Annotated in this window: 92 protein-coding genes and 1 tRNA gene (1 of these 93 cut by a window edge); 46 read left to right on the forward strand and 47 right to left on the reverse strand. The window is 59.6% G+C overall.

The window, feature by feature from the left end; all coding sequences use genetic code 11:
- Nucleotides 1–470: the 3' portion of a methionine synthase gene (gene metH / locus CHU70_RS10185; RefSeq protein ID WP_070429709.1), read on the forward strand. 3,190 nt of this gene lie to the left of the window's left edge; only the last 470 of its 3,660 coding nucleotides appear in the window; the start codon falls outside the window, past its left edge; its stop codon occupies nucleotides 468–470.
- Between the two features lie 7 nt (nucleotides 471–477).
- Here metH and CHU70_RS10190 read toward each other — a convergent pair whose 3' ends face one another.
- Nucleotides 478–1,383: a thioesterase family protein gene (locus tag CHU70_RS10190; protein ID WP_016422790.1), complete on the reverse strand. Its 906-nt coding sequence runs from the start codon at nucleotides 1,381–1,383 to the stop codon at nucleotides 478–480.
- A 155-nt stretch (nucleotides 1,384–1,538) separates the two neighbouring features.
- On the opposite strand from CHU70_RS10190, the gene CHU70_RS10195 reads away from it, so the two are divergent.
- From CHU70_RS10195 to CHU70_RS10215, 5 genes are all read left to right on the forward strand, one after another.
- Nucleotides 1,539–2,222: an HAD family phosphatase gene (locus tag CHU70_RS10195; RefSeq protein ID WP_080971467.1), complete on the forward strand. Its 684-nt coding sequence runs from the start codon at nucleotides 1,539–1,541 to the stop codon at nucleotides 2,220–2,222.
- Nucleotides 2,223–2,244: 22 nt separating this feature from the next.
- Nucleotides 2,245–2,508, forward strand: a complete 264-nt coding sequence (locus tag CHU70_RS10200; RefSeq protein WP_005510825.1) for a phosphoribosyl-ATP diphosphatase — start codon at nucleotides 2,245–2,247, stop codon at nucleotides 2,506–2,508.
- Nucleotides 2,509–2,522: 14 nt separating this feature from the next.
- The gene (gene hisG / locus CHU70_RS10205) at nucleotides 2,523–3,368 is read left to right on the forward strand and encodes an ATP phosphoribosyltransferase (protein ID WP_016422792.1); all 846 of its coding nucleotides are present in this window, start codon (nucleotides 2,523–2,525) and stop codon (nucleotides 3,366–3,368) included.
- 258 nt (nucleotides 3,369–3,626) lie between these two features.
- Nucleotides 3,627–5,075 carry an aspartate ammonia-lyase gene (gene aspA, locus CHU70_RS10210; RefSeq protein WP_147739803.1) on the forward strand — a complete coding sequence of 483 codons (1,449 nt, stop codon included), beginning with the start codon at nucleotides 3,627–3,629 and terminating at the stop codon, nucleotides 5,073–5,075.
- 39 nt (nucleotides 5,076–5,114) lie between these two features.
- A complete protein-coding gene (locus CHU70_RS10215) occupies nucleotides 5,115–6,428 on the forward strand; it encodes an anaerobic C4-dicarboxylate transporter (RefSeq protein ID WP_070706045.1) in 1,314 nt (437 codons plus the stop codon).
- A gap of 181 nt (nucleotides 6,429–6,609) precedes the next feature.
- Here the strand turns inward: CHU70_RS10215 and CHU70_RS10220 are convergent, their stop codons facing one another.
- Nucleotides 6,610–7,497, reverse strand: a complete 888-nt coding sequence (locus tag CHU70_RS10220; RefSeq protein WP_049170646.1) for a RecB family exonuclease — start codon at nucleotides 7,495–7,497, stop codon at nucleotides 6,610–6,612.
- 85 nt (nucleotides 7,498–7,582) lie between these two features.
- Between CHU70_RS10220 and CHU70_RS10225 the strand changes: the two genes are divergently transcribed.
- The 15 genes from CHU70_RS10225 to CHU70_RS10295 all read left to right on the forward strand — a co-directional run bounded on the left by CHU70_RS10225 (nucleotide 7,583) and on the right by CHU70_RS10295 (nucleotide 24,843).
- Nucleotides 7,583–8,425: a tRNA (adenine-N1)-methyltransferase gene (locus CHU70_RS10225; RefSeq protein ID WP_049170556.1), complete on the forward strand. Its 843-nt coding sequence runs from the start codon at nucleotides 7,583–7,585 to the stop codon at nucleotides 8,423–8,425.
- 109 nt (nucleotides 8,426–8,534) lie between these two features.
- The gene (arc, locus tag CHU70_RS10230) at nucleotides 8,535–10,112 is read left to right on the forward strand and encodes a proteasome ATPase (protein WP_126108030.1); all 1,578 of its coding nucleotides are present in this window, start codon (nucleotides 8,535–8,537) and stop codon (nucleotides 10,110–10,112) included.
- The gene (gene dop / locus CHU70_RS10235; protein WP_049170549.1) at nucleotides 10,105–11,682 is read left to right on the forward strand and encodes a depupylase/deamidase Dop; all 1,578 of its coding nucleotides are present in this window, start codon (nucleotides 10,105–10,107) and stop codon (nucleotides 11,680–11,682) included. Before arc ends, dop begins: the two co-directional genes overlap by 8 nt.
- Before the next feature lie 61 nt (nucleotides 11,683–11,743).
- Complete coding sequence (locus CHU70_RS10240) at nucleotides 11,744–11,938, forward strand: ubiquitin-like protein Pup (protein ID WP_005510795.1); 195 nt, start codon at nucleotides 11,744–11,746, stop codon at nucleotides 11,936–11,938.
- A 69-nt stretch (nucleotides 11,939–12,007) separates the two neighbouring features.
- Complete coding sequence (gene pafA / locus CHU70_RS10245; protein WP_048734207.1) at nucleotides 12,008–13,468, forward strand: Pup--protein ligase; 1,461 nt, start codon at nucleotides 12,008–12,010, stop codon at nucleotides 13,466–13,468.
- 43 nt (nucleotides 13,469–13,511) lie between these two features.
- A complete protein-coding gene (locus CHU70_RS10250; protein WP_070862692.1) occupies nucleotides 13,512–14,540 on the forward strand; it encodes a YafY family protein in 1,029 nt (342 codons plus the stop codon).
- Nucleotides 14,540–15,571, forward strand: coding sequence for a YafY family protein (locus CHU70_RS10255; RefSeq protein ID WP_070862691.1), 1,032 nt, complete (start codon nucleotides 14,540–14,542; stop codon nucleotides 15,569–15,571). The genes CHU70_RS10250 and CHU70_RS10255 overlap by 1 nt, the downstream gene beginning before the upstream one ends.
- Before the next feature lie 74 nt (nucleotides 15,572–15,645).
- Nucleotides 15,646–16,014, forward strand: coding sequence for a Sec-independent protein translocase subunit TatA (tatA, locus tag CHU70_RS10260; RefSeq protein WP_070862690.1), 369 nt, complete (start codon nucleotides 15,646–15,648; stop codon nucleotides 16,012–16,014).
- A gap of 18 nt (nucleotides 16,015–16,032) precedes the next feature.
- Nucleotides 16,033–17,259 (forward strand): twin-arginine translocase subunit TatC, encoded by a 1,227-nt coding sequence (tatC, locus tag CHU70_RS10265; RefSeq protein WP_070862689.1) that lies wholly within the window; start codon nucleotides 16,033–16,035, stop codon nucleotides 17,257–17,259.
- 24 nt (nucleotides 17,260–17,283) lie between these two features.
- Nucleotides 17,284–20,070 (forward strand): RNA helicase, encoded by a 2,787-nt coding sequence (locus CHU70_RS10270; RefSeq protein ID WP_070862688.1) that lies wholly within the window; start codon nucleotides 17,284–17,286, stop codon nucleotides 20,068–20,070.
- Between the two features lie 89 nt (nucleotides 20,071–20,159).
- A complete protein-coding gene (locus CHU70_RS10275) occupies nucleotides 20,160–21,275 on the forward strand; it encodes a Xaa-Pro peptidase family protein (RefSeq protein ID WP_069359532.1) in 1,116 nt (371 codons plus the stop codon).
- A gap of 32 nt (nucleotides 21,276–21,307) precedes the next feature.
- A complete protein-coding gene (locus tag CHU70_RS10280; protein WP_070602640.1) occupies nucleotides 21,308–22,072 on the forward strand; it encodes an SDR family NAD(P)-dependent oxidoreductase in 765 nt (254 codons plus the stop codon).
- Nucleotides 22,069–23,295 carry a bifunctional cobalt-precorrin-7 (C(5))-methyltransferase/cobalt-precorrin-6B (C(15))-methyltransferase gene (locus tag CHU70_RS10285; RefSeq protein ID WP_070429699.1) on the forward strand — a complete coding sequence of 409 codons (1,227 nt, stop codon included), beginning with the start codon at nucleotides 22,069–22,071 and terminating at the stop codon, nucleotides 23,293–23,295. The genes CHU70_RS10280 and CHU70_RS10285 overlap by 4 nt, the downstream gene beginning before the upstream one ends.
- Before the next feature lie 46 nt (nucleotides 23,296–23,341).
- On the forward strand, nucleotides 23,342–24,115 hold the full coding sequence (gene cobM, locus CHU70_RS10290) for a precorrin-4 C(11)-methyltransferase (RefSeq protein WP_048734069.1): 774 nt from the start codon (nucleotides 23,342–23,344) through the stop codon (nucleotides 24,113–24,115).
- A complete protein-coding gene (locus tag CHU70_RS10295; protein WP_070862687.1) occupies nucleotides 24,103–24,843 on the forward strand; it encodes a cobalt-precorrin-6A reductase in 741 nt (246 codons plus the stop codon). Before cobM ends, CHU70_RS10295 begins: the two co-directional genes overlap by 13 nt.
- 3 nt (nucleotides 24,844–24,846) lie before the next feature.
- Here the strand turns inward: CHU70_RS10295 and cobJ are convergent, their stop codons facing one another.
- Genes cobJ through cobG form a run of 3 tightly spaced genes read right to left on the reverse strand, consistent with a single transcriptional unit; the run spans nucleotide 24,847 to nucleotide 28,298 of the window.
- Nucleotides 24,847–26,457 (reverse strand): precorrin-3B C(17)-methyltransferase, encoded by a 1,611-nt coding sequence (cobJ, locus tag CHU70_RS10300; protein ID WP_070862686.1) that lies wholly within the window; start codon nucleotides 26,455–26,457, stop codon nucleotides 24,847–24,849.
- A 3-nt stretch (nucleotides 26,458–26,460) separates the two neighbouring features.
- A complete protein-coding gene (locus CHU70_RS10305) occupies nucleotides 26,461–27,111 on the reverse strand; it encodes a precorrin-8X methylmutase (RefSeq protein WP_070862685.1) in 651 nt (216 codons plus the stop codon).
- Nucleotides 27,112–27,122: 11 nt separating this feature from the next.
- Entirely contained in the window at nucleotides 27,123–28,298 is a 1,176-nt protein-coding gene (gene cobG, locus CHU70_RS10310) for a precorrin-3B synthase (RefSeq protein ID WP_070862684.1), read from the reverse strand.
- Nucleotides 28,299–28,549: 251 nt separating this feature from the next.
- Here cobG and CHU70_RS10315 point away from each other — a divergent pair, with 251 nt between their 5' ends.
- The 5 genes from CHU70_RS10315 to CHU70_RS10335 all read left to right on the forward strand — a co-directional run bounded on the left by CHU70_RS10315 (nucleotide 28,550) and on the right by CHU70_RS10335 (nucleotide 37,204).
- The gene (locus CHU70_RS10315; RefSeq protein WP_049170527.1) at nucleotides 28,550–30,112 is read left to right on the forward strand and encodes a lipase family protein; all 1,563 of its coding nucleotides are present in this window, start codon (nucleotides 28,550–28,552) and stop codon (nucleotides 30,110–30,112) included.
- A 173-nt stretch (nucleotides 30,113–30,285) separates the two neighbouring features.
- Nucleotides 30,286–33,936, forward strand: a complete 3,651-nt coding sequence (gene cobN, locus CHU70_RS10320) for a cobaltochelatase subunit CobN (RefSeq protein ID WP_070862683.1) — start codon at nucleotides 30,286–30,288, stop codon at nucleotides 33,934–33,936.
- A gap of 98 nt (nucleotides 33,937–34,034) precedes the next feature.
- Entirely contained in the window at nucleotides 34,035–34,652 is a 618-nt protein-coding gene (locus CHU70_RS10325; protein ID WP_147739804.1) for an FxsA family protein, read from the forward strand.
- A 38-nt stretch (nucleotides 34,653–34,690) separates the two neighbouring features.
- Nucleotides 34,691–36,379, forward strand: a complete 1,689-nt coding sequence (gene lnt, locus CHU70_RS10330; RefSeq protein WP_049193527.1) for an apolipoprotein N-acyltransferase — start codon at nucleotides 34,691–34,693, stop codon at nucleotides 36,377–36,379.
- Between the two features lie 12 nt (nucleotides 36,380–36,391).
- Nucleotides 36,392–37,204 carry a polyprenol monophosphomannose synthase gene (locus CHU70_RS10335; protein ID WP_049170520.1) on the forward strand — a complete coding sequence of 271 codons (813 nt, stop codon included), beginning with the start codon at nucleotides 36,392–36,394 and terminating at the stop codon, nucleotides 37,202–37,204.
- Between the two features lie 322 nt (nucleotides 37,205–37,526).
- Here CHU70_RS10335 and CHU70_RS10340 read toward each other — a convergent pair whose 3' ends face one another.
- Entirely contained in the window at nucleotides 37,527–37,916 is a 390-nt protein-coding gene (locus CHU70_RS10340) for an RNA polymerase-binding protein RbpA (protein ID WP_005511311.1), read from the reverse strand.
- A gap of 81 nt (nucleotides 37,917–37,997) precedes the next feature.
- Between CHU70_RS10340 and CHU70_RS10345 the strand changes: the two genes are divergently transcribed.
- The 5 genes from CHU70_RS10345 (at nucleotide 37,998) to CHU70_RS10365 (ending at nucleotide 42,437) form a co-directional block, all read left to right on the forward strand.
- Nucleotides 37,998–38,390, forward strand: coding sequence for a hypothetical protein (locus CHU70_RS10345; RefSeq protein WP_224783748.1), 393 nt, complete (start codon nucleotides 37,998–38,000; stop codon nucleotides 38,388–38,390).
- A 17-nt stretch (nucleotides 38,391–38,407) separates the two neighbouring features.
- A complete protein-coding gene (locus CHU70_RS10350) occupies nucleotides 38,408–39,118 on the forward strand; it encodes a YceI family protein (protein ID WP_147739805.1) in 711 nt (236 codons plus the stop codon).
- Between the two features lie 213 nt (nucleotides 39,119–39,331).
- Nucleotides 39,332–39,550, forward strand: a complete 219-nt coding sequence (locus CHU70_RS10355; RefSeq protein WP_016422819.1) for a hypothetical protein — start codon at nucleotides 39,332–39,334, stop codon at nucleotides 39,548–39,550.
- Nucleotides 39,551–39,959: 409 nt separating this feature from the next.
- The gene (locus CHU70_RS10360; RefSeq protein ID WP_147719031.1) at nucleotides 39,960–41,396 is read left to right on the forward strand and encodes a hemolysin family protein; all 1,437 of its coding nucleotides are present in this window, start codon (nucleotides 39,960–39,962) and stop codon (nucleotides 41,394–41,396) included.
- A gap of 3 nt (nucleotides 41,397–41,399) precedes the next feature.
- Nucleotides 41,400–42,437 (forward strand): hemolysin family protein, encoded by a 1,038-nt coding sequence (locus tag CHU70_RS10365; RefSeq protein WP_101739063.1) that lies wholly within the window; start codon nucleotides 41,400–41,402, stop codon nucleotides 42,435–42,437.
- 64 nt (nucleotides 42,438–42,501) lie between these two features.
- Here CHU70_RS10365 and tpx read toward each other — a convergent pair whose 3' ends face one another.
- Nucleotides 42,502–42,999 carry a thiol peroxidase gene (gene tpx, locus CHU70_RS10370; protein ID WP_147719030.1) on the reverse strand — a complete coding sequence of 166 codons (498 nt, stop codon included), beginning with the start codon at nucleotides 42,997–42,999 and terminating at the stop codon, nucleotides 42,502–42,504.
- Between the two features lie 175 nt (nucleotides 43,000–43,174).
- On the opposite strand from tpx, the gene CHU70_RS10375 reads away from it, so the two are divergent.
- The gene (locus CHU70_RS10375; protein ID WP_005511316.1) at nucleotides 43,175–43,459 is read left to right on the forward strand and encodes an Lrp/AsnC family transcriptional regulator; all 285 of its coding nucleotides are present in this window, start codon (nucleotides 43,175–43,177) and stop codon (nucleotides 43,457–43,459) included.
- A gap of 38 nt (nucleotides 43,460–43,497) precedes the next feature.
- On the opposite strand, the gene CHU70_RS10380 is transcribed toward CHU70_RS10375, so the two are convergent.
- Both CHU70_RS10380 and CHU70_RS10385 read right to left on the reverse strand, forming a co-directional pair.
- Nucleotides 43,498–45,207, reverse strand: a complete 1,710-nt coding sequence (locus CHU70_RS10380; protein ID WP_147719029.1) for an FAD-binding dehydrogenase — start codon at nucleotides 45,205–45,207, stop codon at nucleotides 43,498–43,500.
- Between the two features lie 117 nt (nucleotides 45,208–45,324).
- Nucleotides 45,325–46,779 carry a class I SAM-dependent methyltransferase gene (locus tag CHU70_RS10385; protein WP_147719028.1) on the reverse strand — a complete coding sequence of 485 codons (1,455 nt, stop codon included), beginning with the start codon at nucleotides 46,777–46,779 and terminating at the stop codon, nucleotides 45,325–45,327.
- Nucleotides 46,780–46,966: 187 nt separating this feature from the next.
- On the opposite strand from CHU70_RS10385, the gene CHU70_RS10390 reads away from it, so the two are divergent.
- Nucleotides 46,967–48,388 (forward strand): NAD(P)/FAD-dependent oxidoreductase, encoded by a 1,422-nt coding sequence (locus CHU70_RS10390; protein ID WP_016422826.1) that lies wholly within the window; start codon nucleotides 46,967–46,969, stop codon nucleotides 48,386–48,388.
- Between the two features lie 92 nt (nucleotides 48,389–48,480).
- Here CHU70_RS10390 and CHU70_RS10395 read toward each other — a convergent pair whose 3' ends face one another.
- Nucleotides 48,481–49,044 (reverse strand): PaaI family thioesterase, encoded by a 564-nt coding sequence (locus CHU70_RS10395; protein WP_231367197.1) that lies wholly within the window; start codon nucleotides 49,042–49,044, stop codon nucleotides 48,481–48,483.
- A gap of 105 nt (nucleotides 49,045–49,149) precedes the next feature.
- On the opposite strand from CHU70_RS10395, the gene gndA reads away from it, so the two are divergent.
- The 7 genes from gndA to CHU70_RS10430 all read left to right on the forward strand — a co-directional run bounded on the left by gndA (nucleotide 49,150) and on the right by CHU70_RS10430 (nucleotide 58,902).
- Nucleotides 49,150–50,601 carry an NADP-dependent phosphogluconate dehydrogenase gene (gene gndA / locus CHU70_RS10400; RefSeq protein WP_016422828.1) on the forward strand — a complete coding sequence of 484 codons (1,452 nt, stop codon included), beginning with the start codon at nucleotides 49,150–49,152 and terminating at the stop codon, nucleotides 50,599–50,601.
- Nucleotides 50,602–50,648: 47 nt separating this feature from the next.
- A complete protein-coding gene (locus CHU70_RS10405; RefSeq protein ID WP_070437427.1) occupies nucleotides 50,649–52,262 on the forward strand; it encodes a bifunctional hydroxymethylpyrimidine kinase/phosphomethylpyrimidine kinase in 1,614 nt (537 codons plus the stop codon).
- A gap of 80 nt (nucleotides 52,263–52,342) precedes the next feature.
- The gene (locus tag CHU70_RS10410) at nucleotides 52,343–53,677 is read left to right on the forward strand and encodes a DEAD/DEAH box helicase (RefSeq protein ID WP_222865444.1); all 1,335 of its coding nucleotides are present in this window, start codon (nucleotides 52,343–52,345) and stop codon (nucleotides 53,675–53,677) included.
- Nucleotides 53,678–53,680: 3 nt separating this feature from the next.
- A complete protein-coding gene (locus CHU70_RS10415; protein ID WP_147719027.1) occupies nucleotides 53,681–55,066 on the forward strand; it encodes a hemolysin family protein in 1,386 nt (461 codons plus the stop codon).
- The gene (locus tag CHU70_RS10420) at nucleotides 55,063–56,277 is read left to right on the forward strand and encodes a hemolysin family protein (RefSeq protein ID WP_070653041.1); all 1,215 of its coding nucleotides are present in this window, start codon (nucleotides 55,063–55,065) and stop codon (nucleotides 56,275–56,277) included. The genes CHU70_RS10415 and CHU70_RS10420 overlap by 4 nt, the downstream gene beginning before the upstream one ends.
- A complete protein-coding gene (locus tag CHU70_RS10425; RefSeq protein WP_147719025.1) occupies nucleotides 56,274–57,191 on the forward strand; it encodes a 3-methyladenine DNA glycosylase in 918 nt (305 codons plus the stop codon). The genes CHU70_RS10420 and CHU70_RS10425 overlap by 4 nt, the downstream gene beginning before the upstream one ends.
- A 97-nt stretch (nucleotides 57,192–57,288) precedes the next feature.
- Nucleotides 57,289–58,902: a hypothetical protein gene (locus CHU70_RS10430; protein WP_147719024.1), complete on the forward strand. Its 1,614-nt coding sequence runs from the start codon at nucleotides 57,289–57,291 to the stop codon at nucleotides 58,900–58,902.
- Nucleotides 58,903–59,046: 144 nt separating this feature from the next.
- Here CHU70_RS10430 and CHU70_RS10435 read toward each other — a convergent pair whose 3' ends face one another.
- From CHU70_RS10435 to secA2, 5 genes are all read right to left on the reverse strand, one after another.
- Nucleotides 59,047–59,550, reverse strand: coding sequence for a MerR family transcriptional regulator (locus CHU70_RS10435; RefSeq protein WP_172620271.1), 504 nt, complete (start codon nucleotides 59,548–59,550; stop codon nucleotides 59,047–59,049).
- 388 nt (nucleotides 59,551–59,938) lie between these two features.
- On the reverse strand, nucleotides 59,939–60,538 hold the full coding sequence (locus tag CHU70_RS10440; protein WP_048734014.1) for a bifunctional nuclease family protein: 600 nt from the start codon (nucleotides 60,536–60,538) through the stop codon (nucleotides 59,939–59,941).
- Nucleotides 60,539–60,583: 45 nt separating this feature from the next.
- Nucleotides 60,584–61,342: a MerR family transcriptional regulator gene (locus CHU70_RS10445; RefSeq protein ID WP_049170471.1), complete on the reverse strand. Its 759-nt coding sequence runs from the start codon at nucleotides 61,340–61,342 to the stop codon at nucleotides 60,584–60,586.
- Nucleotides 61,343–61,412: 70 nt separating this feature from the next.
- Nucleotides 61,413–61,838 carry an oxoglutarate dehydrogenase inhibitor Odhl gene (gene odhI / locus CHU70_RS10450; RefSeq protein WP_016422837.1) on the reverse strand — a complete coding sequence of 142 codons (426 nt, stop codon included), beginning with the start codon at nucleotides 61,836–61,838 and terminating at the stop codon, nucleotides 61,413–61,415.
- A 238-nt stretch (nucleotides 61,839–62,076) separates the two neighbouring features.
- Complete coding sequence (gene secA2, locus CHU70_RS10455; protein ID WP_048734010.1) at nucleotides 62,077–64,356, reverse strand: accessory Sec system translocase SecA2; 2,280 nt, start codon at nucleotides 64,354–64,356, stop codon at nucleotides 62,077–62,079.
- A gap of 190 nt (nucleotides 64,357–64,546) precedes the next feature.
- On the opposite strand from secA2, the gene rraA reads away from it, so the two are divergent.
- Entirely contained in the window at nucleotides 64,547–65,020 is a 474-nt protein-coding gene (gene rraA, locus CHU70_RS10460) for a ribonuclease E activity regulator RraA (RefSeq protein ID WP_016422839.1), read from the forward strand.
- A gap of 98 nt (nucleotides 65,021–65,118) precedes the next feature.
- Here the strand turns inward: rraA and CHU70_RS10465 are convergent.
- From CHU70_RS10465 to CHU70_RS10540, 16 genes are all read right to left on the reverse strand, one after another.
- Nucleotides 65,119–65,192, reverse strand: a tRNA-Pro gene (locus CHU70_RS10465).
- An 86-nt stretch (nucleotides 65,193–65,278) separates the two neighbouring features.
- On the reverse strand, nucleotides 65,279–66,286 hold the full coding sequence (locus CHU70_RS10470; RefSeq protein ID WP_070546174.1) for a PASTA domain-containing protein: 1,008 nt from the start codon (nucleotides 66,284–66,286) through the stop codon (nucleotides 65,279–65,281).
- 156 nt (nucleotides 66,287–66,442) lie between these two features.
- Nucleotides 66,443–68,755 (reverse strand): bifunctional cytidylate kinase/GTPase Der, encoded by a 2,313-nt coding sequence (gene der, locus CHU70_RS10475; protein ID WP_070827740.1) that lies wholly within the window; start codon nucleotides 68,753–68,755, stop codon nucleotides 66,443–66,445.
- Nucleotides 68,756–68,806: 51 nt separating this feature from the next.
- Nucleotides 68,807–69,658 carry a pseudouridine synthase gene (locus CHU70_RS10480; protein WP_042389329.1) on the reverse strand — a complete coding sequence of 284 codons (852 nt, stop codon included), beginning with the start codon at nucleotides 69,656–69,658 and terminating at the stop codon, nucleotides 68,807–68,809.
- Between the two features lie 341 nt (nucleotides 69,659–69,999).
- A complete protein-coding gene (bioD, locus tag CHU70_RS10485) occupies nucleotides 70,000–70,689 on the reverse strand; it encodes a dethiobiotin synthase (protein ID WP_147719023.1) in 690 nt (229 codons plus the stop codon).
- Between the two features lie 26 nt (nucleotides 70,690–70,715).
- A complete protein-coding gene (locus CHU70_RS10490) occupies nucleotides 70,716–72,098 on the reverse strand; it encodes an adenosylmethionine--8-amino-7-oxononanoate transaminase (RefSeq protein WP_222865443.1) in 1,383 nt (460 codons plus the stop codon).
- A 209-nt stretch (nucleotides 72,099–72,307) separates the two neighbouring features.
- Nucleotides 72,308–73,441, reverse strand: coding sequence for a hypothetical protein (locus CHU70_RS10495; RefSeq protein ID WP_147719022.1), 1,134 nt, complete (start codon nucleotides 73,439–73,441; stop codon nucleotides 72,308–72,310).
- 444 nt (nucleotides 73,442–73,885) lie between these two features.
- Nucleotides 73,886–74,500, reverse strand: coding sequence for an SMC-Scp complex subunit ScpB (gene scpB, locus CHU70_RS10500; RefSeq protein WP_049189939.1), 615 nt, complete (start codon nucleotides 74,498–74,500; stop codon nucleotides 73,886–73,888).
- Between the two features lie 177 nt (nucleotides 74,501–74,677).
- Nucleotides 74,678–75,520 carry a ScpA family protein gene (locus tag CHU70_RS10505; RefSeq protein ID WP_172954612.1) on the reverse strand — a complete coding sequence of 281 codons (843 nt, stop codon included), beginning with the start codon at nucleotides 75,518–75,520 and terminating at the stop codon, nucleotides 74,678–74,680.
- A gap of 3 nt (nucleotides 75,521–75,523) precedes the next feature.
- A complete protein-coding gene (locus tag CHU70_RS10510) occupies nucleotides 75,524–76,399 on the reverse strand; it encodes a ParA family protein (protein WP_049189940.1) in 876 nt (291 codons plus the stop codon).
- 64 nt (nucleotides 76,400–76,463) lie between these two features.
- Nucleotides 76,464–77,402: a site-specific tyrosine recombinase XerD gene (locus CHU70_RS10515; protein ID WP_070429685.1), complete on the reverse strand. Its 939-nt coding sequence runs from the start codon at nucleotides 77,400–77,402 to the stop codon at nucleotides 76,464–76,466.
- The gene (locus tag CHU70_RS10520) at nucleotides 77,399–78,052 is read right to left on the reverse strand and encodes an NUDIX hydrolase (RefSeq protein WP_147719021.1); all 654 of its coding nucleotides are present in this window, start codon (nucleotides 78,050–78,052) and stop codon (nucleotides 77,399–77,401) included. Before CHU70_RS10520 ends, CHU70_RS10515 begins: the two co-directional genes overlap by 4 nt.
- A gap of 48 nt (nucleotides 78,053–78,100) precedes the next feature.
- Nucleotides 78,101–79,732, reverse strand: coding sequence for a CTP synthase (locus tag CHU70_RS10525; protein WP_070858547.1), 1,632 nt, complete (start codon nucleotides 79,730–79,732; stop codon nucleotides 78,101–78,103).
- 73 nt (nucleotides 79,733–79,805) lie between these two features.
- Nucleotides 79,806–80,357, reverse strand: coding sequence for an RloB family protein (locus CHU70_RS10530; protein ID WP_187269730.1), 552 nt, complete (start codon nucleotides 80,355–80,357; stop codon nucleotides 79,806–79,808).
- Between the two features lie 79 nt (nucleotides 80,358–80,436).
- On the reverse strand, nucleotides 80,437–81,759 hold the full coding sequence (locus CHU70_RS10535) for an ATP/GTP-binding protein (RefSeq protein WP_147719019.1): 1,323 nt from the start codon (nucleotides 81,757–81,759) through the stop codon (nucleotides 80,437–80,439).
- Nucleotides 81,760–81,799: 40 nt separating this feature from the next.
- Entirely contained in the window at nucleotides 81,800–82,342 is a 543-nt protein-coding gene (locus tag CHU70_RS10540) for a GntR family transcriptional regulator (RefSeq protein ID WP_242451393.1), read from the reverse strand.
- A 260-nt stretch (nucleotides 82,343–82,602) separates the two neighbouring features.
- Between CHU70_RS10540 and CHU70_RS10545 the strand changes: the two genes are divergently transcribed.
- Together CHU70_RS10545 and CHU70_RS10550 are read left to right on the forward strand one after the other, a co-directional pair.
- Nucleotides 82,603–83,121, forward strand: coding sequence for a type 1 glutamine amidotransferase domain-containing protein (locus CHU70_RS10545; RefSeq protein WP_147719018.1), 519 nt, complete (start codon nucleotides 82,603–82,605; stop codon nucleotides 83,119–83,121).
- 42 nt (nucleotides 83,122–83,163) lie between these two features.
- On the forward strand, nucleotides 83,164–83,943 hold the full coding sequence (locus tag CHU70_RS10550; protein WP_049193573.1) for an LURP-one-related/scramblase family protein: 780 nt from the start codon (nucleotides 83,164–83,166) through the stop codon (nucleotides 83,941–83,943).
- Nucleotides 83,944–84,016: 73 nt separating this feature from the next.
- Here the strand turns inward: CHU70_RS10550 and CHU70_RS10555 are convergent, their stop codons facing one another.
- Nucleotides 84,017–85,132 carry a triacylglycerol lipase gene (locus CHU70_RS10555; protein ID WP_147719017.1) on the reverse strand — a complete coding sequence of 372 codons (1,116 nt, stop codon included), beginning with the start codon at nucleotides 85,130–85,132 and terminating at the stop codon, nucleotides 84,017–84,019.
- Nucleotides 85,133–85,883: 751 nt separating this feature from the next.
- On the opposite strand from CHU70_RS10555, the gene phnE reads away from it, so the two are divergent.
- Genes phnE through CHU70_RS10570 form a run of 3 tightly spaced genes read left to right on the forward strand, consistent with a single transcriptional unit; the run spans nucleotide 85,884 to nucleotide 88,609 of the window.
- A complete protein-coding gene (phnE, locus tag CHU70_RS10560) occupies nucleotides 85,884–86,780 on the forward strand; it encodes a phosphonate ABC transporter, permease protein PhnE (protein ID WP_242451394.1) in 897 nt (298 codons plus the stop codon).
- Nucleotides 86,781–86,828: 48 nt separating this feature from the next.
- Nucleotides 86,829–87,497: an HAD hydrolase-like protein gene (locus tag CHU70_RS10565; RefSeq protein ID WP_070437385.1), complete on the forward strand. Its 669-nt coding sequence runs from the start codon at nucleotides 86,829–86,831 to the stop codon at nucleotides 87,495–87,497.
- A 41-nt stretch (nucleotides 87,498–87,538) separates the two neighbouring features.
- Nucleotides 87,539–88,609 carry a zinc-binding dehydrogenase gene (locus CHU70_RS10570; RefSeq protein ID WP_242451395.1) on the forward strand — a complete coding sequence of 357 codons (1,071 nt, stop codon included), beginning with the start codon at nucleotides 87,539–87,541 and terminating at the stop codon, nucleotides 88,607–88,609.
- 328 nt (nucleotides 88,610–88,937) lie between these two features.
- Here the strand turns inward: CHU70_RS10570 and CHU70_RS10575 are convergent, their stop codons facing one another.
- The 15 genes from CHU70_RS10575 to CHU70_RS10645 all read right to left on the reverse strand — a co-directional run bounded on the left by CHU70_RS10575 (nucleotide 88,938) and on the right by CHU70_RS10645 (nucleotide 104,230).
- Nucleotides 88,938–90,731, reverse strand: coding sequence for a DUF2075 domain-containing protein (locus CHU70_RS10575; protein ID WP_197737679.1), 1,794 nt, complete (start codon nucleotides 90,729–90,731; stop codon nucleotides 88,938–88,940).
- A gap of 1 nt (nucleotide 90,732) precedes the next feature.
- Nucleotides 90,733–91,056 carry a nucleotide pyrophosphohydrolase gene (locus CHU70_RS10580; protein ID WP_070437381.1) on the reverse strand — a complete coding sequence of 108 codons (324 nt, stop codon included), beginning with the start codon at nucleotides 91,054–91,056 and terminating at the stop codon, nucleotides 90,733–90,735.
- 6 nt (nucleotides 91,057–91,062) lie between these two features.
- Nucleotides 91,063–91,971, reverse strand: coding sequence for a copper transporter (locus tag CHU70_RS10585; RefSeq protein WP_070437379.1), 909 nt, complete (start codon nucleotides 91,969–91,971; stop codon nucleotides 91,063–91,065).
- Nucleotides 91,972–92,000: 29 nt separating this feature from the next.
- The gene (gene steA / locus CHU70_RS10590) at nucleotides 92,001–93,185 is read right to left on the reverse strand and encodes a putative cytokinetic ring protein SteA (protein WP_147719016.1); all 1,185 of its coding nucleotides are present in this window, start codon (nucleotides 93,183–93,185) and stop codon (nucleotides 92,001–92,003) included.
- A 25-nt stretch (nucleotides 93,186–93,210) separates the two neighbouring features.
- Nucleotides 93,211–94,950: a DNA repair protein RecN gene (gene recN, locus CHU70_RS10595; RefSeq protein WP_147719015.1), complete on the reverse strand. Its 1,740-nt coding sequence runs from the start codon at nucleotides 94,948–94,950 to the stop codon at nucleotides 93,211–93,213.
- Nucleotides 94,951–95,008: 58 nt separating this feature from the next.
- Entirely contained in the window at nucleotides 95,009–95,971 is a 963-nt protein-coding gene (locus tag CHU70_RS10600; protein WP_070858533.1) for an NAD kinase, read from the reverse strand.
- Entirely contained in the window at nucleotides 95,964–96,803 is an 840-nt protein-coding gene (locus CHU70_RS10605) for a TlyA family RNA methyltransferase (RefSeq protein WP_048733452.1), read from the reverse strand. The genes CHU70_RS10600 and CHU70_RS10605 overlap by 8 nt, the downstream gene beginning before the upstream one ends.
- A 5-nt stretch (nucleotides 96,804–96,808) precedes the next feature.
- Nucleotides 96,809–97,078: a hypothetical protein gene (locus CHU70_RS10610; RefSeq protein ID WP_048733379.1), complete on the reverse strand. Its 270-nt coding sequence runs from the start codon at nucleotides 97,076–97,078 to the stop codon at nucleotides 96,809–96,811.
- A 6-nt stretch (nucleotides 97,079–97,084) separates the two neighbouring features.
- On the reverse strand, nucleotides 97,085–98,125 hold the full coding sequence (locus tag CHU70_RS10615; RefSeq protein ID WP_147739806.1) for an HAD-IIA family hydrolase: 1,041 nt from the start codon (nucleotides 98,123–98,125) through the stop codon (nucleotides 97,085–97,087).
- A gap of 120 nt (nucleotides 98,126–98,245) precedes the next feature.
- Nucleotides 98,246–99,412, reverse strand: a complete 1,167-nt coding sequence (locus CHU70_RS10620; protein ID WP_370547841.1) for a hypothetical protein — start codon at nucleotides 99,410–99,412, stop codon at nucleotides 98,246–98,248.
- Nucleotides 99,413–99,506: 94 nt separating this feature from the next.
- Complete coding sequence (locus CHU70_RS10625; protein ID WP_147719012.1) at nucleotides 99,507–100,400, reverse strand: RNase H family protein; 894 nt, start codon at nucleotides 100,398–100,400, stop codon at nucleotides 99,507–99,509.
- 44 nt (nucleotides 100,401–100,444) lie between these two features.
- Complete coding sequence (locus tag CHU70_RS10630) at nucleotides 100,445–101,203, reverse strand: ABC transporter ATP-binding protein (protein WP_147719011.1); 759 nt, start codon at nucleotides 101,201–101,203, stop codon at nucleotides 100,445–100,447.
- Nucleotides 101,200–102,243 (reverse strand): iron chelate uptake ABC transporter family permease subunit, encoded by a 1,044-nt coding sequence (locus CHU70_RS10635; RefSeq protein WP_053087318.1) that lies wholly within the window; start codon nucleotides 102,241–102,243, stop codon nucleotides 101,200–101,202. The genes CHU70_RS10630 and CHU70_RS10635 overlap by 4 nt, the downstream gene beginning before the upstream one ends.
- Complete coding sequence (locus tag CHU70_RS10640) at nucleotides 102,236–103,183, reverse strand: ABC transporter permease (protein ID WP_049171656.1); 948 nt, start codon at nucleotides 103,181–103,183, stop codon at nucleotides 102,236–102,238. The genes CHU70_RS10635 and CHU70_RS10640 overlap by 8 nt, the downstream gene beginning before the upstream one ends.
- Before the next feature lie 39 nt (nucleotides 103,184–103,222).
- Nucleotides 103,223–104,230: a siderophore ABC transporter substrate-binding protein gene (locus CHU70_RS10645; protein ID WP_070549823.1), complete on the reverse strand. Its 1,008-nt coding sequence runs from the start codon at nucleotides 104,228–104,230 to the stop codon at nucleotides 103,223–103,225.
- Nucleotides 104,231–105,068: the final 838 nt, after the last annotated feature.

Raw genomic sequence — 105,068 nt, forward strand, 5'->3', positions numbered from 1 at the left:
ACTTCATTCGCTCGCGCGAAGATGCCATCGCCGCAGGACAGTCCGACGTCATGCCGTTCCAGCTGGTGACCATGGGACAGCCCATCGCTGACTTCGCCAACGATATTTACGCCAAGAACGAATACCGCGACTACCTGGAGGTTCACGGTATCGGCGTGCAGCTCACCGAGGCGCTGGCCGAGTACTGGCACCAGCGCATTCGCTCCGAGCTCGCGTTCTCCGACGGCACAAGTGTTGGCGCGGAAGACTCCGACGATACCCAGGACTTCTTTGACCTGAAGTACCGTGGCGCTCGTTACTCCTTCGGCTATGGTTCCTGCCCGGATCTGACCTTCCGTCAGGGCATGATTGACCTGCTGCAGCCGGAGCGCATCGGCGTGGAGCTCTCTGAGGAGCTCCAGCTGCACCCAGAGCAGTCCACCGATGCGTTCGTGCTCTACCACCCGGAAGCGAAGTACTTTAACGTGTAGCTTCGCGTTATCCCTGCGGTCGCACCAGCAAGGTCTGCATGCTGCGGCCGATGGGGCCGTGCACATCGTAGAGCTCGCCCGCGGTCATGCCGATTCCGTCCGGCCCAATGGAACCGCGGGCGGCGATGCCCACCCAGCCGCCGTCTTCCGACTGCAACTCCGATTCCGCCGACTTCTCCGAGGCGCCGAGCTGGGGGAGTCGGTGCAGGTGAACCACTAAGTCGGTATTCATAAACGCCCACTGGTGCGGGCTCAGCGTGGCCCCGATACCGTTGGCGGTATCAGCTACCTGCATGACTCGCTCCACCGCAGTCGGCTCCTCCCCGAGCACGATTGGGTACTGCGCGCGAACCCAGTGAATTTGCGTCTCGGCCAGCTCTTCCGTCGCGCCGGCGCGGGCTTCAATTGATTCGATGTAGCCGCCACTCCAATCGTCGGTAAGCGGAATGTACTCGGCGCTGCATTCCTCGGGCCCGGGCACCTGCTTGTCGAATGCACGCTCAATATCCCGCGTATCCGCAGTGGCCATCATCCATGCGGACGCCGTGGCAACTGGCCGCCAGGCACCCTTGACGTCGGCAAGCAATTCGGCTTCGACCTTGGCGATTTGCCGCCCCGGGCGCGAGACCCATGAGCGCGCGCGGAGCTCCGTGTACGGTACAGCCGACAACAGATCCACGGCGATGCGAGTAATACGCATCCCCTCGCTTTCCAGACGGCGGCGCTCCAACATGCGCGTCAGCAGCGCCGACGGCGGCGCACCGTGCTGAAACGGCCCCCACGCCCCATAAGTGAAGCTAGTGGGCATGAAGCGCTCGTAGCTGAGCTCGCCTTCGGTGACCGTCCCTAGCGGAATGAAGTATGCCTCGGGTTGGTCGATAGCCTGGGCGAGCGAATCTTCAGTGGTTGTCATAGCGAGTCGATGCCTTTCATTCACGCGGAACACGTTCATGCGGTGGTTTCATGCAGCACCGCAACATACTTTCCTTCCTGAAACTCTAAACCTTCATCCGACGGTTTTGCTGACATAATCGCTAAATGCTTGATTGCCTGGCATAGTCGCATGGTGTGAAAGCAATTTTGTGGGACATGGACGGCAGCCTCATCAACACGGAACCTCTGTGGGAGATTGCCACGTACGACCTCTCGGAATTCGTAGGCCGTCGCCTGACTCCGGAGTTGCGCATGCAGTGCGTCGGCAACACGCTCTGGGACACGCTGTCGATTTGTGCTGATCATGCGGGACGCACGCTTGACGACGAGCTGTTTGCCTCGGGCTCCCAATTCGTCGAAGGTCGCTTCACAGAATTGGTTCTAGAACATGGGGTGGAGTGGCGCCCGGGTGTGCCGGAGATTTTGGACCAGGCCCGAGCTGGTGACATTCCGGTGGTGTTGGTGACCAATACCCGTCGGCACGTGGCGCAACCCTGCATTGATGTCATGGGGGAGCAGCACTTCGCCGCAACAGTGTGTAGCGATGAGGTGGCCAACGGCAAACCGGCACCGGATCCGTACTTGCGTGGCGCAGAGCTAGCCGGATTTGCGCCAGAGGACTGCCTGGCTATCGAAGATTCCTCAACGGGGGTGCGCTCTGCACTCGCTGCGGGATGCACGGTGGTGTGGAATCCAATGCCGGATGTGAGCGTTTCGCAGGCTGATGTGGGGACGTTAGTACCCCCGGCGCGCTTCATTTCGGGCAATTTGGATACCTCGAATTTGGGCTTATTGCGGGCTGCTTTCGCGGGCGAGTAGACGACATGGAACAATAGACCGGGTGAAGAACTTTGATGACCTGTTTGCAGAGCTGAAGGAAAAAGCACAGTCGCGCCCCGAGGGATCGGGCACAGTCAAGGCGCTGGACGCTGGTGTGCATTTCCAGGGCAAGAAAATTGTCGAAGAGGCCGGTGAGGTCTGGCTTGCAGCTGAGCACGAATCTGACGAAGCCCTCGCAGAGGAGATTTCGCAGCTGTTGTACTGGCTGCAGGTGGTCATGGTCGGTCGCGGGCTGAGCCCCGAGGATGTTTACAAGTACCTGTAGGAGAAATCAACACCATGCTGCGTATTGCCGTGCCCAACAAGGGATCGCTGTCCGAGGCGGCAGTCGAAATCCTGAAGGAAGCTGGCTACCCGGGTCGAGGCGACTCCAAGAGCCTGACCATCCACGACGAAGCCAACGACATTGAGTTTTTCTTCCTCCGCCCGAAGGATATTCCTATCTACGTTGGCAACGGCCATCTGGATTTGGGCATCACCGGCCGCGACCTGGCCGCTGACTCGCTGGCTCCGGTCGATGAGGTTCTGAATCTGGGCTTCGGCGCCTCGACCTTCCGCTACGCCGCTCCGGCCGATGAGGAGTGGACCGTAGAAGCTCTGGAGGGCAAGCGCATTGCCACCTCGTACCCGAATCTGGTGCGCGAGGATCTGAAGGCTCGTGGCATTAACGCCACCGTCATTCGCCTTGATGGTGCAGTGGAGATTTCCATCCGCTTGGGAGTTGCCGACGTTATCGCCGATGTTGTCTCCACCGGTCGCACCCTGCGCAAGCAGGGATTGAAGCCATTCGGCGATGTTTTGGTCAGCTCTGAGGCAGTTGTTGTCGGACGCAAGGGTGTAGAGGTCACCGAGGAGCAGCAGGTGTTCCTGCGTCGCATGACCGGCATTCTGCATGCCAAGACGTACTTGATGATTGACTACAACATCCGTGCGTCCGCGCTGGAAGAGGCATCCAAGCTCACCCCGGGGCTGTCCGGCCCGACCGTGTCGCCGCTGGCTAACGAGGATTGGGTAGCAGTTCGCGCGCTAGTTCCGAAGGCAGAGGCCAACCCGCTCATGGACGCACTGGCAAAGATTGGTGCCGAGGCGATCTTGGCTTCGAATATCCGTATCGCGCGTATTTAAGTCACGCGAACCTTACACGCTATCCAGTGGGAGCTTCCTAGCTGAATCCACCCTTTACCTACGCTAGCGTAGGTAGTAATATTGACACTAAGAGTGCGCACGGCGTTAGCCGGACCGAAGCAGTAACTTTATGCCTGTACATGCGGCACATACGCCAGCACTGTAGTTTTGGCGGTGTAACCAATCATCGCCACTAAATGTGGCCCACAAGGCTGCGTCTACTAGGTCTGCTAAAAGGCTAGAAGGGATTGCTTCCACATGTCCGCAACACGTACCGAGGTCGACCTGCTTGGCTCTATGGAGGTCCCGGCAGAGGCTTACTACGGCATCCACACCCTGCGCGCAATCGACAACTACCAAATCTCAGCCAAGACCATCAACGACGTGCCCGAATTCATTCGTGGCATGGTGATGGTGAAGAAGGCCACGGCCATTGCCAACCAGCGCGTCCACACGCTGCCCAGCGATGTTGCAGACATCATCGTCGCCGCATGTGATGAAATCCTGGAAAAGGGACGCTGCATGGATCAGTTTCCAATCGATGTCTTCCAGGGTGGAGCTGGCACCAGTCTCAACATGAACACCAACGAGGTCATCGCTAACCTCGCTCTAGAACTGCTCGGCCTGGAAAAGGGCCGATACGACGTCATTCACCCCAACGATGATGTCAACCAGTGCCAGTCAACCAACGACGCCTACCCAACAGGTTTCCGTCTTGCTATCCACATGTCGCTACTGAGCTTGCAGAAGCACTTCGACTCCCTGGTTGAGGCCCTACACGCCAAGGGTGATGAATTCAACGACATCATCACAATGGGCCGCACGCAGCTGCAGGATGCCGTTCCCATGACCCTGGGACAGGCTTTCCACGCATTTGCCCACAACCTTGAGGAAGAGCAGGAGTCCATCGCAACTGCGTCGGCACGCCTGCTGCAAATCAACCTGGGAGCAACCGCTATCGGTACCGGCGTGAATGCGCCGGCAGGCTACCGCGAGGCCGTGACCCAGGCGCTACGTGAGGTCAGTGGCTTTAAGGTGACCTCTGCTAAGGACCTGATCGAAGCCACCAGCGATACCGGCGCCTACGTCAGCGTGCATGCATCCCTGAAGCGTGCGGCCATGAAGATTTCCAAGATGTGCAACGACCTGCGCCTGCTGGCATCGGGTCCACGAGCAGGACTGAATGAAATCAACCTGCCGGAGCGCGCCGCTGGGTCTTCGATTATGCCGGCAAAAGTTAACCCGGTAATCCCGGAGGTCGCGAACCAGGCCTGCTTCAAGGTCTTTGGCAACGACGTGACCCTGACCTGGGCAGCCGAGGCCGGTCAGTTGCAGCTAAACGTGATGGAGCCTGTCATCGGCGCATGCCTCTTCGAATCGATTGAACTGCTGCGCAACGCTACCGATACTCTGCGCGACAAGTGCATTACCGGCATCACCGCTAACCCGGAAGTCTGCCGCGGCTATGTGGAAAACTCCATCGGTATCGTGACCTACCTGAATCCGGTCATTGGCCACCACGAGGGCGATATGGTTGGCAAGGATGCCGCTCGCACTGGCCGCTCCGTCCGGGACATTGTCCTCGAACGCGGGCTGATGGACGAGAAGGAGCTCAACCAGGTCCTGAACACCGAGAACCTCATGCACCCGGAATACCGGGGGAAGCGCTACGTGGCAGGGGAGTCTCGCCTCGACGATTTGTCCTAAGCGGCAACAAGTCTAACGAGTGACTTTTCGGAGATACACATGTTAGTTGCCGTCCAAATCTTTATCGTTCTAGCAGCGATTGTCCTTGGCGCGCGTCTTGGTTCAATTGCTATCGGGTTCGCCGGTGGGCTGGGCGTTTTGGCGCTGGGCATCACCGGGGTTCCGGTCACCAAAGACGACATTCCGTTCGATGTCATCGGCATCATTATGTCGGTAATCGCGGCAATTGCCGCTATGCAGAAGGCCGGAGGCATGGACTATCTCGTCCACATTGCCGAACGGTTGCTGCGCAAGAATCCGCGACACATCACCTACTGGGCCCCGGTTGTCACCTACCTGATGACACTGCTCGCCGGCACCGGCCACACCGCATTTTCCACCCTCCCAGTTATCGCCGAAGTATCCAAGGAGGGAGGCGTTCGCCCGTCCCGCCCGCTGTCCGTGGCGGTCATCGCATCTCAGTTGGCGATTACGGCATCACCCATTTCAGCGGCTGTGGTGCTGATGGCTTCGCTCATGGAACCCCGCGGCGTTGGTTATCTCACACTCCTGGCGATTGTCATTCCTTCGACGTTCCTCGCCATCCTTCCGACCGCCTTTGTCACGAATCACCTAGGCAAAGAGCTTGACGACGATCCGGAGTATCAAAGCCGCTTGGAAAAGGGGTTAGTCTCCAAGCCACGTGGCCAGATGAGCGAATACGTGCCAACCAAGTCGGCCAAGTGGTCCGTGGCGATTTTCCTACTCTCGATTCTCGCGGTGATGGTCTACGCGACCATCAGCACTGAACAGGTCGGCCTCATCGCTGACCCCACGCTCCCACGAAACGAGGCGATCATGTCAATCATGTTGACCGCCGCCACTGTTATCGTGCTGGCCTGCAAGTTGGACGCGGCAACCATTTTGAACACACCGGTGTTCAAATCGGGCATGTCCGCCAGCGTCTGCGTTCTCGGTGTGGCGTGGCTGGGAACCACAATTATCAACCACTACATCGACGACATTAAGGCCGCGTCCGGCAGCCTACTGACCACAATGCCGTGGATGCTGGCAATCGTGCTATTCTTTGCGGCCGCATTGCTGTACTCGCAGGCGGCCACGGCAAAGGCCATCATGCCCGCTGCACTCGCGGTGGGAGTTTCTCCCATCACTGCGATTGCTTCCTTCGCAGCGACTTCCGCGCTATTCGTACTGCCTACTTACCCGACGCTCCTTGCCGCGGTGGAGATGGACGACACTGGCACAACCCGAATTGGCAAATACGTGTTTAACCACTCGTTCATCATCCCAGGCACCTTATGTATTGCCCTGTCTGTCGCGTTCGGTTTCGCCTTCGGCAGCGCACTGCTGTAGTGGGGGGGGGCTACCTAGAACACCGCATAGAGAAACTGACTAGGTTTATGACAAAATCGAAGCGGTTAAGTCCATTCACCTGTCATAAACCTAGTCAGTAACTTGTACTGACACCGTTACCGCCGACGGTGGCACCCCGCGAAAGCTAAGTTCGCCGCGAGAGCCACCCCATCCGCAGCTTTTACTCAGTGCCGCCATCGCCGACAGCACCCGGCCAACCGGGGTACTCCGGTGTGACCCCGCCATAGGCAGGGCACATCTCCTGGAAAGAACACCACCCGCAGAGCTTGGACTTCTTCGGTACAAAGTCACCGTTTTCACCGTCGCGCACGATCGCCGACCACAAGTCGGCAATCTCCGCTTGGAAGGCCTCTAATTCTGTCGCGTTGGGACTCAGCACCAGGTCATCGGCAACCTTCAGGTACATCAACCGCAGCTGTTCCGGGATACGACCGGTGAGCCGCCACCACACCAGCGCGTAAAACCGCATCTGGAAGAGCGCCTCATCCTGGAAGCGAGGAGAGGGCTTCTTGCCCGTCTTGTAGTCGACAATCCGGACCTCACCGGTCGGGGCAATATCGACGCGGTCGATAAAACCACGAAGTGGCACTGACAATGGCACAGTCTGATCCGCATCCGGATCGATAACCAGCTGAACGAACTTTTCCATCTCGGCCGCATCGAAGCCCATGGGGTTTTCCATCATGAAATACCCCTTGAGCAGGCCGCGGCATTCGACCAGGAAGTCGTAGTAATCATCCTCCGGAACTAGCTCAATCAGTTCCTCGTCCTTTGCACGCATGTCCTCCCAGGTCGGCTTCAGCCGTTTCACCGCTGCGGGGTAAGTGCGTTCTTCACGGGGCCAGGCATGCATCTGTTCGAGCACAGCATGCACCAACGTGCCCTTGACCTGCGCGACAGTCGACGGCTCCGGAATCTTGTCAATCGCACGGAACCGGTACTTCAGCGGGCACTGGCGGTAGTCATTAGCTCTCGACGGCGACAGCGCCAACTTAGAGCGGCGGGAAGGTTGAACTGCTGACTTAGAACTTTGGGCATTGTCGGGCATACTAGCCAGGTTAGAGTACCGCCCGGATTTGGCTGCACCCGACATGACCCGACCCAACCAAACCCCAAAAGGAGCCCACACACCTATGGCATTGAGCGGACCATTCCAAGTCGGCGACCGAGTCCAGCTGACTGACTCGAAGAATCGCCACTTCACCGTCATCCTCGAGGAGGGTGGCAAGTTCTTCACTCACCGCGGCACCATCCTCCACGACGACCTCATCGGCGCCAAGGAAGGCACCACCGTCACCTCCAGCGAAGGCACCGTCTACCTGGCCATGCGTCACTTGCTGGTCGATTACGTCCTGTCCATGCCGCGCGGTGCTGCGGTGATTTACCCGAAGGATGCTGCACAGATCATCGTCGAGGGCGACATCTTCCCAGGTGCGCGCGTGTTGGAGGCCGGCGCTGGCTCCGGCGCGCTCAGCCTCAACCTGCTCCGCGCCATCGGCGCTGACGGGCAGCTTATTTCCTACGAGGTCCGCGAGGATCACATCGAGCACGCGGAACGCAACGTTGTCGACTTCATGGGTCACAAGCCCGACAACTGGGACTTGCGCCTGGGCGATCTCAACGAGGCCTCCGTCGAGTCGCTCGGCGGCCCGGTCGACCGAGTCATTCTGGACATGCTCGCTCCATGGGAATGCCTGGACACCGTTTCGAAGGTGCTTCAGCCTGGCGGCGTGCTCATGGTCTATGTCGCCACTGTTCCGCAGCTAATGAAAGTCATGGAGGGCATCCGCGCGCAGAAGTGCTTCACCGAACCACGCGCCTGGGAATCCCTGGTCCGCGACTGGAATGTTCAGGATCTCTCCGTCCGCCCGGCGCACCGTATGCAGGCGCATACCGCATTCCTGGTGTGGGCACGCAGGCTTGCCGACGGCACGGTGCCTCCGCGCCCACAGCGACGAAATCAAAAGAAGCTCTAGACCCGCCGCTTCGCGCTGGGAGGTGTAGCCGTCGTAAAGCGTGATGCGACACACGGTCTAAATCGACCAAGCAACAACGGCATCTGGCCCTATGGGTAATCTGGGATACATGACAACGCCGTCTGACAAAATCCGTGATCTTGAGCAGAAGAACTACAACCTCGGCATTCGTAATAATCGCCTGGTTGAGCTGTTGCGGGACTCCCGTAACAAGCTAGAGCTACTGCGCCAAGACATGGAGGACATGCTGGAGCCGCCTAGCACGTACGGTATTTTCCTTAAGCCGGGGCCGGAGAAAGGCACCGCAGAGGTTTTTACCGGAAATCGACGGATGCGCCTGCGGGTGCAGCCGGAGATTAATGAGCGGGCGCTTCGGCCGGGTGCGCAGGTGCGTCTGAATGAGGGCTCGATAATCGTGGAGGACTGCGGTTATCCGGAAAGCGGCGACATCGCCAATGTTCGTGAGGTGCTGCCGGATCGGGAGCGCATTTTGGCCTCGGATACTCACGGTGAGGAATTCGTGGTGTCTCTGGCGGGGGATTTGTCGCCGAAGCCGGGGGACTCGGTGATGATTGACCGCAAGTCGGGCTATGCGTTTGAGGTCATTCCGAAGTCCGAGGTGGAAAACCTGGTGCTGGAAGAGGTACCGGATGTCACCTACACGGATATCGGTGGTTTGGACAGTCAGATTGAGCAGATTCACGATGCCGTGGAGATGCCGTTCCTGCAGCCAGAACTGTTTGAACAGTACAACCTGCGTCCGCCGAAGGGTGTGCTGCTCTACGGCCCTCCCGGCAATGGTAAGACGCTGATTGCCAAGGCTGTGGCTAATTCGTTGGCACGCAAGATTGCGCTATCCCGAGGCAAGAGCGAGGCGGAGGCGCAGCGGGCGCAATCGTACTTCTTGAATGTCAAGGGCCCGGAGCTGCTGAACAAGTTCGTGGGTGAGACCGAGCGTCAGATTCGCCTGATTTTTGACCGCGCTCGCGACATTGCCGAGGATGGCAAGCCGGTAATTGTCTTCTTCGATGAGATGGACTCGATTTTCCGCACTCGTGGTTCGGGCATCTCCTCGGATATGGAAAACACAGTGGTCCCGCAGCTGCTCAGTGAACTTGACGGTGTGGAGGGGCTGGAAAACGTCATCGTGATTGGTGCCACCAACCGCGAGGAGATGATTGACCCGGCAATTCTGCGCCCAGGACGCTTGGATGTGAAAATCCGCATTGAGCGCCCGAATGAGGCTGCGGCGAAGGATATCTTCCGCAAGTACTTGACTCCAGAGCTGCCGTATAAAGCAGCCGAGGTGGAAGCGCGCGGTGGGGTGGAGCAGAATGTCGCACACCTCATTGACCAGGTTGTTGAGCGGATGTACGCCAAGACGGAAGAAAACGAGTACGTGCGGATTCGCTATGCCGATGGCACCAGCGAAGTTATGTACTACCGCGATTTCAACTCCGGCGCGATGATTTCCAACATCGTCGACCGTGCGAAGAAGTCCGCCATCAAGTCGGTTATCGCTGGCGGCGAGGCTGGTATTAGCTTGGATCACCTGCTGTCTGCAGTGGCGGAGGAGTTCGCGCAGAACGAGGACCTGCCAAACACCTCGAACCCGGATGAGTGGGCTCGCATCTCCGGTCGTCCAGCGGCGCGCGTTGCCTCGGTCGAGGTGATTCGCCATGGCTAAATCCGCCGCCAGTTCTGCACAGTCGAACCGCTTCTTCGGCACGGAGATTGAGTACGGCATTTCCAGCCCGGACAACCCGGATGTCAGCCCAATTCTCACCTCCACGCAGGCCGTGCTCGCTTTCGCGCATGAGCAGGAGGAGGGCCTGTCGGGGCGCATCCGCTGGGATTACGCACCAGAGTCGCCACTGCGCGACAGCCGTGGTTTCGACCTGCGCCGTTACCACCAGCCACCGATTGTTGACCCGAATGCCGTCGGCGCTGCAAACCTGCTGGTGCAAAATGGTGCCCGTTTCTACGTCGATCACGCGCACCCGGAGTACTCCTCACCGGAGACGGCAACCGCCCGCGAGGCGGTTATCGCTGACCGCGCAGGTGACAAGATTATGCTGCGCGCAGCTCAGCTTGCCGCCGAAGCCACCGATGCTGAGGGCAATCCAGGTCCGATGCTGAAGCTCTACCGCAACAATGTCGATGGCAAGGGCGCCTCGTATGGTGCCCACGAGAACTACCTTTTCTCCCGAGAAACCGAGTTCGATGACATCGTCGCCGGTCTGACGCCGTTTTTCGTCACCCGCCAGGTGTTCACGGGCGCTGGTCGCGTGGGTCTGGGGCAGACGGGGCAGGAGTCGGGTTTCCAGATTTCGCAGCGCGCGGACTACATCGAGACTGAGGTCTCGCTGGAGACCACTTTGAACCGCGGCATCATCAACACCCGCGATGAACCACACGCAGACTCCGATCGCTTCCGCCGCCTGCACGTCATCATCGGTGATGCCAACATGAGCGAGGTCGCCACCTTCCTCAAGCTGGGCACCACAGGTTTGGTCATCGACGCCATCGAGGACGGCGTGCGTTTCGACGACCTGCAGCTCCGCAACCCCGTCGAGGCCGTCCATAAGGTCTCCCGAGACTTGACTTGCACCGAGAAGCTGCAGCTGGCAGACCATGTCACGTGGATGTCCGCAGTGGAAATGCAGTACGAGTACCTGCGTCGCGTGGAGAGCTACGACCAGCAGGGCGACGTCGTCAAGCTCTGGCGTGAAGTGCTCGACGTGCTTTCCGACGACCCCCGCAAGGCAGCCCATCTGCTGGATTGGGTGGCGAAATACAACCTCATGGAGGGCCTGCGTACCCGCCTGGGCGCGGGCTGGGACCACCCGAAGTTGGCGTTGATTGATATTCAGTACTCGGATATTGACCCTGCTCGTGGGCTGTACCATGCGCTGGTGCGCCGCGGTTCGATGCGCACACTCGTGACCGAGGAAGAAGTCGACCGAGCGGTTGAATACGCACCGGAGTCTACGCGTGCGTATGTACGCGGTGGCATTCTGCGCCGCTTTGGCAAGGATGTCGTCGCGGGCAGTTGGACCAGCTTGGTGGTGGACACCGCGGGGGTGTATCGGAGCACTCGTGACGTGGAGTCGCCTGGAATTACGCTGGCCTACATTACGCTGGATGAAGTTGACCGTTTCACTGCCGCAGAATGCGGTGACGTGTTGGAGTCTGCGGAGACAGTGGCCAAGGTGGTTGAGCATCTGCGTACTCTCGGGGCTATCCGCGAACAATAGGCACACATAGTGCAGTAATAGAGCAGTAATACTCAAAAGTTCATTTTTAAGGAGCAATATCATGGCTGGTAACACTCAGGTTTTCGGCGGCGGTTCCGGCGGAGGCGACGAGGAAGAGTTCGGCGAGGTCGCTGGCGGCGGTCAGGCTCAGGAGCACGTTGCAGCTGCTGACGACCTGCTGGATGAAATTGATGGTCTGCTGGAGAACAACGCCGAGGAGTTCGTGCGTTCGTATGTCCAGAAGGGTGGCCAGTAAAAAGTGACTGACCAGCAGGTAGGGCAGCAGGAGCCGGAAGCAACGCCGACACCGGTACCGGCACAGGCGTTGACCCGACGCATCACCGGTATTGAGACCGAGTTCGGCATCACTCTGACGCTGGATGGCTCGCGCCGTCTGGGACCGGATGAGATTGCCCGCTACATGTTCCGCCCGGTGATCGCTAAGTACGGGGCAACCAACATTTTCACCCCCAATGCTGGTCGTATGTACCTCGATGTCGGAAGCCACCCGGAGTACGCTACCGCTGAGTGCGATTCGGTCTCGCAGCTGGTAGCGTACGACCGCTCGGGCGAGGTCATCTTGAATGAACTCGCTGAAAAGGCTGAAGCAGAGCTTGCCGACGAGGGCATCGGTGGCAAGGTCTACCTGCTGAAGAACAACGTTGATACCGTCGGTAACTCCTACGGTTGTCACGAAAACTACCTGGTTGGACGTGAACTGGGACTGAAGTCCCTGTCCAAGCTGCTGCTACCTTTCTTGGTTACGCGACAGCTCATCTGTGGCGCGGGGAAGATTTTCCTGCCGTACCCAACCTCGCCGTATCACAACGATCCGATTCAGTACTGCTTCTCGCAGCGCGCGGATCATGTGTGGGAGGGCGTCTCCAGTGCAACGACGCGCTCCCGGCCGATTATTAACACTCGCGATGAGCCACACGCGGACTCCAACCGATTCCGCCGCTTGCACGTCATCGTGGGCGACTCCAACATGAGTGAGACGACGACTGCGCTCAAAATTGGCTCCACTCAGCTGGTACTGGAGATGATTGAAGCCGGCGTGAAGTTGCCGGACTTCGAAGTCGCCAACGAAATCAAGTCCATCCGTGCGGTGAGCCGCGATATGACCGGCAAGGCCGAGATTCCACTGCGCAGTGGCGAAACTGCCACCGCACTGCAGATTCAACGCGAGTTCCTGGACGCTGCGACGGAGTGGCTGAAGGTCCGCGAAGAAAACATGGTCAATGAAGACAAGGGCATTGCCGGGGCCGGCACGTCCAACGAGGAAATGGGCCGCATCGTCGAGCTGTGGGGTCGCGCGCTGGATGCCGTGGAAACCGGTGACTGGTCTCTCATTGAGCACGACATTGACTGGGCCATTAAGTACTCGCTCATGAAACGCTACCTGGATCGCGGTCTAACGCTGGAGGACCCCAAGCTTCATCAAATCGACTTGGCCTACCACGACATCCGTCCCGGCCGAGGCATCTTCCGTGCGCTGGAAGCCCGTGGCATTGCCTCGCGGTGGATCACCGATGAGCAGGTCGCTGAGGCAGTCCGCATCGCACCGCCAACTACTCGTGCGAAGCTGCGCGGTGATTTCCTCGTTGCAGCTGAAGACTCCAGTTTGAAGACCGTAGTGGACTGGACACACCTGAAGATTTCCGGTGACGATCCCATCTCCACCATGCTCGGCGACCCGTTTGCCACGGAAAACAATGAGGTCAATGAGATGATCGAGATTCTGACGGCCGCGAAGAAGACCTCGGATACGGATCCGGAAAACTAGTTCCGCCCCCGGAAACTGCCCCAGGAAAAGGAGCCCCACAGTCGTGTCTGTCCCACCGGTATCGGAAAGCCCCGGATCCGCTGCGATCAGTGAGACCCAACGCCAGGTTCAGCTGCTGTTGGCGCTTGCCGACGACACCGGGTGGGTCAGCGAGTCGTGGATCTCCAAACATGTCGAGGGTTACTCCCGTGTTTCCGAGGATTCCCGGGCTCGTTATTTACGTGCGGACACCGCGGCGCTCCTGGCAGCCGGGGTCCCGGTGGAGGTTTCGTCGTCAAGCGCGGGCGATAAGGTCAAGCGTCTGCGACTGAATAGACTACGGTGGCCCCAGCACGACCCCGAGTTCACTGAAGCGGAGGCTTCGGTGGTTTTCCAGGCGGCGAATGCGGCGTTTGGTTCGGAGGAGCTGAGCTCGACGGCTGTGGCGGCGTGGCGGAAGCTCGCATCGTTTGCGCAGCGCAGCGCCATTGCGAAGCCGGATGAGTCGGTGGTGGTGGCCGATGCGGTGGATATGAGTCGAGTGGATTTCAGCACACTGCTGACTGCAATGACCTCGCCGCGCCGGACAGTGGAGATGTGGTACTCCCGCCAGTACGGCGTGGATGATGAACTGCGCGTGCTGGAGCCGTGGGGTCTGATTAACCTGCGCGGGCGCTTTTATGTGTTGGGCTTTGATCCGCAGCGTGAGGCGGCGCGTATGTTCCGGCTCAGCCGTATCCGCGATGTGTCGGATACAGGGAAGTCGGCGACCCAGCCAATGCCCGATGGTGACTTGCAACAGATTGCGGAAAACATGTTGCACCGCGGTGGCAAGACCTATCAGGCGGTTGTTCGTATCGCTCCGAATACCTGCGCTGATGTGGTGATGAAAGCGACCGCGTTGGGGGATGGGCGCTACGAGCTGCCAGCGGCACCTGTGAGTGAGATTGTGTCCACAGGTTTGAGTTACGCACCGGATTTGATTGTGGAATCACCTGAAGAGGCACGGTCGGAGATTATTGCTCGGTTGGAGCAGGTACTCGCTCGCCATGGCGGATCGAATGGTGCGAAGAACGCTTTGGAGGGCAACTAATGACAGTGCATGCAGCCCGGGAACTTGACGCGAATGTCAGTGTCGACGAGTTGTTGGCGGTCGTACCGTACTTTTCGCAGCACCGTTCAATGACAGAGGCCGCTACCGAGCTGGCCATACCTTTTGCCCGAATTCGGGCAATCGTGGAGCAGATTGCCGACATCGACCAGCCGGGACTCCTCGGAGTGCGGGCTTTTGAAGTTGATTACCGCAACAGCTTTGATGTCCGTATTCGCCCTCAGGCAACGGTGCTCAGCCAGCCACGTGCGCTCACAGCCGAAGAAACCGCGACCTTGCTGCTCATCCTGGAAACCATCGAGGACTCCGCAGCCACCACTTCCTCCGAGGCCGCGCAGACGGCCGCGACAAAACTACGCAGTGCTCTGGGAATAAACGTCCCCATCATTGACTCGACCGCTGCGGAAAATGGCAAGGCCTTTTCCTTTTCTGAGCAGATTTATTCCGCGCTGCATCAGCGCAAGGTGTTGAAGGTGCGCTACCGGAATGCCTCAGGGCAGATTACAGCCCGTGAGCTTGACTGTGTCAACGTTTATACAGTTGAATCCACGACGTACCTCCGCGCTGTGGACCGTGCGCAGGAAGACCGTCGCCAGAAGAGCTTCCGCGTCGACCGTCTGGAGGCCGCCGAGGTCCTCGACACTCCCGCCGGTTTCCACCGCCCAGAGCCTGTCGATATCCGTGATCCCCACGCCTTTGGTGCGGAAACGGGAACGTCCGAATGGGCAAGTGTGCTTATCGACGCCGACGCCACCTGGATCGCAGACTATGAACCGGTCTTCTTTACTGAAGATGAGGGAGAAGAAGAGGATACCGAACTGGTCTCTGACCAAGGCTTAGGGCAGTCGGAGTTTGTCGCTGACGTGCCGATGTCCGACTTGGCCGCAACAGCCTCCTTTGTGCTCCGCCGTTCACCGAGCGTAACGGTCGCTGAGCCCTTAAAATTGAAAAACGCCGTTGTTGCGCGAGCCCGCGAAGCTTTGGCAGAGTATGGTCGAAACGACAAGGCTTAAATCAAAGCTTTAATCGCACACGATGTGGCAACTTGCCACTTGTATTTATTTTCATTTGAAAGGTCTCTAAGCGGATGCCGAACCTTGGTCCCTGGGAAATCATCATTATCCTGGTCGTTCTTGTCTTGCTCTTTGGTGCAAAGAAGCTGCCGGATGCCGCACGTTCGCTCGGCCGCTCCATGCGCATCTTCAAGTCCGAGGTCAAGGAAATGCGCAACGATGACGAGCAGCAGGAGCAGACTGCAATTCAGCAGGCTCCGCAGGCCCAGCCACAGCAGCCGTACCAGCCGCAGCAGCAGTACCAGCAGCCGGCACCGCAGGCTCAGCCGCAGCAGCCGTACCAGCCGCAGCAGCAGTACCAACAGCCGGCACCGCAGGCTCAGCCGCAGCAGCCGTACCAGCCGCAGCCTGGCCAGAACAACCCTGGCCAGCCGCAGCAGTAGTAGAAGGCCGGTTGAAGCGTGACTTCAGCTACATCCACATCACGTCCTCGGAAGCGCCAGCGTAAGCGCAATCCCGAGGGCGTGATGACTATTGTCGAGCACATTCAAGAGCTCCGGCGTCGCCTCGTTCTCGCCCTCGCTGGTATTGCCGTCGGCACTGTTGTGGGCTTTATCTGGTATCAGACCGCCTTTACCATTGGTCAGTTCCGCATACCGTTTACCTCGGTCAATGTTGGCCCTGTGCACTTTAAGTCCCTGGGTGAGTTGCTCAAGGATCCGTACTGTCAGCTTCCACCCGAGATGCGTCTCGGCGGCGGTGAGGGCGCGGAGTGTCGTCTGCTGGCGACCAGTCCGTTTGAAATGTTCATGCTGCGGCTGAAGGTCGGTGCGCTGGCCGGTCTGGTGATGTCGTCGCCATGGTGGCTCTACCAGATTTGGGCCTACATCACTCCCGGCTTGGTTCGGAAGGAACGCCGCACCACGCGCAGAGTTGTGACTGCCGCCGCGCTGCTGTTTGTCATGGGTTCCGTCCTGGCCTACTACGTTGTCGCCATCGGTCTGGAGTTCTTGCTCCAGATTGGTGAAGAGACGCAAATTTCTGCACTCACCGGTTCGCAATACTTCGGTTTCCTCTTGGCGCTCATCGTCTGCTTTGGCGTGAGCTTTGAGGTTCCGCTTTTCCTGGTCATGTTGAACATGGCCGGTGTCGTTACCTACGAGAGCATCAAGGACAAGCGCAGCATCATCATTATGTCGCTGTTCATCTTTGCGGCCTTCATGACTCCGGGGCAGGAACCAATATCCATGGTCGCAATGGCGACGTCACTGACATTGTTGGTAGAAATCGCAATCCAGATTTGTCGTCTCCATGACCGTCGTAAAGCAAATGAGCGACCGGAGTGGTTGGACGTCGATGACGAGCAAGGCTCCGGACCGATTACGGCTTCCGGTCCGATTGGCTCCGCCGGCGGTATCGGTGACGTGGGCGGCATCGACGCCCCGACTTCAGTAAGTGCGCCGACGTCGATTCAGCCGGGCGGCATGCCGACGGCATCAGCGGCCCCGACGACCTCTCCGGTCTCTGGCCCCACGCCAGTGAACGCGCCGACGCCGACGCGGGCATCCCAGATGCGTCCTACTCGCAATTCGCGTCCACCACGGCCACAGGGCATGATTCCGGAGACTCCGATGCCGACGCAGGACTTGCGAAATCGTCCGACGAGCGACTTTGATGATGTTCTCTAGCGCGGTTTATGACACTCTAGAGGCATGACTCTTCTCGGCGATTTCGTCAGCCAACAGGATTTCGATCTTGACGACTTTCAGCTCCGCGCCTGCCAATCAATTGAGGCAGGGCGGGGCGTTGTCGTCTGTGCACCCACCGGTGCGGGCAAGACCATTGTTGGCGAATTCGCTATTTATGCAGCTCTTGAGCGCGGTGGCAAGTGCTTTTACACCACACCTATCAAGGCGTTGAGCAACCAGAAGTACCACGACCTAGTCGAGGACTACGGCGAGGACCGCGTAGGCCTGCTCACTGGCGACACTTCTATTAATGGCGACGCGGACATCGTGGTGATGACCACCGAGGTGCTGCGCAATATGATTTACGCGAACTCACCGACGCTGAAGAAACTCACGCATGTGGTGATGGACGAGATTCACTACCTCGCAGACCGCGAGCGCGGCGCTGTCTGGGAAGAGGTTATTTTGAACCTCGACCAGTCCGTGGCCGTCATCGGTTTGTCCGCGACGGTGTCCAACTCCGAGGAGTTCGGCCGCTGGCTGTCCACGGTGCGCGGGCACACGGACGTCATTGTCACGGATCTGCGCCCGGTTCCGCTGCATCAGCACATGCTGGTGGGAAACCGTCTCTATCCACTCTTCGAGGCAAAGTCGGACAAGGTCAATCAGGACCTGTTGGAGGCGTGCCGTCGTGCCGAGTTCGGCTACGGCGACGCTGGGGCCAGGGAGCGCTACCAGTACAAGAAGCACAAGGGCGGTGGGCGCTCGTATAGCTGGGGCGATAAGGGGCAGCGCAAGTTCCGTCCGCCGAAGCGCGGCGATGTTATCCGCATGCTCGGCTCCATGAACATGCTGCCCGCGATTGTTTTCATCTTCTCCCGCGCGGGCTGCGAAGGCGCGCTGGCGCAGGTCGGTGCTACGCGCGCAGAGCTCACTGACCGGGATGAGCAGGAGCGCATCGCCAAGATTATCGATGACGGTGTTGCACACATTCCGAAGGAAGATCTGCAGGTTCTCGGTTTCCTGCGCTGGCGCCGCATTCTCATCCGTGGTTTTGCGGCGCACCATGCGGGCATGCTGCCGGCGTTCCGGCACATTGTGGAAGAGCTCTTTAACGAAGGCCTGGTCAAGGTTGTCTTCGCCACCGAGACGCTTGCGCTGGGCATCAACATGCCTGCCCGCACGGTCGTGCTGGAGAAGCTGGTCAAGTTCAACGGCGAAGCACATGTGGATCTCACGCCGGGTCAGTACACGCAGATGACCGGTCGCGCTGGCCGCCGCGGTATCGACACTGTCGGCAATGCAGTGGTGCAGTGGGCCCCGGCAATGGATCCGAAGGCTATCGCAGGGCTGGCATCTACGCGCACATATCCGCTGATTTCCACCTTCGCGCCGAGCTACAACATGAGCGTCAACCTCCTGCAGACGCTCGGCTACGAAGGCTCGAAGCGCGTCATGGAGCGCTCATTCGCCCAGTTCCAGGCGGATGGCGACATTGTCGGAGTCGCCGCCGAACTGTCCAAGGCAAAGCAGGAAGCCGCGGCCCTGCGTGCGGAATTGCTCGGCAGGGGAGCCGATGCGCACGCTGAAGGGGCGGAGGCTGAGGGGTCGTCGTCAAGCGAGGAAGGCAGTTCGCGTGACGACGAGCGCCTAACCCAGATGCTTGAATACCTGGATCTGCGCGCGAAGCTGACCCAGGAGGAGAAGAACGCCAAGCGCCGCAATATTGAAGACCGCCACACGGAAACAGTGACCGCGCTGCGCAGACTCCGTCGAGGCGAGGTTATTCCGCTGCCGAAGGGTAAGAAGGTGCAGCTGGCGGTGGTGTACCGAGAGGACCATTCGAAGTCGAATCCACGTCCCGGTGTCATCAGTGTCGGCGGGTTCGTGGGGCGTGTAGAGCCGCATATCTTCCCAGCGGCGCCGCAGACGGTCGGCGCGATTAAGCTGCCTCGGGATGCGGACCGGCATCCGCGACGTGCGCTCGGAATTGTGCGCGCAGAGATTGGCCGCAAGGGGCTAAAGGGACCAAAGAGGCTGAAGCGTCGCACTGGTGGCAACTCGCCGGCGGTGAGGAAGTTGCGCCAGGAGCTGCGCGAGCATCCGCTACATGGCGATCCTGCGGTGGAGACGATGGCTCGTCACGCCGATACGCTGCGGCAGGCCGAGGCGCATGTGGCCAAGCTGCAGAAGCGCGTCGATTCCGCCTCGGATACATTGGCGCGCACATTCGACCGCATGCTGCAGTTGCTAACACAGATGGACTACGTCGAATGGCCGGAGGGCGCGGAGCCGACAATTACCGAGGAAGGCCTTCGGCTGGCGCAGATTCACAACGGCTCGGATTTGCTGGTGGCCACGTGTCTGCGCCGCGGTATTTGGGATGACCTGGACCCCGCGGAACTGGCCGGTGCGGTGTCGAGCTTGGTCTTTGAAAACCGCAAGGCCAGTCAAGGCAGTGATGAGGTGCCTACCGAGCCGCTGGCCAAGGCGCTGGGGAACACCTACCGCATCTGGGAGGAACTGTCGGAGGATGAGCGCCGTTACCGGCTGCCGGTAACGGACTTGCCGGATATGGCTTTTGCTACGGCAATTCATCAGTGGACTGCGGGTGCACCGCTGGGGTACTGCCTGCAAGCCGCCGCCGAGAGTGGCGCGGAGCTGACCCCGGGCGACTTTGTCCGCTGGTGCCGTCAGGTCATTGACCTGCTGCAGCAGATCAAGAAGACGGGCTACTCCACGGACATTCGCGACAAGTCCGCCGAGGCTATTCAGGCAATTCGCAGGGGCGTAGTGGCGCTGAACAATTAGTTGCCGGTTACGTTGGTCAGCCGAAGCCTCGTCGCCCCGAGGCCACTCAACCGGCGACGGGCACAGGCCGACGGGTACAGTTGGCAACTATGAGCAACGGTATCTTTAGCTTTGGCATCTATCAGCAGCGTCTGGATCGCACTGCGGAGCTACTCCGCAGCCGCGATGCGGACGCTGCAGTCTTTGGAACCGGCGCTGACCTGCAGTATCTCATTGGTTCTGCGGTCACTTCGCATGAACGCCTGACGGCGCTGGTGGTCACTGCATCCGGCACTACCACACTGGTACTGCCCGCCGTGGAGCGCGGGGATCTGCCGCTGTGCGCTATCGGTGATCTCAACGCCGATGTGGTGTTGTGGGAAGACGGAGAGAATCCGCACCGCATTGTCGCCGACTTGGTGGGCCACGTGGGCACCCTCGCAGTGGGCGCTTCGTTGACCGCTGACCACTTGATTCCCATTCAGGATCTCACTGGAGCCAAGACTGTATTGGCCGGAGACCTTCTGAAGGAACTGTTCATGCGCAAGGACGCCGCTGAGATTGATCAGCTGCGCGAGGCCGGCGCCGCTATTGACCGCGTTCACGCTCGTGTGCCGGGTATGCTGCGCGCAGGTCGCACTGAGCGCGAGGTCGCCGATGAGATTTCGGCTGCCATCCTGGAGGAGGGGCACGTCGCCATTGACTTCGTCATTGTCGGCTCCGCTGAAAATGGTGCGAATCCGCACCACGATTTCTCCGACCGCGTCATCGAGGAAGGCGACGTGGTGGTCGTCGATATCGGAGGCACCTTGCCGCTTGGCTACCACTCCGATTGCACGCGCACCTATGTCGTCGGCAAGCCGGGGGAGAAGGAAGCTGCAGCGTGGGCGGCTCTGCGCAAGGCGCAGGAAGCTGCCGTGGCGGCGGTGCGCCCCGGTGTGACGGCTGCAGAGATCGATGCGATTGCGCGTAATAGCCTCACCGCTGCGGGCTACGGCGAGTACTTCATTCACCGCACTGGTCATGGCATTGGCCTGTCCACGCATGAAGAGCCGTTCATTATGGCTGGCAATGAGCTCAAGCTCGAGCCTGGCATGGCGTTTTCGGTGGAGCCGGGTGTGTACCTGCCGGGTGAGTTCGGTATGCGGCTGGAAGACATCATCGTTGTCACCGAAGACGGCGGAGAATCGGTCAATAATGGTCCGCACGATTTAATTACCGTCTAATCGAGGTCTAGAGGAAAGGTATTTTCTAGCGCATGGGACACGTACTCGTTCTTGGTGCCACCAGCGAGATCGGCGGGGAAGTTGCCGCGCGACTGGCCAACCACAACACCTTCACGCTCGCTGCGCGCCGCACTGAGGCGCTCGACGGCATTGCCGGTCGGCTCATCGACTCCGGTGCCGTCGCGGTGCACCGCATCCACTTTGATGCCGATGACATCGCGGCACACCGCCAGTTCGTCGAGCACGCCTGGCAGCACGGTCCCATCGACACGGTGATTGTCGCGTTCGGTATCCTCGGTGATCAACGGAAGTGTGAGGAGTCCGGCGAGGCTGCTGCGGCAGTCATTCATACCGACTTCACGGCACAGGCGTCGATTCTCACTGAGATTGTCGCGCGCATGGAGTCCGACATCGCCGCCGGCACGCTGCCTGTGCGAGATAAGGTCGCGGGCCGCATCATGGCCTTTTCCTCTATCGCAGGTGCCCGCGTGCGCCGCGCCAACTACGTCTACGGTTCGGCGAAGGCCGGCCTCGACGGTTTCCTCCAGGGCATGCAGGACCGCCTGCACGGCAGCCATATTCAGCTGACGATTGTCCGGCCTGGCTTCGTCATCGGCCGCATGACCGAAGGCATGAAGCCGGCACCGATGTCCTCGCGCCCCGCCGAGGTCGCTGAGGCCGCCGTCACCGCTTTCGACGGTCGGAAGCCCCACGTCTGGGTTCCGCGCAAATTGGCATTGCTCGCCCGCGCCACACATCTGACTCCGCGCTGGATTTGGCGGAAGATGCCCCGATGAGCCCAAAGCTTCGCGTCGTCGGCATCGGCTGCGACGGGTACCCTGGCCTATCCGCCCGCGCTGTCGAGGCGTTGTCGTCGGCTCGCCGCATCATTGGCTCTCCCCGTCAGCTCCATTTGCTTGCCGACGTCAACCTGGACGCCGACCTCTCACCTTGGCCAGGTGGCTTCTGGAAGGACTGGCAGGCCACCCTGGCAGATATTGACCCCGCAGTCGATGTCATCCTCGCCAGTGGCGACCCCATGTTCCACGGTGTCGGCGCGTCCCTGGTTCGGGAGCTCGGCCGTGGCGCCGTGGAGGTTATTCCAGCGCCATCGTCAGCCTCATTGGCCTGCGCCTACCTCGGCTGGCCCTTGCATGACACTCCGGTGATTTCGCTGGTGACAGGGGAGCCGGGGCTACCTGGAGCCGCGCGTGTGGTACCGGTAGCGGATTCACTACGGCCCTTCCTGGTGCTGTGCCGAAACGCGGACTCAGTGAAAGAGGTCGCTACGGTTTTAGCCGACCGCCCAGACACCAAGCTCACCGCGCTGACCAATCTCGGCGGCACGGAAGCTACAGGGCTGCCGGAGTCCGTTGCCGCAGGCACGGTGGCGAACCCACCAGTTCCAGCTGGCAACCTCACGGTGCTGGCGGTGGAGCCGTCGGGAAGCGCGCGCGGCTGGCTGCGCGACGGTGACTTTGATTCGGATGGTCAGCTGACGAAGGCGCCGATTCGCCAAATGACGGTCGCTGCATTGGATCCGCGGCCGGGAGCTCTGCTGTGGGATGTCGGCGGTGGCACGGGGTCGATTGGCATTGAGTGGGCTCGGCACGGCGGACGTGCGGAAATTTTCGAGCGCGATGCTGTTCGTGCAGAGCGAATTGCTAAGAATGTGGCGGCTCTGTCTGGCAATGTGACCGTCCACCACGGCGCAGCGCCGGGGGTTTTGGCTGACTCGAATCTTCGCCCAGATGCCATTTTCATCGGCGGAGGTCTCACTGCTGACGGAATGATTGAAACCTGTTGGCAACGCCTTGCCCCGGGTGGCATCATCGTCGCAAACACCGTGACGCTGGAGTCGGAGGCTTTGCTGTGGCAGGCGCGTCGCGACTATGGCGGGGATGTCACCCGGCTTTCCGTGGAGCGCGCAGGTGCAGTCGGCAGTTTCACTGCGTGGCGCCCTGCGTTGCCGGTGGTGCAGTGGGTGGCGGAGAAGCCAGTAGCGCCTGCGCTACCATAGACGTAATATCTCTGTCTAGAAAATATTGAGGACTCTGTAACTCACAATGACTGTGTATTTCATCGGTGCAGGCCCGGGGGCAGCGGATTTGCTGACGCTGCGCGCGGACCGGCTTATTCGTTCCTGCCCAGTGTGTCTTTACGCGGGATCGATTGTCCCGCCTGAGGTGCTGGAAAACTGCCCCGAGGGCGCAGAGATTATCAATACCGCGCGTATGCCGCTGGATACCATCATCGAGACCATTCAGGCGGCACATGCGGCGGGCAAGGATGTCGCACGCCTGCAGTCCGGTGACCCGTCGGTGTGGTCGGCGCTGGCAGAGCAGGTTCGTCGTCTCAGCGAGCTCGGCATTGACTACGAAATCGTTCCGGGTGTGCCGGCATTTTCCGCGGCGGCGGCCGCTCTGGGCCACGAGCTCACGGTGCCAACCGTTGGTCAGTCAGTGGTGCTGACTCGTATCTCCGGGCGCGCTTCCAAGATGCCGGAGGGCGAAACCTTGGAGAACTTCGGTCGCACGGGCGCGACCCTGTGCATTCACTTGGCCGCCCACGATATTGACCGTGTGGTTGAGGAGCTCACCCCGCATTATGGTGAGCACGGCCCGGTGGCAGTGGTAGCTTTCGCATCCCGTCCGGAACAGGTTATTCTCCGCGGTACGCTGGCTGATATTGCGCAGCAGGTCAAGGATGCAGGTGTGACTCGTACGGCTGTCATCATTGTCGGCAAGGTGCTCACCGCCGAGGCGTTCCCGGATAGCTACCTCTACAGCGATGATCGCCCACGCGATGAATACGGACGGACCATCCCATGCGTGCACTAATACTGGGTGGAACTGCTGAAGCCCGCGCCCTGGCCAAGCGCCTAGTGGGCGAGGGCTGGTTTGTCACCTCGTCACTGGCCGGTCGCGTTTCCAACCCCAAGCTGCCCGTCGGCAATGTCCGTATCGGCGGTTTTGGCGGTCCCGCAGGACTGACTCGATGGCTAATCTCCGATGCCACTGAAGTCATCATCGATGCCACGCATCCGTATGCAGAACAGATCAGCGAATCTGCTGCTGAAGCTGCCCGCGCCACCGGTATTCCGCTCGTTGCGCTGCATCGCCCTGCGTGGGAGAAGCAGCCAGGAGACAACTGGATTGAGGTGTCCTCCATGCAGGAGGCCGCGGACGTTGTTGCCGACCGTTTCTACAGCCCGTTTCTCACTATTGGCCGTCAGCAGCTTGCTCCATTTACCGGTGACTCCAACGGCCGTTACCTCATTCGCTGTGTGGAACAGCCCGCGCCGCCGCTGCCGAAGAATCGGAAGATTATTCTCAGCCGTGGGCCCTACGAAGTCGCAGCGGAGCGCAAGCTCATGCGGGATTACGCCGTGGACTGCGTGGTGACCAAAAACTCCGGTGGTGCTGCTACCTACGCAAAGATTGAGGCAGCCCGCGACCTAAAGAAGCCGGTCGTTATCGTGCAGCGTCCGCAGCTGCCCGGCGCGGATATCGCCACCGTCGCCACAACGGTGGATGAGGCGTACAACGCCGTCATCCGCCGGGCGTAGCGGCTAACGCAGCAACTCGCCAGTTCCGCTGGTGCCGCCCTCCCCGTAGTGACGTGCGGTGTAGACCCGAGTGGTCTTGCCGGCACGATACGCCTTCGTCGACGACGAACCGATAATCACCATGGTTCGCATATCGACGACATCCGGATCGAACTCCGCCAACGTGGTCACGGTAACGTTTTCCTGCTCCGAGCCAACTGCCCGTGCCACAATCACAGGCGTTGTCGGCTCGCGGTATTCCAAAGCCAAGGCTCGTAGCTCTCGGATCTGCCATCTCCGCGACTTGGATGCCGGGTTGTAAACAGCAAATGCCATGTCTGCTCCGGCTACGGCACGCACTCGCTTAACGACGACCTCCCAGGGCTTCAACCTGTCGGAGAGACTGAGCATCGCAAAGTCATGGCCAAGGGGAGCGCCCACTCGACTTGCGACAGCCTGAGCCGCAGTCATGCCTGGCACGACTCGAACTGGAATGTCTCGCCACATATCGTCATCAGCGACTTCCAGCACTGCGGCCGCCATAGCGAAGACCCCCGGGTCACCGGAACTGACCACCGCAACTCGACCTCCACGCTTGGCGATATCCAGCGCCATAGTGGCTCGCTCTGCCTCTACGCGGTTGTCTGAGAGGTGGCGGCGTTGCCCGGCGCGCTCAGGAACCCGGTTGATGTAGGTGGAGTAGCCCACCAGATCCGTGGCTCGGGCCAGTTCCTCGGTGACTTCTGGGGTGGTCCAGCGCTCCGCACCCGGGCCTAGGCCGACAACGACGACTTCACCAACTGCTGGGGCAGCCGACTCAGTCGCCGTATCGGTGACTGTATCGCTCGCCGCATCATTAGCTGGCTCAGGCGCCCCAGAAACACTCCGTTCAGTTCCGTAGACAGCGGAAGGCACGACGGCTACTGCGAAGTACGGAACTTTCTCCGGGCCTGCATCGGCCAGCGGGTAGCTGGTGTGCTCATTCATGGTTGCTCGCTCGACAACGTAGGCGCGCTCGAGCATGCCTGCGGACTGCAACGCTGTACGAACCTTCTCAACGTTTTTCCCCAGCTTCATAATGACTACACAGTCTGAGGCGTCAAGAACCGCAGCGATGCGCTCGGAATCAGCGGTGGCGGGAACAACGCTGACGATTTCGGTAGCCTCGCCGAGCGGCTGACCAATCTCTGCTGCCGCCGCAGTAATGCTGGCCACTCCAGGGACAATCTCAGTGGGAAAGTCCTCGCTGAGGGCGTGATGCAGATGCTGGTACGAGCTATAGAGCATCGGGTCACCGAGCGAAAGAACTGCAACACTTCGTCCCTCGGCCAAGTGCTTGTGCAGGCGAGCAGTGGCCTCTGCATAGAAACCGGCGAGCTGCTCGCGATAGTCGGCTGGGCGCCCGGTGGTCACCGGGTATTGCAATTGTTCTTCCACGGCAGCGTCGTCACGCGCGTCAATCAGTTCGGCGGCGATTGAGCGCGCCGTGGAACGTCCGTGAGTGCCGGCATGGTAGGCGATGACATCGGCTGTGCGGATGATGTCGGCACCGCGGAGTGTAATGAGACCTGCGTCGCCGGGACCGAGTCCGACGCCGTAGAGATGACCAGGCTGAGCACTGTAGGAGCCGGACATGGTTTAGATGATCTCCTTTGCGGTGGCAATGGCATTGAGGGCAGCACAGGTGATAGCCGAGCCACCGCGACGGCCGGTGACGGTGATGTACTTCAGCTCTGGGTTTTCGGCACCGGAGTCGATAGTGGCCTGCTTTGATTCCGCGGCACCGACGAAGCCCACTGGCATGGACAAAATGGCAGCGGGCATGGGGAAGGAGCCTTCATTGATACGGTTAAGCAAGTGGAAGAGAGCGGTAGGAGCGTTGCCGATGGCGACGACCGCGCCCTCTAGGCGTGGCTTCCACAGCTCCACGGCGGCAGCAGTGCGCGTGGTGCCGAGTTCTTGAGCCAGTTCGGGGACGCGCTCATCACGCAGCAGGCAGATGACCTCGTTGTCAGCAGGTAAGCGCTTGCGGGTAATACCCGAGGCGATCATGTTGACATCGGTGAAGATAGGAGCGCCTTCCTCGAGAGCCTGGCGAGCTGCGCGCACAGCTCCCGTGGAAAAGACGATGTCCTTGGCCAGGTCGGTCTGACCTGCTGCGTGAATCATTCTGACAGCGACGGTTTCCTCATCGGCATCGAAGCGGGAAAGATCGCTTTCTTCGCGAATGATGGCAAACGAGTTGCGGTAAATATCCGCACCGTCGGTGTTGTACTCAAAGCGCTTCATAGGCTTAAAGCCTAGTCCACAGCAGTGACTTCGTATTCTCCGTCCCCGGTGGCGAGATAGTCGAAGTAACCGCCCTTGGGCTTGCCGCAGCGACGCTCACAACCGGAGAAGTGCACGCGCCCCTCGGGCAGTCGGCCATCGGCAATTGCGTGAGAAGCATCGCCGCGGGTGTCAGCCAGAGACTTTTTGCAGCCGGGGCGTCCGGTGCAGGCGCTGACGCGCAGCCAGGTGGACTTCCGGTCGAAGATCAGGCCATTGGGCGCCAATACCTTGACGACCTGTTCGGCAACTTCCTCTTCCAAATCGTGCAGAATCAGCGAGTACCACGGAGTGATGTGCACCGGCACCTGAGTGTGCGAAATCGCACGGGCCAGACGCGCTGGGAGGACGCCAAAGCGCAGGCCAGCGGCCAGGCTAACCAGGCCATCCGGCTGGTCTATCCAACCGATCTGGCGGGACAGCCCGGCGGTGGCATCGAAGCTCTCAGCCGGGGTCGGCTCCTGGCGACGGACTCGGGCGCCCAATTCCTCGATTACGGCATCGACAATGCGCTCGGCCGCATTGGCTTCCGCGATGCGCCAGGCTGAACCACGGCTGTCATTCCACACCTTCGCTGTGGTGATGAGAGCCTCCACGACGTCGTCACGCGAGACGACAAGCCCCGAGGTCGCGCCACCAATGATGAGTTCGAACGTGCTCTCATCGTGGGCGACAACGCCGAAGTCGGGGCGCTCACCGAGCACGTCACCGCGGCCGTCGTCGAAAGCCATGAGTGTGCGACCTGGCAGTGTTGCCAGCGACGGCTCCGCGATGAGAGCCTTGTCGAACTCTTGAACCAGGTCACGAACATCAGCTTTACCGCCGACGCGACCGGACAGCGGCGACTGAAGAACGTTGCGTACGCGGTCGTGGCTCGTGGAGGGAACCAGCTTCTCTTCTTCTGCGGCATCGGCGAATGCGCCGGTGTTGGTGATGCCACGAATCTGAACATTGCCGCGGGAAGTGAAGTGAATATCGCCATCACCGAAGTTTTCGGCCAGATCGGCGAGTACGGCAAAGCCCGGCGCGGGGAGAAAACCTCCGGGGAAGCGAAGGCGACCAATTGCGCCATCAGCTGCGATATGAACCTTTCGGGTGCCGGGGCAGCCGTCCTGACGAGTGCGGGTTCCTTGATCAGATGCAGTCATACTCTCAAGAATACGCAAACACACACAGAGCTGAGCCCCCGAAAACAGGGGCACATTATCCAGCCCCTTTCCAGCCCAACGAAACCATCCTGAAGTGGAGTTTTCATACCCCTCCGCAAAAACATACAAATTCTTCACTGAAAATCCACCGATCTACCTTTTTAAAACCTTATTGTTTTTATAACCTAACTTCCTCTGAATTAAGGGAAGTTTTCATTGGGTTTTCAATCTGGGGTTATTCAGGAGATTTCATGCCACATCACGACGCTGAAGCACTCACGCACGAGGCACACGACACCGTCGGCACCGGCCGTGCCTCGACACAGACACGCTCTGCTTCACGACGAAACCGTCGCACAATCCGAACGGGAATCGGGGTAGCGCTAGCAGGTCTTATGACCATCGGCCTGGCTACACCTGCAAACGCACAGCCACTAAACATCCCGGGCCTATCGGATAGTGGGCTGGCGGATAAGGTGTCGTCGTCAAGCGCAAACCGCGAACTGCCTGGTTTCGGCCATGTACCGAACCCGAATATGGAGAGGCTACTCGGCATCGAGAAAGACGATGAGGAGTCTGGTAGCGAGGGCGCAGGCAGGCAGCTGACCCCGGAACAGGCTCGCGTGGCCGCAGCCTCTCCGCTGAATTCTCTGCCGCTGACCCCGTCGCGCACGGCAAATGCCGGCATGCTGGTCAGCAGTGAGGATGCCGAGATGATGGTGAACGACAAGCTGTGGAATGTGGATGCCAAGCGTATTCACTACAACTCCACGGATTCCCTCGGAAATCCCAGTGTGGACACAGCCCTTGTGGTGACGCCGAAGACGGAGTGGAAGGGCAGCGGTCCGCGTCCGGTCGTCGCAATCGCGCCGGGCACGCAGGGTGGCGCGGAAAAGTGCGACCCCTCGGTATCCTCGCAGACCGGCCTAAAGATTGAGTTCGGTCCGTTGGACATTATTGCTCCATACGAGACGATCCCGATGGTCGCGAACTTGAAGCGAGGCGCGACTGTGGTGATGATCGACCACCACCGCAATTCCCAGGGTAACCAGGACTACGTCGACAACATCGCCTCGGCACAGTCACTGTTTGATGCCGTGTCTGCCTCACACGAGCTCGGCGTGGACAAAAATGCGCCCGTGGGAATTTATGGCTACTCCCAGGGTGGCTCCGCAGCCGCTGCAGCCGCTGAGCGTGCAGGTGTCTACGCTCCAGAGCTCAACGTCGCCGCATCTGCCGCCGGCGGCCCGCCGTCCGATCTCGCAAACGTCCTCGACCAGATTGATGGCACTACGCTGACCGCCGCGATTGCACTGGCAATCAATTCTGTCCTGGATAAGGATCCGGAGCTGCGCCGAGTCCTCAAGGAAGAAATCAGCCCCGAAGGCAAAGAACTGCTGGACAACGTAGGCAACTACTGCGCGGGTGGCTTGGGTTTCCATCACTCGTTTGAAACCACTGACCAGTACACGACTAGCGGTGAGTCACTCAGCGAGATGATTAAGCGCTACGAGCCGGTACAGAAGGAACTCGCACGCCAGCGCGTCGGCAACTTCGTCCCCAATGCGCCGGTGTACCTCTACTCGGGTGAGCATGATGACATCATCCCCATCAACCAGGTTCGCAAGCTGCGCGATTCCTGGCTGAATCTCGGCTTCACCGACCTGGAGTACGTCGAAAACACGACTTCACCGGTGCTACCGAAGACGGGCATTAACCATATCGTTCCGATGCTCGCGGAACTGACTAATGCCACCGACTTCCTCTGGTCCCACTTCCCAGATCAGCCGGCGGAGCAGTCGCTGGAACTCTAGCAATAGCCCCTGCAGTAGAGTGATGGAGAAATCCACTGCCATGCCGCTGACGAGAAGCTCGGTGAAAATCCGCACGGTCGCGCCACTGTCACAGTCAGACCTCGTCATCGGTTAGAAGGCAGACTCCCGCCGACCGGGGACGCGTTGCTCCCCAGGAAGTGAATGACTACACCGTGATTATGCTGCTGTCGACCTCGGATACCGACCTTCTGTCCGCCCGCGCGGCCGCTCAGGCCAACCCGGAGGTGTCCTACCGTTGGGCAAACCCGGCGCGTCTGCTCGACGATGATTTGCCCACGCTTGCCGACGGCGCCGATGTCGTCATCATCCGACTTCTCGGTGGCCGCCGCGCCTGGGAATCCGGCATCGACTACTTTGTGAACTCCGGTATTCCCACCGTCCTCGTCTCCGGTGAGCAGGCACCCGATGCCGAACTCACCGAGTATTCGACAGTTCCCGCAAACGTCGCCACGCAAACGCACATTTACCTGGCGGAAGGCGGCGCAAAGAACCTCGCACAGCTGCACAATTTCCTGTCGGACACACTGCTTCTGACCGGTCTTGGCTTTGAAGAGCCCACTCGCATGCCGGCCTGGGGTTTCCTGGAGCGCGACTCCAAGGTGGCCACGGAAGATTCCCGCGGCACCGTCGGCATTATTTACTACCGCGCCCAGCACCTGGCGGGAAATACGCACTACATTGAGGCGCTTGCTGACGCGGTCGAGGCTCGCGGCTACGTCGCCAAGCCTATCTTCGCCGCGTCCCTGCGCACCGCCAGCGATGAACTGCTGGCAGAGCTAGCTTCCTGCGACGCGCTCATCACCACGGTGCTCGCCGCTGGCGGCAACCGCCCGGCACTCGCGCAGGCCGGCCAGGACGATGACGGCTGGGATGTCGCCGCACTCGCAGACCTGAACATTCCCATCATCCAGGGTTTGGCCCTGACTTCGTCCAAGGCGGCATGGGAGGACAACGACGAAGGTCTGTCGCCGCTGGACGTCGCAACACAGGTCGCCGTCCCCGAATTCGACGGCCGCATCATCTCGGTCGCGTTCTCGTTTAAGGAAATCGACTCCGACGAGCTCATTTCCTACGTCCCGGATCTCGAGCGCTGCGACCGCCTCGCCGGCATCGCCACCCGTTACGCCGCACTTCGCCATATTGACAACGCCGACAAGCGCGTCGCCGTCATGCTCTCTGCGTACCCGACCAAGCACGCCCGCATCGGCAACGCTGTCGGTCTGGACACGCCGGCATCCACGTTGAAGGTGCTGCACGCGCTTGCCGACGCCGGATACAACCTCGGCGACACCACCAAAATCCCCGGATATGCCACCGCCGAGGATGGTGCCGATGAACCAGATGCGTTCATGCACGCCATCATCGAGGCCGGCGGCCAGGACCCGGACTGGCTGACCGAAGAGGTTATGGAGGCAGCCGAGCTTCGCCTGCCCGCTGCCACCTACGAGAAGTTCTTCGCTACCTTGCCGGAAGAACTTCGCTCCGACATGCAGGACAAGTGGGGTGCCGCGCCGGGAACCCTGTACGTCCACCCGGATACCCAGGACATCTACATTGCGGGCCTGACCTTCGGCAATGTCGTGGTCATGGTGCAGCCACCGCGCGGTTTCGGTGACAACCCGGTGGGTATCTACCACGACCCGGATCTGCCGCCGACGCACCATTACCTGGCCTGCTACCGCTTCCTGTCGCTGCCGCAGGCGCAGGGCGGTTTCGGCGCCGATGCCGTGGTTCACATGGGCAAGCACGGCAACCTGGAGTGGCTGCCGGGCAAGACCGTCGGCCTTTCCGCTTCCTGCGGCCCGGATGCTGCCATCGGCGAGCTGCCAATGATCTACCCCTTCCTGGTCAACGACCCGGGCGAAGGCACACAGGCCAAGCGCCGTGCTCACGCCACGCTTGTCGACCACCTCATTCCGCCAATGGCCCGCGCCGAATCCTACGGTGACATCACCCGTCTGGAACAGCTTCTCGACGAGCACCAGAACATCTCCGCCATGGATCCGGCCAAGCTGCCGGCCATCCGCCAGGAGATTTGGACGCTGCTGACCGCCGCGAAGATGGACCGCGACCTCGGCTGGGACGAGCGCCCGGACGAGGAGGTCTTCGATGACATGCTCATGCATGTCGACGGCTGGCTCTGCGAGATTAAGGACGTCGCCATCCGCGGTGGCCTCCACGTGCTCAGCCAGGCACCGGAAGACGAATCTCTAATCGGCACTGTGACCACCATGTTGCGCGCCCGCCAGCTGTGGGGCGGCAAGCAGACCCTGCCGGGCCTGCGCGAAGCTCTCGGCCTGGCCGAGGACGGCACCGATGAACGCCACGCTGTGGACTCTATCGATGCACTGGCTACGGCGCTGGTAACCGCCGTGGTGAAGAATCCCGACCAACCGGTGACACAGATCGCGGCTGATGTGCTCGGCTCCGAGGAATTTGCCGATATCGCGGCACCAAACGGCCTCGACCAGGTCGTCGAGCTGCTGCAGTTCACCCGCGACGAAATTCTCCCGCGCCTGGCTGCTACCAGCGAGGAGATCCCACGCATTCTTTCTGCTCTCGATGGCGAATTCGTCCCGGCTGGCCCCTCCGGCTCACCGTTGCGTGGCCTGGTCAACGTGCTGCCGACTGCCCGCAACTTCTACTCGGTTGACCCCAAGGCGGTGCCGTCGCGCCTGGCTTGGGAAACCGGTGTTAACCTCGCCGATGGCCTGATTGAGCGCTACCGCGCCGACCACGGTGAGTACCCCAAGTCGGTTGGTCTGTCGGTGTGGGGCACTTCCGCCATGCGTACCTCGGGCGATGACATCGCCGAGGTGCTCGCGTTGATTGGTGTGCATCCGGTGTGGGATGACGCATCTCGCCGTATTGTCGGCCTTGAGCCGATTCCGCTGGAGGAGCTGGGCCGCCCGCGCATTGACGTGACCGTCCGTATTTCCGGCTTCTTCCGTGATGCGTTTCCGCATGTTATCGACCTTTTGGATGATGCGTTTCAGCTCGTCGTCAAGCTTGATGAATCCGATGAGGACAACTACGTGCGCGCCCATGCGAAGGCCGACCAGCAGGAGCGCCCGCGTCGCATCTTCGGTTCCAAGCCGGGCACCTATGGAGCTGGCCTGCTGCAGCTGATCGATTCCGGTTCCTGGCGCGATGACGCGGACCTGGCAAAGGTCTACACGACCTGGGGTGGCTACGCCTATGGCCGCGGTGTCGATGGGGAAGAGGCAGCTGACGACATGAAGACGGCCTACCGCCGTATTCAGGTTGCCGCGAAGAATGCCGATACCCGCGAGCACGATATCGCCGACTCCGATGACTACTTCCAGTTCCACGGCGGCATGATCGCCACGGTCCGCGCACTGACGGGTTCCGCTCCGGAGGCCTATGTGGGCGATTCCACCCGCCCGGACGCCGTGCGCACCCGCACCCTGCACGAGGAGACGCGACGCGTCTTCCGTGCCCGCGTGGTCAACCCACGCTGGATGCAGGCAATGCGTAACCACGGCTACAAGGGCGCCTTCGAAATGGCCGCAACCGTCGACTACCTCTTCGGTTACGACGCGACGGCGCAGGTCATGGATGACTGGATGTACGAAACGCTTACCGACGAGTACGTTGCGAACCCGGAAAACCGCGAGTTCTTTGAACAGTCGAATCCGTGGGCTCTGCACGATATTTCCGAGCGCCTGATGGAGGCCGCCGAGCGCGGTATGTGGGAAAACCCCGACCAGGAACGCATGGATCTGCTGCGCCAGACCTACCTGGATACAGAGGGCGACTTGGAGGAGCGCGCTGACCGGTAGGCGACCGCTAGGCGACCGGTAGGCGACCGCTAGTCGTGGTCTAACCGGCCGATAGCCGTAACCACTTGCTCATCTAGTGGCGGTTACACTGGGGAACTATGAGCAAGTGGTTCACAATTATTTACCTCATCGCCGAGATTGCGGCCTTTATCGCACTTGGTGAATGGATTGGCTATGGCTGGACCGTCCTGCTGGTTCTGGGTCTATTCATTCTGGGATTGGTTTTCGCCGCCATCGAGTTCAAGCGCATCTACCAGAAGTTGCTGCTGGATACTTCTCGTACTCTTACTGAGTACGAGAAGTATCCGGAGGAGGCAATCAAGCGCTCGGCAAAGGGCGCGGGACACTTTGTGGCTGACTCGGCAATTCTGTTGGTTGGCTCTTGGCTGATTGCCCTGCCGGGCGTCGTCACCACCGTTGTTGGTTTCCTCATGGTGCTACCGCCGACTCGCTGGCTGATTCGTAAGAGCGGATCGGTGGCGCTGCTCAACGGACTCCGCAACTTCAGTGACCGCAGCATGATGGTGGTCTCTCAGTACGGCATGAACCCCGGTGCTCCAGGAACTGGCGCTGGTGCTGGCGGTTTTTCGGGTTTCCCTGGATTCTCTGGTGGTTTCCCGGGTGCGGATGGCAAGGCCTTCCCACAGGATAAAATCGTCCCACCGGCACCGGACAACGCCTGGGATGATGACCAGGACGACAGCGACAAGCGCTAACTCAAAAACTCGCAAACGTAGAGAGTTCTCTTATACAAGTGCACACTAACCGCCAAGCGCGCTCCAGCGAGCACGGGAACGTCGCTCAGAAAGACGCTTCGAAAGGCATTCCGGAGAATCCGAATCGCTGGCAGGCGCGCTTTCGCGCGCTTACCCCACTAAAGCAGCGCCTCGTTCTCGCCTTCATTGCAATCCTCGCTGGTGGATTGCAGTTCTTAAGCTATGCGCCCATGAGCTGGTGGTGGACGGCCTGGATCGGCCTCGCCCTGCTCATTTTTGCCTTCTTCTGCGCAGCCGATTGGAAATCCAGCGTAGTGGTGGGCTTCAGCTGGGCAACAGCGACGGCACTTTTCTCACTGCCGTGGATCGGCTCCTTCGTCGGCATTGGCCCCTACGTGGCTCTCTCAATTGTGCTGGGTCTCCTCACAATTCCGGCGGCGCTTGCGATGTGGCTGATTGCGCAATCCAGTTTCCCCCTCGCGCTGAAGCTCCCTGGCATGGCCGCTGCGCTCGTGGCAGGGGAGGCGCTGCTAGCCCGCTGGCCTTTCGGAGGCTTCCCCTGGCTCCGCGTTGCCTGGGGGCAGGTCGACGGCCCGCTGGCCCCAGCAGTGGCAATCGGCAGCACTGCATTGGTCACTTTCCTCGCTGCTTGCGTTGGTGCGGGACTGGTCGCGCTCACGCTACGTTCCTATGCAACCTCCGCTGCGCTTTTGGCGGGAGCGTTATTCGTCGGCTGGGTTCTTCCTGCGTGGACTCAACCGCTGCCTGAGCCTACGGCCGCTGACAACACCCGTGTCGCTGTAATCCAAGGCAATGTTCCGCGCCTCGGTTTAGAGTTCAATGCCCAGCGCCGCGCAGTGCTGCAAAACCACGCCGATGCCACCAATGAGCTGGCACGACGTGTCCACCAAGGTAAGGAACAGCAACCGGACATCGTTATCTGGCCTGAAAACTCCTCTGATGTCAGCCCGTTTACGGATGGGGAAGCGGCACGCATTATCGAAAATGCCGCGATGAACATCGGCGCTCCCATCGTGGTCGGCACCTTTACCTACACCGATGGTGTGCAAAACACCATGGTGGTCTGGGATCCACAGACCGGCCCCGGCGATCAGCACGAGAAAATCTATCTCCAGCCCTTCGGCGAAACCATGCCATTCCGCGAGCTACTGCGCCACTTTTCCGACATGGTCGCTCACGCCGGAGACATGACTCCGGGCAACGGCGATGCCGTGGTCACAACGCCAGGCACAGATGGTTTAAAGAAGGTCAATCTAGGCGTGGCCACCTGTTACGAAGTGGTCTTCGATGGCGCCTTCCGCAACGCGGTCAACCACGGCGCAACCATGCTGGCCACGCCCACAAATAACGCCACCTTCGGTTTCACCGACATGACCTACCAACAGCTGGCCATGAGCCGCATGCGAGCCATGGAGTTCCAACGCTCCACGGCCGTCGCCGCAACCAGCGGTGTGAGCGCGATTGTGGATGCGCACGGAGACGTCGTAAAGCAGAGCAAAATCTTCGAGCAGAAGGTACTCACTGAAACTCTGCCTCAGTACGCCCACCTGACTTTTGCAGCCCGTTTCGGGACGTGGATTGAAGGTCTACTGACTGCATTCGGTATTCTTTGTGTGGTTGGTGCCGTCCTGCGTCGCCGTGGCGGAGATGCCAGGGCAGGCGCAGATGAAGTTGATGGCCGGGATACTGAGCAGAACATGCACTAAGGAGAATCACGAGTGACTGCCCTAAATGAGTCGACGCTGGTTGTCATTCCCACTTTCAACGAGCGGGAAAACCTGCCGGGCGTGATTGCACGCCTGCGCGCAGCGGAGCCTCGCGTCGACATTTTGGTTGTCGATGACTCTTCACCAGACGGCACCGGTGAGCTCGCCGATGAAATCGCTGCCGCTGACAAGTCGGACAACGGCGAAGAGCACATCTACGTCCTGCACCGCGAGGGCAAGGGCGGTCTCTGGGGTGCGTACCGCGCGGGCTTCGCTTGGGGTCTCGAGCGCGACTACGAGGTTCTCTGCGAGATGGATGCCGACGGCTCCCACGCACCAGAGCAGTTCCATCTGCTGCTGGAGAAGCTCGAGGACGGTGCCGATGTCGTCATCGGTTCCCGCTACATTCCGGGCGGCAAGACCGTCAACTGGCCAATGAGCCGTCAGGTTCTCTCCCGCGGCGGCAACCTCTACATCTCGCTGGCGCTCGGCGCGGGCATCTCGGATATCACCGCTGGCTACCGTGCTTATCGACGGGAAGTTCTCGAAACCCTCGATCTCGACAACATTGGCAAGGCTGCGTACCTGTTCCAGACCGAGCTCGCTTTTGAGGCTGTACAGGCGGGCTTCTTGGTGGAGGAGGTTCCGATCACCTTTACTGAGCGCGAGTACGGCGAGTCCAAGATGGATGGCAGCTTTGTGAAGCAGTCACTGCTGCAGGTCACCAAGTGGGGATTCAAGCACCGCTCACAGCAGGTAAAAAACCTGGGGTCGGAGATTGGTCGCCTGGCTGGTCACGAGTTTAAGCAGCGATTCCGCAAGTAGGGCTAGGGCAGCCCCAAAGATTGCGGCCTGCCCGTGTGGAGACGGGCTGCCTGTATGACTGCGGGCTGCAAATGTGAATACGGGCTGCCTGTATGAATGGGGGCTGCAAATGTGAAACTGTCTTAGTTTATGACAGTTTCAAGCCATTTTTCAGGCCATTTTTGTCATAAACGCAGTCAGTAACTCGGATCGGCCCGCCGCAGCCAGGCACCAACAAAAAACGGGCCCGAATAAGGAGCAAAACCTTATCCGGACCCATTTTGCAGCATGTAATTCACAGCTGCAGCGCCCTAAAGCTCACTAGCGCAAGCCAGCTCAAACCTTAAGCGTTCTTCTCTGCTTCTTCGGCTTCCTTCTGAGCCTTCAGCAGGCGAGCGGCGTTACGACGACGCTTGCGCAGCAAGTCAACACGCTCATCCAGCAGCACGTCGAGCTCCTCGATGGAGCGGCGCTCACGGAGCATGTCCCAGTGAGTCCTCGGCGGCTTCACCGGCTTGGCTTCAGTGCCTTCGCCTTCAACCAGCTCACCAATCTGGCCATTCTTGCACAGCCATTCACCTGGAATTTCCGCGTCATCCGCGAATGGGACCTCGAAGATCTCACCGGATTCAGTGCGGTAGCGGACCATCATTCGCGGCGCGAGGTCATGATCGCGATCGGTCTCATACGAAACGGCGCCCATGCGACTGCCACGAAGAACTCGATCTGCCATGTGGAACGTGCCCCCTTTGGTAGAAATACTAGACCACACATTATAACGCCTTAATCTGTATTCATGCCATAATTGACTTCTGTGTCAGATCAAAAGCCGAGCACAACTACCGCCAATTGCCAGTGGTGTGGCCGCGAAATGGAGGTCGCTATCCGCGGTCGCCGTCGCAAGTTCTGCAGCCAAGCCTGCCGGCAGCGCGCGTATGAAAAACGCACTGGCGTAGCAAAAGGCGCTTCCAGGCCGATTGCCGAGCGAATCAATTCGGATCTCACGCTGAAGACCGCCACCGATGCCACGAGCAGGCCGGCGGGCGATGACGTCGTAAAGCGAATAGGGGACGGGCTCTTCGAAGTACGTTGTCTCGCCGAAGACTTGCGCACCGCGCTTGACGACGGCATGGAGACTGCCGTCCTGCAGGAGATTACGCAGGAATTGATTATGAAAACGCGTGAAGTGGAACGGTTTATCCCATAGCGGATTAAAAGGATAGGATGAGCACTATGAATTCTGGTGTCCGTAAGTCAATTATTACTTTGATAGCCGTTGCAGTTGTTGCGCTCGCAATTGTTATTGTGGGGCCAGTTTTGTATCGCGTTTTCACGCATGATGGGGTGCGTACTGGGGATTTCGAGGCCACGGAGCTGCCTGCAGCAACGACTGATGCGAATGGCACCTGGAAGATTGTCGGTGGCGATAACTCACAGAACACCTCCGTTGGCTTTACTTTTAATGAGGTACTGCCGGGCAGCAGGCGGACGACGTCTGGTTCCACCCACGATGTCACCGGCGAGCTGAAGGTTGCTAACAACAATCTTGAGGACGCATCCGTTGTTGTTGATATGGCAACTCTGACTAGCGATATTGAACGTCGTGACATCAATGTCCGCAACAATATTTTCAGTGTTGAGCAGTACCCAGAAGCTAAGTTTGAGCTTGCAGAGCCGCTCGATATTTCAAACATTCCAGATAACGGCCAGTGGGCGAATATCGAGATTCCGGGACGCCTGACCATCCGCGGTGTCACCAATGATGTCACCGTGCCGATGAAGGCCGCTCGTACCGAAAACCTGGTTTTGCTGTCGGGCACTCTGCCAATCAACCGACTGGATTACAACGTGCGCCTGCCACAGTTTGTAGCTGCATCCATCGAGGAAAACGGCGAACTCAATCTACGCATTGTCGCAGAGAAGCAGGACGCGTAGGACGGGTAGGTTTCGCGGCTGGCAGGCACCGCCATCTAAAGAGAATCGCAGTAGCGCTCTAAAGAGAATCGCAGTAGCGCTAATCCAAAGAGGCTTATAGCCAGCGAAAATACACCTCGATTCGTCACTGTGACGCAATAAAGCCATTTAGCCACACACCACAGAAGTCCTGCCAAAAACAATTTTGGTAGGCCAGTTGGGAGTCACAACGATATGAACACCTACGAAGCAATGTTGCTCGCACGAAAGGTGCGAATGGTACTTCTGATTATCTTCATTGCATTCGTGGCCTACAAGGGCGTGTGGTGGCTCGTGGCTGTCGGCATACTCCTGATTGGCATGACGCTATGGCAGAACAAGCGGCTGCGGGAAGAGATCGCCGTCCGCAACGCGGATGAGCTTGCAGCGAACGCCAAGGACAATGAGCAATAATCCCGACGGCATAGATCAAGCGCCAAGATAGAACACGGCAGCAGAAAAAGCGGCGGCGAAAAAGGCGACAGTCCTGGAAATTCAGAAAACCCCAGGGCCAACCACTTTCATTATTTGTCCGATAATATACATTATGACATTTTGGCCTTAGGATCCCGTCCTCCCCATTACCGCCGATGCGCCATTGCCGTCAGGTCTAAGGAGTTTTTAGTAAGATTTCTCGCATGCCTGAACTCTCAGACACATCCAGCAGCTCAGACAGACCCAATGCGTCCGACACATCAGATAGATCTGGCTCGTCCGACGACCCAGAGCCTCGCGCCAACGTTGACGGGCTCTCTGTAGCCGCAGTAAGCGCAATCACCGCAGCATCCCCAGCGAACGCAGCGAACACTTCAGGTGATGCCGCGTGATTGTATCCGCGCTTATCGTATTAGCGGTCTTTCTTTTCCTCGTTTTCGCCAATGCAATTTTCGTTGCTGTCGAGTTTTCCTACCTCACGGTTAATAGGAACGATGTCAAGAACGCCGCAAACGCCGGCTCAAAGTCCGCATATTTAGTAGACCGTGCTCTATCACGCACCTCTACAAACCTCTCCGGCGCACAGCTGGGAATTACGGTCACCAGCCTCGTCGCTGGTTTCCTGACCGGGCCTTCCCTCGGCGTCCTCCTCGAAGCCGCATTTGGTGGCACTAGCATCTCTCCCGCCACCGTCACTGCAATCAGCACTACGGGCGCTTTCATTATCGCGACTTTCACTCAAATGGTCTTTGGCGAACTCGTCCCCAAAAACTGGGCCATCGCCGAGCCCACTAAAGTCGCAAACCTCGTGGTCAGGCCACAGAATGCCTTCATGTTCGCATTCGGCTGGCTGGTCTGGCTACTCAACAGCGCGGCTAATTGGGTGCTAAAACGGCTCGGCTTCTCCCCTGAGGAAGAGGTCGCCAGTGCCAGGACGGCGGAGGAACTCCGTGCCGTCGTCACGCGCTCTAGCGATGAAGGAAAAATTAACCCGCAGACCGCCGAGTTGGTGGCGCGATCGATCGAGTTCGGCGAGCGCACGGCGGCTGATGTGATGACGCCACGCACACAGATCATCTTTATCGAAGATCAGAGCGTCGCAGAGATGCTGACGGTCGTCGCAGATTCTGGACATGCACGCTTCCCCGTCGTTGGCAATAGCGTCGACGACATTCGCGGCGTGGTGCATTACACCGACCTGCTCAGCGTGCCACACGCACAACGCTTGACGACGTCGGCTGCGAGCCTGGCCAAAGATGTACTCGTGGTGAACGACTCGACCACACTTGATCCGCTGATGCGTCAACTGCGTGAGGATGCATACCAGTTCGCAGTGGTTGTCGATGAGTACGGCGGCACGGACGGCATTGTGACGTTGGAGGATCTCGTCGAGGAAATCGTCGGTGAAATTGACGATGAACAAGACGATCGTTCGTTGCTCTACAGCCGGATTAGCCCCAATACGGTGATTGTTTCCGGTCTCATGCGCCCTGATGAGTTGGGAGAGATCCTAAACCTGGTCCTGCCGGAGGGCGAAGAATCCGACACTATTGGTGGATTTATCACCGAACGCTTGGATCGCATGCCTCGCTTCGGCGACACGATTACGGTCGAAGCCACCGACCACGAAAACCTCGATGAGGAGAACTTGCCTACCACCGCTGAAGTTGCTTTTCGAGTCGAGCGCATGGCGCGTCACCGCGTTGGCCGTATTCGTGTCCAGGTGGACCTCGCCGGCAACAAGGTCACGCGCACGGATGAAGGCGCTGACCAGGACGGCACCAGTCACAACCACGTCGAGCACAACAGCGAAAAGGAGGGCTAGAACATGCCACTACTTACTCTTATTTTGCTGTTGGCCCTCAATGCCTGGTTTGTCGCCGCTGAATTTGCGATGGTCTCGGCTCGCCGCGATCAAATTGAACCGGATGCCGTCAGCGGCTCTACCAGCGCAAAGTACGCGCTGCGCGGTATCGAAAACGTGTCGGTCTCCCTGGCGGCAACACAGCTGGGCATTACCGCCTGTTCCCTGCTCATCGGTGCCGTCGGCGAGCCTGCGATTGCGCACTTCTTCGAGCCCTACATGACAGCGCTGGGACTCCCCGCGGGCACCGCCCACGTGGTTGCGCTGGCGTTGGCGCTGCTAATCGTCACTTTCTTACACATGGTTGTCGGCGAAATGGTGCCGAAGAACATCGCTGTTGCGGCTCCCAGTCCGACGGCGAAGTTCGTGGCTGTTCCGCTGTATGTGATTGTGCGGGTGCTCAATCCGGTTATCTGGGCGATGAATACGACGGCGAACATCGTGGTTCGCAAGGTTCTTCGCGCCACTCCGAAGGACGAGGTCGATTCCTCCTTCACCGCTAGTCAGGTGCAGGATTTCGTCGCCGAGTCCGGGCGTCAGGGCCTTCTCGACAATGACGAGCTCGCGCTCCTCCACAAAGCTCTCGGCTTCGAGCATCTCACCGCCGCGGATGTCACTATGCAACTCGACACCCTCGTTACCATTGGCCCCGACGCCACCGTCGCCGACATCGAAGAGCTCAGCGCACGCACGCGCTTTTCCCGCTTCCCCATCACCGATGCCGATGGCAGCTTCATCGGCTACCTTCATGTCAAGGATTTGCTCTCGCTTGACGACGGTCACCGCGACCGACCCTTCCCGCGGAATCTAATTCGCACCTTCGCAAGCGTCAGCCCGGATGCCAAGCTCCAGACGGTCATGCGGCTGATGCAGCGCGAGCAGGCTCACTTCGCCTTGGTGACGGAGGAAAACAGTACTTCGGAGAACTCTGTCAGCGGAATCGTTGCGCTGGAGGACGTACTAGAAGAGCTCGTCGGCGAAGTTCGCCAGGCAACAGCCTAGCGAGTGCGCCGACGAGCCCCGTCGATTCCAGCTGGTTACTTGCTGCTGAAAGCTTGTTAGCTAATTACTTCAGTGCAGCCAGTGCGGAGTCGTAGTCCGGCTCCGTGGTGATCTCATCGACCAGCTGGTTGTAAATGACCTTGCCCTCTTCGTCAGTGACGACTACGGCACGAGCAAGCAGGCCAGCGAGCGGGCCATCCTGCTGGACAGCACCGAAGGCTTCGCCGAAGCCGTGGCGGAAGTCCGAGGCAACCTCAACGTTGTCCAGGCCTTCTGCAGCACAGAAGCGACCGAGAGCGAACGGCAGGTCACGCGAAACATTAACCACGACGGTGTTGTCCAGCCCAGCAGCGTCCTCGTTGAAGTGACGCACCGAAGCTGCACAAACACCGGTGTCTACCGACGGGAAGATGTTGTAGACGACCTTCTTACCAGCGAAGGTCTCATTGGTGACCTCGGCGAGGTCACCACCGGTGAGGGTAAACTCCGGAGCCTTGTTGCCCACCTGGGGCAGGTCTCCGGAAAGCTGGACTGGGTTGGACTGAAATGCGGTTTGTGTCATAGCGCCCTTTTTACCGCCTTTCGTCCGGATCCTCCAGGCTGTTTCCTGGAAATCAGTAGAATCGTGACAGAAATGAAATTCCGGGCCGCAGTATCTTGAGCAATCTTTCGTACCTTGCGGTCCGGGCCACGCTATTCAGCGGGGCCCCACGTTTAAACTCCGAGGAAAGGCAGCCATGAGTTTGATTACCGCAATTGTGTCCATCGATGTCGAAGCTGACAAGATTCCGGAGGCCGCCGAGACCATCGTCGAGATCGACGGCGTGACTGAGGTCTACTCCGTTACTGGTGACTGGGACTTGGTCGTCGTAGTGCGCGCAACTAATCACGATGATCTGGCGGAAATCATTCCAAATCTCATCAGCAAGGTCGACGGTGTTATTCGCACTCAGACTCAGCTGGCTTTCCGCACCTACTCTCAGCACGACCTGGAAAGTGCATTCTCCATCGGGCTGGAGTAGGCGCGGTTTCTTCTACCGAACTGTGCGGTATGCGGGAGCTACTTAACCACTTCCGCCATCGCGCGGCCTGCCTGGCGGCCACTGAAAATACAGCCGCCCAGGAATGTACCTTCCAGCGCGTTGTTGCCGTGGACGCCACCGCCACCGAAGCCAGAGGCCTCGCCTGCAGCGTAGAGCCCCTCAAAAGGTGTTCCGTCCGGGTGCAAGCACTGGCCGTCGAGGGTGGTCTCGATGCCACCGAGCGTCTTGCGGGTCAGCATGCGCAGACGAATAGCAATCAGTGGGCCGTTCTTCGGATCCAAAATCGGTGATGGCGGCACGGAGCGGATGATCTTGTCCCCGAGGAAGTTCCGGGCCACGTTGACGTAATTGACCTGGTAGTCCTTGGAGAAGGGGTTACCGGTCTGCATATCGCGCTGACGAATCTGCTCCTCGAGCTTCTCCAGGTCAATCTTCGGCGCTGCGGCTCCGGACTCCCCGCCCGAGCTCGCCTCCACAATCTCGTTCATCCCCTCGACCAGCTTTGGCAGATCGTCGGCAACCACCCAGTCTTCGCCGTTATCCATAAACGCCTGAATAGGTGCGGCAACACCAGAGGTCACCTTGCCAATCAGCTTCTTGATCTCCTTGTCGGTCAGATCCGGATTCTGTTCTGAGCCAGAGAAAATAAACTCCTTGCCCACGATGTTCTTATTCAGCACAAACCAGGAATACGAGTGTCCGGTGGCCAGAATGTGCTTCATCGTGCCGACAGTATCCGCGCCCGGAATATATGGCGCTGGCAGGCGGTTTCCTTCTGCGTCGAACCACATGGCCGACGGCCCCGGGATGATACGGATACCGTGATTCGGCCACACGGGATTCCAGTTCTTCATGCCCTCGGTGTAATGCCACATGCGGTCACGGTTGACGAGGTTTGCGCCGGCCTGCTCTGCAATCTCAATGCCACGGCCGTCAACATGCTCTGGCACACCGCAGACCATGTCCTTCGGCATCTCGCCCAGACGCTCGGTCGGCCAGCACTTACGCACGGCTTCCAGGTTGCCGCCAACACCGCCCGTCGCAATGCACACGGCCGACCCGCGGATCTCAAAGTCCTCCCCTGTTTCCTCGCGTGACGACGCCACTCCTCGCTCTAAAGATTCACAGGGAACCAGAATCTTGCCACGCACGCCGGCGGCGCGGCCATCTTCCACAATCACCTCGTCAACGCGGTGGCGATGGCAGTATTCCACCAGCCCCTTCTTCGCAGCTTCAGCGACCGGCTCTGCGAATACGCGGACGATTTCGGGGCCTGTGCCCCAGGTGAGGTGGAATCGGGGTACCGAGTTGCCGTGACCGTCGGCACGCCCTTCACCGCGCTCAGCCCACCCAACGACAGGCAGGAACTTCACGCCGAGATTGCGGAGGTAGTCACGCTTCTCCCCTGCCGCGAAGTTCAGGTAGGCCTTGGCCCACTTGCGTCCCCAGTTGTCTTCCTCGCGGTCGAACTGCGCGGAGTTGAACCAGTCAGCTTCAGCGAGCTCGCGGTTGTCCTTGACTCCGAGGCGGCGCTGCTCTGGCGAGTCGACGAGAAAGATTCCTCCCAGCGACCAGAAAGCCTGTCCGCCGAGGTTGTTGGCATTCTCCTGGTCGACAAGGATGACCTTCTTGCCGGCCTGCGTGGCCTCATACGTCGCGACCAATCCGGCAAGTCCGGCGCCGACGACAACAATGTCTGCAGTACGTGTGGTGCTCTGTGCGTTCATAGTTTCGTTTTTAGACCCTAAACATCGCCTTTGAGGTGGTTTTGCCTAAAAACGTGATTTATTTTTACAGGCTTTATTTATCTGGCGAATTTCCAACGCGCCCGGAGCTGCCCACTGCTAGTGAGGCCTGCGTGGCGCATGCACGAGCTCGACCTGTACGAGCGTGACTTTCTCTGCGCGCACGAGCGCTTCAAACAGCGACAGATAGTAATTCCACATCCTCCGGAACACTCTGTCGTACCCGATACCAGCGGCTTCGCGCGCATGCGCCGCAAAGAAATCTCGCTGGAGCTGCAAGGTCGTCGCGAAGTGCGCCGGAATGTACTCTTCCGCCGCGATGCGCAGGCCGGTTTCCCGGTCCACCATCTTGCGCAGCTCTTCTACAGTGAAAAGCTGCAGCTGCGGCCACACGTAAGCGCGTACGAGGTCCAAGCTGCGCTCGGCGAGCGCATCGAATTTGTCCGTCGCTACCACCATTTGGACGACGATGGTGCCGCGGTCGACAAGCAGACGCTCGGCGCTCTTCAGCCAGCGCAGCGCACCTGCACGACCGAAGGTCTCCAGACGCCCGACGTTGATAACCGCCTCGAAGTCGGACTCGAATTCGCGTGGCGACGGAATGTTGCGATCCATCTGGATCACATCGACCGCGCCGCGCAATCCGGCTTTTTCCACCCGTTCCAGCACCGTTTCGGTGTGGTCATCAGAGACGGTAATAACCTCCGCGCCCGCTCCCCTTTCTGCAGCTCGAAGGGCAATTTCTCCGCCTGCCGACGGCCATTCGGCGACACGGTCGCCGGCCCGGACTCGAGCCAGATCGAGCATGTGCTCAATATTGCGCACCTGGGCATGCAGAAAATCGGCACGCGCGACGGATTTCGGGGCATCGACATAAGTCACGTCAACTGACCAGTGCGAGGGAACCCCACCCTTGCCAGCACCACGGGCATAGTTTTGAATCTGTTCCCGCGACGAGGTTCGCACTCCGGAGGCGAACAGGCCGGAACCGCCCATCAGCAATTCGCCGGAATAGAGCTCCAGCAATGAGGTCGGCAACTCTCCCGCCATATCTGGCCCATCGAGACGCGGACGTGAACGCGCGACTTTCATCAGACCACGTGCCAACGGCCCCAACGAAGCAATATCAAGCTCGGCGCTAAGCAGTCGGCTGAGAAGCTCTGGCAAGTCATCACTGGACCACTCGCCCGCGAGATAGGCCTCCCCCAATCCGAGCCATTCTGAATCAGCTAGTCGAGAATAGAAAACAGGATCAATGACGCTGAAAACGACTGGACGACACGATTCAGAACTAGTGGGAGATTCACTGCCGCTGCTAGAGCTGGCACCACCGACTCCGTCGATAGCCAAATCGGCGTCACCCGTCGACCGAGTAATGAAGGACTCTCCGACAAACTCACCGGATTCGACCAGTTCAATGCCGTTGTCCTGGCAGAGCCGCTCAAAAGAGCGTTCCATCATTTCGGCACGTTTCGCTAGGAAACGCCCCTCTGGAATACGCGCAACCCGAGGCCATCGCTCTGCGTCAATTGCCTGCCGGCTTGCCGAATTCACCCTGCCCGAACCTCCTAACAATCGCGCCGCATAAAGGTACGAATAACGAACTGAGTTTGCTCTCGAAGCCTACCGCGCAGGGCCCCAGAATAGGCGGTGGCGCACCGAGAGGATTACTATTGTGGCTTGCCGGCTAAAAGCCGAATCTAAAACTTCGAGAACTTTAAAGTCTGTGAGGAGAAAATACATGACCGAGACTCCGTACCGCCCGCACTCCGGACGCCCGCACGTGGTCGTCATCGGTTCGGGTTTCGGTGGCTTGTTCGCGGCGAAGAAGTTGCAGGGCGCCGAGGTCGACGTCACTCTCATCGACCGCACTAACCACCACCTGTTCCAGCCACTGCTCTACCAGGTAGCAACGGGCATCCTGTCCTCGGGCGAAATCGCTCCGTCCACTCGTACGATCTTCGACGGTGTTCAGAACGTTCGTGTTGTCAAGGGCGATGTCACCGACATCGACGTCGAAAAGCAGGTTGTGACTTCGGAACTGGGTCACCAGACTTCCAAGTGGGAATACGACCACCTCCTGGTTGCCGCTGGCGCTGGCCAGTCCTACTTCGGCAATGATCACTTTGCCGAGTTTGCTCCGGGCATGAAGAACATCGACGACGCACTCGAAATCCGTGCCCGCATCATCGGCGCGTTTGAGCGCGCCGAGCTGACCAACGATCCGGCTGAGCGCGAGCGCCTGCTGACCTTCGTTGTTGTCGGCGCTGGTCCGACCGGTGTTGAGCTTGCTGGCCAGCTGGCCGAGCTGGCTAACCGCACCCTCGCATCGTCCTACCGCAGCTACAACCCGCACGCTGCACGCGTCGTCCTGCTCGACGGCGCACCGCAGGTTCTGCCGCCGTTTGGCAAGCGTCTGGGCCGCAAGGCTCAGAAGTCCCTGGAGAAGATGGGCGTCATCGTCAAGCTGGGCGCGATGGTGACTGACGTCAATGAAGAGGGAGTCACCTACAAGAACATGAAGGATGGAACCGAGGAGTTCATCCCGTCGTTCTGCAAGATTTGGTCCGCCGGCGTGTCCGCTTCCCCGCTGGGCAAGATGATTGCCGAGCAGACTGGCGCCGAGACCGACCGCGCTGGCCGTGTCGTTGTCAACGAGGACATGACAGCTGGTGACTACAAGAACGTCTACGTCGTGGGCGACATGTCCAACCGCGAGAACCTGCCGGGTGTTGCTCAGGTTGCTATTCAGGGTGGCGAGTACGTCGCCGCCAACATTGCAGCTGAGGCCGACGGCCGCGATGTCGCTGAGCGTCAGCCGTTCGAGTACTTCGATAAGGGCTCCATGGCAACCGTCTCCCGCTTCTCCGCAGTGGTGAAGATGGGCAAGGTTGAGGTCACCGGCTTCATCGGCTGGATTCTGTGGCTGGCCGTCCACCTGATGTTCCTGGTGGGCTTCCGCAACCGCCTCGTCTCCTGCGTCAGCTGGGGCCTGAACGTCCTGGACCGCAACCGTTGGCAGATGGTTTCCACCCGCCAGCAGATGTACGCACGCAACGCCATCGACCGCCTGGCCGAGTTCAACAAGGACAAGGCTGAGCAGGATCTGCCGCTGGAGGTTCGCGACACTCGCCGCGAGCACCGCGCAAAAAGGAACAAGTAGTTAACTTGCAGGTGGCCAGATTAGAAAACAGCTAATCACGACAAGCCACCTGCGAGCTTCCTACCAGGCCCGTTACCACCTATAACGATTTGCTACAGCGGCTTGTCGAGTACCGCAATTCGTAGGTTGGTGCGGGCCAGCAGTTTTTCATCTGCCTTGCGGGTGTGCTCAATACGCCACAGTTGCATGGTGCGCCCCAGGTACTCTGGCTCCGCCGTGGTAACGATTACCTCGCCAGCTCGGGCGGAGCGGTAAAAATCGGTGTTGTTGTTCACACCGACGACCGGCTTCTTCGCACCGCAGGCAACGAAACCAGCAATAGAGCCAGCAGTCTCACCTAGCGAGCAATAAACACCGCCATTGGCTAGGCCCCACGGTTGCAGGTGGTCGGGCCCGACCTCGAGCTCCATCTGAATTCGCTCCGGCCCGACATGGACAAACTTCGTGCCCAGCAAGGTATCTAGACCGCCGATTCCGTTATCGCCCAAGGTGCTGTTAAAAACAGCCAGCTCCTCATCGCTCAGCGCTTCCTGGCTCGCCTTCGTCGCCAGTGTCATATAATCGCGCAGCGCCTTCCTCTTCGCCTGCTCGGCGGAAGAAGCTGCAGAGTTCGAGTCCTGTGAACTGCCATTATTCGCAATAGTCTCGTCAGTCATGCCAAACATTGTGCCAGCGCACGCCATCACTCGTGGCAGTTTCAACGTTAAAAGCAGTAACAATTTCTGAGTCCCAGATACAACGAACCCCGGCCAGGCTTTAAGATGGTGGGCATGACCGATAACAATGAACTCGCACAAATTGGTGTCGTCGGGCTCGCCGTCATGGGCTCGAATATCGCACGCAACTTCGCCCACAAGGGACACACCGTTGCCGTGTACAACCGCAGCCCGGAGAAAACTCGCACCCTCATCGCTGAACACGGTGATGAAGGCTCATTCATCCCGTCCGAGACCATTGAAGAGTTCGTCGCTTCGCTGGAGCGCCCGCGTCGCGCTCTGATCATGGTTCAGGCAGGTGCCGCTACTGATGCGGTCATCGATCAGCTTGCCGACGTGATGGAGCCCGGCGACATCATCATTGATGGCGGTAACTCTCTTTACACGGACACCATCCGTCGCGAGAAGGCTATTCGCGCCCGTGGCCTGCACTACGTTGGCACTGGTATTTCCGGTGGTGAAGAAGGTGCTCTGACTGGCCCATCCATTATGCCGGGTGGAACGAAAGAGTCCTACGAGTCCCTCGGCCCGCTGCTGGAGTCCATCTCCGCTCACGTTGATGGCGTTCCGTGCTGTACTCACATTTCCTCCGATGGCGCTGGCCACTTTGTAAAGATGGTCCACAACGGCATCGAGTACGCGGATATGCAGGTCATTGGCGAGGCCTACCACCTGCTGCGTGAGGCCGCTGGCCTCACCCCTGCCGAGATTGCAGATATCTTCCGCGAGTGGAATAAGGGCGACCTGGATTCCTACCTGGTCGAGATTACCGCTGAGGTTCTCTCTCAGGTCGATGAGAAGACAGGCAAGCCGCTGGTGGATGTCATCGTTGATGCTGCTGGTCAGAAGGGTACCGGCCGTTGGACGGTCAAGGCCGCTTTGGACTTGGGCATTCCAGTAACTGGTATTGGCGAGGCCGTGTTCGCTCGCGCCCTGTCGTCTTCCCTTGCTCAGCGTGAGGCTGCCCGCAACCTGCCGTCGGGAAGCCTGGCTAAGGCACCGGAAGATCGCGATGCTTTTGTGGAGCGCGTCCGTAAGGCGCTCTACGCTTCCAAGATCATTGCCTACTCGCAGGGCTTTGATGAGATTAACGCTGGTGCCAAGGAGTACGGCTGGGAAATTGACCGCGGTGCGCTGGCGACCATCTGGCGAGGTGGCTGCATCATTCGCGCACAGTTCCTGAACCGCATCAAGGAAGCGTACGACCGCAATCCGGAGCTGCCGGCGCTGGTACTCGACGAGTACTTCCGTGACCAGGTCACCGAGTGCCTCGACGCGTGGCGCGACGTTGTCGTCACTGCAGCACAGATGGGTATCCCGGCTCCGGTGTTCTCCTCCTCGCTGGCTTACTACGACGGCCTGCGTGCGGAGCGTCTGCCGGCAGCACTGGTTCAGGGGCAGCGTGACTACTTCGGTGCGCACACTTACCAGCGTGTTGACCGCGAGGGTGCTTTCCACACCCTCTGGTCTGGCGACCGCTCCGAGGTTGAAGCGTAGTCTTGAAGTCTGTCGCTTCACGCTCTTGAAGTTAAAAGGGGTCTGAGATGCCATTTCCCAAGAAGGCAAAGCCTGATTTTGTGCCACGAGTTCTTTCCATCGCCGGCACAGACCCAACAGGTGGCGCTGGGCTCCATGCCGATTTAAAATCAATCGCCGCCGCCGGTGGTTATGGCATGGGCGTGGTCACCGCTTTGGTATCTCAGAACACCGTGGGCGTTCGTGCCGTCCACACCCCACCTGTTGACTTCCTCGTCGAGCAGCTGGCTGCTGTAACTGAGGATGTCACCATCGACGCGGTGAAGATTGGCATGTTGGGTTCACGCGAACTCACGCAGGCCGTCACCAACTGGGTTCGGGAGACCAAGCCAGCCGTGGTTGTTCTCGATCCGGTTATGGTCGCCACCTCTGGCGACCGTCTGCTTGACGAAGATGCCATGGACGCAATGCGTGACTTGGTCGCGGAAGCCACCGTCATCACGCCGAATGTTCCCGAACTGGCATTGCTTGCCGACGCCCCGGAGGCCAGCGACTTCACTGAGCTGATTGAGCAGGCGCTGGAGTTCGCGAGCAAGAACGATGTCATCGTGATTGCAAAGACTGGGCACTTAAGTGATGAGGAAGCCGGCAATGCCGTGGCCTTCCCCGATGGCCAGGTTTTCTTCAGCTCTTCTCCCCGCATTCACACTGAGAACACCCATGGCACGGGTTGTTCGCTGTCCGCAGCTCTTGCCACACGGATTGGTGGGGGCTCTGCGATTAATGATGCCCTGCGCTGGACTACGCGCTGGCTCAGCGAGTCCATTCGTTTCGCGGATAACCTCAACGTCGGCCAGGGGCACGGCCCCATTGACCACGGCCACAGGGCTCGTCGCCTGGAAAAGGTCGCGCTTCGCCGAATGCAACCAGTGCATCTGAACTCTAGTTTTTACCCGGCGGCCATCGAAGGCACTGATACTGAGCAGACGCCGAAGGAGCTGGAATCTTTCTTCGGCCACTCACTCCAGATTGCGCCGGCGGGCCCCTTTACTTCCCAGCTGTGGCGGGACATCGAGGACATCGTTGCCGAGATTGGCGGAATGTTCAGCGTCCCCACGATGCTCCGCGGCGACCTTTCCTCGGACGAAACCAACTTCTTCGTAGCGCAAGAGGCCTGGTACTTGCACCAAGTTTTCCCAGTCCTGTCGCATCTGGCAACCAAAGCACCCTGCGCTAAGGAACAGGTTCTGTGGTCGTCACTCGCACAGGAAGCCCTGGTGCGTGCGTTGGAATTGAGCAATAACGCGCTGGAAGAGACTTCTTCGGCGCTCGAGGACATCGAGCCGACAACCATCACGCAGCTTTTGCTGGACGTGCATTCTTCCTGTAGCGCTTTCAACCCATATCGGGTCGCCGTAACCAGTATCGTCGCCGAAATGTGGATTGCAACCGAGCTGACTCTGCAAGGAAAATCGCTGGTTGATGGGGATTCCGCGATCGCGAACTGGGTGGAGGTGTATTCCGACCCCGAGTATGTTGACAGTGTTCAGCAGGCTCTCGAGGTCCTTGAAGAGAATATGTCCACGGCCAGCGATGCGGAGCTCAAATCCATCCGCAACATCTTCCGTCGAGCCGCCATTCTTGAGCGCGAGGCCTATGCGCAACCGGGTCGCGGTTGGTAAATCTCATGGGACGGTAGTTTTCAAGCTCACCGGACGTGCCTATTGCATGGCAGTCCGGGGATAGCGGTATTCTAACAAGCATGCCCCCTCCTGCTGAGTCCAGTGATTTCAGACAGTTGGGCACGCCGGAAGCGATTGTGAGTATTCTGCGTGCCCAGCACATAACTTCGCCTACTGCCGTGCAGGTGGCGACTTTGCCAGATGCTTTCGCTGGCAAGGACGTTCTTGCGCAGGCCCCTACAGGCTCGGGCAAAACGCTCGCATTCGGCATTCCGCTGGTCGCGTTACTCAATAACGCCTCTCCAGCGCTTCCCGGTTACCCGCGCGCGCTAATTATTTCGCCAACGCGCGAACTCGCAGATCAGATTGCTGATGTCCTGGCTGACATCGGTGCCGCTGCAGGTCTGCGTGTCTTGAGCTTGGTCGGCGGTGACTCCGTGGCCAAGCAGCAGACTCTGCTCGCGGCACCAGTCGATATCGCTGTGGTCACACCGGGTCGCGCACACGATTTGCGCCGCCGCAGCCTCCTCAGCCTTGAGCAGGTTCTCGCCGTTGTTGTAGACGAAGCGGACATGCTCGCTGACATGGGCTTTCTGCCCGATGTTCTGGGCCTGGTCCGTGCGTGCCCGAAGTCGGCACAGCGCATGGTCTTTTCCGCCACGATTAACGACGACGCCGCGGGGCTTATCCGCGATCGTCGCGCAAGTAGCACTGAAGTTGCGAAGCACAAGGTCACTGCCTCCCGGTTGACCATGCGCAATATGCGGCATCTGTTACTTCGGGTGGAGGACAACAACGAAGCCGACGAAGTGGTCGCCTGGATTGCCTCCCGCAAGGATCAGTGCGTCATCTTCGCCAACTCTAAGGCGCGTGTCGTGCAGCTGGCTAAGTTTCTACAGTTCTATGACATCAAGTTAGGTTTCCTCCACGGCGATCGTGGCCAGGCAACTCGTCGCGCGGTCCTCAAGGCCTTTTCCGAGGGTGAAATCAATGTCCTCGTCACCACGGATGTGGCCGCTCGTGGCATTGATATCGATGCTCTTGACTTGGTTGTGCACGCGGATCCGCCAAGGGATTCCGCGACGTACATTCACCGCTCGGGTCGAACGGCTCGTGCAGGTGCTTCCGGCACGGTAGCGATGATTGTGCGTGACCGCCAGGTTGATCAGGCCCGTGAGCTGCTGGCAGGGGCCGGCGTTAAAGCTGAAGAGCTGCGTGCAGCTCCGGGGCTGCCGCGATTTGTCAAGGAACTGGGCGCACGGCGTCCGCGCCGGGCTCGTCAAGATCAGAGCCAATCGGCAGGCAGTGTTAGTGGTGCCGGTTACCGCGGGCGCGGCGGTCCGTCGGCAAGCGGAAAGAATCGTGCTGGCGGTCGCGTACACCGCCCCAAGCGAGGGAAAAAGAAGAAGAGATAATCAGTGGATATTGTTCTCAATATTGTCGCGGTTGTCGGCTTTATCGCGCTAACCGCTGGCACCGGCCTCTTTGTGGCGTTTGAATTCGCGCTGACGGGACTGGAGCGATCTACGATTGACGCCGACCGCGCCCGTTCAGCGGATGCACCTGCTGAGGCCGTTCACAAGGCGCATAATCGACTGTCCTTCCACCTCTCCGGTGCACAGCTGGGCATTACGTTGACCACGCTGGCAACTGGTTTCCTCGCGGAACCGGTGCTGGCGCAGTACTTCACGCCGATGTTGCATTGGATGGGGCTCAGCGAGTCTGCAGCGGGACCGACCGCACTGATTCTTGCGCTCATTGTGGCCACGATGTTGTCGATGGTCTACGGCGAATTGGTGCCAAAGAATGTCGCGATTACAGAGCCGTTGGCAGTAGCGCGAGTTACGGCTCGTCCGGTGATGGCGTTTAACTGGGTGTTCCACTACTTCATCCATTCGCTGAATGCCACGGCGAACTGGCTGGTGCGCAAGCTCGGTATTGAACCGGCGGATGAGTTGGCTTCAGCGCGTTCCCCGCAGGAGCTGGAAGCACTGGTACGTAATTCTGCGGAGCAGGGGGCATTGGATGAGTCGAAGGCCGCTGTACTCGAGTCGTCGTTACGCTTTGGCGAAACGACGGCGGAGGACCTAATGACGCCGCGGTCGACGATTACCTCCCTCGATGTCGATGACACGGCGCTGGATCTGCTGGCTGTCGCCATCGAATCGGGACATTCCCGCTTCCCCATTACTGACGGGGACCTCGATGCCACTGTCGGTGTTGTCCACGTCAAGGACGCATTCGCGGTGCCTGCGGCGAAGCGCTCAACTACCACCATGCGGGAGGTTGCACGTCCAGTGCCCACGCTGCCGCAGTCGCTGGACGGCGATGCCGTACTGGAGGCCGTGCGTTCGGCTGGTTCGCAGATTGCGCTGGTCGCGGACGAGTATGGCGGCATCGCCGGCATTGTCACCATCGAGGACGTCGTCGAGGAAATTCTTGGCGAGGTCTGGGATGAGTACGACGACAAAGAGTCCGAGCAGGAAGTCAAGCGCGCAATTGAAGGCTGGAATTGCTCCGGCCTTGTGCGTACCGACGAGCTGCCGACCAAGGTCGGATACTTCGCCCCGGAGGGCAGCTTCGAAACCCTCGGTGGCCTGATTATGTTTGCGCTCGGTCGCATCCCGGAGGTCGGTGACGTCGTCCTGCTGCCAGAGACCGAACGCGATTTCATGGACGAGTTCGAATCGGGTATCGCCGGACGCTGGTACGCCCGCATTCTGGCGATGGATGACCGCCGCGTGGATCGTGCCATTTTGATTCCTGTGACCAACGAGCGCGCTAAGGAGATGTTCAACCTATGAGTGACTGGTTTGGAATCCTCCTGACCTTCTTCTTGTTGTTGGTCAACGCATTTTTCGTGGGCGCGGAGTTCTCGCTTATTGCTGCTCGCCGTGACCGTTTGGAGGCGCTGCTGGCTCAGGGAAAGAAGCGCGCTCGCACAGTTATCAATGCTTCTGAACACCTGTCGATGATGCTCGCCGCCGCACAGCTGGGCATCACTATTGCTTCGCTACTGCTGGGTAAGGTCTCTGAGCCGGCGCTGGCACATCTGCTGGAAGCTCCCTTCCAGCAGATGGGTATTCCGGAGTCGCTGCTGCATCCGCTGAGCTTTGCCATCGCATTGATGCTGGTGTCAGTGCTGCACATCATGCTCGGCGAGATGGTCCCGAAGAACATCGCGCTGGCAGGCCCGGAAACGATGGCTATGCTGCTTATTCCGGTTCATATGGTCTTCTACCGCCTGACCAAGCCACTGTTGCTGCTGTTTAACTGGATGGCTCGCCATACGCTGAGGCTGTTCGGCATTGAGCAGCGCGATGAGCTCGACACCACTGTCGATTCGACTGAGTTGGCATCGATGATTGCGGAGTCTCGTCAAGAGGGGCTCCTTGACAGCGAGGAGCACGTCCGCCTTCGTCGCACGCTGGCTTCGGCCACGCGCACCATTGAGGAGGTGCTCATTCCGCACGAGCAGATTCGGCGCCTCCCCACCGCACCGACTGTGGGCGACCTAGAGACGGCGGTCACCGAAACTGGCTTCTCCCGGTTCCCCGTCGCTGCGGCCAACAATGAACCCAACGAGTACCGTGGCTATGTTCACGTCAAGGATGTCCTCGACCGCGTCATGGACCCTGCCTCCGGACCGGAGACAGCCATCCCCGATGACGAGATTCGGCCGATGATCGAGATTCCGATCGATGCCACGCTGGATGAGGGATTGCGCATCATGCGCCGCTACAGCGCCCACATGGCAGTGGCTGTACGCGCTCGCATGCCAAAGCCGCACCTGCGCGCAAGCGCCCCGGCAAGTATCGCCCCGAAGACCGGTGCTTTCTCCGGCGCGGAGCAGATCGGCATCGTGGCTCTGGAGGACCTCATCGAGGAGCAGGTCGGTGTCGTGCGTGACTGGACCCACGAGGTCTCCCCGCGCCGCAGCGGTGCACCAAAGCAGTACCCAATCGTGAACCAGCCCCGCATCCGGCCGGGCACTACGCAGGGACGCCAGCAGTGACATCTACGCCCGATTCGTCTTTCGACTGGCGTGAAGCCAAAGCAAGGCATATCGCCCGCGTCGATGCTCTGACCTGCGATCACCTGTCCCGTCGCAGTCGTGGCCAGCGCCACCCGGTCTGGGACTTCATCTTCGAGTACTACCCCGTCAAGCCCGGTCAACTCCGCCGATGGTCACCGGGCATCGGCGTAGATCTTCCCGGTGCGACAGCCAAGGACATCAGTCACCTGAAGTTTTTTACCCTCGACAGGGATGACGCTACCGACAGTCCTGCTAGCAAGGAGCCCACCGATACCGCCTCGGGGACGGCACGCATGGATGTTTCGGCGTACGTCGATAAGCGCGGTAAGACAGTGGCGTACATCGGCAATTTGTTGCGTTCGACGCGCGCGAACCCAGCACACTTCGACTGCTTTGGCCTGCATGAATGGGCGATGGTGTATCGCCAGCCAGAGCATCGTCACCCGGAGCCCCTGCGGCTTGGTCAGGCGGGTACGGACGAGGTCGTCGAGGCCCACACGGTTCGGTGTACGCATTTCGACGCCTACCGCTTCTTCACGCCCGACGCCGTGCCGCTCAACGAGTTTGCGCCGACGCGCGAGACACAGCCGCACTGTGAGCAGATGGGCTGTCTGCACGCCAACATGGACTTGTATAAATGGGCGACCAAGCTCGGCGAGGCGGTCCCCGGCGACCTGTGGCTGGATACTTTCGAGCTCGCGTGCAGTGCCCGTGAGTTGGATATGCGCGCCGCTCCCTACGATCTGCAGGATTGGGGCTTTGCTCCCATTCGCATCGAGACTCCCGAGGGCAAGGCCGAGTACGTCCGCCGGCAGCGCGAGATTTCTGCTCGCGCCGACGTCCTGCGCGGGCGTTTGCTGCAAGTAGTAGATGTCGCATTGTCCACGCAGTAGAGTTGGCAGGAGTTACGTGCGCGTTTGTGCTTTACGACGAGGTCTGCTGCGAGTCGACAGTGCCGAGCACACTCAGCATAGAAAGGGCTAGAACGACATGGGACGACACGCCTCGGGTGAGAACAACTATCGAGTGGCTAAGGGGCCTTTTATTGCCGTCTTGGTCGTCATTGTTCTGGTGGCCGCGGTTTTTGCCTGGGTTAATCTGCGCAAGAGCAACGATTCGTCGATTGATGCTGACCGTGCACGGTGTACGAAAGGTGACCTGACACTGGTGGTGACCGCTGATCCTGCTGCGGTGGGCTCGGCACAGAAACTCGTGCAGGACTATGGCGAGTCAAATCCCGTGGTGAGGGATTTCTGCGTCCGGCCACAGATTACTGTGGCCGGCTCGCAGGAGGTTGTGAACGCCTTGGCTGAGGCTGGCGGTGCTGAAGCTGGGGAGGGAGCTCCAGAGGACCCCGCTGCGGATGATTCTGCAACTGACGAGGCCGGTACCGGAATTATGACTCCAGGAGTCTGGATTCCCGCCGATATCTCTTTCGTGGACCAGGCGAAGAACTCAGACAAGGTCAAGGTCAACAACCCCAAAACGTGGTTGCCACCGATTGCCAGTGGCGTGGCCTTCACAACCAATCGTGCTGACCAGCTGAACAACGCCACTTGGGAAGAGCTTGCGGGATTGCGCGTGGCCGCCCCCGGTGGCTCCGATGCGGCACTGTCTGCGGTGATCAGTGCTCGACTTGGCGGTGGCCCGGATGTCGCTCGCGAACGCGCGGGCTTGGGTGAGGTCTACACCTCCAATACTCTGCTGACCATGCTCAGCCAGAACGTCGCTGATTTCGACGGCGTGGCCGCGACCCAGCCCATGCTGCAGATGGCCGGCGAGGGGCTGAAGCTGGTCTCCCCTGCGGATGCACCCCAGTTGCACGCGCCAGTTGTCACCTTTGGCTCCGGCGGCAAGATTGACGAGAACACGGCTCGCGCGGCCGAGGACTTCCGGAACTTCGCAGCAGATCATGGCGCCGACGGCGAAGCTGCTGAGAGCACTTTCAGCCCTGAAGTAGCGGAGAACTTTGGAGTGCTCTCGCAGATTCAGACGGATTCTTTTGCGCTGCCGCCAGCACTGGAGCAGCCGGACGCGCAACAGCCCGCAACTGCGGTGGGTTCGGCACTCCTGCTCGCTGACACCTCCGAGGGCGTCGATGTTGGGGCGCTGTCTGCGGCACTTTCCGGCGCTATCGATGCGGCACCTGGCGGCCGATACGGCCTGTGGACATTCGCACCCGAGGTGAACCGCCTCGCGGAACTTCCCGCGCCCGATGACGAGGCCAACAACGGCGCGGAAGCCGTAAAGGGTTCGCTGGCCGAACTTCCGGCCGGTGGTGAGGCACAGTTCTGGCCAGCGCTTATCGATGCCTACCAGGCCGCCCGGGACACCTACTCCCCTGACAAGCCGAACCGTCTCGTCGTGCTCACCTCGGGTCGCGATGCCTCGGGCGCCGATGCCGCCGAGTCTGTCGAGAGGATTAAGGAACTCATTAGCCCGGACCGCCCGGTAACGATTGAGGTCATCGTGCTTCCCGACGGGGACAGCTCCAGCCCCGAGCTGCAGGAAGTGGCAAATATGACCACTGGCTCTCTGCGCATTGCGGCTGACTACGGCGATGGCCTGGCCTCTCAGTTGGCTGCGGCTATCGGTACGGAGTAAGCAGAAAAAACCGCCTCCATCTGGTCCAACCTCGGGAGAGGTAAGACGGAACCAGTTGTGGAAGGCGGTTTTCGTTTAGTTTGTTTCGGCTATTTGAGCGGCGGCCGTAGCAGCAACGCCGCTATCCAGCCAAATAGTTGGCTGTTAGGAGATGCGACGGCGACGACGCTCAGCCAGCTCGTCGATGCCAGTGCCTGGGTTCTCCTGAGTACCATCGATACGCTCAGACGGGAAGGAGGCGATGGTGCCAGTCAGTTCCTTCATAATGCCCGGGACAGCAATGCCGAACACTCCCTGGCCACCGTTGAGCAGGTCGATGACCTCTTCATTGGAGCGGCACTGGTAGACGGTGCGACCGTCGGAAACCAGAGTGATGGTAGCCAGGTCATCGACGCCGAGGTCGCGCAGGCGGTCGACAGCCAGACGGATGTTCTGCAGGGAAATACCGGTGTCCAGCAGACCGCGAACAATCTTCAAAACGAGGATGTCGCGGAAGGAGTACAGACGCTGGGTACCCGAGCCCTTGGCGGTACGGATAGAAGGCTCCACCAGCTTGGTGCGTGCCCAGTAGTCCAGCTGGCGGTAAGAAATGCCCGCTACCTGACATGCGATAGGAACGCGGTAGCCAACCTGCTCGTCCGGTCCCATGTCGAACAGGGATTCCTGAACCGCGCGTGGCTCTTGCGAGTCCGACGCACGGAGCTCATTGTCGCCAAAGAGCGAACCGCTGTTGTCGTCGACCATATAAATTCTCCCGAGGTAGTTTCACTGCCGTTATTTATCTTTCGCCAAGGTTAATCGGCTGTCAATACATCACAGGACGACACGCCGAATCTCTAAACCTAAAGTTAAGGTTTAGAGTTTGGAGTCATAGTTTCCCCAGCTCAAGCACGACCCGGGAGCAAAACCGCAGGACGGGATGAAACTATAACTTACGAAAAGTTACCCCTTTTATGGGGTCATTCAGCGACACGCCGGAGGAAATAAGCGTCACAACTACCTCAAAAGTAACCGGTTATTCACTCCAGTCACACGTTTAACGGTCGCCATCGGAAGCTGAATCGGCGCCACCGTCGGCTTCACCATCAGACTTCTTGTCCTCCGCATCACCATGCGGCTCGGCGAAGTAGTCAGCATCAATACTGTCGAGGAATTCCGCAAACTCCGACACCGATGCCTCGACGGAGTCGGTCTCCGACTCGTCGGCAAGCGAACCGCCATTGGTTGCGACGAGACGCGCCGCTACCGACGTGGCGTCGAGCACATCACGCGCGACATACAGCGGAACCTCAAGCTCGCTAGCGATAAGGATGAGGTCGGAGGGCCGCATATCAATCTCTGCGCCACCTTCGAGCACCAGGCTGGCGATGAAAACGCCCTCATGCACGCCCGTAATCTGGCCGCGCAGGGCGCTCTGCCCCACCATGTCCAGCGTATCGACGAAGACCTCATGCATGCCCGGGCGACGCTGCGTAGCGCCGGTCTCACGGGCGGAGTACTCCGTCGCCGTCGCCAAATCAATCCAAATCGGGATAATCCGATTGGTCTCTTCGGCATGCAGGAGCAGCACTGGATCGTCCTCAGGAGGATGCGCCATCCAGTCTAGAAACTTGACTTCTACGAGTTTTTCGTCCATAACAGCGATAATTGTAGCGAGCCGCTATTTACGCGGGACTACCGACTACTTCCCCAGGTCCTTGTTGACCTGGCGCTTGACCAAAGTGCCGTGCAGCGTGACCATCAGCGCAGTCATCTCACGGCCCATCTCCACAGCCTTCTGCTTGCCGCTAGCCGCACGCGACTTACTCAGCGGACTAGCAGCGAGCGACACCAAATCTGCCTCACGGGCCGCAGCGGTACGCACAGTTTTGAGGTGGCGGGCATCCAGGCCAAACTCAGCCAGCTTGACCGCCGTCTCAGTGATGAGCAGGTCATCGCCATCGAACATGTTCAGCGTGTCCGGAGTAATCAGACCGACTCGAACCAGTTCAGTGATGAACTTCTCGCTAGCGCCGGTGCGCTCTGCCAGCTCCGCCTGCGTCAGCGAGACCACTGCGGCTTCGCGGAACTGATCCGCCGTCACCAGTGGAGTGACCGATGCCAGCCCGTCGCCGCCAGCGTTGCCCGCATCAATTTCGTCGAGCTGCTCTTTAATAACTTTCAGCGGCAAGTAGTTATCGCGCTGAACGGTGAGAATGTAGCGCAGGCGGTCAATGTCCGCCTGGCTGTAGCGACGATATCCCGAGGAGCTACGCGACGGGCACAGCAGCCCCTCCGACTCGAGAAAACGAATTTTGGACAGCGTTACATCAGGGAACTCAACCTTGACTTCCTTCAGCACAGCACCGATGGTCTTCTTCTTGCCCACCGAGCGTGCTTGCTTCGCAGTGCTTTCCGACGACGCCGGCTGCGCAACTGCTGATTTGCGTACTGCTGCCACTGGTCTTTTCCGAGCCTTTACAAAAATAAGGGGTTAATGCCGACAGGCGTCGACATTAACCGATGTCGAATTAGTTACCGATCAGGAAGACGAGGCGGAACTTACCGACCTGAACCTCGTCACCATTAGCCAGAACCGCGGAGTTCTTCGGCTCGCGGTTAACGTAGGTACCGTTCAGCGATCCCACGTCGACGACCTCGTAGGAGTCACCGTTCTTGCGGAACTCTGCGTGACGACGGGAAACAGTCACATCATCGAGGAAGATGTCGCTGTCCGGGTGACGACCAGCGGTGGTGACTGCCTGATCGAGCAGGAAACGCGAACCTGCGTTTGGCCCCCGCTTGACAACCAAGAGTGCCGAGCCCGCCGGAAGTCCTTCAACACCGGAGACCGTGGAGTCCGTGTTAGAGCCGGACTCCATTTCCTTCAGCAAATCTGCACGGAAGACCGAGGTGGTCTCGACCGATGCCTCTGGCTGGCCGCTATTGCTAGTCATATCTTTCCCTCCGGGATAACCTTGGGCGATTTACTCGTTACTTTTTAGATAATAGCGCCCCAACCGCTTTCATGTTGTTATCTAATCCCAACCAAGTTGTGACGCAGCTCACCGACAGGGTATGTACAACATGATTGATATGCGTAAATACCGACATCTGAGAGCTTTCTCTGTGGGTGTACCTAGGCCGGTCACCTGAGAAATATTTTCAAATTGTTACCAAACTTGTGGTTACGGCTTACCTAAACATCGCGGCAATCGAGCCGACGACCGAGCCGCCACCATTGCTCAATGGGTTGTCGTTGACCATGTAAGTCCAGGTCGAGCTCGGGCGAGCAAGACCCGTGTCCTCCAGATGTGCGCCTTCGCCGTCGATTTCGACCTCCTGGAAGGTCTGCACCGACTCGGTAACGGCATTGTTCACCAGGTTCTTAAAGGCGCCGATGGCGGCGCGGTGGAACTCATCAATGGGGCTTTCCTTAGCCAGCGCGCGCAGGTGAATCGACTCCCGCAGGTCATCCAGATCCGCCAGGTGGTCTGACCATCCGCGATCCAGGTGGCTCAGCATGATTTCCCGGGCAGCATCCTCGGCGACATCGCGCCCGGCTGCGGCTTCGACTTCCTTCGCCCGCGCCGATGCCAACTTGGACAGTTCTTCCCAGGCAGCATTAGTAGTCAGCAGTTTCTCCCTGCGCTCATCCAGAATCTCGCGCTGGTCACCGATGAGCTTGTTGTACTTCCATGTCGTCGCATGAATCGATAGCATGGTCGCCTCTGTCACTCGCTGCGCGCGGTCGATGAACTGATAGGCCCTCTTATCCCGGACGCGGCCATCTTCCTCGGGAAGCACGCTCAGCGTCTCGCCAGCAGCACCCTCGGAAATCACCGGATCATCCAGGGAGACAAAGAACACCGACGAGCCCGGATCGCCCTGGCGCCCGGCGCGGCCACGCAGCTGATTGTCCAGTCGGTCAGTGCGGTGCTTCCCCAGGCCAATGACGCATAGTCCACCGCGCTCAACGACCGCATCGCGGTTGGATTCATCTGCCCCGCCGAGACGGATGTCGGTTCCTCGCCCGGCCATCTGAGTGGACACCGTGACACGGCCAATATCGCCAGCATTGGCGATGACCTGGGCCTCCAGCTCGTCATTTTTCGCGTTCAGCACCGAGGATTCGATGCCTCGCAGGACCAGCGCATCGGCTAGTCGTTCCGATTCCGCCACGTCACGGGTGCCTACGAGTATTGGTCGACCAGTGCCGTTGAGTTCCACGACCTCGTCGACAAGCGCGGCGAACGCGTCGTCGGTGGTGGCGTAGATGCGGTCGGGCTCGTCGTCACGAATGCATGGGACGTTGGGTTCGATGACGGAGACGTGGAGTCCGTAAAACTCGCGGAACTGGTCTCCCGCGGAGGTGGCGGTGCCGGTCATACCGCAGGTGATGTCGTAGCGGCCGACGAGTTGCTGGATGGTCATGGAGTCGAGGATTCGGCCGCCCTCAGAGACCTGCAGGCCCTCCTTGGCCTCTACCGCCGCTTGCAGACCGTCCGGCCACCGCTGCAGTTCCGCCACGCGTCCCTTCGAGGCGTCGATGAGCTGTACCTTGCCATCGCGCACGATGTAGTCGACATCGCGCTGCAGCAACTCGTGAGCGTGCAGTGCAACGTTGACCTGAACCAGGGTGGTGCCGACGTGCTCGGCGTCGTACAGCGAGCCGATGCCAAGCAGGCGTTCGACGCGTGCGGCGCCGGTATCGGTGAGGAAGACGTTGCGGCGGCCTTCGTCGACGGTGTAGTCGTCGCCGAGCTGCAGGCGACGCACCACGTCGGTGATCTGTCCGGTCGGTGCGGTGCCCGGCTCATTGCCGGCAAGCACGAGCGGGACTAGCGCTTCATCCACCAACACGGAGTCGGCCTCGTCGATGATCGCGACGTCAGCGGGCGACTGCACGCGGTCTTCGATGGCCGGCGCGCAGCGGTCGCGCAGAACGTCGAAGCCGAGTTCGTTGACGGCGGCGTAGACGATGTCTGCCGCATATGCTTTACGACGCTCCCCCGGTCCCTCCTGCGGCGAAATAGCCGCCACCGAGAGCCCTAGGAACCCGAACAGCGGTTGCATCCACTGCGCGTCGCGGCCTGCGAGGTAGTCGTTGACGGTCACGGAATGCACGCGGTGGCCACGCAGCGCGAACCCTGCTGCAGCCAGGGCGCCGGAGAGGGTCTTGCCCTCACCGGTGGCCATCTGGACGACGTCTCCCTCCATGAGCGCCAGTGCGCCTTGCAGCTGCACATCGAAGGGACGCATGGACAGGGTGCGCTGGGAAACTTCGCGGAGCGCGGCTAAAAGCTCCGGTGCGTCGGTGGCGTGTTGGCGGGTGAAGTCGGCGAGGTCAGCGTCGGAAAGCGCCTGTACCTGCGGCTCGAGCTCAGCGGCGCGTGCCACCAGCCCTACGCTGCGTTTTTGGTTGCGCCCTTGCTTGCCGCTAAGAGCCTTCCAAAACCAATTAAACCCAGCCATCTTCTACCCTTCCTGCGCACGTGTGGTTGTCGGCGCGTTCTGACTCACCAGAGTAATCAATCTGGACCGCCCTTCGGAGCACCAATCGCTGCCAGCGAATTTGCACCATATGTCTTTAGTCACATCTTGAGTTTGAAACAATGGGTTTAACACTTGATGCGAGCAATTTTCGGAAGGACTTGAATCCCCTATGGCAATCGAATTCATCCCCACCGCTGACCTGGTTGACGAGATCGGCCCGGACGTGCGTTCCTGCGATACTCAGATGCGTAACCTCGGCGGTCGCGTGGAGTTCTGCGGCAAGATCTCCACGGTCAAGTGTTTCCAGGACAACGCGCTGCTGAAGAAGGTCCTCTCCGAACCGTCGGAGGGTGGCGTGCTTGTCATCGACGGTGACGCTTCTGTGCACACGGCGCTGGTCGGTGACGTTATTGCGGGGCTCGGCAAGGACAATGGCTGGGCTGGTGTGGTCGTCAACGGCGCGATTCGCGACTCCAAGCTGATTGGCGAGATGGACTTCGGCTGCAAGGCGCTTGGCACCAACCCGCGCAAGTCCACCAAGACCGGCGAGGGCGAGCGCGACGTCGTTGTCTCCTTCGGCGGCATCGACTTCGTTCCGGGCGAGACGCTCTACGCTGACTCCGACGGTATTGTCGTGCGCTAGTAGCATCGCGCGCTAGACGGCAAACAAAAGCCGTAAGCAATAGCCGTAAACAAAGCCGCCGCCTCCCGGAATCTTCCAGAAGACGGCGGCTATTTTTGTCGGGCTGACCGGATTTGAACCGACGACCCCCTCACCCCCAGTGAGGTGCGCTACCAAACTGCGCTACAGCCCGCGTGCACGAAAGTGCAACGAGCTATAGGTTACATCATTGGAGTTTGAAGGCGAAAATCGCCCCAGACCCCTGCCCTGCCTACCGCATTACTGCAGGTAGATGGTCACTGGAGTGGATGTCTCCGCCATCTGTCCCTCCGGCGGATCGATCGAGGCGACCTTGCCCATAATCGCAGCCACAGAGTTGGTCGGATTGCCCTCGGCGTCGACGACGGTCACATTCTGGTAGCCGTTGGTACGCAATTCCACCTCGACCGATGCCGGACTCTTGCCCACCACGCCCTGCGGGATGGTGCCCCAACCGCTGCTGCGCTCACCGGGGCCAGGGATAGCTGGCGGCGACTCGCGAAGTTGGTCCAGCTCCTGCTCGAGGCGCTCACGGGTGTCGTTAATCGTGCCCGACGGGTCCAAACGATCGGTTGGGCTTGTCGTGGTTTCTTCCGGCGAGGTTGTCGTCGGCGTCGGGCTTGACGACGTCTCCTGCGTCGGCTCCGCCGTATTGTCGTTTTTGTCCTCGGTTCCGGAAGTAAAGGACAAGACCAGGGCTACCAGCGCGACTACGGCCACCATGGCGGCGATGGCCACAATGGCGACAGGCTTGCCCCAGCCCTTCTTAGAGTCATCATTGCCACTGTTGCCACGGTTATTACCGCGGTTGTTGCCGTTGTTCATGTCGCCGTAACCGCCTGCGCCGCCTGCGGAGTACTGCTGGGTTGCACCTGCCTGCTGGCCCGCCTGACCATAGCCGCGTTCTTCTTCAGAAAGCGGGGCCCAGTACTGGCCGCTACCCTGTGCGCCACTGCCTTGTGCACCGGCGGCACCAGCACCTGCACCGGCTCCGGCACCTCGCGAGTTCTCAAAACGTGTTTCATCGCCACGCTGCAGGAATTGTGTCTCAGAGGAGTCGCCACCGAAGTATTCGGTCGGCTGCTCGCCCGCGAAGTCGGCATCTGGGTTGTATCCGCGGTATCCCTCGTCCCGCGGAATGTAGCGAGTCGCGGAGTCATCGCCGTATGCGCTTGAGGAATCGCGTCCGTAGCTGTTGTCTCGGCCATCGTGCTGAGAGCCGTCACGGTTGTTGCCGCGCCTGACCATTGTCAGTTCTCCTTATCGCTAATTTACTGAAACTCTAAAATGCCAACGAAAAGCCCAAAATGCAATCGCCTAAATCACATTTTGGGCTTTTCTCAGCTCAATTCGAGCGACTAGCAGGCCTGAACGGAACTACCTGACGGTGCTTCCTAGCAGGTCCTAGCGGCGCTTCTTCTTCTCGCGGACACGCACCGCGATGCGCACCGGTGAGCCCTCGAAACCGAATTCTTCACGCAGCTTGCGCTCCAGGAAGCGACGGTAGCCGTGCTCCAGGAACCCGGTGGTGAACAGCACAATTACCGGCGGGCGCGAGGATGCCTGGGTGGCAAACAGCACGCGCGGCTGGCGGCCACCACGCAGCGGTGGCGGGTTCTGCTGCATAATCGCACGCAACCAAGTGTTCAGGCGACCAGTGGAGATACGCTTATCCCACGACTCCACGGCCTCCAGCATGGCCGGCTCCAGTTTCTGCACAGCGCGACCAGTCTTGGCGGAGATGTTCACCCGACGAGCCCACGGCACATGTGCGAGCTGCTCTTCAATTTCGCGCTCGAGCAGGTCGCGACGGTCCTCATCCATGAGGTCCCACTTGTTGTAGGCGACCACAAGTGCGCGACCGGAGTCGAGAATCATGCGCAGCACGCGCTGGTCCTGCTCGGTGATCTGCTCGGAAGCATCGACCAGGAAGATGACGACTTCGGCGTTGTCAATCGTCGAGCGAGTACGCAGCGAGGCGTAGAACTCGTGGCCCTTGGCGGTCTTGGTCTTCTTGCGGATACCAGCGGTATCCACAAAACGCCAGAGCGCCTCGTCCATCTGCACCAGGGAGTCCACCGGGTCAACCGTGGTACCGGCCACGTCGCTGACCACTGCGCGATCTTCACCGGAGAGCTTGTTCAACAGCGAGGACTTGCCCACGTTCGGCTTGCCCACCAATGCCACGCGACGCGGCCCGGTCGGTAGCGACTTCGCACGCGGCACCTCCGGGAAGGAAGCCACGACTTCGTCCATCACGTCGGCATTGCCACGACCGTGGAGGGCCGAGGTTGGGTGCGGCTCGCCGAGCCCGAGGGCCCAGAACTCCGCGACGTCGCCAAGCTGCGAATCCGACTCAAACTTGTTGGCAGCGAGAATAACTGGCTGCTCCGCGCGTTGCAGGCGACGGGCCATGACCTCTTCCGTGGCGGTGATGCCGACGGTGGTGTCAACGACCATAACAATCACATCGGCGGTCTCCATGGCGGTCTCCGCCTGACGAGCAATCGCCGCATGCATACCCTTGGCGTCCGGGTCCCAGCCGCCGGTGTCCTGCACCCAGAAGCGACGTCCGCCCCATTCACCCAGGTAGGAGATGCGGTCGCGGGTCACGCCCGGGAAGTCTTCGACAACTGCTTCACGACGGCCAATGAACCTGTTAACCATGGTGGACTTACCAACATTCGGTCGTCCCACAATGGCCACGGTCGGAAGAGCTTCTTCCTCCTCGTCGCTCACGCCAAGCGCTGCGAAAGCGTTCTCCAGCTCTTCCCAGTCGGCATCGTCATCGATCTGGCCGGTTTCGGCGCGCTCGATGGCTTCGGAGATGATCGTCTCGTGGTCGGCAATCGTGCGGTCGATGAACTCGTCTGCGCTGGTGTGGCTGCCTGCGGTGCCCGGCGCGTTTTCGCTCTCCACGTTTGCGACCAGGTGTCCGGCGGTGTCGTCCTCGGAATCGTCGTAAGAGCCCTCGTAAGATTCCTCGAACTCCTCGTTGTCGACATCGTCCCAGTCCATGGTGGACCCCGGGTAGCCGGCCTCAACGACATCGAGGACGTTTTCCACGACCTCTTCAATGTCCATCTCAGAGGTGTCCAGAATGAATGCGTCCTCGGCTGGCTTCAGCGGAGAGGTCGCACGGTTGCTGTCGAGTTCGTCGCGGCGGATGACGTCGGCAAGCACGGTGTCGAAGTCGGCCTCACGACCAGCAGCGATGTCCTGGTCGTAGCGGCGGCGAGCGCGGACCTCTGCGGAGGCGGTCATGAAGATCTTCGCAGGGACGTCCGGGAGAACGACCGTGCCGATGTCGCGGCCTTCCACCACACAGCGCACAGCCGATGCGGCCAGCGAACGCTGGAGTGCGACCAGGTTGGTGCGCACAGCCGGAATCGCGGAGACCGCCGACACGTTGCGGGTGACCTCCGGGCCGCGAATCTCGCCGGAAACATCCTCGCCGTCGAGGAGGACGGCGGTGGAGTTCGGGTCATCGGAGACTTCCAGCGGCAGGGCGGCCGTCGCCTTGGCCACGGCTTCCTCGTCGGTCGGGTCGATGCCCTGGCGCAGCACCCACAGGGTGGCAACGCGGTACATAGCGCCGGTGTCCAGGTACTTTGCACCCAGCTCGGTTGCGACCATCCGAGAGACGGTCGACTTTCCGGTGCCGGAGGGGCCATCGATGGCAACCAACAGCATGTCGTCAGTGTTCTGCTCGCTCATGTGGGCTCCTTCAGCGCCTTGGTTTTCTTCGTTCTTTTTCACTAGTGCCATTTACAGCCCCACCGCGTTGTAGAGGGAGGTCAGCTCAGCGCGGTTGAGTGCGCGGAGAGCGCCCGGGGTCTGCTCGCCCAGCTGGACAGTGTGAATCTTAGTGCGCACCAGGCGCTCGACCGGGAAGCCCGCAGTCTTGAGCATCCGGCGGACGATGTGCTTGCGGCCCTCGTGCAGCTCGATGCGGACGATAGAGCGACCCTGCCAGACATCGATGATCTGTGCCATGTCCGCCTTAGCGATGCCGTCATCGAGCTCAATGCCCTTTTCCAGCTCGCGCATGACCTTGGCATCGACCTCGCCGACAACGGTGGCCATGTAGGTCTTAGTGACCTCGTAGCTCGGGTGCATCAGACGGTTGGCCAGCTCACCATCGTTGGTGAGCAGCAGCAGGCCCTCGGTGGGCGCATCCAGGCGGCCAACGTGGAAGAGTCGCTGACCAGCGCTAATCTTCTCACCGATGATGTCGCCCACACACGGGCGGCCCATGTCATCGTGCATCGTCGACTGCACGCCACGCGGCTTGTTCAGGACGAAGTACTGCATGTCCTCATTGACGATGACGCGGGAACCATCAACGCGAATCACAGACGTGTTCGGGTCCACCCGCACGCCCTGCCGCGTCACAATCTTGCCGTCGACCTCGACGCGGCCTTCGTCGATAAGCTTTTCCGCCATGCGGCGCGACGCCACGCCTGCCTGTGCCAGGACCTTCTGCAGACGTACGCCTTCACCTGCTTCGCTGTGCACGCGCTTGCCCGAGCCGCGGCGGTCGGAGTCCACGTGCTGGTGGCGCGCCGGGCGGGCGTTGGATACGTAGATGTCCTTCGCGTGGACGTTGGAGGTCTCCATCTTCGCGCCGCTGTCGCGACGGCTGCGGTTGCGCTGGGCGTTAGTGGAGCCGCGGTTGGATTGATTCTTACGGTTCTTGTGTGCCGGTGTGCCTTCTCGGCGAGCGGGTTTAGCCACTTGACCTACATCCTTTTCAAGCGTTGGAGAATGTTCTGTTTGTTAGAACGTCAGCGCCAGGCGACGCTGTTCTCTCCCCCGTGGGCCCAAAATGGCCGGTGGAAGCAGGTTAATAAAGAGAATTACAGAGAAAGCCTCGCGCCTTGTCGTCTAGCCACCTTAGCACGTTTTTCGCAAAACGCCAGCTTAACGATGTCCCGCGCGGCCTCCACCTACAGCGCCTTTTACAGCGTTGCGGCCCACTCTCGCACGCCCGGCAGCCACTGCGTAGCTTTCGCCACAAACTCCTGCCGGTCCAGCGCGCCAGCTCCCGCCTGCACCGACCCCAGCAGCGGCACCCCGGTGATGCGCGGCAGTTCCTCCAGGTTCGTCTCAATGATCGGGTCGACCTCCGCCGGCAACGAACCGCCCACCAGCGCCGTGACATTGACCCCACGGCCCCGCGCCACCTCGACGGTGAGCTCCGCCTCGTTCAGGCACCCCAGGTCCAACCGCGTCACGACCACCATCTGACTACCCGGCAACAACCCCGCCAGCTCCGGCAGCGCCCAGTCCTCGCCGAGTCGCACCAGCAAGCCGCCCGCGCCCTCCACGAGGACAACGCGGTTCGGCCCGTCGATAAGCTTGATCTTCTCCGCGATCTCCGTGGCGTTCGGCAGGCGCATTCCCGCGCGCTGCGCCGCCGCCAACGGCGCCATCGGCTCGGGGTAACGCTCGAAACCATGCAGGTTATCGATCCCCGTCAGCTCTGCGACAGTGTCCAAATCGCCGCCATTTGGGCCCGGGAAACCGGTCTGAATCGGCTTGACGACGTGCACCTGCCTGCCCTCTTCGCGTAGTGCCGCCGCCAGGGCTGCCGTGCCGATGGTCTTTCCAATATCGGTACCGGTGCCGGTGACAAGGACGATGCTCATGGTGGTTGGTGCTCCTTTTGGTTGCGCTACTTGCGTTCTTCCTCGGCGGCGACGATGGCGGCGATGGCCTCGCAGATACGGTCGACCTCGTCATTGGTGCTGATGTACGGCGGCATGGTGTACACCAATTTGCCGAATGGCCGCAGCCACACCCCGGCATCGACGGCCGCTGCGGTGGCCAGGCCCATGTCCACTGGACGCTGCATCTCCACGACACCGATTGCGCCAAGGACACGCACGTCGGCCACAGCATCGCTGCTGGCTAGGGGCTGGAGCTGGTTGCGAAGTCGGGACTCGATGCGCGGGACATCCTCACGCCACTGCCCCTCTGCAATCAGGTCGAGCTGCGCGCAGGCCACCGCACAGGCCAAGGGGTTTCCCATGAAGGTGGGGCCGTGCATGATACCTCCGCCTGCACCACTGGAAATGGTGCGAGCCACGTCGGCGGTGGTGAGGGTGGCTGCGAAGCTCATAAAGCCGCCGGTCAGCGCCTTGCCGACACACATAATATCCGGCACAATCCCGGCCGCCTGCGTCGTGAACAGGTCACCGGCCCGGCCGAAGCCGGTGGCGATCTCATCCGCGATGAGCAGAATCCCGTGCTTGTCACACAGCTTCCGGAGCCCCACAAGCAGCTCGTGGTCATGGAACCGCATGCCACCAGCGCCTTGGACTACCGGTTCAATGATGATGCCGGCGACGGAGTCGTCGATAAGCGAATCGAAGTGCGCGAGATAGCGTGCGCGTTCCTCCTCGGTTGCGCCGCGGGCGGGTGGTTTGTCGGCGAAGACCTGCGGAGTCCACTGCCCCGTCCACAGCGAATGCATGCCGCCCTCGGGGTCGCAGACGGTCATGGGCGCGCGAGTGTCGCCGTGATAGCCGCCGCGCCAAGTGGCCAGGCGGGTGCGCTCGGGATGGCCTTTGGCCTGCTGGTACTGCAGCGCCATTTTAATCGCCACTTCGACGGAGACCGAACCCGAGTCGGAGTAGAAAATGGCATCGAAGCCGGGGCCTGCGAGCTTTAGGAGCTTCTCCGCCAGCTCAATGGCCGGACGGTGCGTGAGTCCGCCGAACATGACATGCGACATCGTGGTGGCCTGCTTCTTCGCGGCTGCGATCAGCTTCGGGTGCGAGTGGCCGTGGCAAGCGGCCCACCAGCTGCTCATGCCGTCGATGAGGGTGCGGCCGTCGGCGAGGTGGAGGTTGACGCCCTCGGCGGACTCGACCAGCTTGGGCGCGACCGGCGACGGGATGGGGCCGTATGGGTGCCAGATGTGGTCGGCGTCGAATTGGGCGAGGTCGGCGATGGCTGGCTGGGTGTGTGGTTGGGCGGGTGGTTGGGAGTGCTGCGGGGTGTGCGACTGGGAGTGCTGCGGGGTGTGCGGCTGGGCGGTTTCCGAGGCTGTCATGATACTCAGCATAATACCTGTACAGCGCCAGACTTGAACGCCGTTCGGGGTTGGTGGTGGAGCTTCTCGCAAGGATTACAGACAGTCTCAGTGACTTTACGACACCCATGTCACCTCGTGGCAGCTGTGGAGGTGGCATGAGGTGACACTCGTGTCGTGAAGTGGACTTAGGGCCTGTGGAAGCGGGCCGAGAGCGGTGCCGACGCCGCCTAGTACAGCCGCCCCGCCTGGCTCCACACTCGTCGGCGACGCATGGCCAACTCGGCCGCCTTACCTGTGATTGTGATGGGCTGCCGCGCGAAGGCGTAGTTTCCGCGATAGCAACTGCCACCATTTGCCAGGTGACGTCGGATTTCTGCGGCCGCTTGCCGCAAGGTGGCTACGGCGGTGCCGTCGAAAAGCTGTGACCAGACGATTCGGATGACATTCAGTCCGAGGTTCTTCAGACGCTTTTCGCGCTCCAGCTCCTTTGCGATTGCCACCTGCGTGTCCGCGACTCCACCGTCGGTGTATTTCATACGGCCGTCGAACTCGACGACCAGCCCAAGTTCGGGCAGGTAGAAGTCCACGCGTGCGATGAAGCCACGATCATCCCGAAAGGAAACCTGCTGGAGCAACGGAGTCCGAGAATCGTTGACAGAAGCTAGCCCCGCCTGGACGATTGCTTCTTTAGTGAGCGATTCCCCAATGCTTTCCGACGACGCTGTCGCTTGCCTCAACAATCTCCTGGCCTGTGCATTTCCCGGAGCACGCGGATATGCAGCCAACGTGGCCAACAGTTCCTCGGTGTCGGTGTGGCGCTGGAGGGCGGCGTCGGCAAGCACTAGTGCATTGTGCGGGGTGCGGGAACGGCAGACGTCGATGACGGACTTTGGGACATCGGTGACGAGGCGGCCATCGATTTCTACGATGTCCTCGGGGAGAATCCGGCCGGAGACGCGGATGAGGCGTTTGTGCGGCTGGTACGGGCCATTCGGCGTGCTTCGCGATTGCCCGCGCGTGCGGCCGGAGTTGGCTATCGCGATGGGAGTGTTGTGTGTGAGCAGAGGTAAACCGTGGAGAGCAGCGGCGGCATCGCGGGTGACTACGGTGGTGGTGCCGCGATGGACGAGCGCTTTGATTTCCAGGATGTAACGTTCGGTGCTGTTTAGGGTGAGCCACCTGTCGACCGGCACGTACGCGCCGTGTGCGAGCCACAGGAGGCTGCCGCTTTTGGCTCGCTGGCGGAGATCTCGGTCGGAGTGCTGGCCGATTCGGGAAATTGCGAATGTGCTGGGGCGGGCGCATTCGCGCTGCTGGCCGGTACGGATGATGTCGTCGGCGTCGTAGATCCACTGCGGCATCGGATTGCGCTCCTGAGGTCCCTGCAACTGCTGGTTGGTGGGTGGCGGGGTGTGAGTGTTTGTGGGTTTGTGTGTTTGTGAGTGTTTGCGAGTGTTGGTGAGTGCTACGTTCTCATTTTTGGGCTCACACGGAGGCTCAGAAGGCGTCAATTTGGCGTCGACTGTGGATAGTTTGCAGTTTTCGGGAGTTATCCACAGGGCGTGTGGTGGGGTGGGTGTGTGGTGGGGTGCGTGTGCGTGTGGTGAGTGCAGTGGGGTGCAAAGGCTCGCAGTGAGCCGTCGTGAGCGGCAACCGCAGCCCCAAAATGCGACTTCACGACACCTATGTCACCTCGTGGCAGCTGTGGAGGTGGCATGAGGTGACACCCGTGTCGTGAAGTGGATCGATGACCGTCAGGCGAATCGAAAACCGTGAAGTGGGTCGTTCAATAGAGTGAACCCCACCTAGTCCAACGGCTCGTCGATCAAGTCGACTTCAGGCAGCAGCGGAGCCAAATCAGGCAGCTGGTCCAGCGAATCAATCCCCAAAAGCTCCAGGAACAGCGTCGTCGTAACGTACAAATGCGCGCCGGTTGCCGGGTCCTCTCCGGACTCCGCAATCAGACCGCGCGCGACCAGCGTGCGCATCACCCCATCGACATTGACACCGCGTACACCGGAGACCTGCGCACGCGTGGCCGGCTGTCGGTAAGCCACCACTGCCAGCGTCTCCATAGCTGCACGTGAGAGCTTCGACTGCGAGCCATCCAGCAAGAATCGCTCCACCGCGCTGGCGTGCGCGGGAGCCGTGTAGAAGCGCCAGCCCTCATCCGTTTCACGCAGCTCAATGCCGCTGCGACGTGCACGGTATTCGTACTCGATCTCGCGAAGCACGTCACGGACATCACTTGCGGAAACATCCAGCGCCCGCGCCATATCCTCCGCCGCCACCGGCGTATCGACTACCAGCAGAATCGACTCCACGCCTGCTCGCAACGGGTCAATGGGCGGCAATTGCGCCGAAGAAGCAGACACGGGCTCCACGGCCTGCTCGGATGGTGCGGAACTGGTTTCGCTCATGCGCGTCAGATTACGCAACCTCCCGCGCCGGGCGCTAATTGGCCGGGCGCTAATCAGCTGTTAGCGCCAGCCCAACCAAGCCCACGCCCGACCAAGCCCACGCCCGACCAAGCCCACGCCCAACAGCCAAGTCCCAACAGCCAGCCCCAACAGCCAGCCCCAACGCAGCCCAGCCACCTACTCCCAGTTCGCCGCCGCCACGACGGCCGGGTCCACGTCCAGCCCGGTCCAGGCCACGTGGATTTCCTCCAGCGCCTCCTCCTGCTCCACACCAATCGCTTTGGCACGGTAGAGCTCCAGCAGCGCCAGGAACCGCCCGACAACCTCCATGGACACGCGGCACTCCGAGGTCAGCTGCGTAAACGTCAACCAGGTCCCCTCGCCGGCCAGCCGCAGCGAGTCCAGAATTTTGCCCGCCTGCTCCGGCACGGACACGGGCACACCGTGGATGTGCCCGACGCCGACTTCCTCCGGCGGCTTCGGCCGCATCACGACGGCCGCAAACTCGGCGAACTCCCCGAGAGTCATGCCCAGGCGCACGGGCGGCAGCAGCTCCTCGAACTGCTTGTCCGGCCCCACAGCTCGCGGATAGCGCCGCGGCGCGGTCTTCTGCCACTCCTCGAATTGGTCGGCTACCTTGCCATACGCCTGGTACTGCAGCAGTCGGGCGAACAGCAGGTCGCGTGCTTCTAGCAGTTCGAGGTCTTCTTCGCTGTCGACGTCGCCACGCGGCAGAAGCCGTGCGGTCTTGAGGTCGAGCAGCGTCGCTGCCACGACGAGGAATTCGGTGATTTCGTCGAGGTCGCTGACTGCGTCGAGGCTGCGCGTGTACGAGATGAACTCGTCCGTCACGGCCGCCAGCGCGACTTCGGTGACGTCCATCTTTTTGCTGCTGATGAGCTGCAGCAGCAGGTCGAAAGGCCCGTTGAAGTTCGCGAGCGCGACGCGGAAGCCGGTGATTTCTTCCTGCACGCCCTCGCTTGACGACGGTTCGGGAGTGTAACTATCCGGGGAAGTCACCTATTATTTGCGGCCTTTGCGCTCGATGACCTCGCGGGCCAGGTTGCGGTACTGTGCCGCAGCTGGGGTGTTCGGTGCCCAGGTGGTGATGGGCTCGCCGGCGACGGAGGTTTCCGGGAAGCGGACGGTACGGGTGATGACCGTGTCGAAGACCTTGTCGCCGAAGACCTCGATGAGGCGTTCCATGACTTCTTTGGCGTGGCGGGTCCGGCGGTCAAACATGGTGACCAAAATGCCCGAGACTTCCAGGTTGAAGTTCAGGCGGTCGCGGACCTTGGCCACCGTGTCGGTGAGTAGTGCCAGACCGCGCAGGGAGAAGTACTCCGCCACCATTGGGATGATGACGCCCTCGGAGATGGTCAGCGCATTGACAGTCAACAGGCCTAGCGACGGCTGGCAGTCAATGATGATGAAGTCGTAGTCATTCATCACTGGGCGCAGCGCGCGTCCGAGGGCCTGCTCGCGGCCGACTTCGTTGACAAGCTGAATCTCCGCAGCCGACAGGTCGATGTTGGCCGGAACGAGGTCCAGGCCGGAGACCTTGGTGTGGTGGATGGCATCGCGAACGTCGGTGGTGTCATCGACGATGAGGTTGTAGACGGTCAGGTCGAGCTCCTCATGCGGGACACCAAGACCGGCGGATAGTGCGCCTTGTGGGTCTAAGTCAACGAGCAGGACTTTACGACCGAACTCTGCCAGCGCCGCACCCAGGTTAATGGTCGAGGTGGTCTTACCCACGCCGCCCTTCTGGTTACACATTGCCAGGATGACTGCGGGGCCGTGACTGTTCAGGGGTGCGGGTTCCGGCAGCTCACGTGCCGGACGACCGGTGAGACCGAGTTCAACTCGATCGGCCTCAAACAACCCTTCTTCAGCCACAGTCAATCCCTCTTCCTTGAAGATTTCTCATCAATTCTACTGCGCGATATATTACCGCCACATATTACCGCGAGTATTCAGCCCGTGGGTGAGCCCCCGCCCAGACTCGTCGCATATTCTCCGCGGTAATCATGGTGTAGATCTGGGTCGTCGTCACCGAGGCGTGCCCCAGCAGCTCTTGGACCACGCGCACATCGGCACCGCCCTCAATGAGGTGTGTGCCGAAACTGTGGCGCAGGGTGTGCGGGGAGATTTTCACGCTCAGCCCGGCGCGCTCGCCTAGCTCCGCCAGCGTATTTCCCGCCGACTGCCGAGACAGCCTGCGCCCCAGCGAGTTAATAAACAGCGCCGGCCCGGAGTTCGCCCGCACCCAGCTCGGCCGCCCGCGTGTCAGCCACGCATCCAGCGCCGCCATGGCCGGCGATCCCACGGGCACGATGCGCTCCTTGCCGCCCTTACCGCGCAGCAACACGAGGTTGGTTTCGCGATCCACGTCATCGATATCCAGGCCGGTGACCTCGGAAACGCGCGCACCGGTCGAGTACAAAAACTCCACCAGCGCGCGGTTTCGCAAATCCGTCACGTCGGCGGTCTCATCGTCGGGGATGGACTCGATAAGCCGAGTGACCTCATCAATGCTGAGCGCCTTCGGATACCGCGAGGGCTGCTTCGGCGGCGCCACCCGCTTGGCGACATCCACATCCAACGCGCCCTCACCCACCGCGAACTTGTGGAAGCTCCGCACGGCCGACAGCGACCGCGTCACCGAGGTCGGGGCCAGCGCTGGCCTTCCCGCCGACTTATCTCCCCGCGCCAGATACGCCAGGAACTCTGACACATCCTGCTCGGTGACCTGCGCCAATTCCGTACGCCCAATCTCCCGCAGGTAGGTGCGGTACTTCTCCAAGTCGCGCTTATAACTGGCGAGCGTATTCGCCGACAGGCCCTTTTCCACCGCGAGGTAGGTCACGAAGGCGTCGACAAGCGAATCAATCGAACTCATCGGATGCGTTTCAGATCCGCGCCGGCGCCGAGCTGCTCCGTCCGGCGCTTCGCCAGAGCCGTCGGTCGAATGTCGAACGGCTCCGCGACTGAGCGCGGCGTCGCACCCCGCAGCAGCACCTCCGCCGCCAGCAAAATGCCGGATAGCGCGATGCCGTTGAGGATCTCTCCGCGCAGCGCCATCGCCACCGCCTCCTCGACCGGAACCCACGTCGCAGTCATGTCCGCTTCCTCATCGTGGGCTTCCGGCTTATCGACGGCACGGAGATCCCTGGCCAGATAGATCCGGACCGCTTCCTCTGCGAAGCCGGGCGAGCTGAACATATCGGTAAGCAGGGACCAGGACTCGGCCTCCAGTCCGGCTTCCTCGACCAGCTCGCGCTTGGCGGCCTCCAGTGGGTCCTCGTCCGCGACATCGAGAAGCCCGGCCGGTAACTCCACCAGGCGCTTCCCTGCCGCCTGCCGCCACTGATTGAGCAGGTAGAGGCGGTTATCCTCATCTGCGGCAACGACTGCAACAGCGCCGAAATGCTCCACGATCTCGCGGGCGGATACTTTCCCACCCGGCATTCGCACCTGGTCGCGGCGGACCGCGATGATAGGTGCCTCGAGAACAATTTCGGAATCAACAACGTCAAATTGATGCGCCATGAGTTTCACTCTAATAGCTGGGCCGGATTCGGCTGCGCGGCGCCGAGGCTAGTTGCGCTTGAGGGCTGCGGCGATGAGGCCGTCGAAAAGCGGATGGGCGCTGGTGGGGCGTGACTTCAGCTCCGGGTGCGCCTGCGTGGCCACGAGGTATGGGTGCACGTCCGTGGGGTATTCGACGAATTCGACGAGTTTGCCGTCCGGCGAGGTGCCCGAGATGACCAGGCCGGCCTCTTCGAGCTGCGCGCGGTAGGCGTTGTTGACCTCGTAGCGGTGGCGATGGCGCTCAGTGACATCGGTGGTGCCGTAGAGGCCGGCGACGACGGAATCTTCGGCAAGCTTCGCCGGGTAGGACCCCAGGCGCATGGATCCGCCCAGGTCAGCCTCACCGGAGACCGCCTGCAGCTGTTCCTCCATCGTGGCGATGACCGGCTCGGCCGCATTCTCGTCAAACTCGGTGGAAGAAGCGCCTTCAACGCCTGCCGTGCGCGCCGCCTCAATGACGACGCACTGCATGCCCAGACAGATTCCCAGCAGCGGCGTGCCGGTTTCCTTGGCGTAGCGGATGGTCGCGATCTTGCCTTCAATGCCGCGCCCGCCGAAGCCACCGGGGATGACAATCGCGTCAACGCCGGCCATGTTCTTCTTCAGCCCCTCCGGGGTTTCGCAGTCATCGGACGCGACCCAGCGGATATTCGCCTTCACGCGGTGGGCGAAACCGGCGGCCCGCACAGCTTCCGCGACGGACAGGTAGGCGTCCGGCAGGTCAATGTACTTGCCGACGAGCGCCACCGTGACCTCGCCCTTCGGGTTGTGGACGCGTTCGAGCAGGTCTCCCCACACTGCCCAATCCATGTCGCGGAACGGCAGGTTCAGGCGGCGGATGATGAAGGTGTCCAGGTGCTCTTCATAGAGGACCTTCGGGATGTCGTAGATGCTCGGCGCATCCGGGCAGGACACCACGCCCTCGCGGTCGATGTCACACATCAGCGCAATCTTGTTCTTGAGGGAGTCGGGGACATCGCGGTCGCATCGCAAAACGACGGCATCGGGAACCAGACCAATCGAGCGAAGTTCAGCCACCGAGTGCTGGGTAGGCTTGGTCTTCAGTTCCTTGGAGGGGCCGAGGTACGGAACCAGTGACACGTGCAGGTAGAAGACGTTCTCGCGGCCGACGTCGTGACGCACTTGCCGTGCGGCTTCCAGGAAGGGCTGCGATTCAATATCGCCGACGGTGCCGCCGATCTCGGTGATGACCACGTCGGGCTTTTCGCCGTTTGCGTCGGCATTGCCCATAGCGACGATGCGGGATTTGATCTCGTCGGTGATGTGCGGGATGACCTGCACGGTCTGGCCGAGGAATTCGCCGCGGCGCTCCTTGGCGATGACCGAGGAATAGACCTTGCCGGTGGTGACGTTGCCGCCGGCGGAGAGATTGCGGTCGAGGAAGCGCTCATAATGCCCCAGGTCGAGGTCGGTTTCTGCACCGTCTTCGGTGACGAAGACCTCGCCGTGCTGGAAGGGGTTCATAGTGCCCGGATCCACGTTGAGGTAGGGATCGAGCTTCTGCATAGTCACTTTGAGACCACGCGAGGTGAGCAGGCGGCCGAGCGAAGCCGCGGTTAAGCCTTTTCCGAGGGAGGAGGCTACGCCTCCTGTAACGATGATGTATTTCGTAACCACGGGACTTCAGAATATCGCTTGCGCGGGTGTGAACGCAAGCGACTTTTCATAATGGCGGCAGCAGGTTACGCATTTAGGGAATTCGCTGATTTGTTGCAAGCTCCTCCACCATAGATGCAACCGCAGTTCCGCAAGACGCCCCAATCTGGTCAAACCCTGGCGAATCGACATTTTTTACCGCTTGTCGCCAGCTTTCCAGCGGAAAACCTTCCGAAATATGTTTATAACCATTACCTTCGATTGCCTTATATTCCTTAAGCTTGCGCCGCAATGTATCTCGGGGAAATGACGCATCCTTAATGTTCTCAAAATGAGCGAGCAACCAAACCTCAAAACACTCATTCGATATGACAAAACTGCTTCTAGTGCCATTCCTCTCTAAATCTTTCGATTCCTTTATCGCGCTCCAAATCTGCTCCTTAGAAAAATCATCTAAATCTGCAACAAAAAAGATTCTCGAATATGGAGCATTCTTATCACGAGGAATACGATTTTTAACATCAGCAACCATCCCAGAAGCATCAACAGGAACTGGGTAAACTTGTAAGCTCGAAAGATTTAAATCGCGCTTTAACCTGGAAAAGTACTCTCGTTCAGTGACACTCCCCTGAACAGCAACGAGCACAGCAGGTAATTCTTTCCTAGTCCCCGCACCTCGACGTCGCTTCTTTCCTCGCCCCTTACGCACCATTTAGAACGACCGCCTATTCCCTCAACTGCCCAGTTTGAAAGTTATGGCGAATTTTCTCAAGCATAGCCCCCAAATCCGAGTGGTAGACATTAGGCACTGCACCATATTGCCCTTGCAAATATCGCTTCTCGATATTATGCGCACTTCGAACCGGAAACTCGTCGAGTGCAATTAACTCTGAGTAAGAGCCGCTTTTCTCCACAAACCAAACTTCTCCACGATTTAGAACTTCTGTAGGGTATTTTCCCAAAAGCGTCAGATCGTGAGTACTAAATAAAAGTTGTGCTCCACGCGCATTCAATTCTTCACTTTCGAAATAAGATACCAACTCTCGAACTAGCACTGGATGCAGCGACCCGTCAATTTCATCAATTACCATCACTCCACCTACCGCAAGCGCATATACCGCCGGAACGACTATATCCATCCAGGTACGGGTACCCTGTGACTCCTCATGCTCAGGCAGCGAGAAGCTCCCTCCATGAGCATGATGCTTAAATAGCAAATAACGCAGCACTTCATTTATTTCATCAGGGTTCAAGTTTTCACTAACTTCAGCCCCACCTTCGTCATTAAACTTGACAAAAATTTGACGAACAGACTCTGGAGCTAACTCTTCGATTCCAATATCACTGATACCTACGTCAGCAACATTAACCACTAGCTTCAAGACCTTGAGCCAATTAGGGTCTTGCCTCGCAAGATTAACCATCCACTTGTGTCTCGTATCTTGGTCTGCGTCACTTGAAACGATTAGCGGAAGAACCCCCTTCCACCAAGCCACCGCACCTCCAAATTTCCCGGTAGAGCGGAGCGTCCCCCATGCCGAAAGCACCAGAACCCAAGGCCTCAAAAACTCTTCAATATTCTCTTTGGCCGCATGTGAGATACCAATATCATTTCCAAATGAAATTTCAGCCTGATTTCGCTGATACACTTTCCGCCATCGTGAAGTTTGATTAGCATCAAGATACTCCTCCACGACTCCGGCTCGACCCAAGACAAGGCCCCATCGGTAGCGAATGTCGTCGTACACGTATTCCAGCTCAAAAGAAGTTACTTCTTTTTCACGCAACATATGCGGGTTTCGAAGAACCTTTAGAAACTCATCCGCCCTCAACGAGAACTTGACGGCATTATTAATTTGCCCAAGGGCTCTCAGCACATTCGATTTCCCCGCAGCGTTAGCACCAAAAATCGCTGCACGACGCCAAGTATTTTCAACCCACGTCTCTCCATTGCGAGGGCGCTGAGTCTTAAAACCGCGCCGCTGAAGATCCAGGACAGCCTCGTCGCCAAACGAGCGGAAGTTCGAGACGGACAATGACAGCAACATGGTGTCGATTCTATTGCTTCCAAGCCGGATTTTGCATATTTTATGCATAATTCCCCCTGAAGATTGCCCCCAAGCCCTCCCCGGCCTGCGGCGAGATCGGTGACGCATTGCCCCGCGCCGTCGTTACCGAGAAGTTCGCCTTACTTGCCAGGTAGCGGTCATCAGAGGCCTCAATCGGCACTCCATCCAGCGTGAAGGCACGACGCCGCACACGCAGCAATGGCGCGCCGACCTGAATCTTCAGCAGTGCAGCATCTTCTTCATTGGCCGAAACTGCGTCAATCGTGCGCGTCGCATACGCAATGTCCACACCGCTATCCAACAGGTGCCGGTAGATAGAACCCGAATCAGTATCAAAGGTCAGTATGTGCTTGCCGACGTCCAGAGGGTAATTCAGCCTTTCGCCCATAGCTGGCTCTCCATCCATAAGCCGTAGCCTGAGTACGGAGACAATCTGATCCGTGTCCGAGATTTCCAGATGCGCAGCTAACTCTGATCCCGCTGGCTGACGCGTTACCCACTGCGTCTGCTGCCCCGGCTTTAGCGAGCACGACAGGACCTCTTGCCCCCCCCAGTGGTCCACAACCGCACTTCGGAAGTGCTAAGCCGAGCTTGCTCGCACCTACAAGGGCAATCCTCCGACCCCCGTTGTCAGGTGTGGAGGACATGCTGTGTGCCCTTCACGACAAGGGCATCAAAGTCGAATTGACGACGGCCGTAGCTGCAAACATGACTGCGGTATGTGGCCCGAATGATGGCGGAAGCCGTGGCCAGAATCAACGCTCGAACCGGGCCTGTGGTGGAACAATGCATAAACGCGATCACGTCGTTACCCTCGGGGCTATGACTGATTTAACGAATAAGACCATTGCAGTTTTGGCCACTGACGGATTCGAGGACTCCGAGCTGACTAGCCCGGCTGAGGCCGTGAAGGATGCCGGTGCGACCGTGCACGTTATCTCCACCGAAGAAGGCTCCATTGAGGGCAAGAATGGTACGAAGGTGGACGTCGATAAGCTGACCACCAGCGTTTCCGCTGATGATTACGATGCCCTGATCCTGCCGGGCGGCACCGTGAATGCTGACCAGATTCGCATCGATAAGGATGCCGTGGCCCTGGTGAAGGGATTCGCCGCAGCCGACAAGCCTATCGGCGTGATTTGCCACGGCGGCTGGATTCTCACCGACGCGGATGCACTGAAGGGCCGCACGATTACCTCCTACATCAGCGTCAAGACCGACCTGGTGAATGCCGGCGCCAACTGGGTCGACAAGGAAGTTGTCGTTGACGGCAACCTGATTTCCTCCCGCACCCCGGCTGACCTTGAGGCTTTCAACAAGGCGCTCGTAGAGAACTTCTAACCCCCTCGCCTGCCCCAAGACTCATCAAGGAAGGCTGTTGCCATGACTTCGTATTGGGATAACCCAAAGTCACTGTGGGATCAGATTCCACAAAATGATGCGGAAGAGGCTTCCGAGCAGCAGCCGTCCGCGGCTGAGCAGCCTTCCGCGGCTGAGCAGCCCTCCGCTCCTGAGCAACCTCCCACACCTGAACAGCTTCCGCCACAGCAAGGACGTTATCGGGGACTGCTCTCGCACAACAGCATCGTTATCCAGCAGATTCGAAATTTCATGGCGGATGATTTCGACATCCTGGACACCGAGGGCAATTGCGTCGGCAAGATTGAAACTACTGGCGGCACGCTGAGCCGCATGTTTATGGGCTCTCGTCGTCTGACAGTGTCCGAACCAGACGGCACTCCTGTGTTCGTTATTACCGATCCAACCGATTTCGCCCTTGACAGCTACGAGGTCTACTACCCCGACCCGCAGGCGACATCCTCTGAAGGCAAGCAGCAGACTGGAGCAGAGGCTTCGCGTCTACTGGCAACTATTCAGCAGAAATTTGCGTTCTTTAAGCGGCGGCTGGAAATTTCCATCCCCGGTTTTGCCAATTGCGAGGTCGACGGCGACGTTTGGCATTACGACGCAACCTTCAAGATCAATGACATCGAAGTTGCACAGATGTCACGCAAGTGGTCGGGTTTTACAAATATGCTAACCGGCAATGAGCGCTATGTGCTCCAGCTCAAGGATGATTTGCCGCCACAGCTACGCGCTGCCATTATTGGCGCGGCCATTGCCCTGGATTTGATGGCGAAAAAGGCGCGTTCCGACAGCTAGTAGCTACTGCCGACAACGCGCCCTATCCCTTGTCCGGTTTTACTGCCGGTTACTGTCGCGCTCGCGACTATCGCTACCGCGATTCCGCAGCCTGAGCAATGCGTCCGTCGATTTCCGTGATGCCATCAGAAACGGCATTGACATGTTCAGGGCGAACACCGGCATTGTCATTGATGCCGCCTTCCACAACGGCGGTTACCGGTACACATGGAACCTCAACATTGCGCCCCAGCGCATTAGCTACCAGCGCAATTGCCCGCGGCGAGAAAGTTAGACCAATGTGGCCCGACAGGTCCGCCGAGCAACCGTCCTGCAGAAGAATGTTGTTGGCGCTCGGTGCCTTCCACTGGCTTGCAGCCATTGGAGTGACGGCTTCATCAACCTGGGTAGAGATTGCAACATAGTTGACACCCGGCTGCTCCAGACCGCCTTCATTCATCTTGGCCATGAACTCGCTATGCTGCAGCAGATCCACCAGGCTCGGGCTGACAATGTACCCCGCAGCCTTATTGCCAGCATTGTCGAGCTGGTCGAGCTGCTCCAAACCATAGGAGATACCGAGCAGTGATGTGCCGTGCAGGACACCCGCCAAGGACACGACGGTACCAATTCCCCGACCCTGCTCCTGCTTGGCGTAAGCGGCAGCCAAGGTACCACCAGCAGAGTGACCAACAATATCGACGGCGTTAGCACCAGTTTCAGCCTTGAGGGTGTCAATCTTCGCAGTCAGCTGAGCCAAAGCGGTATCCAACGGGGTCATGTTGCGCATGGTTGGAATAGAGCCCAGCACCGAAAACTCGTCAGGCCCCAGCTTGCCGACGTTAAAGGCGTACAAACACTTACCCATTGCCTTTAGCTCCGGCGCCATGCGCGCATAGGTCTGGTACGAGTTCGAGTTCATTCCGTGGATCATGACCACCGGATTCTCACCAGGAGCAGGAACACACTGCACATTTGTGCCCTCGGGACTGATGTTTTCCGTCATCCCCTGATTGACCATGACGGCGGGGAAATCTTTTGCCTTTGGCCCCCACTCGCCCATTTCCATCCAGGACAGAACCTGATTATTACCAGTTATCGAAGTTGGGTCAGCAGCCGCGATAGGAGCCGCTGCCATAGCGACACCAGCTGCGGCTACCAGTGCTGTGGCCGACCGTGCCAGCTTCGAGATTCCTCGATGAGTGCCCATGATTACTCCTTGCGTAGAACAGTGAATAGTAAAACGCTTCCAATAAGAACTACGGCATGGGCAAGAGCAAAAAAAACGGGCTATGAATCGCTATCGTACTCTGAATGGCAGCCAATTAAAGCCCCTAAATAGGGTTAATAAAATGTGAACTAAATATAACTATAATACTATCCGCCTCCAGCTCTGCAGGCTTTTAAAGTGATACCGACCACACGTCAAAACAAGCCACACGTTCGTTGCAATGCCACAGGATTACTACCGATCCCTAAATCACCGGCGAGGCTAAACGCCTGCTCCACGATTATTTTGAACAGCCAGCGATGTGAGGTCCTATACCTCCAGCCCAGAAAGCAGCACAGAATCGACGACACAATCCACCACCAGGCCCCTAACCCGTCGACACCCCCGACCCGGACGACGGAAAGCTCGAGCCCCACCGGTTACGCCGGCGCACCCAACGGCGAGCCGACAGCTATAAACAAAACGATTTCGCATTGCGCGAAATCCTCGCAGGGACTCTACGAACAAGGCACCACCTGGTTTACCGACGGCACCTCCGGCTGGACGCAGTATTGCGCCAACAATTTCTATGACGGTCTTTCCATGAACACTGCCCCGGAACCTCAGAACAACGAGCCATCCCCGTGGGTTCAAGGCCAAATCGACTGGGCCGATTGCCTGAACTCTGGCCATTCCGAGGAAGAGTGTCGCGAGATGTTGAATTAGGCAACCCCGCCGCCTTCCACGAGATATGATGCGCAAGTCCGACTCTTCCCTGCTGTCCGGCACCTGGGTGGACCGCATGTGGGGAACCAAGATCAAGGACAAGCGCAAGGCAGCCAAGCAGGATGCCACCGACGGTAAGCCGTCGATTAACCCGCCGTGGACTGCAGCCCGCGGCTCCCGCGTGCTGACCATCATCGCACTCGTGGTCATCACCATCGCTGCATTTGCCGAGACAGAAATCTCCGCCTCGAGTTTCTTCACCGGCCTGGCCAACCTGCCAGAGACCATGGCGCTGTTCCTGCCGCCGTCCTCCGGTGGTATTGCCGGCGAGATTGTCCAGCTGCTTCTCGATACCCTGCAGATCGCCTTCGCCGCCACCTTCCTCGGCGCTATCCTCGCCATCCCGATTGGCGTCATGGCTGCCTCCAACGTGGTCGCCAACAAGTGGGTACACGGCTTCTTCCGCGTTCTGATCGTGGTCATCCGCGGTATCCCGGAGCTGATTCTGGCCATCATCTTCGTGGTCATCTCCGGTCTGGGCCCGGTCGCCGGTACGCTCGCGCTAGCTCTAGGTGCCGTTGGTCTACTGTCCAAGCTGGTCGCTGACTCGCTGGAAGAAACCGACACTGACGTGCAGGAAGCCCTGCGCACTACTGGCGCAACCGAGTCGCAGATTTTCTTCGCCGGCACCGTTCGCCAGGCAATCCCGTCTTTCATTGCCCACTGCCTCTACCTGCTGGACACCAACATCCGCTCGGCCACGTTGCTGGGTGTCGTCGGCGCAGGCGGCATCGGCTTCCAGCTGCTCAATGCTTCTCGAGTCAACCAGTTCGACGTCGTCACCTACATCCTCATCCTCATGGTCGCTGTCGTCCTCGTCGTCGAGGCGCTGTCCATGTGGCTGCGTGCCGCCGTCCGCTAATCCCCCCCCCCCAGTCCCCGTCTCCTTCTACCGAAAAGGAAAATCTCCATGACTTATCAGCTCGCTATCTTCGACATGGCTGGCACCACCATCGACGACCGTGACGAGGTCTACCGCGTCCTCCGCGAAGCCACCGAACGCGAAGGCGCTCGCTACTCCGACGAGACTTTCCAGCAATACATGGGTACCGAGAAGTTCTGGGCGATTGGCAATCTGCTCCGTGAGGGCGGCATCGAGCCGACCCCAGAGGTCCACAACCACGCGTGGGAGTTCTTCCGCGCCGAGCTTGCTCGCACGTACAAGGAAAACCCGCCGACCCCACTGCCAGGCGTCGAAGACATGCTGAACGCCCTCCACGATAAGGGCATCAAAATCGGCTTGACGACGGGCTTTGCGCGCGAAATCGTCGATATCATTGTCTCCTCCATGGGGTGGGACAACGGAATCATCGACACAGTTGTCGCCGGTGACGAAGTCGAGCACGGCCGCCCCGAGCCCGACCAGATCCTGGCTGTTATGGAGAAGCTCGGTGTGACCGACGAGGCGGCCGTGATTAGCTCCGGTGACACCGATGCCGATGTCCGTTCCGCCCAAAAATCTGGCGTGACAAGCGTCGGTGTGCTCACCGGCCACCTGACTCGGGAACAGTTCGACGCCCTCGGTGCCGACCACGTTCTGGATTCGTCCGCGAACCTGCTGGACCTTGTTGGAGAGTAGGACCCAGACTGTAGATCTGACCGAATAGGTACACAACACTGATGACAACTCCGACTCCCTCGACACCTTCCACTCCTACTGCACCGATGGAAAGGGCCCAGACACTTGTCTGGCACGGCGGTAGCGACTTTCGCATGCAGGAAGTTCCTATTCCTGCTCTGCAAGAAGGCGAAACCCTAGTGGAAATCACCACCGCTACGATCTGTGGCTCCGACCGTCACACCGTGCTCGGTCGCCGCAGCGCACCGTGCCCCAGCGTCCTCGGCCACGAGGGAGTCGGAGTCGTCCGCGCCACCCGCAACCCAGATTTGCAGGTTGGCCAGCGCGTTGTGTTCTCTGTCACCGCGCCATGCATGGAGTGCGACCGCTGTGAACGCGGCATGACCGCCAAGTGCCGGAATTTGAAAAAGACTGGTCACGAGGCCTTCGATAGCGACTGGCCTCTTTCAGGGACCTATGCTTCCCATATTGTGCTGCGCAACCATCAGCCAGTGGTAGTAGTCCCCGACTCGCTTCCCGATGTCGCTGCCTCCATCGCGACCTGCGCCGGCGCCACAGTGATCGCTTGTATGGAACAGGCTGGACCCCTTGCAGGTAAACGAGTCCTGGTTATGGGCATCGGCATGCTCGGCCTCATCGCTGTTGAGGCAGCTGTTTTTGGTGGCGCCGCTGAGGTTGTGGCCATGGACCGCAACCAGACTCGGCTTGAATGGGCACGACAGTTGGGTGCGGTTGTGCCCGACCCCTCGGCTGCTGGTGCCGATTCCGAACCAGAGCCTTTCGATATCACCCTCGAGTTCTCCGGTAGCGAATTCGGAGTCGCTACCTGCATCGGCAGCCTCGACATAGGTGGTCGAGCGGTGCTGGCCGGAAGTGTTGCCACGTCACCGGCTTATGCCCTCGATCCGGAGTGGCTCGTCCGTGGCTGGCGCACCATCACCGGTGTCCATAACTACGAGCCACGGCATCTTGCGCAGGCGGTAGAGTTCCTTGCTGACTCCCAGATTGATTGGGACACGGCTGTGTCGGGACCAATTGCGCTAGAGGATGTGCCTGCGGAGGTGGAGGCGGTGCAGGATATGTATTTGAGAGCGACTGTGACGTTTTCCTAGCAACCGCTGGAAAGAAAAGGTACGCAACAGAAAGAATTTCAACCAAGGCTGTTACCTATCTCAGAGGAGAACTGCGAAAAACATTTTCTAGGGCATTGAAATGAAAGACTTCATTGGATAAGAGATTATAGATGGTCAATAAATATTCTCGAAAACCAACATCCAAAACGAATCACAGCTTCTAATAGCAATTCAACAGCGGGTTATAATCCCAGTTTCAATTCCCTATTCAATAGCCCTGGAAGTCCATCCTTCGAAACAATTGAGAACGTGAAACAGCGAAACGCTGCACTTTTTGGAAAATTAAATATACTGAAACTAAACCCGGTTAATCATCCGCTATTCCAGATGCGGCAGCAACCAACGCTTCACGAAGCTCGCGATCCACAGCATAGATATGTAGCCCGTGTACCCCTCGAGTAAGTAAGACATTAAGCTGATTCTTCAACAGTTCTTCAGCGAAGGACTGTTTCGACCCGTCTTTCAACGTTCGTTTATTCTTCACATTTGGGTTCCACGACTCAGATGGGTCAAAGATAATCTTTCCATCACGATATTTGACAGAGGGGCCAATAATGACACCAGCATAGTTCAGGTCAAAACCTTGGATAGTAAAAATAGAACCAATTTCATCAATAGTTTGTGGGCGCTCTGCCCAGCTCAGCTGTAGACCTGCAGTCTTCTTCTCAGTACTCTTCTTTTGATTGTTCCATGGCATTGAAAAATCACCGACTCGAACCCGCCAGAGTTCATTCTCCGCAGGTGGCCGAGCACTCGAAAACTGCCAATCATACGTGGCTATTAACCTAGATAATCCTTCCTCTACATTCGACGCTTTGTCCTTAATTGACTCGTAAAGCTGGTTAGGATCATCGAAAATCTTAATACTATATTTATTATCCTCCGGAATTTTATGGATAATACCGTCATCGACAAAAGAGCGTACCCACTGAATGGTATCCTCCGAGGCAAGCATCCTCATCTGAAGCTTTAAATCAATACTTTTATCGACTCGTTGCTCCATCCATTCCAAATCCGCCGGCTCCCACACCTGATTTGCGGCAAGAATCTGGTCAGGATCAAATACTGCTACCACTACATGTGCACGTTCGAGAATATCTTTGAGGTGATTTTTACCCCTGTACGACTGTTTTCCTTGCGTCCATAGCAAATGAGCTTCGTCGATTAGAACGACATCTACCTTTTCCCCAGGATTCCGATGATTGATAAAGGATGTCGGCTTCATGACTTTAAGATTCTTGGTACTCGAAATACCGAGTTTTTCAGCAACCTGCTGATAAACAGTAACCTGCTCATCGTGGTTGACTAGCATATACGCGTCAAGGGTCGATTTCCCAAGATGTTCTTCGATAGCTGGGAGCTTTTGATTCAAGTCATAAAAAACGCTGCTAAGCAATACTGTTTTGCCGGTTCCAGCAGCGCCTGAGACCATAATCAGCCTAGAGTCGCCGATTGATTGCATTTGATCTACAACTGCATTAATTATCTCAAACTTTGCATCAGACTGCTCTGTAGTTAGCTCATGGAAAGGTGATGCTTTAAAAAGTGCAGATTCGCGGATAATACGTTCAGCTGGAAATAGCTGTTGATCCAGCGCATGTAGTTTAGACCAAATCTGGGTGAAAGATTTGTCTAAATGCTCTTTGGTGAAGTAATCACCTTGCGCATTTGTTCGCGCATTCTCAGTAGCAACACTGGTCTCACTGGCAGACTTCACCGATTCGTTGCTAGGCAAGTACTGCATAAGTCGATTCTCAATATCCAGAGTCAACGACTTATTAAATAGAGAGTGCCCAATCACGTACATCTGGGTCCCAGCGCCATCACGTAAATCAATCCAGAGATTTCGCTTGGAGTTAGATGCCTTTGTATCCCCCTCGAGATGTTGGGTCGTTCGCTGGACAATCGAGTTCGTTTCCCCCACATAGACTCGATAGGATCCCTTGTTGTCCCGCAATGAAATGATGTAGACCGTAGGGTAGTCAATAATAAAACGGCGGTAAGGAATGTCTTTGCCTTTTAGCTCGTCGATGCCACTACTTGCGTAGTCGACTCGCTCAACAAATGCCCTTGGGGCTGGAAGCAGTTTTCTCTTGCTCACGTTACAACCTGTCGTGCTTAAGCGAACTTCCCGTGCTTTTACTACGCGGATAGCGCACTTCATTTAAGGCGATTTTCTTCGCAATCGCCTCATTAGGATCGATTTCAGCCCTACGAGCCAGTAAAAGGCAGTAGCTCAGCACATCTGCAAGCTCATCCTCGAGATCGGCTTTTTCGTATTCTGCGTCCCATTGAAAAAGTTCGAGCAACTCAGCAGACTCAATTGAGATCGCTTTAGCAAGATTCTCAGGAGTATGAAAAACCTCCCACTTTCTGTCAGAAGAGAACTTGAAAAGCTGCTCTACTGTTTCCCGACTAACTTCCATGTGTTTTTACCTTTTCAAGTCCCCAACAACCCCGACCTGCCCCGCCGCATCCGACACAGCGTCTACACGCTTCACGACAGGGTCGGCGCCCCAGCGCTCGTCCGGTAGAGCGCTGACGCCTTCGCGTCCATAACCGTCAGTCCCCACCACTACGTGACCAGCAGCATCGTCACCAGCACCAAAGCCCTCAGCAAGCGCAACGGCAAGATCCGCTACTAGGCCCGCACCGAACTCCGGGTCCTCGCCCTTGTCAATCGCAGCGCGCGAGACCGTGCCGTGATTACCAACAATCACGATGCCAGCAGCCGGGCGCAGGGTCCCCTCTTCATACTCGACAAAGCCGGCGCCCTTCAGGGCCTCCAGCAGTAGCTTCCGGTCAGCAGCGGAAGCTCGCTCTCCCCCATCCTTATCCAGCTCCAACACCGGAGCCAGCGCCTGGCCAGCCTGTCGGCCCGGCTCACGGCGCTCCGGATCCAGCTGCACATCAGCCGGCAGCGAGGTAGAAACCGTGTCCTTCAGTTCATCCGCACCAGCGGAAGAGAGGAACTTATCGGTCAGCTTCAACACGCCCGCATCCGGGGCGCCAGCAGCGCGCAGAGTCTCGGAAACCCCTGCAAGCTGCTCATCCGTAGCATCAGGAGTGGCGATAACCAGGACCGGCACGTCCTTCAAAGAGTCCTTGACAATCTCCCCGATGATGGGCTCGATGATGCGGTTAGCTTCATCGGCACGCGCTTGCTGCGCATCGGCACGTGCAACAGCGGCATCGCGCTCAGAGGCAGCACCAGTGCCAAAATCAATGCCAGCACCAGCGGGGTTGAGCACATAAGCACCCAGCGCAGCGCCTGCCGCAACACCGAGGGCAGCACCTGTCACACCGGCTGTAAACTTCCCGCTCCTGCGCTTCTTCGCCATCGCCCGTCCTACTCCCTACCTACGAAAGACTACTTAAACAGCCCCTGGAACCACAGTGCAATGGAGTTCCAGGTATCAATCAGATTCTCGCTGACAGAACCATCGCCGGAGGTACCAGCAATAGCGAAGATCACCGCAACGGCCACGAAGATAGCCAGGATTGCCCAGGCCACACCGAAACCACGGCTATTGACCTGGTAGAGGTCGGCGACCATGCGACCGTCGACAAGCTTCTCCCCGACCTTCAAACGCGACAGCAATGCCGACGGCACGCCGCTTTGATCCTCATCGCGGTAGATGCTGTCGATATTCTGCGGGGCACCGACGGAGACGACCATGTCGGCGTCGTGATGCGCGGCGAACACCAGCGCCAGGTCAGTGGCAGAATCGGACAGCGCCGGGAAGGTCATGGCGCCAATGCCGAGGTCCTGAATGCGCTCAAGGCCCACCGCGTGACCGTCCGGATCAGCGGGCAGGATCACGCAACCGGCAGACCGCAGCGCCTCGGAGTTGATGTTCTCCGGGTCGCCGATGATGTAGTCCGGCTCGTACTTCAGGTCGAAGAGCGTGTCGGCACCGGTGTCGACGCCGATGAGCAGCGGCTCGTACTCGCGGATGAAGTTCTTTAAGTCTTCCAGCGTCTTGCGGTGTCCCTCACCAGGGCTGACTACAACCACCTTGCGGCCACGCAGCGGCTCCGTCTCGTCCGGAATGCCCAGGCCATCGATGTAGAGCGGGGACTCAGTCTTGGCGAACTCCACCAAGTTGCCGGAAAGCGCCTCCAGGCGGTCGACCATGCTGGTGCGGCCCTCGTCGAAGGCGCGCTCGAGCTCGTCCTGGTCGACCTCGTCGCCCTGACCAATCAGGCGGTCACCGTGGTAGAGCTTGCCGTCGTCAAGCCTGCCGTTCTTGCCGTCCTTGAGCTTCTCAAAGACCTTGTCGCCGACGTTCTGCACCATTTCAATGTCGGCGTCGCGCATCATCTGCGGGCCGTAATTCGGCACAAAACCAGTGGTAAACGCGCCAGTGTTCACCACTGCGGCGACCTTGGCATCAATCAACTGCTGTGCCAGTGGACGCGAGATATCCGGCGCATCAATCACCACGATGTCGCCTTCGCCCATGCGCTTGAGCGCACGCTCCAGGCGGGAACCGTCCCGCACAGTCCCCGAGATGCCAGGAAGATCTTTTTCGTTCCGAGAGAACAGACTCATGGCACTTAGTGAAACATAAGTGCAGCTACTTGGCCGCGAAGGCGCGCCGAGCTTGATCCAGAAGATCTTGTGCGTGCGCGCGTCCGGAGTCCGAATCGTCCAATCCCGCCATCATCCGCGCGAGCTCGTCAATCCGCTCCTCATCCCCCAGGCTCGTCACCTTCGACGACACCGCACCGGAGCGCGCATCCTTACTGACCACCAAGTGGGTATCCGCAAACGCCGCCACCTGAGGCAAGTGCGTGACGACGATCACCTGGTTATTCACCGCCAACTGCTTCAGGCTCTTGCCAATTTCCACAGCCGCGCGCCCACCAACACCGGCATCAACTTCATCGAAAACCATCGTGTGTCCGGCCTGTCCTTCGGCGAGGACAACTTCCAATGCCAGCATGATGCGGGATAGCTCGCCTCCGGATGCGGATGAGGCCAGCGGGCGCGGCTCGGCACCTTCGTGGGCACGGAGCTTGAACTCGATGTTGTCCACGCCAGCGGGGCCAAAGGTGTCAGCCTTGGTGATCTCCACCACCAGCGAGGTATGTGGCATGGCCAGGCCCTTGAGTTCCTTGGTCACGGCCTGTTCCAGGTGCTTCGCGGCCTTTGCGCGAGCCTTGGAGAGCTTCCGTGCGGTGGTGCCGAGTTTCTTCTCTGCGGTCTTGATCTCCGCGGTCAGCTTGTCCAGCGCTTCGCCGGAAACATCCAGCGTGGCGAGCTTGCGCTCCGCCTTATCCCGCCAGGCCAGGACACCGGCGATATCTGGGGCGTACTTGCGGGTCAGGTTCTTGATCTCCTGCTGGCGCTGCATGAGCTTGTCCAGGGACTCGGTTTCCTCCGGCAGACCGGAGAGAAACGCGCCAAGGCCAGCGGAGATCTCGGAGAGCTGGCTGGTCAGTTCATTGAGCTGGTTGGAAAACTCGGTGAGTTCCTCGTCGTCTGCGGCGGCGAGCTCGTTCGCGGCGGCGCCGAGGAGTTCGGCGGCGCCGGAGTCCTCGGTGGCGGCATCCATGCCGGTCGTGCTCACGGCAGCGGCACCATCAATGGCGGCCAGCGCCACGGCTGCCGCGTCGCGGAGACCATCTAGGTCCTGCATGCGGCGGATCTGCGAGGCCAGGTTCTGGTCTTCGTCCGGCTCGGGTGAGACCGCGTCGATTTCTTCGATGGCGAAGCTGAGCTGGTCGGCACGCATGGCCAGCTCACGGCGCTTGGAGGTCTTCTCTTCCAGTTCTTTGGCCAGGGAGCGCCAGTGTGCGCGCTGCTGACGGTAAGTTTCCAGCGTTGGCGCGATGGTGTCGGCATCCATGCGGTCGATGGCCGCGCGCTGCTCATCGGCGCTTTGCAAGCGCAGCTGATCGTTCTGGCCATGAATGGCGATGAGGCGCGTGGAGACATCCGCCAGTGCCGCAGCCGACGCACCGCGACCGCCAACCCACGCCCGGGAGCGCCCCTTCGCGGAGACCTGACGAGCAAGCAGGTACTCGTCATTCTCATCGCGCTCGCCGCCGAGCTCAGCGACCACAGCATCGATGGTGGTGGACTCGTCCTCAGAGAGATGTTCGGTGGACACGCGGCCTTCCACCAGGGCCTTGTCTGCGCCGGTACGCACGCGGCCGGCGTCGGCACGCGCGCCACAAAGCAACTTGAGGCTTGTGATCACCATGGTCTTACCCGCACCGGTTTCACCTGTGAGTACGGTCAGGCCTGGGCTGAATTCAAGCGTCGCGTCGGGGATAACGCCGAGGTCGCGGATGGAAATCTCAGTCAGCATGGCGCCTGCAATCAGTCCTTCCCTTGAAGTGTGGGGTCTTGTCTGCCGTGTTTAGGGGCTATTGCGCCTCGGCGGGGCCGCGCCACCCGGACGTCGGCAAGCGGAACTTGTGCACCAGACGGTCGGCGAACGGCTGATCGTCCAGACGCACCCAGCGCACCGGCTGTGCGCCGCGCTCGATTTCGATACGGCTGCCCGGCGGCATGGTGATGTTGCGGAAGCCGTCGAGCACCGCGACCGCCTCGGCGGTGTCGTGGTTGGTCTCAATCGCGATAGTCGAATGCGGTGAGATCACCAGCGGGCGGGAGAACAGCGCGTGGGCGTTGTTGGGCACGACGAGCATAGCGTCGAGCTCCGGCCAGAGTACGGGACCACCTGCGGAGAAGGCGTACGCGGTAGAGCCGGTCGGCGTGGAAATTAGCACACCATCGCAGCCGTAGGAACTCACCGGGCGACCATCGACCTCCAAGATGACGTCCAGGACGCCACGGCGGTTGACATTTTCGATACTGACTTCGTTCAGCGCCCAGCCAGAGCCAATGACGCGGCCGGTGGTGTCACGGACGGTGGCGCGGATGGTCATGCGGTCTTCGATGCGCCAGGAACGCTTGATGACGCGGCTAATCGCCTCGGTCATGGACTCCTGCTCCCACTCAGCGAGGAAGCCCACGTGCCCCATGTTGATGCCGAGCACCGGCAGGTCAGCCGAGTGCGCAATGTCTGCGGCACGCAGAAAGGTGCCGTCGCCGCCGAGGACGAGGACGAGTTCGCATCCCGACGCCGCCTGCGGAGAATGCCAGTAACGTGGGTACTTGCCGAGCGTTGGGTGCGCGGCCAGCGCCTCTGGGTTCTTACCGGCCAGCACGCGGATGTCGATACCCGCGGCCTCAAGCAGCTCGGCCGCCTCGGCGGCCATTTCCAGGTTGGCGCTACGGCCGGTGTGCGGAACCAGCAGAATCTCGCGCTTGCCGGCGCTGGTCTTGGGCTTGCTTTCCCGTGAGTGAGTCTTCGCGCTAGTCATTGTGCGGCCCCTCCTCAACAGCCTTGGCGATGGCCGCAGCCATAGCCTCATCACCAATATCGCTGGCGCCGCCGTCTTTCACCAGCCACAGGAAGAACTCCACGTTGCCGCTCGGACCCGGCAGCGGGCTGGCCACGGCTGCGCGGAAGGACAGCCCCAGAGTGCGGGCGTATTCGGCGACTTCCTGGACAACTTCCTGACGCAGTGCATCGCTGCGCACGACACCACCGGAGCCAAGGCGCTCCTTGCCCACCTCGAACTGCGGCTTGACCATTGGCAGCAGGTCAGCGCCCTCGTCGAGGCAGGAGACAATTGCGGGCAGGACTAGCTTCAAAGAAATAAACGACAGGTCGCCAACCATGACATCGGCCGTGCCGCCAAGTATCTCCGGCGTCAGCGTGCGGACATTAGTTCGGTCGAGCACAACCACCCGCGGGTCGTCCTGCAAGCGCCAAATCAGCTGACCGTAGCCGACATCAACGGCATAGACGGTGTCGACATCGCGGCGCAAGCACACATCGGTGAAGCCGCCCGTGGAGGCACCGGCATCCAGCACCTTCCGGCCTTTCAATTCCAGGCCCTGCGGCTCGAAAGCTTCCAGCGCACCGAGCAGCTTGTGCGCACCGCGCGATGCCCAGTTCTCATCTTCTTCCAGACCACTGACGCGAATGGACACGTCGCCTGTCACCGCAGTCGCAGGCTTGGAGGCGACAAAACCGCCGACCTCCACTCGGCCGGCTTTAATCATGTCCACTGCCGCTTCACGGGAGCGAGCGATCTTCCTTCGCACCAGCTCCGCATCGAGCCTGCGCTTAGGAGCTTTCTTTGCCACCGCGTTCACTTTCCTTCCCTGCGTGACGAGCCCAGGGCCTCATACAAAATCTCATGCGCCCGCTCAAACTGCGCGACTCTCTCCTGCGGAGTTGGCGCAGGTGCAGACAGTGCGGCCGCCACCTGCTCGCGGACATCCTCCGGAGTTACCTCGCGCGCGCCGGGCATCGCCGCCGGGCTAGGTGCCGGGTTAGGTACAGATGCAGGGCCGGGTTTCGGCCCCGGCACAGGACCAGACCCCTGCCCCTGCCCTGGCTTCGGTGCGACCTCACTCATCGGCTATCACTTCCGCCAGGCAGCCAGAGCCGCCTCAGCAGCTGGCCCCTCCGCGCGGACCTGCGCGACCTCGACCGCGCCAGCACGACCAGCCTCAGAGTTCCACACCACATCCGCGACCGTCAGCAGAGCCGCCACCGCAGCCTCCGCCGGATTCGCCAACCGAGGATCTTCCGTGTCACCGCCAGAAAGAACGATGACACCGGCCTCCGCGCCGTCGTAACGCGCAGTGAAACCAGCCTGCGGAGCCGGACGTGCCTGATCCAGCTCACGATTCAGCGCGGTCATGTCAGCGCCGATGAGCGTCGGACGGTGCTCAGGCGGCGCTGCGACGACATCCATATGCGTGGAAACGCCCGTGACCACCATAAACGTGTCTATCTTTGCAGCGTTTCCGCCCGCGATGTCGGTATCGAGACGGTCACCGATTGCCAGCGGATTCTTCGCACCCACACGCTCCGCCGCCTTAATGAACATCGGCGGTTTCGGCTTGCCCGCCGACAGCGGAGCCACGCCCGTGGTCGTCGAAATCGCCGCAGCGACCGAACCATTACCGACCAGGAAACCGCGCTCCGACGGCAGCGTCGTATCCAAATTCGACACCAGGAAGCGCGCACCTCGCGACACCGCCAGCGCCGCCTCCGACATCTGTTTCCACGTCATCTCACGGTTAAGCCCCTGGAACACCGCCGCAGGGTTGTCATCAGCGGAATCCACGAGGTTGTACCCCGCCTCACGAGCCAACTGCTTAAACGACTCCGCACCCAGCACAAAGACGTTCGAGCCCGGCTCAATGACCTCCGCCGCCATCTCAATGGCCGCCTGCGCCGACGTCATCACATCGTCCGCATGAACGTCATAGCCCAGCCCATTGAGCTGATCCGCCACGGTCTGCGGCGCGCGCGAGGCGTTGTTCGTAATAAACACCATCGGCAGCGCTGCCTCAGTCAGCCCCTCCAGCGCGTTCGGAATCGCCGCGCCACCCTCGTAAATCGTGCCATCCAGATCCAGCAGAGCGGCATCATAGGAAGAAGCGACAGAAGCCATGGGGGTTCATTTCTCCTTTTACGAAATAGGAACGCTTTACGACGAATTGTAGATGCGCAGCCGGATTGCGCCAGCGGTGCGTTAGCGGTGGCTGATGTTGCGAGCCGGCAGCTGGGCTGATTACTTGCTCAGCTCTTCGATGCGCTCGCGAGCATCGAGCATCTGGTCCACATCGATCTTGGCGCAGCGGGTAAACCACACCTTGGCATCATCTTTACGACCGGCCTCCACCAGCGCATCAGCGTAGGCGTAGAACAGACGAGCTGCTTCGAAATCCTCGCGGTCCGGGTTCAGATCCTGGGTCTCCAACTCAACCAGAGCCTCATCGATCTGGCCCATATCGCGGCGGGCACCGGCGGCGACGATAGCCAGCTCAGTCTTGGACTCGTTGTCCAGCTGCTTGGCTTCCTCGGAGCGAGCCAGCTCAATGGCCTTTTCTGGACGGCCGAGGCCGCGCTCGCAGTCCGCCATGACCGCGAGCATGCCCGGGCCACCGGAGATGCGGCGAGCAGCACGCAGCTCCGCCAGGGCTTCCTTCCACTCACCTGCGTGGTAAGCAGCAACACCAGCGGTCTCACGAACGACACCGACGCGACCAGCGCGGTCCTTCGCTGCGCGGGCGTGCTCGAGGGCACGCTTCGGGTCTTCAGCCATCAGGATTGCGGACATAATCATGTGACGAGCAACCTTGTCGGCGTTGTCCTTAGCCAGGCTCTTCAGATCCTGGCGCACGCTCGGGTCGAGCTCGTCTGCGCGAATGTCATCTGGCAGCTTCGGCTCGTTCTTGCGAGCCTCAATGCGCTCCTCGCGAAAACCTGGGCGCTGCGGGCCGGTGCGGTGCGTACGCTTCTCATCCTGGAAGCGGCCACCACGGTTGGAGCGACGTGGCTTGCCGCCACGACGGTCGAAGTTGCGGCCTCCCTGGCCACTGCGTCCGCCCGGGCCGCGACGATCATTGCGGTCATCGCGGTTGTAGCCACGACCGCCACGGCCACCGCGGTCATTGCGGTCGCCACGGTCGTCCCGGTTAAAGTCACGATCATCGCGATCATCACGACGGAAGCCCCGCGAACCACGGGAATCGCGGTTACCGCCATGACCACCGTGACCACCACGGCCACGACCACCCGGGCCACCGCCCTGTCCACGACGGTCGTTGCGGTTGCGCCCGTTAAAGCCGCCCTCGCCACGACCATGGGAACGGTTAGACCCGCGGTTTCCGCGATTTCCTCGGCCTTCGCCGGAACGAGGACCTTCGTGCTCAGCCATGAAGTCGGAGCTCCTTATAAGTAATGAGTAAAAGAATTTATGTGTTTTCAGGCTACCAGTAACCCCGGATTGCCTGGTGGTCTACCTAAAAGACCAAACTTTCATACTACCGCTAAGACCTGCCCACATTCCAGCCCAGCAAACGTGCGGAACCTGTGGCCTTCCCCACTGCCTCGGACAAATCCCAGACAGCCAGGCCAACCCAGTCGTCAGTGGTGAACTGCGCGGTAGCGGTGGTTCCCTCGACGCGGAGCTCATGCTCGGCATCCGAAAGCCCGTCTGGCACGGCGAGGTTGGCGCCCAGGGCGTCGTTAAGCAATGCCTTGAGTGCGCGGGCATTACCCTGCTCAGCGCGATGTGCGGCGCGGCGGAAAATGGTGAGCGCTTCCTTGGCGGCGTCCTCGGGTGTCACGGTGGTGTCGACGGCGAGGTCAAAGAGGCCTTCCTGCTCGAAGGTTGCGGCCTTGGGTGCCTTAGGCTCGGAACTAGGCGCGGGGGTGGTTTTTGTTGGCGCCGCATTCGTCTGCGCGCGACTACCCGAACCAGCGAAACCTGGCCCCTCCGGCACGGCGGTGCCCTTCTGATACGCGGTGGCGGCGGCGCGGGCACGCTGATCAGCAGCCTCGTTCAAGTCGTGACCGGAATGTCCCTTGACCCACTCGAGGTGGATATTGCGGCCGGCAAGCAGCTGGTCGATGTCCTGCAAGATATCGACGTTGAGGACGGGCTTGCCGTCGCGCTTCTTCCATCCCTTGCGTTTCCACCCCGGCATCCACTTAGTGACGGAGTTGATCACGTACTGCGAATCACACAGTACGAAAAGGGGCTCGTCGGGGATGTGCGCGGTGGCGCGGAGCAGCTCGGCAAGAGCGGTGAGCTCCCCGCGGTTGTTGGTTCCCTCTTTCCATCCGCCGGCGGCCCAGCAGCTGTCGTCGATATACCAGCACCACCCGGCAGGTCCGGGGTTGTGCAGGGCGGAACCGTCAACGGCAGCAGTAATAGTCATGAGGCTAGATTGTATCGGCTGCGTGGGTCCGGCCAGGAATTGCCTTAAGAGCCGTAGCAGGCGACCGGGCCGTGCGGGCCCTGGACGATGTCAATCTGAGTGTTGAAGATTGGGCTCAGAACCTCCGAACGCATCAGCTCTGCGGTAAGGCCGTGCTCTACAATCTGGCCATCCTTGACCGCACAGATGTAGTCGGCGTAGCGAGCCGCGAAATTGATGTCATGCAACACCACCACCATGGTTCGACCCAAATCGCGCACTGCAGTGCGCAGGTACGACATGATGTCGACCGAATGAGAAATATCCAGGTTGTTCAACGGCTCGTCGAGAAGCACGTAATCCGTCTCCTGACAGAGCACCATTGCGACATACGCACGCTGACGCTGCCCACCGGAGAGCTCGTCGAGGTAGCGGCCCTGGAGCGCCTCAAGATTGAGGAACTCAATGTATTGGGAGATGATGCGCTCGTCCTCGGCGGTCAGACGCCCCTGGCTGTACGGGAAACGGCCGAAGCTGACCAGCTGGCGCACGGTGAGGCGGGTGACGAAGTGGTTGTCCTGGCGCAGAATCGACAGCACCTTCGCCAGATCCTTCGACTTGGTCTTGCCCACGTTGTAGGGGCCGACGTTGATGTCGCCGGAATCGACGGCAAGGAGGCGGCCAATCATAGTCAAGAGCGTGGACTTGCCCGCACCATTCGGCCCAATCAGAGCCGTAATCGCATTGGTTGGAATTTCCAGGTCAACGGGGCCAATTGACACCTCGCTGGTATAGCTCTTGCTTACACTGTCGAGGAGAATCATAGCCGTCCCTTCTTCAAAACGACGTAGAGGAAGATCGAACCGCCAACCAGCTCGATGATGATGGACACCACGCCCTGGGCATAGAAAACGTGATTGAGGATGAAATACGCACTGGCCAGCGTGACGTAGCCGATTAGCGCCGCCATCGGCAGCACAAAACGATGGTCATAGGTATCCGCAGCCTGGTACGCAATGGTCGCGACCAGGAAGCCGAGGAATGTCATCGGGCCGACCATAGCCGTCGATACTGCCATCAGCACGGACACCGCAACCAGCACGGTGATGGACCGAACCTGGTAATTCACGCCCAGATTCGTCGCGACTTCACGCCCCAACGACATGACATTGAGGGCCCGCGAATGCAGCGCAATCACCACGATTGCCGCGATCACCAGCGGGATCGCCACCGGGAAAAACTCCGGGTCCGCGTTGTTGACAGAGCCGAACAGCCGCGCCGTCAGCAGGTCAAAATCCGAAGGCGTCAGCATGCGCTGCATAAATGTCGATACCGAGCCCAGCCCGCCACCGATAACAATGCCCACCAGCAGCATGCTGTGCATATCCGCGCCCTGCCCAGTCAACAGCCACGCATACAGCACCAGCGACAGCCCCACCATCAGCACGAGCTGCAGCACAAACGCCCCAACCGAGCCGGCATTCATCAGACCCGTCGCCCCGAAGAAGTACACCGCAGCGGTACTGATAGCCACGTACAGCGCTTCAAACCCCATAATCGACGGCGTAATAATTCGGTTATTCGCAATCGACTGGAACGCCACTGTCGCGACGGCATGGCAGCAGGCAACCACGATCATGGCAATTACGGCATCAAGACGCCGGCGCGCAATCAGCCAAAAACCATCCGTACCGAACGGCAACGGGTTGTCCCACGCAAGCAGGCCCGCCGTAAACAACACCGCCAGGCCCGCCAGCGCAGCAATGATAATCCAGTACCTGCGCGCCGCGGCGGCCGTGCTAAACGACGTCGTTTGCGGCCCGGCCTGGTCGGCCACCGTGTGAGTTGAACTGAGATTAAGCACGACGCCGCTCCACAATCAGATAGACGAAGATGGCAGCACCCAGGATGCCGAGAATCACCGATACCGGAATCTCGAACGGGGCGATAATGACGCGGCCAATCAGGTCCGCAATCGTCACAATGGCAATGCCCACCAGGCATACCCAGGGAAGATTGGAGCGCAGATCATCGCCACGGAACATGGAGACGATATTCGGGACGATGAGCCCCAGGAATGGGAGGTTGCCCACCACGACGGTGACCAAACCTGTTGCGATTGCAATCAGCCCCGTTCCCAGGAACACGATTCGCTTGTAGTTCAGACCGACGTTGGTGGCAATGTCCTCACCAAGCCCCGCAACCGTTAACCGATCGCTGAATACGAAGACGATTGCAACCACGATGACGACCAGCCACAGGAATTCGTACTGCCCTTTATAAATGGCAGTAAAAGAGCCTGCGAACCACACGCCTAGCGACTGCAGCATGTCCGTCTGTAACGCAAAGAAAGTCGAAATCGAACTGACTACCGCACCCAACATGATGCCCACGATGGGCACAACCAGACTTGACTTCAAAGCGACACGGCGCAAGAACAGGAAGAACACTGCCGTGCCGATGAAAGCGAAGATGATTGCCCCGCCCATCCGGCCAAGCATCGAGGCCGAAGGAAAGAAATACATCACGAAAATCAGGCCGAGACCAGCCCACTCCGTGGTTCCCGTGGTGGTGGGTTCGACAAACTTGTTGCGCGTAAGTAGCTGCATGACCAAGCCACACATCGCCATCGCGGCACCCGAGAGCACTAGTGCAATGGTGCGCGGTATACGCGTAGTGGCGAACATCTCCCAGCCGTCGTCGGCGCCCAGGATGTCGTATTGGCCTACAAACAGCGACATAGCCACCAGGACTGCCACAAAGGCAATCCCGATGGCTAGTCGGGAATCCAGTAACTTCTGCATAGAGTTGGTGAGGTACTCCTGTGACTGGTCAGAGAACTATTAGGCCTGCTCGAAGGCGTCGGCAAGCCCGTTCAGAATCTCCGTGTACGTGATGATGGACTCGTTGGTGTAAGTGTCCTCTGGGGCGTAGTAGATCTTGCCCTCCTTGACTGCCTTCACGTTCTTCAGCGGAGCGGCTTCCTCGACCACAGACTGTGCCGAACGGTACTCATCGGTACCGCGGACAGAGGTGCCAGCATCGCGGTCAAGCACCATGATGAAGTCCGGGTTTGCCTCAGCGATGGACTCGGCGGAAATCTCATCACCCTGGTGGTCATCGCTGGCCTTGTCGACCTCCAGCGCCGGCTTCATGCCAATCAGGTCGAACAGCGGGCCGAAGGTACGACCAACAGTCGGAGCAATGTAACCGAGGGTGCCGCCCGACGAGTTCAGCGCCATGACCTTCACGTCCGGGTTGTAAGCCTTGCGAGCGCGCTCCAGAGCCTTGTCAAAGTCTGCGATGAGCTGATCGGCTTCCTTCTCCTTACCGAAGATGGCGCCCAGGCCCTTAGCGTGCCGCTTGAGCTCCTCGTCCAGCGGCTTGCCCTCGCGCGGCTCAAACTCCACAATCGCGGAGTTCGGAGCGAGCTTCTTCAGGTCATCGTAGTACTTGCCGAAACGCTGACCGTTCACAATCAGGTCCGGGTCAGCAGCAGCAACAATTTCGAGATTCGGCTCGCGGTGATTGCCGATGTCCTGAACGTCAGGATTGTCCTTGTAGTCGGAAACCGTGAACGGGATAATCGGTTTAGGAGCTGCAGCCAGCTTAATACCCCACTGATCGAGCATCTCGAAGGAACGGTTATCCGTGGCCACAACAGAGTCAATCTCGGCAGGTACGGTCTGCTCACCATGATTATCAGTAACGGTAATAGTAGACTCGTTGCCTGCAGCTGCAGACTTATCCTCGTTACCGGCATCAGTAGAACAAGCACCAAGAACAAGTCCAAGGCTCGCAACAGATGCAACTACGATATTGCGAATACGGCCGGAGTTAGAACGCGCCACTTAAAGGCATCCCTTCGGTCACAGTAGGATTGTTAAACAAACGCCACTTAGACGCCGTTACCCAATCACTTACTTAGGTAATCATTACCTGTGAAACATTAGCTTAGGGTTCCCTATTTAACAAGTAAATACGTTATGAAATTACGCAATATTTAGGGCATATTTCGAACTTGGCTTAGCGTTGGCTAATTTGTGCTGGTAAAGGCACGATTGCAGCGTTCGCTAACGGGGGTAACTTGTGCCCTACGGAAGGTAACATGTGCACTATCGACGTATGTTTGGGTCTCGCTGGGCGTAGTTGGGCCTAGTTGGGCCTAGTTGACAATGAGCTTGCGAGCTTTGCTTGCGAGAATGGGCTGCGCTTGAATACGGGCTGTACACGCGATTGGAGGCTATACGTGTGAGTACAGGCTGCAGGCATAAATACGGGCTGCAAACGTGAAACTGTATGAGTTTATGACACTTTCAAGCGATCTTTCGCGCTATTTCTGTCATAAACGCAGTCAGTAACTTTAATTAGCCCACAGCCGCTGCCATAGACCCAGGAACTAACCCCGCATTCACCCGCCAATGACAGCCATAAAGGCAGTCAGTAACTCACATTGGGGTAAGCAGCGAAAGGTGCCAACCGGGCGATCCTCTAAGCGGACACGCCTGTGTCCATTAACCCGGACACCCTTTGCCCCCTTAAGCCTCAAGACACCGGTAAGCCCGCCTTCCGCTACCGAGCAGACCAACCCCTATTTAATCCCGTTTACTCGTGGGTAACAAAAAGTGGGCCGCAGCACCCAACCCCACACGGGAACTGGCTACCACGACCCACAAACAAAACAATTAT

Origin of the sequence: Corynebacterium sp. LK10 (genome assembly GCF_008042455.1) — a bacterium.
Classification (GTDB): Bacteria; Actinomycetota; Actinomycetes; order Mycobacteriales; family Mycobacteriaceae; genus Corynebacterium; species Corynebacterium jeikeium_D.

Coding starts and splice junctions, on each gene's coding strand:
- CHU70_RS10190 (WP_016422790.1), bottom strand. CDS start 1,383: ATGACAACCACTGAAGATTCGCTCGCCCAGGCTATCGACCAACCCGAG.
- hisG (WP_016422792.1), top strand. CDS start 2,523: ATGCTGCGTATTGCCGTGCCCAACAAGGGATCGCTGTCCGAGGCGGCA.
- aspA (WP_147739803.1), top strand. CDS start 3,627: ATGTCCGCAACACGTACCGAGGTCGACCTGCTTGGCTCTATGGAGGTC.
- CHU70_RS10215 (WP_070706045.1), top strand. CDS start 5,115: ATGTTAGTTGCCGTCCAAATCTTTATCGTTCTAGCAGCGATTGTCCTT.
- CHU70_RS10220 (WP_049170646.1), bottom strand. CDS start 7,497: ATGCCCGACAATGCCCAAAGTTCTAAGTCAGCAGTTCAACCTTCCCGC.
- CHU70_RS10225 (WP_049170556.1), top strand. CDS start 7,583: ATGGCATTGAGCGGACCATTCCAAGTCGGCGACCGAGTCCAGCTGACT.
- arc (WP_126108030.1), top strand. CDS start 8,535: ATGACAACGCCGTCTGACAAAATCCGTGATCTTGAGCAGAAGAACTAC.
- dop (WP_049170549.1), top strand. CDS start 10,105: ATGGCTAAATCCGCCGCCAGTTCTGCACAGTCGAACCGCTTCTTCGGC.
- CHU70_RS10240 (WP_005510795.1), top strand. CDS start 11,744: ATGGCTGGTAACACTCAGGTTTTCGGCGGCGGTTCCGGCGGAGGCGAC.
- CHU70_RS10255 (WP_070862691.1), top strand. CDS start 14,540: ATGACAGTGCATGCAGCCCGGGAACTTGACGCGAATGTCAGTGTCGAC.
- tatA (WP_070862690.1), top strand. CDS start 15,646: ATGCCGAACCTTGGTCCCTGGGAAATCATCATTATCCTGGTCGTTCTT.
- CHU70_RS10270 (WP_070862688.1), top strand. CDS start 17,284: ATGACTCTTCTCGGCGATTTCGTCAGCCAACAGGATTTCGATCTTGAC.
- CHU70_RS10275 (WP_069359532.1), top strand. CDS start 20,160: ATGAGCAACGGTATCTTTAGCTTTGGCATCTATCAGCAGCGTCTGGAT.
- CHU70_RS10280 (WP_070602640.1), top strand. CDS start 21,308: ATGGGACACGTACTCGTTCTTGGTGCCACCAGCGAGATCGGCGGGGAA.
- CHU70_RS10285 (WP_070429699.1), top strand. CDS start 22,069: ATGAGCCCAAAGCTTCGCGTCGTCGGCATCGGCTGCGACGGGTACCCT.
- cobM (WP_048734069.1), top strand. CDS start 23,342: ATGACTGTGTATTTCATCGGTGCAGGCCCGGGGGCAGCGGATTTGCTG.
- CHU70_RS10295 (WP_070862687.1), top strand. CDS start 24,103: ATGCGTGCACTAATACTGGGTGGAACTGCTGAAGCCCGCGCCCTGGCC.
- cobJ (WP_070862686.1), bottom strand. CDS start 26,457: ATGTCCGGCTCCTACAGTGCTCAGCCTGGTCATCTCTACGGCGTCGGA.
- CHU70_RS10305 (WP_070862685.1), bottom strand. CDS start 27,111: ATGAAGCGCTTTGAGTACAACACCGACGGTGCGGATATTTACCGCAAC.
- cobG (WP_070862684.1), bottom strand. CDS start 28,298: ATGACTGCATCTGATCAAGGAACCCGCACTCGTCAGGACGGCTGCCCC.
- CHU70_RS10315 (WP_049170527.1), top strand. CDS start 28,550: ATGCCACATCACGACGCTGAAGCACTCACGCACGAGGCACACGACACC.
- CHU70_RS10325 (WP_147739804.1), top strand. CDS start 34,035: ATGAGCAAGTGGTTCACAATTATTTACCTCATCGCCGAGATTGCGGCC.
- CHU70_RS10340 (WP_005511311.1), bottom strand. CDS start 37,916: ATGGCAGATCGAGTTCTTCGTGGCAGTCGCATGGGCGCCGTTTCGTAT.
- CHU70_RS10350 (WP_147739805.1), top strand. CDS start 38,408: ATGAGCACTATGAATTCTGGTGTCCGTAAGTCAATTATTACTTTGATA.
- CHU70_RS10355 (WP_016422819.1), top strand. CDS start 39,332: ATGAACACCTACGAAGCAATGTTGCTCGCACGAAAGGTGCGAATGGTA.
- CHU70_RS10365 (WP_101739063.1), top strand. CDS start 41,400: ATGCCACTACTTACTCTTATTTTGCTGTTGGCCCTCAATGCCTGGTTT.
- tpx (WP_147719030.1), bottom strand. CDS start 42,999: ATGACACAAACCGCATTTCAGTCCAACCCAGTCCAGCTTTCCGGAGAC.
- CHU70_RS10375 (WP_005511316.1), top strand. CDS start 43,175: ATGAGTTTGATTACCGCAATTGTGTCCATCGATGTCGAAGCTGACAAG.
- CHU70_RS10380 (WP_147719029.1), bottom strand. CDS start 45,207: ATGAACGCACAGAGCACCACACGTACTGCAGACATTGTTGTCGTCGGC.
- CHU70_RS10390 (WP_016422826.1), top strand. CDS start 46,967: ATGACCGAGACTCCGTACCGCCCGCACTCCGGACGCCCGCACGTGGTC.
- CHU70_RS10395 (WP_231367197.1), bottom strand. CDS start 49,044: ATGACTGACGAGACTATTGCGAATAATGGCAGTTCACAGGACTCGAAC.
- gndA (WP_016422828.1), top strand. CDS start 49,150: ATGGTGGGCATGACCGATAACAATGAACTCGCACAAATTGGTGTCGTC.
- CHU70_RS10405 (WP_070437427.1), top strand. CDS start 50,649: ATGCCATTTCCCAAGAAGGCAAAGCCTGATTTTGTGCCACGAGTTCTT.
- CHU70_RS10410 (WP_222865444.1), top strand. CDS start 52,343: ATGCCCCCTCCTGCTGAGTCCAGTGATTTCAGACAGTTGGGCACGCCG.
- CHU70_RS10420 (WP_070653041.1), top strand. CDS start 55,063: ATGAGTGACTGGTTTGGAATCCTCCTGACCTTCTTCTTGTTGTTGGTC.
- CHU70_RS10430 (WP_147719024.1), top strand. CDS start 57,289: ATGGGACGACACGCCTCGGGTGAGAACAACTATCGAGTGGCTAAGGGG.
- CHU70_RS10435 (WP_172620271.1), bottom strand. CDS start 59,550: ATGGGACCGGACGAGCAGGTTGGCTACCGCGTTCCTATCGCATGTCAG.
- CHU70_RS10440 (WP_048734014.1), bottom strand. CDS start 60,538: ATGGACGAAAAACTCGTAGAAGTCAAGTTTCTAGACTGGATGGCGCAT.
- odhI (WP_016422837.1), bottom strand. CDS start 61,838: ATGACTAGCAATAGCGGCCAGCCAGAGGCATCGGTCGAGACCACCTCG.
- secA2 (WP_048734010.1), bottom strand. CDS start 64,356: ATGGCTGGGTTTAATTGGTTTTGGAAGGCTCTTAGCGGCAAGCAAGGG.
- rraA (WP_016422839.1), top strand. CDS start 64,547: ATGGCAATCGAATTCATCCCCACCGCTGACCTGGTTGACGAGATCGGC.
- CHU70_RS10470 (WP_070546174.1), bottom strand. CDS start 66,286: ATGGTCAGGCGCGGCAACAACCGTGACGGCTCTCAGCACGATGGCCGA.
- der (WP_070827740.1), bottom strand. CDS start 68,755: ATGAGCGAGCAGAACACTGACGACATGCTGTTGGTTGCCATCGATGGC.
- CHU70_RS10480 (WP_042389329.1), bottom strand. CDS start 69,658: ATGGAGACCTCCAACGTCCACGCGAAGGACATCTACGTATCCAACGCC.
- bioD (WP_147719023.1), bottom strand. CDS start 70,689: ATGAGCATCGTCCTTGTCACCGGCACCGGTACCGATATTGGAAAGACC.
- CHU70_RS10490 (WP_222865443.1), bottom strand. CDS start 72,098: ATGACAGCCTCGGAAACCGCCCAGCCGCACACCCCGCAGCACTCCCAG.
- CHU70_RS10495 (WP_147719022.1), bottom strand. CDS start 73,441: ATGCCGCAGTGGATCTACGACGCCGACGACATCATCCGTACCGGCCAG.
- scpB (WP_049189939.1), bottom strand. CDS start 74,500: ATGAGCGAAACCAGTTCCGCACCATCCGAGCAGGCCGTGGAGCCCGTG.
- CHU70_RS10515 (WP_070429685.1), bottom strand. CDS start 77,402: ATGAGTTCGATTGATTCGCTTGTCGACGCCTTCGTGACCTACCTCGCG.
- CHU70_RS10520 (WP_147719021.1), bottom strand. CDS start 78,052: ATGGCGCATCAATTTGACGTTGTTGATTCCGAAATTGTTCTCGAGGCA.
- CHU70_RS10535 (WP_147719019.1), bottom strand. CDS start 81,759: ATGTTGCTGTCATTGTCCGTCTCGAACTTCCGCTCGTTTGGCGACGAG.
- CHU70_RS10545 (WP_147719018.1), top strand. CDS start 82,603: ATGACTGATTTAACGAATAAGACCATTGCAGTTTTGGCCACTGACGGA.
- CHU70_RS10550 (WP_049193573.1), top strand. CDS start 83,164: ATGACTTCGTATTGGGATAACCCAAAGTCACTGTGGGATCAGATTCCA.
- CHU70_RS10555 (WP_147719017.1), bottom strand. CDS start 85,132: ATGGGCACTCATCGAGGAATCTCGAAGCTGGCACGGTCGGCCACAGCA.
- phnE (WP_242451394.1), top strand. CDS start 85,884: ATGATGCGCAAGTCCGACTCTTCCCTGCTGTCCGGCACCTGGGTGGAC.
- CHU70_RS10565 (WP_070437385.1), top strand. CDS start 86,829: ATGACTTATCAGCTCGCTATCTTCGACATGGCTGGCACCACCATCGAC.
- CHU70_RS10570 (WP_242451395.1), top strand. CDS start 87,539: ATGACAACTCCGACTCCCTCGACACCTTCCACTCCTACTGCACCGATG.
- CHU70_RS10580 (WP_070437381.1), bottom strand. CDS start 91,056: ATGGAAGTTAGTCGGGAAACAGTAGAGCAGCTTTTCAAGTTCTCTTCT.
- CHU70_RS10585 (WP_070437379.1), bottom strand. CDS start 91,971: ATGGCGAAGAAGCGCAGGAGCGGGAAGTTTACAGCCGGTGTGACAGGT.
- steA (WP_147719016.1), bottom strand. CDS start 93,185: ATGAGTCTGTTCTCTCGGAACGAAAAAGATCTTCCTGGCATCTCGGGG.
- recN (WP_147719015.1), bottom strand. CDS start 94,950: ATGCTGACTGAGATTTCCATCCGCGACCTCGGCGTTATCCCCGACGCG.
- CHU70_RS10600 (WP_070858533.1), bottom strand. CDS start 95,971: ATGACTAGCGCGAAGACTCACTCACGGGAAAGCAAGCCCAAGACCAGC.
- CHU70_RS10610 (WP_048733379.1), bottom strand. CDS start 97,078: ATGAGTGAGGTCGCACCGAAGCCAGGGCAGGGGCAGGGGTCTGGTCCT.
- CHU70_RS10615 (WP_147739806.1), bottom strand. CDS start 98,125: ATGGCTTCTGTCGCTTCTTCCTATGATGCCGCTCTGCTGGATCTGGAT.
- CHU70_RS10625 (WP_147719012.1), bottom strand. CDS start 100,400: ATGACTATTACTGCTGCCGTTGACGGTTCCGCCCTGCACAACCCCGGA.
- CHU70_RS10630 (WP_147719011.1), bottom strand. CDS start 101,203: ATGATTCTCCTCGACAGTGTAAGCAAGAGCTATACCAGCGAGGTGTCA.
- CHU70_RS10640 (WP_049171656.1), bottom strand. CDS start 103,183: ATGCAGAAGTTACTGGATTCCCGACTAGCCATCGGGATTGCCTTTGTG.